Consider the following 115343-nt stretch of genomic DNA (forward strand, 5'->3'; position numbering starts at 1 on the left):
GTGATGTTCGACTGGGCGACACCGACGGCCGCCTGCTGTGCACGCAGGGTGAGACGATCGTTGTCGCCCTGCTGTGCCGTCAGCCAGCCTTGCTTGACCAGATTGCTGTCGCGCGCATTGGTGACGTCGGCGAGCTCCCGGCTCGCTTGCGCCTGCTGCAAGGCGGCCTGGTTTTGGGCCAACGTCGCCTGGGCCTGGGCGATCTGCTGGTCGAGCTCCGGAGCGGTGATTGCCGCGAGAAGATCGCCTTTCTTGACCCGATCGCCGATATCCACGTAGCGCTTTTCGATATAGCCACTGGTCCGCGCGAAGATATTGGCTGCCTCGAACGCGGTCGTCGTCGCCGGCAAGGTAACCTTCATCAGGTCGCCGCTGGGCCGGACCACCGCCACCCGCACCTCCGGAATGGCGGTTCTCACCTGCTCCGCCACTGCAGCGACCTCACGCGCCGCCTGATAGTGCCGCCAGCCGCCAATGCCGAGACCGCCCGCGAGCAGCAGCAGCATCCCTCCTCCGAGCAGCGCGCCGCCGTAACGGCGTCCGGATGGCGCGGCCTTGCCGGGGAGCTCGACGATGCGGCGGCTCTCCGCATCGGGCGGGTCCCTCGCCTCGTCGTCATTGGTCCGCACACGAACGTCGCTCATTCCGGTTGCTCCTCGAATACGCCGTGGTGAGGCTTGCCATCGTTACCTTTGCGCAGCATGGCAAAGAGGTACGGCACGATCAGCAATGTCGTCGGGGTCGCGAACAGAAGTCCGCCGATCACCGCGCGCGCGAGCGCGGCGTTCTGCTCCTCGCCCGGACCTCCGAGCGCCATCGGGATCATGCCCACGATCATCGCGGCAGCAGTCATCAGGACCGGACGGATCCTGGTGCGGCCCGCGCTCAGCGCCGCCTGGAACGCGGAATGTCCCTTCAATTGCTCATCACGCGCGAACGTCACGAGCAGGATCGAATTCGCGGAGGCGACGCCGACCGCCATGATCGCCCCCATCAGCGAAGGCACGTTCAGTGTCGTTCCGGTGATGAACAGCATCGTCAAGATGCCGCACAAGGTCGCCGGCAGCGCCATGATGACGACGAAGGGATCGCCGAAGTTCTGGTAGTTCACGACCATCAGCAGGTAGACCAGGATGGCGGCAAACAGCAGGCCGATTCCGAGATTGCGGAACGACTGATTCATGCTCTGGATCTGTCCCAGGACCTGGATCGAATTACCCGGCTGGAGCTGCTTCTGGAGTGTGGACGTGACCTTGTTGATATCGGCCGCGACGCCGCCGAGATCGCGACCCTGGACGCTCGCATAGACGTCAAACACCGGCTGGACGTTTGCCTGGTTCGAATTGGTGGGGACACTCCCCCGCTTGAACGTCGCGACATTGCTGAGGAGGCCGGGCACCGTCTGCCCGCTCGCGGCAAGCGAGGCCGACACCGGCGTGTTTCCCAGTGCGTTCAGCGAATTGGCCCTGTATTCGGGTGTCTGCACGGCCAGATAATACGGGATGCCCGACGTCGGATCGGTCCAGAAGTTCGGCGAGACCTGAGCCGACGAACTGAGGCTGACATTGATATTGGTCGCCACCGTGCTCGCGTTGAGCCCGAGCTGCGCGGCCCGCGTGCGGTCGATGTCGGCATAGAACGCCGGAGCATCGACTTCCTGCTGCAGATGCGCATCGACGACACCGGGGATCGCCGCGAGGCTCTTCTGCAGCTCCTTGGCCACGGCCAGATTGTTGGCGCCGTAGCCAACCGTGCGGACATCGATCTGCGCCGGAAGACCGAAGTTCAGGATCTGCGTCACGATGTCGGCCGCCTGGAAATAGAACGTGTCCTCCGGGAATGCCGCCGGCAGCACCTGGCGCAGTTTCCTGACGTAGTCCGCGGTCGGCTTGTGTCCGTCCTTGAGCGACACGAGAATGGTGCCGTCGTTCACACCGATCGTCGAGCCGTCGGTGAATGCGAGATTGTAGGGACGCGCCGGAAGCCCGATATTGTCGACGATCAGCGCCCGGTCCCGCTCCGGAATCACCTGGCGGATTTTGTCTTCGACCGCCTGAAAGATCGCTTCCGTCTTCTCGATGCGGGTGCCCGCGGGCGCGCGAACGTGGAGCTGGATCTGGCCGCCGTCGATCAGGGGATAGAAGTCCCTACCGACATAGACGAACATGGTGGCCCCAAGAGCAAGCACCAGCACCGCGACGACCGGCACGACAACGCGACGCCGAAGCAACGTTAACAGCAAATCGGAATAGCCGTTGCGCAGGCGTTCGAATCCGCGGTCGAACATCGCCGAGGCGCGGCCGAAGATGCCCGACGGGCTTCCGCCCTCGCCATGGCGCCGTTCGCCCTTCAGCAGCAGGCCGATGGTGATCGGCGTCAGCGTTCGCGACAACGCATATGACGCCAACATCGCGAACACCACCGCCAGACCCAGCGGGGTGAAGAGGTATTTGGCCGGCCCTTCCAGAAAGACAACCGAGGTGAACACACAGCTGATGGCGAGCGTGGAGACGAGCGTCGGCACCGCGATTTCAGCCGCCCCGTGCAGCGTCGCATCAGGCAACGGCATGCCTTCCTCGGTCCAGAGCCGGTGCGTGTTCTCGATCGTCACCGTGGAATCGTCGACCAGGATACCGACCGCGAGTGCAAGCCCGCCGAGCGTCATCGTGTTCAAGGTCTCGCCGAGACAATACAGCACGACCAGCGAAGACAGCATCGCCAGCGGGATCGAGATCAAGACGACCAGTGTCGATCGCCACGATCCCAGAAACAGCAGGATCATCAGTGCCGTGAGGCCGGCCGCGATCGCGCCCTCGCGCAGCACGCCATCGACCGAATGGGTGACGAAGACCGACTGATCGAACAGCTCGTTGATCTTCAGCCCTGCAGGAGCCGACGCGCGAATCGAACTCAAGGCCTTCTTCACCCCGTTGACGACAGCGAGCGTCGAGGCATTTCCGTTCTTGATCACGCTGAGCAGGACGGCGCGATGACCGTCCTCGCGCACGATGTTCTGCTGGACCTGGGAGCCGTCCCGGACCTGGGCAACGTCCTTCAGGAAGATCGTGGCCCCGTTCACGAACTTGACCGGGATCATGTTGAGATCCTTGATCGAGGCTGGCGTGGCGTTGGTTCGAACGGTGTACTGGGTGTCGCCGATTTTCGTCGTCCCGGTGGGCAGCGTCAGATTTTGGGTGTTCACCGCATTGACGATGTCGAGCGGCGTCAATCCGCGCGACAGGAGCTTGTTCGGATCGATGTCGACCATGATCTGGCGGTACTTGCCGCCGGCAGGCGTGGGCAGCGTCACGCCCGGAACAGGCGCCAATTGCTGCCGGATACGGTAGATGCCGAAATCGTATAATTGCTGCTCGTTCAGACTATTGGACTCGAGGCTGAGCTGCAGCACCGGCACGCTCGATGCATTGAACTGCACGATGATTGGCGGCTGAATGCCCGGCGGCATCAGAGCGCGGATGGCGTTGGTTGCCGAGACGATCTGCGAGATTGCGAGGTCGAGATTCACGTCCGGCTGGAAGTAGATCTTCTGAACCGACAGGCCGTTGAGAGTTTGCGCCTCGATGTTCTTGATGCCGCTGACATTGGCGCTGATCGAATACTGGCTGTAGGTGCTGACGCGCTGCTCCATCTCGGGCGTCGACAGGCCGGTGTAGCTCCACACCACCGTGACGACGGGAATGCGGATCTCCGGAAAAATGTCCGTCGGCATCGACCAGATCGCGATGCCGCCGAGAAACAGGATCAACGCCGCAAGCACATAGAACGTGTGCGGAAACCGTAGCGCGAAGCGAACAATTCCCATGGTGGTTCTGCCTGAAGCAAGTTGCGCGGGATCATTGAACAGATGAGGACGGGAGAGCATCCGTTCAAATGAAAACGAATTCAGATGCTCCGCGGCAGGACAGACATCATTCGTACCGGCATCACCGCGTCTCGATCGCTCATGGAGCGGTGAGCTCCCGCGGCCGTGAGCCCGAGGCGCCGTCGGAGCGCTTGCGTGCCGCATCCTGCGCGGCAAGAATTGCGGCTCGCCTGACCTTGGCAAAGGCGCGGATCTCGATCTGCCGAACCCGCTCGCTGGAGATCGAAAGCTCGAAGCCGAGTTGGTCCAGCGTAACCGGGCATTCCGCCAGCCGCCTTGCCTCCAGAATATGACGCTCGCGCGCCGTGAGCATGCCCAGCGCAACGCGCAAGGCGTTGGTACGGCGCTCCGTCTGCTCATGATCGGCGAGCACCGTCTCCGCGTCGATCGCCTGATCGACCAGCAACGCTTCCCATTCGGTTCCCTGCTCGTCGTCGCCAACGCGCGCGTTCAGCGACATGTCACCGTTCAGGCGGGAATCCATCTCGATCACCTCACGCGCCGTGACGTCGAGCCTTTCCGCGATCGTCTCGGCGACATCGGGCGTGAGCGCCGCCATCGCGCCGCCCGCGGCTTTCCTCATCTCGCTACGGAGCTTGAAGAACAGCTTCTTCTGCGCTGCCGTCGTACCGATCCTGACCAGAGACCAGGAGCGCAGGATGTATTCGTGAACCGAGGCCTTGATCCACCAAACCGCATAGGTGGAGAACCGCGCACCGCGGCCGGGTTCGAAGCGTGACGCCGCGATGACGAGGCCGAGATTTGCCTCCGCAATCACATCGGCCAAGGGCAGACCGTACCCCTTGTAGCCGCGCGCCACCTTGGCTGCGAGCCGGAGATGGCTCGTGACGAGCGCGTTCACGGCACCGCGGTCCCGCGTCTCCTGCCAGCGGCGCGCAAGCTGCTGCTCGTGACCGGGCTCAAGCAGTTCATAGCGCTTGATGGCGGCGGAATAGGCGCTGAGGAAGGGGAGCGATGGGGCTCCGGCCGCGACAGCCATGGCACCATTCCTCGCGACTTCGTGGCTCTGCATCTGTCACTCCCACATACGAAACCGGCAAGCGGACTCTAGGAAGCCTCCGAAGGAGGAGGCCACTGAATTGAGCGTAACAAACCTGAATTCGCCTTCAGACATTCGGCATGTCACTCGGCATGTCATGGCATCGAGAACATCACGCATCATGAGGGGCATCACATCTGATTAACGGCTTCGAGAGTTGGGGTCCGGGACCGGCATGCGGCGGCTTTGCTCGCCCTCCCGGTCCAGGCAAGGATCTCGATCCGCCCGCCGGGAGCCGGACCGATGATCAATCGAAAGCCATGCAGCTTGACGATGGCAGCCACCAGGCTCAGTCCCAGCCCAACCCCCGGCGTGTTGCGCATCTTGTCGGAACGATAGAATCGCCGCAGCACCGCTTCGCGCTCCTGCGTGCTGATGCCGGGCCCGGTGTCACTTACGCGCACGAGTGCCGTGTCGTCTTCCGACACCAGTTCGAGCCTCACCTGGCCGCCGGGCGGCGTGAACTTGACGGCATTGTCCACGAGATTGGCCATCGCTTCGAACAACAGGTCCCGATCGCCCCACACCTGCACATTGCGATCGATGACGACGCCAAGCCCGATGCCCTTGTCTTCGGCGATGGGCTCATAGACGTCGCACACTTCGCGCAGGATCTCGTCGAGCGCAACGTTACCGAAACCGGCGGTGCGGCGGCTGTTCTCGATCTCGGTGAGGCGCAGCAAGGCGGTGACGATCGCGAGCGACTGATCGATTCCGGCCATTGCCTTGTCCGTGACCTCCTGGAGCTGCTCCAAAGTGGTCGCATGCGTTCGGCCGCGCTCCAGCGCCAGGCGTGCGCGCGTGAGCGGCGTCCTGAGATCATGGGCGATATCGTTGCCGACACCGGCAAGCGCGTTGATCATGGTCTCCATCTCGGCGAGCATGCCGTTGACGATCCTGGCCAGTCGCGCGAACGGATCGTCGGAATTGTCCTCCGGCAGCCGCTCGCGCAACTCCCCGGCCACGATCCGCTGTACCCGCTGGTTCACCTCCTCCACGCGTCTCTGGGCGCGAACACTCAGCCACGCTCCGGCCAGCAGACAGAGGCAGAACGCCGGCAGCAGGCCAAGCGCGAGCGCCTGCCCCACGACACTCGATATCTCGCGCGTCTCATCGACATTCCGTCCCATCACCAGGACATCGCCGTTCTCAAGACGCCTGCCCACGACCCTGATGACCGGTCCGTGGACCGCCGATTTCTCAATGAGGTCGAGCCGCACACCCTGCGCCGCTCCGCCGAGATCGAGTGCGCGCGGCAAGCTGTCGATGTTGCCGGCAAGCCGGGTGCCGGCACCATTGAAAAGTCCCGCGTACTGCACGCCTCTGGAATCCTGCTCGAGATGATCGGAGATCGCTCCGATGCGGCGCGCCGACGGCAAATCTGCGATGAAGTTAATCCGGGTCATGATCATGCGATCGGATCGTGCGATCAGATAGTCGTCGAGCTTCCAATAGGTGAACGCGAACAGCCCGACCACGAACAGTGCAAATGCGGCCGCCACCGCCAGGGCCCAGAGGAACGTGTTCGAACGGATGAACTGAATTTGGCGCATCGAACCGGCACTCGATATTCGTCCGAGATGTGCTCCGCGAGCCCCTGGGTTTCACGCCTCTATGCGCGCGAACGCAGAATGAAGCCGGAGCCGCGAACATTGTGGATGAGCTGCGTATCGCCGGGACCATCGACCTTGTGGCGCAGCCGGCCCATATGCACGTCGATCAGATTCGTCGTTGCCGGAACGAACTTGTAGTTCCAGACCTCTTCGAGCAGCATCGCGCGCGTGAGCAACTGATCGCTCCGGCGCATCATGTATTCGAGCAGGCGGAACTCACGCGGCAACAGGTCGATCTCGCGCTCGTCCCGTCGCGCGGTCCGCTCGATCAGGTCGAGTTCCAGCGGCCCGACATGCAACGTGGTCTCACGGCTGTCCATCGGACGGCGCAACAACGCCTCTATGCGTGCGACGAGCTCGATGATCGCGAACGGCTTGGTGAGATAGTCGTCTCCCCCCATACGCAATCCGCGCACCCGATCGTCCACGGCGCCGAGCGCACTCAGAACCAGCACCGGCGTCCCGACCCGATCCTTGCGCAGGGCCTCGATGACGGTCAGCCCGTCCATTCCGGGCAGCATGCGATCGACGATCATGGCATCCGGACACGCCGCGCGCGCCCGATCGAGACCGTCGACGCCGTCAGGGGCCCATTGGACCTCGAAACCGCGATCGGCGAGTTCGGCGACGATCACCTCGGCGGTTTCGGCATCATCTTCGATCAGAAGAATCCGCGTCATGATCCTGCTCCCACGTTCTGCGAGGCGTTTCGGCCTGCGGCGGAGGAGCACGGGCTCGGCGGTCCGGAGCGTCATGTTCAATGCCCGCCCGCTCTGAACGCGCGGCGCCGCGCCAGCCTGCCATAGGCCACTCGTTGTCTGACGAGATAGTCCTGCGGAGCATGGGGCACCACTAAATAGCGATTCAGGAAGCGCGCCGAGCCCGTCGCCAACAGGGCCAGCGCGATGGCCATACGTCTCGCTGTCGTCGTGATCATCTTCCGCCTCCATTCTGAACTGCGCTTTCATGAACATATGCCTGCGATGCGCTCCCCGTTACTCTCAAGGCAACGGATGTTGCGCATTCGCACGATCGTGCTTGCAGCGCCGCGCCGGGTCACAGGCCGTTGAAATCAGGTGAGCAATTCGTGCATTTGGACGACGCCCGGCCGTCCATACGTTGATGGTGAGCCGCTTGGTCGGCCTGATGTCATCAAAGGAGAAGCCGAAATGACCACTCTCAAACTCTTGTCGACGGGATTGATTGCAGCCGCCGTGCTCGGCGGACCCGTCATGGCGCGCGAGCACCATTCCGTCATGCGACAGCCGGCGATGACAACCGATACGGCCGCACCGGATGCGCCCTTCTATCAGCAGGGAGGCCGCGCCTGCGTTCCCGCGCCGCGCGTCGGCGCTTTCGCGACGGCGCCGTGGACCGGCAACAACGTGCCTTGCGAGCCCGGCACGGGCAGCTTCTGATCACGGCATTTCCTTGGCCGGCCGGGCGCCTCGGTCGGCCGCTCCTCATCGAACGACGGGGGCGGGCTGGAACATTCGGCCCGCCCCTTCTGTGAGCCGCGGCCCCCGCGGCAGGATCACCTTCCCTACCGGTGCGCCTCGTTCCTGAAGTCGAATTTAGTGGGATTGCCGCGCATCGCTCCTACCTCTCCTTTCATCACGAGCCTTGTCATCAGGAGCTTTTGGCGACGGCACGACGCGGAGGCGGACTGCATGGATGACCAGGCAGATCGACACGAAAGGAGTGTCCCATGAAACGAGCAATCATGATTTTGGCAACGGCGGCGCTTGCCTCGACCCTGGCCATCGGCGCGGCCGAGGCGCACGGCGGTGGCGGCGGCGGTGGCCACGGTGGTGGCTTTGGCGGCGGCGGCCACGCCAGTTTTGGCGGTGGTGGCTTTGGCGGCGGACATATGGGCTTCGGGGGCGGCGGCGCGCATTTCGGTGGCATGGCGCGTGATGGAGGCTTTGGCGGCGAACATCTCGGATTCGGCGGTCATGTCGGCAACGGCGGCATCGGCCTGCGCCAACATGCGTTCCACCGCTTTGGTCGCAATCGATCCGGATACGGATTCTACGGCGCCTATCCAGATTGCTACGATTGGTACGAGCTGCACCCCGACCAGCCGTTGCCGCTGAGCTGCAGCTAGTCTGCACACACGGCGCTCCGCCGCGGTCCAGACCTACCGCGAAGGTTGCGGCGCCCGCCCGCTCACGACTTGGCCGAGCCTGGCTCGGCCATTTGCGATGCTGGTTTGCCAGCAAGCTCTAGGAGGGGCGGAAGCCCGGAGGCATCGTTCGCCAGACTTTATCTTTGAGGCAATAGGCACGGGCGCCCTCGGGAATATCTTCGGCGGCGCCGCCCTCATGTTGCTCGTAAAGGAGCGCCGGGAACAGCCTCCCTTTGATCACCTTAATCATATCACCGCGTCGAATGTCCGCGCCGGCTGTTCCCGTCAAAACCGACATGATCCCTCGCGAAGCGCACGTAGCATGCCAAACGAGCTCGTCGACCGGACGGGCTTGCCTGAAGCTATCTCGAAGCAGAACATTCTTCCAATAACCCGAAAGGACTACTCCCTGATCGGGCTGCCCTTGCGGCCTGATGCCGAAGAGTCTGCGAGGATCCGGCTGCGGAGCGCGCGCAAGGCGGCTGGTTCTGAGGAGTTGCGTATCTCGAGTCCCGCGCCGCATTGCCCCCGAGACGACCCACTCGCTTCGCCGGATGGAAGCAGACCTCAGGTCCTAGCTCGTTTCTCGGCAGCAGCGGCCCCGCCAACGCGGTTACAATATAGCGGGGCCGCCTGCCCTGCGGACATCGGTGCTTAACCTGAGCCCGAAGGCCACCAGATTTTACCCCGAGCCGCCGGGAACGCGGACTGGTCGAAAGAGGCACCCATTTCGGAGCGCCCCGGTCTGTCAGACCAGCATCCTGCTTTCGACAGCACCTCTTTCTGAAGCGGAAGTGGCGCGAACGGACCGACTATTCGACGGTCACGGACTTCGCGAGATTCCGCGGCTGGTCCACGTCGGTCCCCATAATCGCGGCACTGTGATAGGCAAGGAGCTGTAGCGGCACCGCGAGAGCCAGCGGCGCCACGATCGGGGGCATATCCGGTAAGGCCAAGACCGAGCAACCACTGGACGCGGCGAGTGAAGCACCTCTCTCGTCGGTCAAGAGGATAATGCGGCCCCCGCGGGCGATCACCTCCTGCATGTTCGACATGGTCTTTTCGAACGTCGCGTCGTACGGCGCAATGACGATGACCGGCAAGCCCTTGTCGATTAGCGCGATCGGTCCATGTTTGAGCTCACCGGCCGCATAGCCCTCTGCGTGAATGTAAGTGACCTCCTTGAGCTTGAGGGCTCCCTCCAATGCCAGCGGATAATTGGTGCCCCGGCCTATGAATAGAGCGTCTCTGGCCCTGGCGATCTCACGCGCGAGCTCATGGACTTTCGGCTCCAGTTCGAGCGCGCGGGCCATATAGTCTGGAATCTCGGCAAGGGTCCGGACGAGCGAGCGCTCTTCTTCGGCCGAGAGCACACCGCGACTGCGACCGGCAGCGATTGCAATGCAGAGCAAGATTGCCAGCTGACAGGTGAACGCCTTTGTCGATGCGACCCCTATTTCCGGACCGGCCAATGTGGGCATTACGATGTGGCTCGAACGAGCCATCGTCGAGGTTTGCACGTTGACGACAGCGAGAACGCGCTGGCCGTGGGTCTTGGCGAACTCCAACGAAGCGAGCGTGTCGGCCGTTTCGCCGGACTGCGACACGAAAATCGCCAGATTGCCCGCGCCGAACGGAACATCGCGATAGCGGAACTCCGAAGCAATATCGATCTCGACCGGGAGCTTGGCGTAGCGCTCGAACCAGTACTTCGCAATCAGACCGGCGTAGAAGGAGGTCCCGCAAGCTACAATCGACACGCGATCGACTGTCCTGAGGTCCGCATCCACGCCTGCCGGCAACCTGATCGTCCCGTCGGGTGCGATATATTGCGCAAGCGTCTGCCCAACCACCTTCGGCTGTTCGTGAATCTCCTTCGCCATGAAGTGGCGGTGCTCGCCCTTGTGAACAATCACGGCGGCACCAGCGATTTTGGCCGACGTACGGCGCAGGCGCGCGCCGTTCACGTCGATAAACTCGATCTGCTCCCGGGTCACGACGGCGAGGTCGCCGTCCTCAAGGTAGGCGACAATGTCCGTCAGAGGCGCGAGCGCCATCGCATCCGACCCCAGGAACATTTCGCCGCAACCGTAGCCGACAGCAAGCGGCGAGCCCTTTCGGGCACCGATCAGGAGATTGTCGTGCCCCTCGAACAGGAAGGCGAGCGCGAACGTTCCGCTCAAGCGCGGGAGCACCTTACGCACCGCTGCGACCGGCTCGTATCCGTTCTTCCGCTCGCGGCTAACGAGATGCGCAACCACTTCGGAGTCGGTCTCGGTCGCAAAATGTGCACCGGCCGCTTTGAGATCATTGCGCAACTCTCGATGGTTCTCGATGATCCCATTGTGCACGATCGCCACACCATCAACCATGTGAGGATGCGCATTCGTCTCATCGGGACGGCCGTGCGTTGCCCAGCGGGTGTGACCAATTCCGATCCGCCCGGCAAGCGGCTCCGAGTCGAGCCGACTCTTGAGGTTCACGAGCTTTCCGACCGCACGACGTCGCGTCAGCGAACCGTCCTCGAGAGTAGCAATACCGGCTGAGTCATATCCGCGATATTCAAGCCGCTTCAGCGCATCCAAAAGAAGAGCAGAGGCTGGGCCCCGCCCGACGACACCAACAATTCCGCACATGGCCTCTCTCCGAGCAACTACCAACGGGCCCACCAAGCGCAACCACGATTGCGGGCAATCTCCTAACGCGACGGCATCGGCCTGGCCCCCTCACCTTTGGCCTGCCCTGCTGCGCATGCTTCGGCGAGACGCTCAAGCTAGCCGCCTCCCGGCCGCCCGCGCGCCTGTCGAATATCGTCGACAACATTGGCGAGTAGTATCGTGGGACGCGAATTCTAGCACGCGCAGCCGCCGATTGTATGATGATGACGGAGTAGACCTCATGCCCATAAGCTCCGCACTTGATCGCTACACCGACGCACGCATGACCAATCGTTCGGTTTGCCGCGGCCCGTTCGAGAGCTCGGCGACGATGCGATTGAGCTGATGAAGCGCCGGGATTTGCGCTGACCGGCGCAGATTGAACGCGAGATGCTCTTTCCGAAACATCGAAAACAGTGAGACTCCTGTAGAGTTCGTTGCCAGCGCGTAATCCACGACGAAGGCAGCAGCGATCTCGGTGAGGTCGCCCCGGTATCCCATCTCGTAAAGGCCGTTCAGTATTTCCTTCTCCGATCCCAGCCTCGCGACAAGCGGATCGACGCTCGAGAATGATCCATACGTGACAAACGTCCTGCGCCGCGCAATCTCCGTCGATCTCTGAAGATTCGGCTCGAGCGGATTATTCGCGATCTGTATCAGCCGATATGGTAGAGATTCATGGAGGTCGTCAATTCCGCCCTCGTTATTGCCCGCAATCGAAATTGCGCGGGCTTTCCCGTCCTGAACGATGCGCTCGACCGCTCGAATGATGTCTTCGCGAACGACCTCTTCGCGGGTGGGACGGTGGAGAGCAAGCACATCTACATAATCCGTGCGAAGTCGCCTCAGGCTATCCTCGATGCTCGTCCTGATCAGCTCGGCCGATAGCGGCACTTTGAAGGGCTTCGATTTCATTGCGGAGAGGCGCGGTCGGATCCCGGGAAACACCGCAAGAGCGGCGCGCGCGATCGGCTTCAGGATCCGCTTAACGGCGGAGGTATCACGCGGGCGCATCCCGACCTTTGTGCAGATATGGACGCTGCCGCGCTTGCTGGATACGAACTGGCCCAAAATAGACTCGGCCATCCCATCGCCATACGAAGGCGCCACGTCGTACCAGGTTATTCCGGCGTCGTATGCGCGCTCGAGCCCCTCGATCCCCCTGCGAGCCCCAACGCGCCCCCCGAGCGACGCGCAGCCGAAACCGATGCTCGATACATTCGCGCCGAGAGCATCAACACGGACCATCTTCATCGCAAGCACCCCTGACCACGCCGTTTGCGCTCAAGTCACCGACGTCGATCGTTCGACAGCGCGTACTCCAAGCCGACGGCCACGTCGGGCAAGCCCGCCGCCGAAACATCTCTGCAGGTTTGCCTGGCTTCATCTTCATGCAAATGGATGATGACGGGGTTCGCTCGGACATTACATACGCTACGCCCCTGGAATTTGAGACAGTGGCGGGGATGCACGGAGTAGTCCGTTCGAGCGGCTGCTGGCAGCTCGGCTCCGCCGCCATCGTCAGGTGTGCTCATTTGCGCAATCGAGATGCGGCGCGATTGAGAGTTAACTTTCTGCGATCGATGGCGCCTTCTTCGCCGTTCGAAACTCCATCTAACTTGGACAGCGAATGTCATCTCGCTCAGAACAAGTTGCCGACGACGTTCTGGTGACCGGAGCTGCTGGCTTCATCGGTTTTCATGTCGCCCGTCGGCTGCTCGACGAGGGACGCCGGGTCGTCGGATTGGACAACATCAACAGCTACTACGATCCCGCCTTGAAGCGCGCGCGTCTCGACATTCTGCGCCGCGATCCGCGTTTTTCCTTCGTGCAGATCGATCTTGGACATCGGTCGACGATGGCCGAGTTGTTCGCAAAACATCGTTTTGCGAGAGTGGTCCATTTGGCCGCTCAGGCCGGCGTCCGGCATTCGATCGATCAGCCGCACGCTTATGTCGACGCCAATCTTGAGGGGTTCCTCAACGTCCTCGAAGGCTGCAGGCATAACGCCTGTGGTCATTTGATCTACGCATCATCATCGTCCGTGTACGGCGCCAATGCCGAGTTGCCATTTTCGACCCGGCATAGGGCCGACCACCCCGTCAGCTTCTATGCCGCGACGAAGAAAGCCAACGAGCTGATGGCCCATTCTTACAGCCACCTGTACCGGCTCCCGGTCACCGGCTTACGATTCTTTACGATCTACGGCCCGTGGGGCCGGCCCGACATGGCGATATTCCTGTTCGCCGACGCGATCGTTAAAGGCAAGCCGATCAAGCTCTTCAACCATGGCAAGATGCGGCGCGACTTCACCTATGTCGACGACGTCACGCGCGTCATCTCGCGGCTGATCGAGCGCGCTCCGGAGGACAACGCCGATGCGGCGGGCGCACCGGCCAAGCTCTACAATGTAGGCAATAACCGCCCGGAAGCGCTGATGCACGTCCTCGAATTGATCGAGAAAGAGCTGGGACGAACCACGGCGAAGGAAATGCTGCCAATGCAGCCTGGGGATGTTCCGGAAACGTTTGCCGACGTTGGCGATCTCATGCGCGATACCGGCTTTTCGCCCTCCACCCCTATCGAAACCGGCATATCCAATTTCGTCCGCTGGTATCGCGACTACTACCGGATATGATTTTTCGAGATCATCTCCCCAAGGGTCAAACCGTCCGCTCCCGATCGATCGGAGTATCGGTTGCAACTTCTGCGCGGCGGTGATGGACGACCAGGCGGAACTTGCGAAGAAAAGAGCGCGGCCCCGGCGGGGGCATTGGGGATTCGCAGGGCCGGGGCCGCAACGCTGCGCCGAAGTGGGCTCCGTCGACGCAACATCATCGTAGTCCTCGAGAAGCAATTGTTCATTCTGAATTCGTGATCATAGAGATCAACGTCGGGGTACCCATCAATGATGATTGAGCCCTCCTAGAATAGCCGCTTGCTATGCGCGCCCCTGCGATGCGAAATCTTGACCGTGATGCGGGGGGCTCGCTGCAGTCATCGGAATGTTCGCGTTGTCCGGAGACATCCATGCCGCGGTATTTCTTTCATATCCACGACGGTCATTCAGTGCTCGACGATGTCGGACTTGATCTCCCCGACATTTCCGCGGCACGGACCACTGCGATCGAACTGAGCGGCGAGATCCTCAAGCACGACGTGATGGACCCACTCCTGCATTACATTTCCTGGCAGGTGGAAGTCAGCGACAGCCCCGAGCTTGGCGGCCGGTCGCTGTTCGTTCTTCAGTTCTCCATCGAGGGATAAGAGACCGAAAACGCAGCTTTGCCGGCGCTTGCGCAATCTGAAGGTGCAATAGTCGCTCGGCTGGGCTTCGGCGAAATGCCCGCATATCGCACTGCAAACAGTGCGAGATGATGTCTTAGCGTTCCCCGGGCACCGGATCCGATCCAGCATGCGCCGGTTTGTCCTGCGCCGAATTGGCGCGGTCATCCTGCGAGATGGCGAGGGCCGCAAGCGCAGTGCGATTGCCGATTTCAAGCTTCTGGAAAATGTTGTGGAGGTGAACCTTGATGGTGCCGTCCGCAATGTTGAGCCGGCGGCCGATTTCCTTGTTGGACAGGCCACGAGAGACCAGGCGCATGATCTGCCGCTCGCGCTCGGTGAGCACCGCGAGCGCACTTTCCGGATTCGGACTGTGCTCGCGAGGCGCGGCCTGATCGGTGGGCGACAACGGAACAACGGTCTGGCCGTTGGCAATGTCTCGCAAGCCCTGCACCACGGCTTGGCCTGTCATCTCCTTGAGAAGGACACTGTACCCGGCGGGGGCGCCCGCCAACACGAGATCATAGTCCTCGCTGGGCGCGAAGAACACAAACCGCGTTGGTCGGCTGTCCGAATGGCTGAGCGAATTGTTCATCAGCGCGGTCAGCTCCGGCATTGCCGCATCCATGATCGCTATGTCGGGCGCAAGCGTCAAAATTGCCTGGATGCAACTCGCAGCATCGCCGCAGGATGCAACGACCTCAAAATCGGATTCTGAACCGAGAACACTTGCGAGACCCTGCAAAACCATTGGGTGTCGGTCTGCAATCACTACAGTCGCACGACGCATCGGGCGCTCCCTAACCTGCCGCCCCCAAAATTCCCGCGATTGAAGCTACAGGCCCCCGCCCTTGCCGCTCCAACATCAATTGATCACCAACAAATAAACTTCGAGCAATTCCCTAAAGTATCATTTGGCGTAGCGGACCTATGAGGCAAATAACCGCACGAGTCTGTGATCGCAATATACATCAAGTTCGCCGGATCAAAGGGCCGTATGAACCCGGTGGTCTGGGCTCACAACCGCTGGAGAGCGGTCTTGCCACTTGGCAAGTTCGAAAGCATCGCGATGGAGCAAGGCTTTCGCGAACGGATTCACCCGCTCAGGGCGAACATTCAAAGGTTGAATCAGTATTCTCTTTCGCCCCCAAGTCAATCTCTGACGGCCGTTCACCAACAGCTTGGGGACCCATCGGCCTATAACCAAAGGTATATAGGCAAAATCGAAAGATCGAATCTAACCTTCAGCAATTATTAACTAAACGGCGCCCGGCTTCTGCAAATCAGAAAAACCGGGCTATGGAATGCTTTGTTCCTTTTCCTGCGTGTTTTTCATTCAAGTTGTGTCATTGCGTTGGTTGCGGAGGGTAAGATGAGGAGGCGGCAATCCTGCAAAGTTGTTTTGATCGGACGAAACATTTTGCTGCGAGAGGGAATTTCTCAAATACTGCATGCGGCAGATTTTCAAATTGCGGTGTCGGCCTCGAGCACCGATGAAGTTACAAGCACACTCCAGGCACATCAGCAGCTCCTGTTTGTGATTATCCACAGCACCGGCGAATTCGATGCAGCCATGAAGCACATCGGATTTGTAAGAGAGAACTATCCGGATGCGCGCGTAGCGATCGTTTCGGACCACTACCGGCCGGATGAGTTGATCGCGGCCTACAAGGCCGGCGCCAGCGGCTATTTCGTCGACGTCAATTCATGCGACGCTTTCATCAAGTCCATCGAACTCGTAACGATGGGCGAGACGGTGTTTCCACCGGCTTTCCTGTCATTCGTGCTCGATAGCGGTTTCGATCGCGAGCCTCAGCTTCAGCCAGTGATCGAAGAGCGATCAAATCTCCTCGTTGCTGCCGAAGAACGGATAGCACCTCATCTGTCACCGCGAGAGCGGGCGATTCTCTCCTATCTGATCGAGGGCAATTCCAACAAGTGCATTGCGCGAAAGATCGATATTGCCGAGGCCACCGTGAAGGTTCACGTCAAGGCGATCCTGCGCAAGATACGGGTCCAGAATAGGACGCAGGCCGCAATTTGGGGAATGAACAACGGATCACTGGTGCGGGTCTCGAATGGTCACGCGCTGCCGTTGTCAATCGATCGGGAACCTACGCTCAGCCTCGTCTCAAGCGACCGCGGACGTCACGAAATCGGCGCCGCAGAGCCGGACTAACCTGGCGGATCGGCCTGACGCCCATCAAGCCCTCGACAAATTCCGGGCGGCGCCTATACGCGCCGCCCGGCTAACCGCGCCGGACTGATCTATCGATCGAGAGGATCAGGACCTGCCCGTGGAGCGGCAACATTTCGTGGGGCGTCTCCTGCATTCAAATGATGCGCGCTGGGACCGAGCGGCTAGAACGCATCGTCGAACCAATAGTCCTGGTCCCCGCAGGAGCCTGGTGACCGGCAAGCATCGAACCTTGTATCGATCGCTTGCCCACCCGGATGATCCGAGCCCCCTGCTTGCCATGGAGCAAGATACGGATGTCTCCGTCCCTCTACACGCGAATTGGCCTGGCCGGCGCCGTGGCCGTCGTGCTTGCATTGGCGGGCATCGCCGCCGCACAGACGCTTGCAAAGACCAAGCTGACTACTGCCAGCAGCATGAACTTGCCCGACTATCTCGTTCCGGTCACCGATCCCGACACCGGCGCCACGATCGTCCGGATAACAACCCCGGGGCCCTTGGGCGCTGGCCTGGCCTGCCAACGAGCCTATTGCACCCACCGATATTCGAGCGCGCAGGCCTGGAACGCCGACCAGACTCTGCTTCTGATCGCCAACGGTTGTAACGGGCTCTGCTTTCTGGACGGACGGACATACGTTCCGCTGTTCCGCCGGCAGCGTGAAGACGAGTGCGAATGGCACCCGCGCGATCCCGAGCGCATGATATGCGTGATCGGGCGCAAGATCTCGCTCTGGACGCCGCGAACCAATGCCGAAGAGATCATGCTGATGGCCGAGGGCTATCGCGGCCTTCAGTTCGGACCGGGCAAGGGCAATCCCTCTCAGGATGGCCGGCGCATCGCCGTGCGAGGCACGCGCGCCGACGGCGTCGTCGTCGCATTCGCGTTTGACCTCGTGAGCCGACAGAAGTTTCCGGATATCGAAGTGGGGAAACTGCCCGGGCGAGACGGCGTTTGCGAGATATCTGCCCTGGGCAGCTACATCAGATGCAGCCGCTGGGTCGACGGAAAGGATGAGGCATTCATCTATACCGTCGCAGGCGATCTGGTGCAGAGCTGGACCGAACATCATCGTCCGAGTCATGGCGACATGGCCGTGGACACAGACGGACGCGAGGTATACGTCGGAATCAGCAAAGCTGATCCCGACATATACCAGGTGATCAAGCGCCGGCTGGATGACGGCGTGGTTACCGCCCTTGCTCCGCGTGGAGAGGCCTCGCATGCGTCCACGCGCGCGATCCACTGGCCCGGCTGGGTGATTCTAAGCTATGGCGGCGATCCAGCCGAGATCGCCCAGCTACCAAAGTTTGCGCCCTTCGCTCGGGAAGTCATTGCTCTGCGAATTGACGGCAGTGGCGAATTCCGACGCATCGCGTACACACGCAACGTCCCGCACGACTACTGGAGCGAGACTCACGGCTCGCCGTCGCCCGACGGTTCCCAGGTGATCTGGTCGAGCAATTGGGGGGTAGCGGGCGGCCCCGTGTTCGACTTCGTAACACGTCTCGATGCCCCCGATCGGACCAGCGCCCTGTCCCGATAATGATCGGCGGCGGCTCCGTCAGGCGTGACCCACACGAGCTAGTGAGCCCGCTGCCGATGTACGCGCTCGCGCCCGGATCGCCTTGTTGGCTGCCTTGATAACCGAGGGACGCAGGATCTGGAGCGCGTCCCGGATCGTCGCCCCCCAGGACTGGTGGCGAAATCTTCCGCGCAATCTTGCAACCCGCAATGCACGCACGACCGTTTCGGGATCCGGAAGCCCTTGCTTGTCCTCGACCAGGCTCCAGGTCAGATTCTTGAGATCAAGGGTCTCCTCATCGATCTGAGAGAACGATTTGGAAGCGGTAATGTTCGCGTGGTCCGTCATATCGTAGAAGATCAAGCCGTCGTCGATCGCCACCATGTCGCCATGACAGGCGAGGTCGACGAAGAACAGCTGGTCCACTCCCCACCGGATCGACTTGTAGTTTCGCATCAGACAACCCGCCTGGATGACCTCGCTGTTGATCAGCAGGGTCGACGGAACAATTCCCAGCACCCGGGTCTTGCCGACCAAATAGAGATCCGTCAGGCACTGCTGGCTCGAATACAGCGTGACCTGCCCTCCCCGGCGGTATTTTATGCCTTCATCCTGAACGAGATGAGATGTGGAGGTCATGAACGCAGCGGTGGGGTACGTCCTCGCCAATTCCGCAAAAGTCTCGAGCGATCCCGGCACCAGCCAGTCGTCGTCATGCAACACTTTGATCCAATGACCGCGGCATGCGAGCATTGCGCTGTTCGTATTCTCAACCTGGCCCCGTCCCCGGTGGTTCTGGACAATTCGAATACGGGAATCGCTCCGAGCGTATTCAGACAGAATGCTCCAACTGACGCCTTTGGGACCTTCGTCGTCGCTGATCACCATTTCCCAGTCGGCGTAGTTCTGCTGCAGCACGCTTTCAATCGTACGGCGTATCATATCCGGTCGACGGAAGGTTGGTATGGCCACCGAAATCATGGGGCGGGCGTCCGGATCTCGAATGCCCTCCGACCCGTCGTGCTGCAACAGGTTCATCGCTTTTCCCTCAAGCTCAGTTCATGTCATTCAAGCAGTCGACCCTGACGAACCCGCGATCCGCTCCGCAGAAAACCGACCTCATCGCGTTGCACCGTGTCCTTCTTGACAAGCAGTGAACGTCAAGACCGACCGAATTACACACGACGAACGCTAGGTAGCGGCATGGGACTGGTCATCCTTCATTCGCATGACGATGATCATCCCCAGACGCGAGGTCTCGAAGCGGTCAGCTAGGTCGGCAAGATCACGGCGGGACCGGGAGATCCAGAATCGAACGATCGATACCATCATGCAAATGAAGGATGGCCGGGCGCTCCGGTCAGCCTAGGCTCTGCCGAGCAGCTAACCGCTAGAGATGGGTGGCCCCTTGCACAAATTGCATCAACTGCTCGCTCGAATTCAAGAGGAGCCCGACAAGGCTCGATTCCTGCTATCGCGCGGACTGTGGGTGAGCGGACTGTGCCGCTTTATCACCTTCGGCTTTCCTGCCGGATACAGAATGCGTTTCTATCCCAGCTCCATGTCCGCAGGACTCTGGCGCAACCGGAACCTTCGCGCCGAAGACGCCGACTTCGTCGGATCTTACCTGCAGCCCGGAGAAACCTTCGTCGATGTCGGCGCAAATGTCGGACAGTTGAGCCTCGCGGCCGCTATGCGCGTTGCCCGGTCCGGACGAGTCATCGCTATCGAAGCACATCCGCGCATCTGCAAATACCTGCTGGGCAACATTCGCCTGAACGGATTGACCGTCGAGGTCCACAACACGGCGATCGGCAGCACGGAAGGCGAGCTCGTCTTCACGGACTTTCGGAGTGACGACATGAACTTCGCATGCGCTACTCCTCCGGCCGGCATCGCGGCGCTCCGAGTTCCAGTACGAACGCTCGATTCGATCGTCGGAAATCGGGCGATCGATCTCCTGAAGGTCGATGTCGAAGGGTTCGAAGTCGATCTTCTCAAGGGCGCCGCCCAGACCATTTCCAATTGCCGATGTCTGTACATAGAGGATTCTGAGCTCAACCTTCGGCGGGCCGGCACCTCGCGTGCGGAGCTGTATGACCGACTGACCGATCACGGGTTTGAGCTCTTCCATCTCAGGGCGGGACGACTGGAGCCGGCGTCTCCTGACGTACCCGGACCGGACGACGATAACCTTATCGCCGTCAGACCATCCGCCTTGTCGGATTTGCTCGCGCGGACCGGCCTTCGGCTTGCACAGCTCACGTCCCCATCGCCTGTAGATCGGCGTCTCCCGTCGGCGCGGCTTGCGTGAGCATCCATCATCCGCCCACAAGCCACGCGCATCACAGCTGGGTTCCGGCCCCACGATCGGGCTCCATGCGTCGTCTATTCCGCAAGCACGAGCTGTTCATGCAAACTCTCCTTCGATTCCGCGACACTTCAGTCAGCGTCATGCGAACGAATGATGGCGCGCACCCCTCTCCATCCTACGATCGAATCGAAATAGATCGCACCGTCGTCGCGACGATCTTGCCGTTTTTGAAATGAATTCTGGACCGAGGAAGTTCTTCATGGCCGCGAAACCGGCGACCGGTCCGACGCGGACAAGGGCTCTTGTTCGTGCAGCGGCGGGCGTCTCCGCCCTCGCACTCACCGGCCAGCTCATGCTCGTAGCGGCCATTCCCATCCTTACCCGGCTCTATTCGCCGGAGGATTTTGGAATATTCACGATCTATCTCTCAATCGTAAACATCGTCGGCGCGATAGCCGGACTTCGCTTCAGTACGTCTCTGTATGTGGTTGAGGACAGAGCTCACGCGCTGGTCGCGCTCAAGCTCACGCTCGTGGCGGTCTGCTTTACGACCTCTGTTGTGCTAACCGCGGGATACCTGCTGTCGGACGTGGTGCCAGCACGACTGCAACATCTTACCTACCTCGTACCCATCGGGATGGCTGCGGTCGGCGTTGCCGACGCAATGAACTGCTGGTGCTTGCGCTTCAATCATATGCGTGACTTCGGCATGGGCCGCCTGATCCTGCCGGCGTCGATGGCAGTGCTCCAGGTGAGCTTCGGCCTCGCGCACCTCGGGGACGGCGCAATGATCCAAGCCCACATCCTGAGCCAGGCTGTGTTGATCGCATTTCTCTGCGTCCGGCTCCTGAAATGGGAGGACATCCGCCGCATCGCGCAAGCCCCGTGGGGTTCGGTCGCGGCGACGGCGCGGCGAGAGTACAAATTTCCCCTGTTCGAGCTGCCCTCGGCCCTTGCGGGATTCGCGATCATCAATCTCCCCGCAATTTTCATAGGCTCGCTATTCGGTACCGCATTCGCCGGGCATTTTGGCGTCGCCGCCCGTCTCGTGACCGGTCCGGTCACCCTGATCGCCTTGCCGCTCAGCAATGTCTTCGTCGCCGAGGCCAGCAAAGACTTCGACCGTCATCATCTGCTCGGCACCGCATGCGGCCTGTTGGTCGTTGCGGCCGGCCTGATCGTTCTGCCGGTGCTCGGCCTTGGATTTATCTCCCCCTACGTCGTCGTTCCGCTGCTCGGAGAATCCTGGATACCTACGGGGCAGATCATGGGCGCCTTGGCGCTGATGTGCGCCGCACAAGCCTTGTCGACGCCCATTCAGGAAGTTCCGACTCTTTTTCGCCGTCAGGAACTGCGTCTGCTGGTTGATCTGGTGCGGGCCGTGTTTGTATTTGGCCCACTTCTCATCGGTGCTCACCTCGGCCTCGACCCGTTGCAGGTGATCTACATGATGGCCGCCGGAGGAGCTACCGGCTACGCCCTGGGAATTATCGTGGCGCTGTTTCTCTTGAATGGGCCTGGCGGCGCGCGGACGTCGGGCGCACCGATCAATGGGCCTGTGTGACCCAGAGGGTCGAAAGAGCACGCCCCGAACTTCGCGTCCGCTCGAGGAGGCGGCACATGGACAACAGACGCGCTGGAGCGAAAATAACCAATTTCCTGGGCGCGACCATGTGCTTCATGCAAATGAATGATGAGAGGATTTTCAACGTCTTCATACTCCAATTTTGGAGCTCGGTCAGTCGGTTGCATGCCAATGAAGCTACGGCCATTGATTGATACAGGCGAGGATTTGGCTTCTCCGCCCTCGTGCATTGTGGCGGCGGCGCCGCCCGTGCTTTTCCTACTGCCCGGCTCACTTGGTTATGGAGCCAGCCTCGCCGCCCTGACAGCCTCAATCCGCGAAATTGCACATGTCGTTCCGATCCGCTACCCGGATCTCGGCAAGATATTGCAGGGTCAGGACAGCGTTTGCGATATGGCTGCTGCTGCCGTGGAGCAGATCAATCGCATCCAGCCGCGCGGCCACATCAGACTTCTCGGTCATTCCCTCGGTGGGGCGGTCGCCTTCGAGGTCGCGACGCGAATGTTTGCCGCCGGCCGCTCGGTGAAGTTCTTCGGAATTCTCGACACCAGCCTCATGGGCGAGCGCAGTTCTGCATGGGAGACGTTGACCCGCACGATCCGTCGAATCCGCAACAACCGGGTCACCGCGCCCCGGATGGTCTGCCGGGCCCTCGCCAAGGCAACCGTCGCGATCGGCCATGAAGCTAACCTGGCCCGGATGCTCGATCGCCGCGCGAAGGGGCAGTTCGATCTCACGTCTTTCAGGCTCAAGCAGGAATTGCAGGAAGTCTTGCGCGCGAAGGCCTACTTCCGCTGGTTGGCGGAGCCGAAATCGATGCTGCCGTTCTCCGCCGTTCTGTTCCGATGCCAGCGAAAGAAGATGCCGCAAACTCTGGGATGGGATCGTGCGTTTGCCCAGATCGATGTCGTCCCAAGCGCAGGCACTCACACCGATCTGGTCATGCCGCCTTACCTCGCGATGAACTTGCACCTCGTCCAGAAGGCGCTGTCGCAAACCTACTCACCGGCCGAGTTTCCCCAGATAGAGGCGGATTGTTCAAGTGACCTTGCAAGCAGCCCACAGCCAAACCGAACCCGCGTTCAGTAAAGACGCCCTGGTCCTGGATGCGCCATTGGAGGTCGCGCGCATCGTCGCGTTCTTGCGCGACCGTGTCCTTGGCGTGCTTGGCCGACGCGGAGCCATCGTCGGACTTTCCGGCGGCATCGACAGCTCGGTGGTCGCAGCGCTCTGTGCGCGCGCATTTGGAAATACGAAGGTCCTCGGTCTGCTGATGCCCGAGCGCGACTCGTCGTCCGATTCGCTGAGGCTCGGCCGGGCCGTTGCCACGCAACTGCGCCTCACGACGGTTGTCGAAGACATCGCACCGGCGCTCGAAGCATTGGGCGCATACCGCCGGCAGCGAGAGGCGATCCAAGCCGTCGTACCCGAATACGGAGCCGACTGGAAATGCAAGCTGGTACTCAGCTCGGGCTCGGAGAGCGCCGGCATCAACATCACCCGTCTGACCGTACAAGACCCGGACGGCGAAACCTCCACCGTGCGTCTTCCGCCCGAGGTCTACCTGCAGATCGTTGCTGCAACCAACTACAAGCAACGGGTCCGCAAGATGACCGAGTACTATCACGCGGACCGTCTGAAATATGCCGTGATAGGTACGCCAAACCGGCTCGAGCACGATCAGGGCTTCTTCGTGAAGCAGGGTGACGGGGACGCGGACGTCATGCCGATTGCGCATCTCTACAAGAGCCAGGTCTACCAACTGGCCGAATACCTTGGCATCGACGACGAGATCAGGCGACGGCCGCCGACGTCTGACACGTTCTCGCTGCCGCAGAGCCAGGAGGAGTTCTATTTCGCTGCCCCCTATCGATTGACTGATGTTTGCATGTACGCGGTCAACCACGGCATTTCCGCCGACAACGTGGCCGAGGCCGTAGGTCTGGCGACAGCGCAGGTGCAGAAGGTCTTCAAGGACATCACTTCCAAGCGTCGGGCGACGCGCTATCTTCACAGCCCGCCTCTACTCGTTGATGCGGTAATCGAGGACTAGACGGCATGTGCGGCATCGCCGGCATCGTGGCGCTGAGTGCGAACGCTCCGAGTCCTTCGCGGAGAGCGCTGTTGCGGATGACCGGGGCGCTTGCACATCGCGGGCCAGACGAGCGAGGCCTCTACCGGGACCAACGCGCGGGCCTGGCGCACGCCCGGCTCTCGATCATCGACATAGCGGGCGGACAACAGCCTCTCTCCGATCCCGGCGGGCCCGCCTGGATCGTGTTCAACGGCGAGATCTTCAACTATGTCGAGCTGCGCGAGCAGCTGATCTCGCTCGGCCATCGCTTCCGCACCCGCAGCGACACGGAGGTCGTGATTCAGGCCTATCGCGCCTGGGGCGAGGCAGCATTCGAACGGATGAACGGCCAATGGGCCCTTGCCATCTGGGACGCCTCCGCCGGCCGCCTCGTCTTGTCCCGTGACCGGACCGGAATCTGTCCGCTCTATATCTGCAACCATCAAGGCCAACTCTACTTCGCCAGTGAGATCAAGGCCATCTTCGCGGCAGATCCGGCAATCCCTCGGGCATTCGATCCAGCAGGCATCGACCAGACCTTTACCTTCTGGAGCACCGTGCCGCCGCAAAGCGTGTTTCAGGGGATCACGGAAATTGAACCGGGACACGTCCGCAGTTACGTGCGCGGCGCGGTCCGGGACCGCGCATTCTGGACTCCGCGCTATGCGACCCGGTCCGACGAGCATCGCGTTTCGTCCGCCGGCTGCAACGATGATGTGATCGATGCCGTGCGTGGCGCATTGGAGGCGGCTACGGCGCTCCGAATGGTGCGGTCCGACGTCCCCGTGGGAAGCTATCTCTCCGGTGGCCTCGACAGTTCGCTTGTTGCGGCATTGGGGAGCCGGTTTGCGGGCAGGCGCTTCCAGACGTTTTCCGTGCGCTTTTCCGACGCTGAGTATGACGAGACCTCCTATCAACGCCTAATGGCACGCACGATTGCGAGCGAGCACCACGAGCTCATGGTCTCGCGGCAGGATATCGCCGAGGTATTTCCCAAGGTCATCTATCACACTGAGCGGCCAATTCTGCGGACCGCCCCTGCACCGCTGTTCCTGCTCTCAAAGCTCGTGCGCGAGCGCGGCATCAAGGTCGTGCTGACCGGCGAAGGCGCAGATGAGATGTTCGCCGGCTACGATGTGTTTCGCGAAGGCAAGATCCGCCGCTTTTGGGGTCGCCAGCCGGCCTCAACGCGGCGCGCCGCCCTCCTGAGCCGGCTCTATCCCTACATCTCGCGATCGCCGGTCCACATGCAGGCCATCGCGCTAAAGTTCTTCGGACACGGCATTTCTGCCCCGGATACGCCCGGCTTCGCTCACTCTCCGCGTTGGCGCAGCACCAGCGCGATCAAGCGCCTGTTCTCCGCAGACATGCGCGCGGCGACTTCGCGAGCCGACCCGGTGACCGAACTGCTCGATCGTCTGCCACCGGATTTTTCCCGCTGGACGCCGCTCGCACAAGATCAGTACCTCGAGACCAAGACGCTCCTGGCCGGGTACCTGCTCTCCTCCCAGGGAGACCGGATGCTGATGGCGCACTCGGTCGAGGGACGCTTTCCATTCCTTGACGACGACGTCGTCGAGCTCGCGAACTCCCTTCCCGACGCCTGCAAACTTCGTATCCTCGACGAGAAGCACGTCCTTAAGCGTGTAACACAGTCGCAGGTTCCACCAGAGATCGTCACACGCAAGAAGCAGCCCTACCGGACCCCCAATGCGCTCTGCTTCGTCGACAATGCCCCCCCTTATGTCGACGAAGCGCTCTCAGGCGCAAGCGTCCGCGCCGCCAACATCTTCGACCCGGTGGCGGTCGAACGGCTGCGCACCAAGTGCCAAGCCCATGCACTCGCCGGCAATGGCGACCTGTCCAACTTCGACAACATGGCGCTCGTCGGCGTCTTGTCCACTCAGCTCCTGTTCCAGCAATTCGTCGCGGACCGGCCGGAAGCACCGCATCGCCTCGAGCTCAGCGTGGACGTCGACCACCAGGACGTACCGGGAGTTTACGCATGATCAATAATCCTGTGCCGCTCCTGCACGATTACCTGATCAACTCGGCCCATCAAAACGGCGCGAAGGTCGCGCTCGTATGCGACGGTCATCGGGTCACCTACGACCAGCTCGAGGCGTGGTCAAATGCGGTCGCGCACCACCTGGTCGAGGCCGGCGTCGAGCGCGGCGATCGTGTGATGATCTTTGCCGACAACACCGTCGAGGCAGCCGTCAGTTTCTGGGCCGTCCTCAAGGCCAACGCGATCGTATGCCTCATCAATCCTCTCACGAAACCCGACAAGCTCGGCTATCTCCTCAACGACTGCCAGCCGACTGCGCTCATTACGCAAACGCGCCTCTATGCGACGTTCCGCGAACCTGCACGACATTGCCCGTCCTTGCGCCGCGTGATCGTGTCCGGCGCAATCGACGACGCGGATTTGAACGCACTGCCGCATGCCGTGCGATGGAGCACTGTAACGGCCACCGAGCAGGACGCAGCACCCGCGCGCCGCTGCATCGATATCGATCTCGCCGCCATTGTCTACACCTCGGGCTCGACCGGCGAGCCCAAAGGGGTGATGCTGACGCACCGGAACATGATGACGGCGTGTACGTCGGTTTCGTCGTATCTGGACGTCCGTGACGATGAGGTGATCCTCAACGCTCTGCCACTCGCCTTCGACTACGGCCTGTATCAGATGATCATGGCCGTACGCGCCGGGGCGCGCCTTGTTCTCGAACGCTCGTTTGCTTTCCCCGCCGAGACGCTCCGGCGTATTGCAGAAGAGAGAGTGACGGGTTTTCCCGGCGTGCCGACGATGTTCTCGACTCTGCTGCAGCTTGAGTCGTTGAAGAGTTACGATCTATCCAGCATTCGCTACGTGACAAGCACCGGTGCCGCACTGCCGGTCCGGCACCTGGTGCAGCTGAGACACACGTTCCCCGGCGCCCGCATCTACTCCATGTATGGTCTTACCGAATGCAAACGCTGCACCTACCTGCCGCCGGAGGATCTCGATCGGAAGCCGTCGAGCGTAGGAATTGCCATCCCGAATACCGAAATGTGGATCGTCGACGAGCGTGATCAACGGGTCGGCGCCGGCATCGCCGGACAGCTGGTGATCCGCGGTGCGACCGTCATGAAGGGCTATTGGCGAAAGCCCGAAGCTACTGCGAAGAAACTCAAGCCCGGACCGCTTCCCGGCGAGCACGTGCTTTACACCGGCGACTACTGTCAGATGGACGCCGACGGATATCTGTACTTCGTCAGCCGGAGCGACGAGGTCATCAAATCACGCGGCGAGAAGGTCGCGCCCAAAGAGGTGGAGAGCGCTTTGCTGGACATTCCCGGCATAAGGGAAGCGGCAGTTGTCGGCGTTCCCGACGATCTGCTCGGCCACGCGATCAAGGCCTTCGTGGTCATCGACCAGGCGCGGCCGATTGACGCCAAGCAGATCCAGCGAGAATGTCAGAAGCGCCTCGAGAGTTTCATGGTCCCCAAGTACGTCGTTATCGTGCCGGAACTGGCGCGCACGGATACGGGAAAGATCAACAAGAGAGAGCTCATCACGGGATAGCTTGTGGACGACCAATCGACGCACCCGCTTTCATATGGAGCACCAACGCAATGACACTGGTCTTGGCACCCGACCGCTGCAAGGAGCAAATCCGCGCTTTTCTGACATCGAATTTCTACATCAGCGACATCGCGGCGCTGAACGACGACGCTTCCCTGCTCGACCAGGGGATCATCGATTCGACCGGAGTGCTCGAGGTGGTCGGGTTCATCGAGACGACCTTCGGCATCGCCGTCGACGACAATGAGATCCTGCCCGAGAATCTCGATTCAATTCGGGGCATGGCACGTTACATCGCCAGCAAGGTTAACTTGGCCGCCGATACCTGACCGACCGGCGCGTTCGGCAAGCGGAGGAAACGAGCTGTCCTGTGACTCGATCGCGGCTTGGCGCCCCGGGGCTTCACCCGGCCGCCGAGTGCGGCGTTTTTTCGCCCTTCGCGAACCCTTCCGCATGAGGCCCTTGGTCAAGGCGAATCCCGTGTCTTCCGGAGAGGTACGCCTCGGCTGCACGACTGCGTGGACAACCCGCCGGCATTCCTCCGCCGTCCGATTCCAACGCTCTCATGCAAACGAACGAAGACGCAGGCATGGTTTGCTCCTACCTTTTTCCTTGAGAAGCATATCTCGTTTTTTTTAAGCGTATTTTTTTGAGTACATGGAGGTTCAGATGAAAGCGGTAGTTCAGTGCGGCGGCAGAGGAACTCGACTTCGTCCACATACGTCCATTTTGCCAAAACCCCTCATGCCAATCGGCGCCCGTCCCGTCCTCGAACTCGTTCTCAAATGGTTGAGACGGAACGGGATCGGAGAGGTCTTCGTCACCACCGGTTATCTGGGCCATCTGATCCGCAGCGTCTGTGGTGACGGCAGCCAGTGGAACATGCAGATCACGTATACGCAGGAGCTCGAGCCGCTCGGCACGATCGGCCCGCTGTCATTGCTGCGAGAACAGCTCAACGAGCCGTTCCTGGTCCTCAACGGTGACGTCCTGACAGACCTGAACCTGAACCAGCTGATCCACAATCACCGAAAATCCGACGCCAACATCACCATCGGAACGTCCGTTCGGAGCACGAAGATGGACTTCGGTGTGATTGATGAAATCGATGGACGCGTGACCGGATTTCGCGAGAAGCCGGAGCTGACGAACCTCGTCAGCATGGGAATCTACTGCATGAATCCGGTCGTCCTCGAGCGCATTCCGTCGGGCGTCCCCTTCGGATTCGACGACCTGATGTTCCAGATGCTCGAGGAAGAAGCCCGCGTCAACGTCTTCAAGCACACTGGCCTGTGGCTCGACATTGGCCGGGTCGAGGACTTCCTGAAAGCCCAGGACATTGCGTGGGACGAGCAATCGACTGCATTCGCAACTGCGGCTGCGTGACGCAGCGTCACCCTTCGCATGGGGAATGAACGGGAAGAGGAACACATGCTGTTGGTATCAGAACCGGCCCTGGGAATTGACGAAAAGGAAGCTCTTGTTGCCGCGATCGACAGCGGCTGGATCACCATGGGGGATCGCGTACGGGAGTTCGAGCAGACGTTTGCACGCATGCATGGCGCCGAAGACTCGATTGCAGTCGGATCATGCACGGCCGCACTTCACCTCATCCTGCATGCGCTCGGCGTCGGCCCCGGCGATGAAGTCCTCGTTCCATCTCTCACGTTCGTTGCCACGGCCAATGCCGTGCTCTACGTCGGAGCACGGCCCGTGTTCGTCGATGTCCAATCCGGGGCAGTTCCCCTGATGTCCGCGGCCGATGCGCTCCGCAAGTGCACTTCGCGGACGAAAGCGGTGATCCTCATGCATTTTGGGGGCTACCTCGCTGATCGAGACGAGTGGCAGGCCTTCGCTCGCAGCAAGGGTCTGCTCCTGATCGAGGACGCCGCGCATGCGCCCGGCGTCAAGGGGGTCGGCACGTTTGGCGATGCAGCCGCATTTTCCTTCTACGGCAACAAGAACATGACGACTGCTGAAGGCGGCGCAATCATAACGCGTCACCGGATCTTGAACGACATGATCAAGCGCGCCAGGTCGCATGGCATGACCACCAACACGCGCCAGCGCCTCGTCAGCCGCAGCCCCGAATACGACGTGACGCTTCTTGGATTCAACTACCGCATGGACGAGTTGCGCGCCGCGGTCGGCCTGGTGCAGCTGCGTAAATTGGCAGGTTGGAACGACGCCAGGCGGCATCTGTCGCTGCACTATCGGCGGCGGCTCGCCGAGCGTTGCCCTTCGGTCCTGGTGCCATTCAACGCGTCGTGGGTATCGGCCCACCATCTCATGCCGGTTCTTCTCCCCGCGGCAAGCGCGCGGCAGCCCCTGATCGAGCAGCTCAGCAAGCGCGGCGTTCAGACGACCATTCACTATCCGCCGGTGCATCGGTTGACGTTCTACCAGGACCAGTATCCGGGCATCAGCCTCCCCAACACTGAGGATTTTTGCGGACGTGAGCTCACCTTGCCGCTCCATCCCGCGATGACTCCCGCCGACGTCGATCACGTGGCAGACAGCCTCGCGGATGGACTTCGGGCAACCTGTCCCGCGGAGGTCGAACAGGCATGAGCGAAACGGTCAATGCGGGATGCGCTGGGCCGGCAGCTCCGGCCGTGCGTTTGCGGCGCGTCATCGATGTCCTCGGTGCCGGGACGGCCATATTCGTCTCGCTGCCGATCCTGTTGGTCATTGCGCTTGCAGTCTGGATCGAAGGCGGGCGACCGATACTGTATTCGCAACTCCGTCTCGGGCTGAACGGGGCGCCGTTCCGCATGTACAAGTTCCGGAAGTTCAGAGCCGATTGCGACGATCGCGGAAGTCCGCTCACGATGGTGAACGACAACCGCATGACGACGATCGGCGGGCTGCTGGCTGCATTCAAGCTAGATGAGCTACCGCAGCTCTGGAACATCCTGCGGGGTGACATGTCTTTCGTCGGCCCGCGACCCGAGACCCTCGTATTTGCCGACTGTTTCAGGAACGGATTCGAAAAGATCCTGGAACACCGGCCAGGCCTCGTCGGGCCGTGCCAGGTTCTCTTCCGGCATGAAAATGAGCTGTTCCCGCCGGACGGCAATGTGGCGGATTTCTATCGGGAGGTTCTGTTTCCCGCCAAGGCGAAGATCGACCTGGCATATTATTCCAATCGAACCGTCACGTCCGATCTCCGGTGGATCGTTCAGGCCGGCTGGATCGCCGTGGGGGAGCCGCTTCTCAACCGCATGCGAAGACCCCGACCGGAGAGCCAGAGCGGCATAGCGCCAACTGGCGGATCTGTCGGTGCGAACTTATTTCAAAAGTAGACGGGTGATCAAATGGCGACTGAAAAGCGAACTGTGCTTCTGGTAGGTGGTGCTGGTTACGTGGGCTCAGTGATCACGGGCCATCTTCTGAGAAAGGGTTGGCACGTCCGTTGCCTGGATCAGCTCATCTACAAGAACGAGAGCTGTGCCTGGCCTTATCTGAGCGTTCCGCAATACGAGTTCATGCAAGGCGATATTCGCGATCCCCGTTTCGCCAATCAAGCATTGAAGGGTGTGGATGACGTCGTTATCCTCGCCGGGCTCGTCGGCGATCCGATCACGAGCAAGTACCCCGATGAAAGTCACGCCATCAATCGCAATGGCGTCGCGTCCTTCATCGACGCGATGCAACACCATCCGGTCGATCGGCTGATCTTCGTGTCCACCTGCTCGAACTATGGGCTAGTGGAAGTAGACACGGCCGTCGACGAGAATTACCCGCTCGCACCACTCTCCCTTTACGCCAAGCACAAGGTGGAGATGGAGCAGAAGATCCTGGGTCTCAAGGGAAAGGCTGGATTCCATCCAACGGTTCTCCGCTTTGCGACGGCCTTTGGTCTTTCCTCGCGAATGCGCTTCGATCTCACGGTGAACGAATTTGTGCGTGAACTGCACCTGGGAAAAGAACTGCTGGTATTCGATCCCAACACCTGGCGTCCTTACTGCCATGTTCGTGATTTTGCCCGCGCGATCGAGGAAGTGCTCCGCGCGCCCACCAGCAAGGTCGCCTTCGAAGTCTTCAATGTGGGCTGCGAGGAAAACAACTTCACCAAGCTGATGGTCGTTGAGGAGATCATGCGGCACATTCCGCGATCGAAGGTGACCTATCAGGAGCGCGGCGCCGATCCCCGGAATTACCGCGTGAATTTCGACAAGATCCGTCGGGTATTGAATTTCACGCCCGAGATCAGCGTTCAGCAAGGGATCAGCGAAATCCTCGCTGCCTTGAGCCAGGGCCTGTTCGACCACGTCGAGGAGCAGAGGCACTTCTTCGGAAACTACGAGATCTTCCTTCCGACCGCCCTCATCCCGGATTTGAAGAGAGCCGGCTGAAGGATCCGATATCGGTGTCCCTAAATCGCGAGCGGCGAAGGCTCGGTTGCATCGGGAGTTCGTCCATGAAGTGCAAGAAGCAAGGCAGACCCTCTTCCACCCTCCTTCTGGGCTCATGCGCGGCAGTTCTGTTTTTCGCGACAAGCGGGCTATCCCTTGCCGCGCCATACAAGCTGGGACCGGGTGATACCATCGAGATTTCGATCGGTGGCCTCCCCGATCAACGCAACCGCACGCAGATCCAGATCGACGGCACCATCCCGCTTCCGGGAGGGGGGACGGTTGAAGTTGCCGGCCTGACCCCGGCGCAGATGCAGAACCGCATCGAGACGCTGCTGCAGGCACGGATACTGCGTCAACGCCTGACCGACGGTCGCGACCAGGCATTCGTGGTCAAGCCCGGCGACGTCATAGCAAGCGTCGTGGAATATCGGCCGGTCTATGTTTCCGGCGATGTGCTCACGCCCGGACAGCAGACGTATCGGGCTTCAATGACCGTGCGCCAGGCCGTGGCAGTGGCCGGCGGCTTCAGCCTGTTGCGGTCGCGTGGCATGCAGCCCGGCGCCACCGACCCTGCGGATCTTGTGCGGGACTACCAGTCTCTCGCCACCGAATACACCAAGGAATACTTCCATATCGTCCGAACCGGCGCGGAGCTTGATGGCCGCGACACGTTCGACGCCACACCTCCAAGCGACATTTCGCTGCCCGCGGGTGTGATCGGTTCGGTCGTTCAAGCCGAGAAGGACTCCCTGAAGACCTCACAAAGCGACTACCGCACGGAACAACGCTTCCTGGACGACGCCGTAAAGCAGACGGACGCGCAGTTCGCTACGCTCAAGAAGCAACAGGAAGGTGAAGAGAAGGGCGTGCAGGCCGACGAAGAGGAGCTCGAACGGGTCATGAAGGCGTTCGGCTCCGGATTGCTTGCAAGTCCTCGTGTCAGCGAAAGCCGGCGTGCCCTGTTGCTGTCGTCGACCCGACGCCTGCAGACGAGCGTCGAACTCATGCGGCTCCAGCGCCAGCGTGAGGACTTCCTGCGGCAAGCGGGACGTGTGACCAGCCAGCGCACGATCAATCTGCTCAGGGAGCAGAAAGACTCGAACGTTCGATTGGCGGACTTGCGCGTGAGAATGCAGGCGCTCAGCCAGAAACTGCAGCCCATCGGCGGCTCGGGTGCCATCCCCGTCAATTCAGGTGAGCTCAATCCCGACGTGATCGTCGTGCGGCGGCTCGGTCAGCAGTGGGACAGGATAACCGCATCCGTCGACTTCGACGTGGAGCCCGGCGATGTGATCGAAGTCACATTGCGCCCTGCGCCGGCCTTCTCGAACTGAGCACGAACAGAGGTACTCCCTTAAGAGTAAGCAGGGCGCTCCTTCAGGAGTAGCTTCCGCATACCCCCATGGCTGCTCCCGCGAGGCTTAAACCCGCCTTGCTACCCCTTCAACCCGCGTTGCTACCTCTTCGTTGATCACAACCGGGTCGATGCCCGGAAGATCGGCAACTTTCACCCCCTCCGACGGCCGCGGGGTTACCCCCCATTCAACGTTGCCAGGCGTGGCAGAAGTTGGGAATCTTTGTGGCACGTTCACTCCATCGGGTCAGCGCGGCCGGGGGAATAAAATGTTGAACTTAAGCCAAGCATTGCCAAGGTCTACCATTGCTCTACAGCGTCATTCTTCTGAATCGATATTCAATATTTCCAGTCCCGTTTCATCTGCTCACTCTGACGCCCAGAACCCCAAGCAGGACGGCTTGCGCGGGGTGCTCGCGCGGATCGGCTGCGGACAGGTCTTGCTCAGACGCGGCAAGGTTATCGAGCTCAGTCCGGCCGGCCGTGCAATATTGGAACGCGAAGCGCGCGTGGATGCGAGCCACGAAACGCTCTATGGCGCCGTCAAGCAACTGGTCCACCGCGCCGGCGCACAGTTTCCGGCAGGCTCGACTTCCTGGTTGGCAACATCCACCAAGGAAGGATTTACCGCGCTGATCAACCAGGTCGCGAATGCGTGGTCCGACGAGACCATCGCATTGATCCTGCTGGATCTCGACGCGCATCCGGAGCCTTCGCCGCGGACGCTGCAGCGATTGTTTGGATTCACCGCTGCCGAAACCCAGCTTGCTCTCGAGTTGGCGCGAGGCAACAACCTGATCGACATTGCTCGTTCGCGACGATTGAGTCGAACGACAGTACGCTCCCAGTTGGCTTCCCTGTTTGTCAAAACACAGACACGCCGGCAAGCAGACCTGATCGCGTTACTGGGCCGCCTCGCCGTCCTGCCCTAGCGTGGACGCGGAATACGGTGTCGCGTTGTCTCGACTGGTCGGAGATCGACGTGCTTCGCGGCGCGTTCAGCAAACATGCACTCGCGCCGCGTCGTCTTTTCAGCCCTGTTCGAGCACGTCCGCCAACCGCTCACTTCCGCTGTCATGCGAATGAATGAAGACAGGCCGCGGCCACGTCCTAACCTGATCCTGTCAAACTTTCGCCGGGAAAACCGGGGGCCTCCGCAAAGATTAACATCTTGGCGGGATTGCTCAAAGGGCTAGAAGGAACCAACATGGCGCTGCACTTGCTTTGCGTAGGAGGCGAGGATCACGCTTTGCGTATCCCGTTCCTGGCGGCTCTGCAGAACCGCGGCCTGCGCGTGAGCGCGGCCGGCACTGGTGCAGCATCTGCATTCGCGAAGACCGGAATCCCGTATCATCAATATCAGTTCGACAGATTTGGCGTCGGCTTTGCCGATCGCGCGGCCATGGGTCAACTGACGCGGCTCGTGAAGAGCGCTCGGCCCGACGTGATCCAGACGTTTGATACCAAGCCCAATCTGTTTGCGCCGCTGGCGCTTCGCGGCTCCGTACCGGTTGTGCGCACGATCAACGGAATGGGATGGGTATTCTCATCGACAGAACTGAGAGCCTTGGCCTTCCGCCCCGTCTATCTGGCGATGCAACGCCTGGCTGCTTGCTGGACCGCGGCGACGGTTTTCCAGAACAAGGCCGACAGCAGCTTCTTTAAACGACACCGCCTGCTTGGAAAGAGCTCATCTGTTATCATCGGAAGCTCGGGGATCGATGTCGGCGCTTTCGAAGCGGCGCAAGCGCGAACGGCCTCGCCTGCCGCGCTGCGCGCCGAACTCGGGCTCGGCGATGCCGAGATTGTCCTGACAGTAAGCCGATTAACTGTCCAAAAAGGAATCACAACGCTCCTCGAAGCGGCAAAGCTCGTGCATGAGGTCCGCCCGAATGTCCGCTTTCTGCTCGTCGGTCCGCGCGAAAGCGAGGGTCCATTCGCCGTAGGTCAGGAGCTGATCGAGGCGCACGCACCATATGTGATTGCGACCGGCGCCAGATCGGATATTCCCGCGCTTCTGGGAATCGCCGACCTCTTTGCCTTTCCGACTGAATATCGCGAAGGCATTCCCCGTGTTCTTTTGGAAGCCGGATTGGCTGGCGTACCAATCGTCGCCTCCCGCATGCCGGGGTGCGATGACGTGGTCCGCGAGGACTGGAACGGTAAACTTGTAGCGCCGCGCGACCCGCGCGCGCTCGCGGCCTCAATTCTCGACCTTCTTCAGGATTCCGCGCGTGCAAAGACGATGGGTCAACGCTCGATCAACGTGGTGCGCAAGGAGTTCGACCTCAACGTCGTCGCCGATCGCTATGCCGAGCTTTACACGCAGCTGCTTCCCCGCAGCTATTCCAGTGGCTGGCGGCCGGCGGCGCACAGCAGCAGTGAAATACAATGATCGGCAGTGCCCTTCTTGCGCTTGGCCTCGTGCTTGGGACAGCCTCGCAGCTGCGTCTTCCCAGCTTCCCCCTGGGCATCGGGGAAGCCTGCCTCGTCCTCTGGCTCGGTCTCGCATCCCTGCATCTCTTGGTGGGTTCAAGAATTTACAACCCCCAAGCTCTGCTCTGGCTCGTTGTATTCTGGGGCTGCTTTGTCTTGATTCAGAGTTTCGGGGGCTTCCTTGCATTGCTGCGCCCGGAGATCGTCGACCCAGAGCTCGTCGTGCACGACATCTTCGCATATCTCCTCGTGGCGGCCCTCACGTGCCTGGTGGCTGCAACGTTGAGACCCGAGGATACCCTACGCCAATCGCTGTGGTTCCTGATCGGATTCTGGATCGTCGCCGTGGCGGTGCAACTTGCATTGGGCTGGGGCTACCTCAGCATCTCGTCGGTCGATCCATGGTATTGGGACCGGTTCCGCGGGTGGTCGGAGAATCCAAACCAGCTTGCAATCTACTGTGCGGTTTTGACACCACTCTCGCTTCACATGGCTCTGACGGCCAAGCGGTTTGGCCGGTTCGTCGCAGTGTTTAGCTGCATCGTAACATTCGTCGTCGGCCGGCTGACGAAGAGCGATACCTTTCTTATCTCGATGTCGCTGTCGATACCGCTGCTCATTGCGCTGCGCTTGCGAAGCTGGCTGACATCCCCCGAACATCGATGGAGTTTGCGTTTCGCAGCTGCAGCGATCGTCGTTGTCGCCATAATTCCCCTTTCGCTCTCACTGCTCCCCTACGGGATGGCAACGGCGAATGATGTCGAGGGGCTGGCCGCCGGCATGATGAAGGATCGTGGCGGTGAGGCAACGAAGGCAACCGCCAATCTGCGGCTAAGTCTTTGGCAAGACGCCTTGCATGCCGGACTGGAGTCCGGGTCGCTTGGCCTTGGGCCCGGGCCGCATCTGGAGAAGCCAAGCGGAATCACGGACAAGGGCGTAGCACTCCCGGTGGAAGCTCACAGCACCCTCCTGGACGTGTTCACCCAAGGTGGACTGCCTGGCGTGATCGCCATTGTCAGCCTGCTTGTCGGCACGTTTGCGCTCCTGCTTCGCGCACGGCTCGACGCCTTGGCTGTCCTGATCTTTGCACTCGCCGTCTTCAGCATCAGCCATTTCATTCTGCGGCACCCGACCGTGTGGTTTGCCGTCACGCTGGGCCTCATCCTGGGCTCGGATCGGCGCTCATTGGCGCAAGCGCGAGTTGGAAGTTAAGCAATGTGTGGAATTACAGGAATACTTCAGACGCCGCATGCTTCTCGATCCGCCGACCTGGCGGCGATCGGGCCGATGACGGCTCGCCTGCGCCACCGCGGTCCTGATGCGGACGGGTTCTGGAGCGATCGTGACGCCGGCGTTGCGTTCGGGCATCGCAGGCTGTCCATCATCGATCTCTCCGATGCGGGCCGGCAGCCAATGCTTTCGAGCGACGGCCGCTTCGTCATTACGTTCAACGGCGAGATCTACAACTACAAGCCATTGCGGCAAGAGCTCGAGGGCGCAGGCAAGCGCTTCACCGGCAATAGTGATACGGAGGTCTTGCTGGCCCTGATCGAGAAATGGGGCCTGGAGAAGGCTCTCCAGCGCTGCAATGGTATGTTCGCAATCGGCCTGTGGGATCGCCGGAACCGCACGCTGCACCTGGCCCGCGATCGAATGGGGAAAAAGCCGCTCTACGTCGCGCGGACGTCAAATGCGGTCGTGTTCGCGTCGGAGTTGAAGGCCATCGCGGCATTCCCCGACTTTCACCAGGAGATCGACCCGGGCGCGGTTGCGGAGTTTCTATCGCGCGGATGGTTGCCGGAAGACCAGTGCATATGGCGAGGCGTCTTCAAGATTCCACCCGGGGGCGCCCTATCGATCCGTGCCGAGGACCTCTTGGTCTGCCGGGATGCCGCAGCTCTACAAGAACGCGCGCGCTCCTGGTGGTCGTTGGCCGATGTCGCGCACACGGGCCGCGCAGCGCTCGCCACTGCAGATGACCAGCAACTCGTCTCCCAGGCTTGCGATCTGCTCAAGGCCGCGGTCGCCGACCGAATGGTTGCCGACGTTCCGGTCGGGCTGTTCCTGTCGGGCGGAATAGACAGTTCGACCGTCGTGGCCCTGATGCAGGCCCAATCGGCGCGCCCGGTACGGACCTTCACGATCGGATTCGGTGAGCGCGCCTTTGATGAAACGGCTAACGCTGCGGCCGTGGCGCGGCACCTCGGCACCAGCCATACCGAGCTACGTCTCACCTCCGCGGACGCCAGAGCGGTCATCCCCGAACTTCCAACCATCTGGGACGAGCCGTTTGCCGATGAATCGCAGATCCCGACACTGCTTCTATCTCGACTTGCACGGCAGGACGTCACCGTTGCGCTTTCGGGCGACGGAGGTGACGAGTGCTTCGGAGGGTATTCCAGGCACGTACTTTCCGCCCGTTTAGCGCCTCTGCTGAACTCCAACCGATCGATCCGGACCATGGCCGCGAGCGGTGTGGCGCTGCTCGGGCGCGGCATGCGCGAAAGCGTCGTCGAAACACTTCGTCTTCCAGGTTGGTTGCAGAGGATGACACACGGCGACCGGATCAACCGCCTGGCAGATCTTATCGGCAGCAACGACGTCGGCGAGATGTACCGTCGGTCGACGCGGCTCTCCGAACTGCAGTTGACGCGGACCCAGGCAGGCTCGGAGCCGGACACGATCCCGCCGCTCAACGATCTGCTGTCTGATTTTATCGTTCGGGATATGCTTGGATATCTCCCGAGCGATATTCTCGTGAAGCTTGATCGCGCGAGCATGGCCACGAGCCTGGAGGCTCGCTGCCCGCTTCTGGATCATCGCGTTGTCGAGTTCAGCTGGGCGCTGCCGAATTCGGCGAAGGTGCGTCATGGCCAGGGAAAATGGCTCCTGCGCCAGGTCCTTGGCCGTTACCTGCCGCGCCACCTCTTCGAGCGACCGAAACAGGGCTTTGACGTGCCGATCGGCTCCTGGCTGAAGGGACCGCTTCGTTCGTGGGCGTCGGACCTCCTTTCGGAGTCGCGCCTTCGCAACCAGCATCTTCTGGACGTTTCCCGCGTGCAGGAGTGCTGGCTTCAACATCTTAGCGGTCGCCGCGATTTCTCACGACCGCTGTGGGCTGTCTTGATGCTGCAGTCCTGGCTCGACTCAGCAGTTACCTCCGGGCCTTCGCGAACAGCAGGCGTGATGGAACCGGCGCAATAAGGAGCAGGCGATGGAAGCGTTCACAAATAAACGGATTCTGCCGGTGACTGTCCTGTCCCAGGGCCGGTCAAAAGGCGACGAGTCACCTCCCGATGACGCCATCGCAGCATTCAAGCATGTCTTCGAGAGCATCAGGCGATACAAGCTCTTCATCGTCAAAATGATCGGCGCGGGCGCGCTGCTCGCAGTGCTCGGTAGTATTTTCATGTCACCCACCTATCTCGCAACGGCACAGCTTGTCGTGAGCGCTCGAAGTGGCGGAGCGGCCGACAATGCCGGTGCACCCGGCAATTCCACGCCGACTGGCGGTTCGGACGACCCGACGATCGATACGCACGTAACGGTCATGTCATCCGATGCGTATCTGCGGCGGCTCCTGCCGGCACTGAGGATGCTCGACAACCCGGCCAACGAGAACGGCACGGCTTCGATGCTCCGCACTGCCTTGTCAAAGATAAAGGGGTTCCTCTCCTTCCGGAAAGACCAACCGAGCGACGGCGTGGCGGTGGCAGCATTGAAAGGGCGCCTGAAGGTCAGCCAGGAGCGCCGGTCCAGAGTTATCAGCGTAATTGCCAGCGACCCCAATCCACAACGGGCCGCAGACGTCGCAAACCTGGTCGCCCGATCCTACGCTGACGAGCTAGTCCGGCAGAAGCGGGCCGTGGAGCTCCAGGCTCTGGACGCCATCGCAGCACAATCGGCGAATGTTCAGCGCGAATTGTCGACGGCGAAGGCGGAATGGGACGCCAGTCACTCAGGTCAGACCTCGTCATCACCGGCAGCCGCACAGGCCGCCGCCGCGCTGGAGTGGAAAATCACCACGCTGGCGCAGCAATATGAAACACTGATACGAAAGCGACAGGATCTCACCACGAAGGGCGTGGTCGCCGAGCCAGACGTGACCGTCATCGCGGACGCCCCGCCACCCGACTTTCCGAGCTCGTTGAACCCGTTCCTCCTTGTTCCACCGATCACGATTATCTTCGCTCTCCTGGCATGCCTCGTCGCGATCATCCTGAAGTACTTCGATCGAAGTCTGCACACGGAGGCGGAAGCTGCAGAGGCATTGGACATCCCGTGCGTCGGGTTGATCCCCTCGATCCCGCCGGAGCTGAGCATCTCGCCGCAGCGCTTCGTAGAGCAATCGGCTGTCTCGCATAACAGGGCCGTTCGCTCGACCGTCGTATCCCTCATGGCCGCCGATCCGGTCTCGCCACAGACGCCGCATGTCATCCTGGTGACATCCAGCTTGCACGGTGAAGGCAAGAGCGCGATCGCCTGGAGTTTCGGCTTTTGTGCGGCGCAACTCGGACAGCGCGTTCTGTTCCTGGATTTCTCTCAATTGCCCCGGCGCGTCGGCGGCGAGGCTGCAGATCTGTTCAAGCTGTTGGCGCACGACGGAGCGGCCGCCAAGGCCGTCCAGCACATCCCGGAGCTTGGACTCGACTACATATCGTCAAGATTGTCCGAGGGCAGTCGCCTGGGGCCGTTGGCGGGTCCGAAAGTCGCCTCGCTGTTCGAGCACTTCAGAAACACCTACGATCTCGTCGTCATCAACGCACCATCGCTGGATGATGCGCCGGAAGTGCGCCTCCTCGCCTCCTGGGCGGATCACGTTCTACTTGCCGTCCGCGCCGGAAGCACGAGCCGCGACGTCGTGCGAAGCACTTTGACCCGGTTTGCCGGGACGTCGGATCTCGATTCTCGTGTCAAGCTCTGGTGTGTCCTGACGCACGGAGTACCGTCCGAGCTCGCGCCCTCGGATCTGGAGCCGTCATCAACATCGACTTTGATGCATTACTATCGCAGCTTCAAAACAACGGCGGTACGGTGGACAAGCATCGAACCTGTAATCAATGTTTCCGACCACGCTGAATCTGGCCTGAGACCACGGCAATGACCCCAGGCGGCTTGGGTTAATCACCCGGGTCTTCCGATATGGCAGCCAGCCGATCGACCAGACGGTGGCTGCGAAACCGGCATCCTTCGTTTGAAGTATGCGTGCCCAGGCCTGATTAAATACGTTGGGACAGCAAAATGACGGGTACGGTGATGCGGCTTCAGATATCTGGCGATCCGTCGGGCGATCCATGCGACGCCCTTGACGCGCACCTGCCCTCGACCGTTCAGCAAGCTCCAGCGACGCTGAGCTGGCTGAGCCCTGTGGAAGTCCCTCTCGATCTGAACGGTCCGGTCGATCGATCATTCGATCCCCTGGAAGCCGGCTTTGCCTGCGTTCCCGCCATCGAACACCTGATTGCGGTGACGGCGAAGTTCGCCGACAGGGTCGCAATCAGCGACGGCAATCACAGCTTCACGTACGCGCAGCTGTTGTCCCGCGTCTTGACCTTGGCCCAGGCGATCAGCGCGCTGATCCCGGAGCAGGAAGCCGTCGGATGGCTATTGCGCAGCTCGGCCTGGCAGCCGATCGCTATGCTGGCCTGCATGGCGGCCGGACGAGTCCTTGTCCCACTCAATCCCCGCGATCCAGTTCAGCGGCTCACGGCTATCGCCGCGGCCGCCCGGATTTCCGTGCTGATCGGGCAAGACGGCGACAGCTCCGCCGGGTGGATCCAACAGCACGGCCTGCGCTGGCTCGACGTCGCCGGCGCCAGCGACCCTTCCGCAGCAACTTCAACACTCCCCAAGGTTTCGGTCGATGCGCCTGCCGTAGTGCTCTATACCTCCGGCAGCACCGGAGCTCCGAAGGGGGTCGTGAACAGCCAACGCAACCTGCTCCAGCGCGTCCAGCAATATGTGGACGCCTGCCACATAGGTGCAGCAGACGTCTTCATGCCTCTGAGCGGCCCCACCACGATCGCTGGTTGCCGGGAGATGCTGTCGGCTTTGTTGACGGGGGCAAGACTGCACATCGTCGACGTCGAGGCGCTCGGATTGCGCGGCGTTCTTCGCCAGATCACCACGCAACAGGTGACGATTACATACGTTGTACCAGCCCTGGTGCGCGCACTGATCAACGCAAGCCGGCCAGGCGATCTCGACTCGCTTCGCATGATCCGCATCGGCGGGGAGAAGGTCCTGTGGACCGATATCGCGCTCGTTCGGCGAGCGATACCACCGGGTTGCTTCATCCAGGTCAGCTATCTGTCGACGGAAACCACCGGCACCCAGTGGTTTCTTCCCAAGCAATGGCGAGAGGACGGCGTCAGCGTTCCTGTTGGCTACCTGCTTCCCGGCATATCGTACGCCGTGGTCGACGAAAGTGGGAAGCCCGCCCAGCAGGGTGAAGTCGGCGAACTGGTAATCAAGAGCAGGTACGTCATGCTCGGATACTGGGAAGACGGACGGCTTTCTCCGGCATCGCCCTCCCCGGATGACCCAAAGTCTCGCATCTATCAGACCGGCGACCTCGTCATCGTGGATACGCACGGACTGATGCGGATCGTTGGACGGAAGGGACGCCAGCTCAAGATCAATGGCCAGCGCGTTGAGCCGGCCGAGCTCGAGAGTGCGTTGCGCAAGCTCACCTATGTGAAGGACGCTGTCGCCGTCGTGACGGACGCGAACGAGCTGGTCCTGTTTGCATCGCCGGCCGATCCGCCAAAAGCGCACTTCAGGACCGACGTTCGCAACAGCATCCGGCAGGCTGTTCCTGCGGCTTTGCATCCGACCAGGCTGCACGAGATACAGGAGATGCCGCGCCTTCCAGGAGGTAAGATCGATCACGCCAAGCTGAAACTGCTCGATCTCGAGAGCAAAACGACCTCGCCCGCGCCTGTGCCGACGATGCAAGGAATGGCCGAGGCCAACAGGATCGTGCAGCAGGTGTGGACCAGTATCCTCGGCGTGCCGGAAGCTGCCGGACGCTGGGATGAGGCCGGCGGCGATTCCCTAAAGCTCCTGCGCTGCGTCATGGATATCGAAGACCTCATCGGCCGCGAAGTCAGCATGGAAGCGTTCACGGTCGATATGAGCGCCGAAGACATGATCCGGGCTATCGCGACGGTGGAGCCACCGGTGCGGCAGCGTCTCAACGACCAGATTCTCCCAGGTCTTGTCATACTGCCCGGCTCCATGGGCTATGGCCCGAGCATGGCCGCATTTGGCGCTCAGCTCGGCAAGGTGGCGCGGGTGATTCCGATTCGCTATCCAGATCTGAGCTGGAGCCTCGCGGGACGCGATTCCGTGCAGGAGATGGCCGCGATGGCCGTCGAGCAGATCAATGCAGCCCAACCACGCGGCGACGTCCGAATGATCGGCTATTCCCTGGGCGGCGGCGTCGCCTTCGAAGTCGCAAGCCGGTTGATCGAACAAGGTCGTGCCGTCAAATTCCTGGGCATCCTCGACACCAATGTCGGCCCTCGCAGAGCAAATCACCGAGAAGCCCTCTCTCGCACGCTACAGCGGATTCGATCCCATCGAGTGACGATCTACCGCATGTTCTGTCGCTCGGTGGCGAAGTTCGCCGCTCGCTTGGGCCAGGAGGCTCGATTCTGCAGGCTCATCGACACCATTACATGGCCCCGCCTGGCAAACACGCGCTTCATGCTCAGGCTCGAGCTCGAGGAGATTCTCCGGATGCGCGCGTTCGGACGCTGGGTCGAGGATGCCAAGCCTCGTCTGGCCATCAAGGGAACTGTCTTTGCCTGCCATCGGCCTGGCGTGACGCCGCGCCTCGGATGGGACTCCCTGTTTGAAGAACTGGACGTGATTCCGATCGCCGGGGGACATCTTGATCTGGTGGTCGAGCCCCACCTCTCGATCAATCGCCCCGTCATCGAGCGCGCGATCGGGGCGTCCTGCTCCTGATCCACAACACAATGCTTTTTGAGGGGTCGGTCCTGCCCACCACAGGACAGCACGGGGAGATCACGCGGGTTCGGCTCAAACCTGGCTCGAACCCGCCGTCTCGCGCTTGGGGGTGCCGCGTACGATCATCAGGGCCGCAGGTAGCTCCAGCCCTGCTCCTGAAGCTCCATCAGGCGAACAACCCCGGATTTGGTGACCTTCGCCTGCGTGATGAGAGGCACTTCTTTGCCCTCATTCTTGGTCATGTTCTCTCGTGTATTTCCGCAGGCCGAGAACGTAAGCTCGGGCGTTGTTTCGGTCATCATTTTGATGCGCCCCTTCACGGGCGAGGTATCGTCTCGCAGCATGTGCAGTCCTGGCCCGTAAGCGACGACTTCGACTTCGACCTTTTGACTGAGGTCGCCGTAGTGCTGAACGACGTTGCTGACGTTGTTGAGAGCGAGATTCATGACGGCCGGATCGTTGACGTCGACATGGATGACAAGTCGATGCGGCGGCTGCTTCCGAGGTGTCGCAACACCCATCTTGGCATTTGCGTTCCTGGCGGCAGTGCCGGGATTCTTGGTGGAGAGGGTGGTTTGCGCAGAACCGCGGGTTTCGATGCCGCTAATGAGAACCAGTCCGACAGCCGCCACGCCGGCAAAAATGGCAAATGATCTGCTCATGACTGTGCTTCCTGCGTGTGTGACGAAGCGTGCACGTCGCAAGCTATTTAAGCGCAACCGTGGGGGCAAGCAGCTTTGGCCAAAGCTCCGCCCGATCTACTTAATTCCCATTGTCGGCGCACTACTCCGTTTTGGCTACCGCAACTGCGACATCGACATCGCGTCGATGAAAGCGCCGTCATAAACGACATGCCATGATCGCTACCAAGCATCATGATCCCTACCAAGCTACCAAGCATCATGGTCCCTACCAAGCAGTTGGGCGTCGCAATGGGGGTACACGGATTCGACTTGTCGAAAGGAACAGCCGTCGCGCTGAGCAAAGCTGCGCGCCGGCCCAGGCACCGGCAATTTGCGTTCCGCGAACTCGGATTGTTCGACATCGCTGACGGCTCGCGCGCATGCGACAGAGCCGGCCGGCTCATGGTGGTTCTGATCACCTGCTTTCTGCCGGTTCTGACAGGAACTGCCGATGCCAAATCCCAGGACGTTGGCGACCGGGGTGCCTCCTACATCACACCGGCGATGCTCGATCTGTGCAGATGTACGCGCGGACCAGAGCAGATCGATGGGATTAAACAAAGGCTGAAGCTCGTCCAACGCGCGGACGAGGCGCGACCCGCCGCGACACAGCCCGCTGGAAGCAGGCCCGCCGCGACCGGACCGCGCGGAGCGAAGACCGCGACCGAGCAGCCCCGCGCGGCTGCCGATGCCCCTGCGCAGGACATGACGTCTACGCCGCCCCCGGTGTCAAATGCGGCTCAAGCAGCTTCCGAGACGGAGCGGCTCAACCAGAACCTGTTGCTGGATCAGGAGCGGCAACGAGCGAACAAGCTTGCGCGCGAATTGGCTGCGGCTCGAGTGGAGCTCGACGCGGCGCGGCAGACCCAGACGCACACTGTCCGCGCCATGGAGATTGGTATTCAGCAAACGCAGGCGCTCGAACAGGAGCGGGAAAAGACCGATCATCTGTCACGTGAGATCTCCTTCCTGAAGGCGGAGCTCGACGTCGCAAGGGTTGCGGCTTCAAAGGCTATGCAGGCGCCCGAACCCGAACCGAAGCAGGAGCGTCCGGTCGACCGACGGAATGGGGCCAAACGCTTTGCCCTCCAGCTTGCCTCGCTTCGCTCGGAGCTTGAGGCCTCGCGCAACGCAGCATCCGAAGCCACGAAGTCTGCCGCGGCGGAGGCCGCACAAAGGCAGGCTCTCGAGCGCGAACTAAAGCAGGAGCAGGACAAGACAGAAGCCCTGATCAGCGAACTCGGCCCCCTTCGGAACGCGGCCTCCGAGACCGCGAGGGGCGGCGCTGCAGATGTCGATCAAAAGCTGGCGCTGACACGCGAGCTCGAGAAGCAGCGGGACAGAGCTGAGAGCGCGGACCGTCAGCTGCAGTCCCTTCAGGCTGAACTCCGTGCAGCGCAAACCGCGAGCTCTGAGTTGGGTGCGGCCCGAGCTGCAGACGCCGAGCAAAAACTGGCACTGAAACGAGAGGTCGAGAAGCAGCGGGACAGAGCTGAGAACGCGGACCGCCAGCTGCAGCCCCTTCAGGCTGAACTCCGCGCAGCGAAAACCGCGAGCTCTGAGTTGGCTGCGGCCCGAGCTGCAGACGCCGAGCAAAAACTGGCACTGAAACGAGAGGTCGAGAAGCAGCGAGACAGAGCTGAGAACGCGGACCGCCAGCTGCAGCCCCTTCAGACTGAACTCCGCACAGCGAAAACCGCGGGCTCTGAGTTGGCTGCGGCCCGAGCTGCAGACGCCGAGCAAAAACTGGCACTGAAACGAGAGGTCGAGAAGCAGCGCGACCGAGCTGAAAGCGCGGACCGCCAGCTGCAGCCCCTTCAGGCTGAACTCCGTACAGCGCAAACCGCGAGCTCCGAGTTGGCTGCCGCCCGAGCTGCAGACGCCGAGCAAAAACTGGCACTGAAACGCGAGGTCGAACAGCAGCGCGGTCGCGCGGACGCTCTCGCGCGCGAGGCGGCGTCGCTGAAGGATCAACGCGACCTGGCGCGGGCTGAAACGTCGGAGGCTGCACGAACCGCCGAGGCCGCCGCAAAGACCGCAGCCAAGCGCGAAAAGGAACAACCGGGCAGCGGCGCGGCAACGCTCCCAACGTTCGCATCCGTCCGGGATCATCTGGCCGCATGGAATGCCTCCGCGGTTGTGGCGGCGCCATCGCGTGAGCCCACCGGCCGCGCACCGAGCCAGAGCAGCCTCCGGCCCGCCGCTTCGCCTCCGCCCGCGCCATCTGCCTCCGCCCCGACGCAACCGAGCGCGCAGATCACAAAGGGGGCTGCCCTGCCCGGTGCCGACTCCAAGGCCATGGCCTCGGTGGAGCGACAGGCCGCCGCGAGCGGAGTACCGCGCCCGCTTGCGAACGAGGAGCGACTGCTCGCGCGCGCCAGCGCATTGTTGCGGCAGTCCGACATCAACGGTGCCCGCGGCTTGCTGGAATACGTGCTTGGACATGGCAGCGCGCAAGCAGCCTTTATGCTGGCCGAAACTTACGATCCTCACGTACTGCAATCTTGGGACGCTCGCGGCGTCGCCGGCGATTCCGCGAAGGCGCGCGAGCTGTATGAACGAGCCCAGGCCGGCGGCATTCGAGATGCAGAAGGACGGATCAAGGGGCTCAAATAGCTGCTGGAGCGAGCCTCGGAAGCCAGACCAGAGAATGGAGAGGCCCCATGTCATTGAGTAAGCTCGCGTTCACGGTCGCATTGGCACTGGTCGGCCTGCAGCTTGCTGCCAATGCCCAATCTCGCTCGCCGCGCGACCCGCCGGCGCCGACCGCGCCGCGGAATGCCGATACGGCCGCAAAGGAACGTATCAATGCATGGACGGTGGGACTCGCCGGAGGACTTATCGAGGGCGCACCGCTTCGGCTCGCCGCAGAGATCGCACGCGTCGCCAACGAGGAGGACAAGCTTCACGTCATTCCGATCGTGACGACCGGCGCGACCGAGAACGTCAATTCGCTGCTCTATCTCAAGGGCGTTGATGCCGCGATCATCAACATGGATGCCCTTGACGAGTACAAGGCGCAGGTTCCGTCGATCGAAAAGCGCATCGTCTATGTTCTCAACCTCTTCCCGGCCGAGCTGCACGTCTTCGTGCGTCCCGAGATCAAGTCGCTCGACGACCTCAAGGGAAAGAAGGTCAATTTCAACACCCAGGGTACGGCAGCCGCATATTCTGGTCCGCTGATCTTCAGTCGGCTGGGACTGAACGTCGAAAAAATGTTCATTCCCCACCAGGTCGCATTGCAGCAGATGAAGAGCGGCGAAATCGCAGCGGTCGTCTTCATCACATCAAAGCCGGTCGACGCCTTCTTGAAAGGACGTTGGGATGATGGCTTCAAGTTCCTGCCGATCGAATACGACCCCAGATTTGAAGACTATTATCTTCCGTCGTCCCTCGATTCAAAGGACTATCCAAACCTCGTGCCGGCGGACAAGCGGGTCGCGACCATTGCCGTCCCGACGATTCTTGCGGCCTACAACTGGCAGCCGCAGACCGATCGCTATCGGCGCATGGTGCGCTTTGTTGACCACCTGTTCGGACGGCTCGACCGGCTGCAATCCGCTGGCTTCGATACAAAATGGAAGGACGTGAATCTCCGCGCCAGCGTCCCCACTCTTGCCCGGTTTGGTCCGGCGCAGGAATGGCTCGATCGCTCGCCCAGCGCGACAGTCGGACTATCGCGATGAAGCGAACCGGTACCCTTGCGGCCGTCTTGCTCGTGGGTACCGGTCATCTAAGCTGCACGCAAGCCGGCAACACGCCAGATCGTTCGAGGGCATGTACGCAGTTTCAGGGAATGGAGCACATGACTTGCGTCGACGAGCAGATTGGGGAAGCACCTGAGCAGTCCTTCCAAGCTCCGCCGCAAAGTCCCAACTGGATCTTGAGCGAAACGACATCACCGGTGGACCACAAGCCGCAGATCTCCGCCCGGACCACCGCGCGAGCCGGCGCGAAGGATGGGCCCTCGTCGCTCGCCATTCATTGTCGCGCCAATCGGACCGAGGTCTTGCTCTCCGCCGCGAGTTCCTGGATCAAAACTCCCGGCACCGACATAAGGGTCGTATTCCAGATCAATGATCAACCGCCTGTCGATCAACGCTGGAGGGTTGCTGATGGCGGACGAAGTCTCACCTTTCCGGGCGACGCCGTTCGCTTCATCAACTCCATGCCAGGGGTGGGCCGGCTTCTGACGAAAGTGTATGCTGGAACGGCTGCGCCCTACGAGGAAACATTTGAACTGACAGGTCTGGACGCCGTTCGCCGGCGATTTGCAAAGGTCTGCACCTGGCCGCCCAGCTGAATAGCCGCAAGTCGGGCTGAACGGCTGACAGGGAGGACGTCACGCGTGAGGTGTGAATGCGATGAGCGAGACGATCAATGTAGCCGAGGCTTACAAGCGAGGACGTACCCAGTTCATGGGAATCGAACTGCAGGTTGCTCCCGGCGCGCTGGTGCCTCGGCCGGAGACGGAGTTACTTGGCAGGACCGCGGTTGAAGCACTGCGCCGAGCACACCTCCCCTCGCCGCGGATCGTCGACATGTGCTGCGGCGCCGGCAATCTTGCATGCGCGATCGCGCTCAATATTCCCGACGCTCGCGTCTGGGCGAGCGATCTGACTGACGGATGTGTCGAGCTCGCGCGACGCAATGCCGCGAGCCAGGGCGCCGAGACCCGCATCACCGTGCTCCAGGGCGATCTGTTCGAAGCTCTCGCAGGCCTGCAACTCGAGCAAACCATCGATATGATCGTCTGCAACCCACCCTATATCTCGGAATCCCGGCTCAAAGGCGATCGCGCCTCTCTACTCATGAACGAGCCGCGCGAGGCATTCGCCGCCGGGCCCTACGGACTGAGCATCCATATGCGCGTTACAAAAGACGCACCTCGCTACTTGCGGCCGGGAGGACTGCTGTTGTTCGAGGTGGGTCGCGACCAGGATCGACAGGTGGCAACCCTGCTCGAACGCAACGACGCTTACGAGAATGTCAGCGTGGTCTTGGACTACGCGGGCGCCGGTCGCGTCGTCATGGCGTACGCGAAGGGATAGCCGGATTCGAGCACTTCCTCCACAATGATCGTTGGCATTGCAGCGTAGCACCCTGAACCCAGCGGCCCTCGCACGGGCCGACCAGCCACAGCCTACACGTTCTCAGCTCTCCCGCATCCCGCGCCGGATCGCGTCCGTGATCGGCTGGGTCAGATAAGCAAGAATTGTGCGTTCTCCGGTTGCGATCAGGACGTCGGCCATCATGCCCGGCTTGAGCTTCTCGCGGACTTTGTCGGGGAATTGCGTCACCTGGACCGAGACTTTCACCTCGTAATAGGGCTGATGGGTGACATCGTCGCGCGTGGCGTCGGCCGAGATCGAAAGAACCTCGCCGACAGCGATCGGGGTGGAGCGCGCCTTGAACGAGGGAAGCCGCACCTCGGTCGGAAGGCCGAGCTGGACGTGGTTGATATCAAGTGCCGACACCCTTGCGGCCACCACGAGAACGTCGTTGTCCGGCACGATCTCCATCAGCACGTCGCCCGCCTTGATCACGGCACCGATCGTGTGAAGCTTGAGGTTCACGATCCGCCCCGATCGCGGTGCGCGTACTTCCATCCGCGCCAGAACATCGACCGCGACGCGCAGCTTCTCACGCGCATCAGCAAGCTGGGCGCGCGTGTCGGTGAGCTTCCCGGTCGCTTCCTCCAGCACCTTCTGCCCGACCTGATCGATCTGGAGCCGCGACTCGTCGATGATGCGGCCATAGCGAGCGATATCCGCTTCATATGCGCCGATCTTGCCCTCGAGATCGGCTCTGGAGCGCTCCAGCGTGGCGACGCGCGCGAACGGTACGATGCCCTGATCAACGAGCGGCTTGAGCTTGGTGTATTCCTGACTGACACTGTCGAACTGCGCGCGCGCGCCCTTGTTCTGCGCGGTATTCCCCTGGATCTGCCGCTGCGCCTGCGCGATACGTTCCTCGAGGATCGAGATCTCGATCTTTCGTGCAGCGCGACGTTCATCGAAGCGCCGCTTCTGATCACCCATTGCGCGTATCGCGTTCGGATCGGACGTCTTCTGGAGCAGCTCGGTCGGAAACGTGATGCTGTCCTTGCCTTCGGATTCCGCCTGTAGGCGCGCCTCCTCGGCAACCGCCGAGTACACCGCCGAGCGTGCGATCTCTTCCTTGGCCCGCTCCTGGGTCGGATCGAGCCGCAACAGGACCTGACCTTCCGCGACATGAGAATCGCCTGTGACCAACAGGTTCTGGACGATGCCACCCTCGAGATGCTGCACCACCTTACGGTCGCTCTCGACAACGACGGAGCCGGGGGCCACCACGGCACCGTCGATCGATGCGAGGGCGGTCCAGCCGCCAAATACGCCGAAGGTCAGGAAGACGACCAGGAAGCCTCGCCGCGCGGGGGTCTGCCAATCGCCCGACGGATCCTCATCGTTGCCCATTGCCCCCCGGGGCCACAAGGTCGGCAGTTTCGCCTTGGCAAGATCGACCAGCTTGGCAAGATCTACCAGCTTGGCAAGATCGACCAGCGACCTTGTCATGGTCTCCGTCTTCGCAAGGAGTTTGCTCGGAGGTCGCGGCTCCTGCGCCACTTTATCTGCTTTGTTGAACTGCTTCAAAAGCTCCGCCAGTTCGTCGTGAAGAGCGTCCGGTCCCCGCCGCAATAGATTATCCATTATTGCCTCGTCGCGTGCGCCTGACGCACTTGATTTGAAAGCTGTGCCGGACGGTGAGCGCCATCGGTTCGATGGTTGCCGTCAGCATGGTGATGACGATCGGCGCGATGATGTTCGGCGGGCTCGCGCACGTCGCGCCGCATCGGCGCAACCGTCTTGCCGAGCAGTGCAGGCAGCATTTCCTCGCGCGTGCCGATTTGCCCAAGCCGTCCCTCGTGCATGAACACGATCTTGTCGACCGCAGCGAGCAGGTTCGGGCGGTGATTGATGATCACGATGGTCACCTTGCTCTGCCTCAGCCGCTGGATCGCATCGGCGAGCGCGCGATCGCCGTCGCCATCGAGATTTGCGTTCGGCTCGTCGAGCACCACCAGCACCGGCTTGCCGAACAGTGCGCGCGCGAGCCCGATGCGCTGCCGCTGACCGCCCGAAAGACCTGCGCCGTTATCCCCGATGACGGTGTCATAGCCCTTGGGAAGACGCTGGATCATCATGTGCGCCGACGCCAGCTGCGCTGCCTCGACGACCGCCTCGTCGGAGGCGTCGTCGCGGAAACGTGCAATGTTGTCACGCACGGTACCGGCGAACAGTTCGACGTCCTGCGGAAGGTAGCCGAGGTTCTGTCCAAGGAAATTGGGATCGAAATGCCTGACGTCGTTGCCGTCGATGCGCACGCAGCCGTGCACCAGCGGCCAGGCGCCGACCAGGGCCCGCGCCAACGACGATTTTCCGGAGCCGGACTGGCCGACCACGGCGACGACTTCGCCAGGGGCCAGCCGGAACGAGACGTCGGCGATGGCCGGCAGTTGCGATCCGGGGACGAGCACCGTCGCCGCCTCGACGGAGATTTCGCCGACCAGGGCCGGCAGCCGTGTCGGCTGTCGCTCAGTCGCGCGGTTCGCAAGCGCGCGATCCAGCCGGGCATATGATGTGCGCGCGGCAACCAGCGCCTTCCATTGCGACACTGCAGCCTCGACGGGCGCGAGCGCGCGTCCCATGATCAGCGAAGCCGCGAACAGAACGCCCCCGGAAATCTCCTGCTGGATCGCGAGATACGCGCCCACTCCCATGATGGCGACCTGAATCGCCATGCGCAGGAATTTGGAGATGGCGAGCAAGGTCCCGCCCCGCTCTCCGGCCGTAGCGCTTTCCAGCAACGCCTGACCATGAGTTACCGCCCAGGCGGCGCGGACCGCGGGTCCCATTCCAAGCGCGCGGATCGCTTCTGCGTTGCGCAGCGAGGACGTCAACCGGTCCAGTGCGTGAAGGTTCTTCGATGCGGCCGCATTCAGCGGCGCCTTCGTAACCCGCTCGTTAAGGAAGGCGAGCGTCAGGATGATGATCGCGCCGATCAGGGCGACCAGGCCGATCAGCGGATGGAGCAGGAAACACATCGCGAGGAAGATCGGCGTCCACGGCACATCCATCAGCGACGTGATGACGCCCCCCGACAGCACCTCGCGCAAGGTGTCGACATCGCGCAGCAGCTGAACATGATGCGAGCTGCTCGTGCTCAGCGCCTGCCCGAGCGCGGTTTCGAACGTCTCGCCCGAGACGAACCGGTCGAAGCGCAATCCGGTCTGCACGAGAACCCGGCTGCGAAAATGCTCGAGCGTCGCGTAGCTGATGAAGAGCACGAGCGCGATGAGCGAGAGCAGCAGCAGCGTCATCCCGTTTCGGCTCGTGAGCACCCGATCGTAGATCTGCATGGTGTAGATCGGCGACACGAACACCAGCAGATTGATGAAGATGGATAGTCCACCCGCCGCGAGCAGGCCGGGACGTATCCGACGGAAGACATCCGCGAGCGCAGACTGTTTTGCCGAAGCGTGCATGTGCATATCCGGGCCGCCCTTGGCCGGGCGGCGGTAAACGGTTGAAAAATTGCATGCGATCGAGCGTCAAGACGCCCGCATTTCAACATTCCGCCGTGCGCGGAATGGTACCCCGCCTCTCGACCGCCCCGGTGGTCGCGAGGAACTCCCCAGAGTGGACATGCGCGCAGCGCACCGCGCGCATGTCCTTGTCGATGTAGACGACCTACGAGCTTACGAGTGCCACCCGTGATGATCGTTGTGGTGAGACATCAGATCAGCCAGATGCGCTACGAACGAGCCCGTGTCCGTCGTATCCGTCTGCCCCGAACCGGCATCCGCAGTCGTGTTCGACGTCGCAGTGTGACCCCGCCACCAGGAATGATCTCCGGATGCGGACGACGTGCTGGCATTATTGAGCCACTGCGAGAAATCGAGCCCACCACCGTTGTGGTTGTGCCCGCCACCGCCGTTGCCCGCCTGCCAGGACGAACCGCCCCACCAGCCGCCGCCGCCGCCGTGGTGATGACCACCCCAGCCGCCAGTATCCGTCGAACCGCCGGTTGACGGATCAGTCGTTCCGTCCGAGCCCGAGACGGGAGGGGTGCCTCCGGTGCTACCGCCAGCATCGGCAACCGGCGGCGTGGAGCCGTCCGTGCCGGTGCTACCGCCACCGTCCGCAACCGGCGGCGTGTTGCCGCCCGTGCCGGTGCTACCGCCAGCGTTGTCAACCGGCGGCGTGCTGCCGTCCGTGCCGGTGCTACCGCCAGCGTTGTCAACCGGCGGCGTGCTGCCGTCCGTGCCGGTGCTACCGCCAGCGTCCACCGGCGGCGGCGTGTCGGTCACCGGATCGGTAACAGGCGGAGCGGTCGCGCCCCCCGTGCCATGGCTCGTATTGTGCGCAAGGAACACCTGCTGCAGTGCCGGCAAATTCTCGAGCGCAGTGTCGCCATTCTGCGATCCCCACGCGTAAGCATAGTCAAAGGCCGGATTGGGAACGAGGTCCGCCCAATGATCGATCATTGCCTGCTCTTGCGCGGCAGTCGGCACAGCGACCTTGCTGCCGGTTTCGGTGGACCAGCCGCCGCCGCCGAACGCCTGATAAACCGGAACGATGGAGTCGAGCGGGATTCCGGCTTGCTCAGCGGCAGAGACGTACTTGTCGATCGTGCTGAGGTCGACGTTCGGACGGTCCGTCCACACCGGATACCAATCGAGACCGAAGTAGTCGATGTGGGTGTTCGCCTGGTTGTAGCTGTTCATGTAGTTCGGATCGTCCGATGATCCAGTGTTCATCAGGACGGTGAACGTCTTGGCCCCGGGATCGTGCTGATGAATCCAGTCGGATTCAGCCTTCAGATCCGCGGGGTCGGCTTGCGGTCCCCACTGACCGGTCAGATCAGGCTCATCCACAAGGTAGAAGCCGAACACTTTCGGATTGTTGAGGAACGGCGTCACCTGGTCGATAAAGTCCTGAGTCACGCCGTGGTACTGATCGAGCCAGACCAGACCCTGCACACCGTCGGGCAGTGCATTCACCTGGTCGACATACTGGACATCTGCGAGATTAAAGCCAGCTTCAGCTGGTGCGAAGTTACCTTGCGAGTCCAGACCCCCGCCCGCAGCGTAGTGTAATGTTGCCAATGATATTCCCCTGTCAGTGTTGAAAGCCCCCAGTGACCTGTAGGTCTGAGCGCCCGACAACCGATCGTGCGTCCCACCGAGGTGAACGTATGTTTACGTTTGAGGCAGGAATCTCCGTTCCATTGGGCGTAACCAAGGGATTATTGTGCTGAAAGTTTGCACAACAACGCGCCAACGCTGATCGCCGGATCTGCGGGAAAACTTGTTTTGAAAGACGATTCAACGATATGCGGCCAATCGAGGCCGAGAAGATCAATGTTGAATCTGGCACAACGCCGACGAAATTGTTCAATGCCGGTAGCGGGCAGCAAACCGGATTGATGTCCGTGGATTACCTCCGATGACGGATGTTCTCATCGAAGCGTTTCCGTTGTTCAGTAAAGGGCGTGGCGCAAATAGAGAGAAAATCCAAGCGGATCAGCGCTCCTGTGAGCCGGTATTTTAGCACCAAAGGCGAGCTCGTTTGCGGGGGCAATTGCGAATCGCGGAAGTATTAGGCGCTGGGTTGCCTTGCCGCTCTTTAGCACCGTGGCTGGAGAGCTCTTTTTGATAGCGCACGCGAAGCGAATTTGTCCCACCCGTTCGCTCTGCCGCGCGCTGGCGATTTTTCGAGTAGAATCAGCTCATTTGCTGCCGAGGACGTCATGTCAGGGTCGGCCCAAACGAACGTCAAGTTTCCGCCGGGTTCACGAATTCAGGTAAAGCCGGCAGCCGGTCCTCGCTTATCTGGAAAGACCGGGACCGTGGTTGGGGCCGGATACTATCCGAAGAGCCTCCGCGTCATTCTGGACGGATCGAAGGGACCAATTACTCTTCACGTGGACTACGTGGCCATGATCGACACGTGAAGCGGGCGCAGCGTTCACGGCCCCACTTGCGGCAGAAGGCGCTCTTCAACGACGCGTTTTGAGTTACTCCAGAAGTATAGCCGGCCCCTGATCCAGCATTGGGCCGCTCTTTTGACCCATTTCAGCCAATCTTTGTTAGTTGCTCGTTGCTCGGGGCAGGATCCATCAATCCCGGAGCCTGCGATGTTCAAGCAAGTTATTTCTGCGTGCTGCCTCGTTGTGATCACCTCGCTCAATTCCGATGCACGACCCTATCGCATGCAGCACGCCTCTGAATGCAACGTCACCATGCCATGCGACTTCTCGAACTACGCGCAAATCCCGAACCAGCGAAGAGAGGTGCGAGACTCATTGCAGATACACCGAACCAAACAACTCTCCGTCGTCGCCAATACAAATATTGCGGCGTCTGATAGTCCCGTCAGCACTCGGATCGTTGGCGGCCGCCCCGCGGGCTGCCCCTCCTCATTCTGCGGTTGTGCCGCAGCCCTGCGCCTGTTTGGTCGCATCGTTCCGGAATTGAATCTCGCGGCAAACTGGCTGAGATTTCCGCGTACGTCGCCAGCACCAGGAATGGTCGCGGCAAGACGCGGGCACGTTTTCGTCCTCGAGCAGCACATCGGGGGCGACGTTTGGATGGCGTACGACGGCAACTCAGGTGGACGCGCAACGAGAATACACGCGCGTTCTTTGAGGGGGTACACGGTTGTGAATCCGCGCGCGACGCTGACTTGAATTTAGCCCTTTATCGAATCGGCAACACGGTTGCCAAGCACCGGCATGCTTTCACCGGGACAGCGGCAATCTCTCGTCGCTGAGGCGCCGTTATTCTCTCCGGTCGAAACACGATCTAATGGCTCAACGCAATCATATTGGTTGGTCGGGGAGCTGGAGGCAAATGTGCTGGCGGCACCGATCGGCGGCCGTCAGCCCGACACCGTCAGGCGACGACAGATCTCGCGCTCTCCCGCTCTCGCATCGCTCCCTCGATAGCCTTCTCAAGGGCAGCCTGATCGAACGGCTTCGACAGGCGGCGCAGATTGGAACGCGCGTCGATGGGAAGCTCCGCATATCCGGTGCTCAGGAGGATGACCGTACCGGGACGCTCCACGACCACGGCTTCAGCAAGCTGCAGGCCGGTCATGACCGGCATCGCATAGTCGGTGACGACGAGTTCGATGGTCTGCGTGCGGCGGAGGAGATCCAATGCCTCTTCGCCCGAGCGTGCCTCGACCACTGCATGCCCGAGATCCTCCAGCATTGCCGCCGTATTCTCCAGCACGAGAGGGTCGTCGTCGACCAGAAGCACGGAAAGCCGGTGGTCGGCCCGAAGCATGGGTGCCGGGGACTCCGCTCGCGGCGCTGGCACCGCGGCCTCCTCCTCAGCCACCGGCAGCCAGATCTCGGCCGTCGTGCCCACTCCAAGGCGGCTCTTCAGGACGAGCCTGCCGCCGGACTGCTCGGCGAGGCCGTGAACCATCGATAGTCCGAGCCCGGTGCCTTTGCCGATACCCTTCGTCGTAAAGAACGGCTCCTGAGCGTGCTTCAGCGTTTCCTCGTCCATGCCGCAGCCCGTGTCGCTCACCGAGAGCGCCACGTAGCGGGGAGCGCCAGCTTCGTGTTGCTCGTCTCTGGCGGGGATGGTTATCAGGCCACCGGCCGGCATCGCATCACGCGCGTTTACGGCGAGATTGAGGATGGCCAGTTCGAGCTGGTTGGCGTCAATCTTTACGTTTGGCAGGTCCAGCGGAAAGAGTGTGTCGATACGGACGCCTGCCTCGAATTTCAGCAGTGACGCCATGCCCCGCACCAGTGCGGCGATATCGACGACAGCCGGCTTGAGATCCTGTTTGCGAGCGAAGGCGAGCAAGCGCTGGGTTAGCAGTGCGCCCCGCTGCGCGCCTTGCATCGCGTTGTCCACGAGACGCTGTATCTTCGGATCGTCTGTTTGCAGGCGTTTTTTCAGGAGCTCGAGGCTGCCGAGAACGGCGGCGAGCAGGTTGTTAAAATCGTGGGCCACGCCGCCGGTGAGTTGACCGATGGTCTCCATTTTCTGCGACAGCGTCAGCGCTTCGCGTGCCCGATCCAGCGCTTCCTGTGCCCGTCTCCTCTCGCTGATGTCGCGCACGATCTTGGCAAACCCGGTGATCAAGCCGCTTTCGTTCCGTACCGCGACCAGGGTTGCCTCTGCCCAGAAGCGGCTGCCATCCCGGCGCACGCGCCAGGCTTCCACTGCTGACTTGCCGTACCGCTCCGCCTCCAGGAGAGCACGTGCTGGCGCCCCGGAAGCGCGGTCTTCGTCGGTATGAAGGATCGCGTAGCTGGTCCCTACGATGTCGTCGCCGTAACCCATCAGCCGGCGCGCCCCGAGATTCCAGTTTCCGACGGACCCATTCGGCTCGATCATGAACATGGCGTGATCGGCGATGCCCTCCACCAGGAGCCGAAAGCGTTCTTCACTTCGCCTCAGCGCGCTGGCCTCGCGTTCGGCGCGCTCCGCCGAGGCCCGATCATAGACGGCAGCGGCAATCCCAATGCTCAGGATCAAGATGGTGGCGCCGGCGAGCAGAAATGCCAGCGGCGCCCGACCCACGAAATGTCCAGCGTGTCCCGCCATGGTGTTCGCAGGCTCGAACGAGGCACCTTCCATAGCTGCGTAATGCATGCCGGAGATCGCGAGACCCATGACAAGTCCTGCGAAAAGTCGCTGCGTCGCGTTCGTCTTGCGAAAGGCAAGCCAGAGCGCCACGACCGAAGCGCACATCGCGATCACGACCGAGAGCACGACCCACCGAGGATCGTACGCGACGGATGCCGCCATTCTCATCGCGCTCATGCCCGTATAGTGCATGCCGGATATGCCAAGCCCCATCGCCAGGCCGGACACCAGGAGCGCCTGCGGGCGTCTTCCGACCACGGCAAAGGCCGCGGCCGCGACAACAATGGGGACGACAAGCGATAGAAAGGTGAGGAATGGATCGTAGGAGATCTCGACCCCGGGCAGCCTGAAGGCCAGCATGCCGACGAAATGCATGGACCAAATGCCGCCGCCCATAGCGGTGGCCGCGGCTGCAAGCCAAGCCGGACGAGCCCGCCCAGACGCGGCACGCATCCGGGTCGCGAGGTCGAGCGCTGTGTAGGAGGCGAGCGCGGCGATCAGGATCGACAGCGCCACAAGAACGGGATCGTGAGAGGCCGTATGGTGATTCATTTCCACCAGATGGTAATGGAAATCCGGGGCAAATTCACCCTAGGTCGAATAGCGGCGGCGGGATCGGGGCCCGGCCGGCCGCGATCCGTGGCACCCTGTCGGCAAATTCAAGCTGGATCCAGCCGCCAGGGGGCTGTTTCCGCCCCACCTCCCTTGGGGATTTGAACCGGACCAGGCCTGTGCTGGGTCAGGCTCCATGCACGGACCAAGCGGAGGATCGTGCCCCTCACGCACCGCCCTTCAAATTGGGCAAGCCGGCCGCCTATTGCACCGCGAAGCCAATTGCGCCGCAACATTCAAAATGAGACTGCCCGTCAAGCCGCACGACGCGCCCATACGTGCACTGCATCCGACTTCGGTTAGCCTTCGTTCAACAGCCGGGCGCCTTTCGGGAGCCACGGCGCCGCGCCAATTCAGCGAAAAATTTGGCCATAGAGGGAGGAATGAAATGTTGAAATGCAGTGTGGGACTGATCGCGCTAAGCAGCCTTTTCCTTTCAGGCGCGGCAATCGCCCAGGAAAAGATCAAGGTCGGCGTCACCGCAACGCTGGAGGGCACCTACACGGTGCTCGGCGAGGACGGCATGCGCGGCCACCAGACGGCGCTCAATGTGCTTGGCAAGAAGGTCGGCGACAAAGAGCTTGAATTCATCGTTGCTTCGACCGACGCGACGCCGGATTCCGCGGTGCGCGCCGTGCGCAAGCTGATCGAGCAGGATAAGGTGCAGATCCTGTTGTCGCCGCTCTCCGGCGACGAGGGCATTGCGGTCAAGAACTTCGCCAAGACCCATCCCGAGTTGACCTTCATCAATGCGGCATCCGGCGCGCAAGAAACCACCTATGTCGATCCCGCTCCGAACTTCTTCCGCTACAACATGGACGGCGCGCAGTGGCAGGTGGGCCTCGGCCAATACGCCTATGAAACCAAGAAATATCGCAAGATCGCGACCGTCGGCGAGGACTATTCTTTCATCTACACCCAGGTATTCGGCCTCGTGCTCGAATTCTGCGGCGCCGGCGGCCAGGTCACCAACCGGCAATGGGTGCCGCTCGGCACCAAGGATTTTGCCTCCGTCATCGCGGCGCTGCCCGACGATGTCGATGCGATCTATCTCGGCCTCGGCGGTGCGGATGCCGTCAACTTCCTGAACCAATACCAGCAGGCCGGCGGCAAAGCGCATCTGATGGGCGGCTCCATCATGATCGACCAGACCATCCTGTCCTCGAAAGGCAACGCAAAGAACGCGCTAGTCGGCACCATCGCGGCGAGCGGCCAGGCCGACACCTGGGAGGATCCGGGTTGGCAGAAGTTCGTGAAGGCGTATCAGGACGCGTTTCCACCCAACAAGCGCTTCCCGAGCCCGTCGCTTCTTGCGACCAACTACTACGGCTCGACTATGGCGCTGATCCTCGCGCTCCGTGAGGTCAATGGCGATCTTTCCAACAACCAGGCCAAGTACAAGGAGGCGCTGGCCAAGATCGAGATCGACGCACCGAACGGCAAGATCAAGCTTGACGCCAACCGCCAGGCGATCGGCACCAACTTCGTCACCGAGGTCGTCGATGACGGCAAGGGTGCGCTGTTCAGTAAAGTCGTGAAGGTGATCCCGAACGTGAACCAGACGCTCGGTTACGATCCGGCGGTGTTCGCCAAGATCGGACTGCCGAGCCGTACGGTCCCGGAATGTAAGAAGTACTGACGCATTCACCGTCGCTCGTTTCGCATGCTCTCCGGCAACCGGGAGCGATTTGCAGGCGCGATATCTTGCGCTCTTGCAATCTCGCCCCGGTTGTTGAACGCTGACTGAAAAGACAAGAACATTCAGGAGGGAAGGCATGAGCCGGGCGCTTGCCGTCTTTCACGGCCGGTTCGGTCGGGCGACGGTCTATCAGTTGAACCGCCCCTTCAACGTGCACGCACATCGCGAAGGTCATCTGATCTTCCATGTTGGCGGCCTGTCCGCATGCATCGACGTCTGTAACGGGCACTACGACCTTACGGAAAGCTCCATCGTTGCGGTCAATCCCTGGGAGCCTCACAATTTCCTGCCGTCCGATCTCGACGGTGGCGCGATCTTCTTCGTGCTCTACGTCAATCCGGAATGGTTCGCGCCCGACGCGCCCGGTGCCGACCGCCTGCGTTTCGGCCGCACCCAGTTCAAGCGCACGGTCGCACTCGACAAGCACATCAGACGAACCGCAGCACTTGTGTGCGGCGCACCGTCACTCTCCAGCCTCGATGCCGAGCTGCGGCGGCTGATCGACATCTGCTACGACGAAAGTTGGCAGCAGGCCGAGATCGCCCGTGACGCACGCACGGCTGGCGCCGTCACCGACTTCCGCGTGCGCAAATGCATCAAGCTGATGTCGGAAAGTCCGGGCGCCGAAATGGAGCTCGACACGATCGCGCGCGAATCCGGCCTGTCGCGACCGCATTTCTACCGGTTATTCCGCACCCAGACCGGCGTCACGCCGCATCTCTACCTCAACACCCTGATCATGGAACAGGCGCTGGAAGCCCTTGTCGCCGGCGAAGCACCGATCGCCGACATCGGCTTCGACCTCGGCTTCTCCTCGCAAAGCGGCTTCACACGCTTCTTCACCGCCAATGTCGGGATGGCGCCGACCGATTACCGCCGCGCCGCCAAGGTTTTGCGGGCCTGACCGCGCGCGAAAAGATACTGACGATCAAACGCTCCCCTTGTGCCCTCGCTAAGATGGTCGGAACGCGATCCCGAAAAGAGGATCGCAAGTCCGGGAGGACGCACGTCCATGGCGAGGTACGCAGCCTACGCAAGGCTGTTCGACCAGCGTTCAAAACATGAGGCAGGGCGAGGTCGAAGCGGCCTGATCGCGCCCTCTTCCCGTTTGCGGGGGCGCGAGGCGGGGATGAGGCAGTTGACATGACGCGCTTCGTCGAACGTCATCCAGCCTGGGCCCTGATCGTGATCATCGCGATCGCGCTTGCACTGTGGCTGACCTTGGCGGTATGGCCGCCCGGACTTGAAGAGGCGATCGGCCGCAAGCGGGTCTTCCTGAACGCCGTGTTCAACGGCATCACGCTCGGCGGCCTCTACTTCCTTGTCGCCAGCGGTTTCACCCTGATCTTCGGCCTGATGCGCAACGTCAACCTCGCGCACGGCTCGCTGTATTTGTTCGGCGGCTATGTCGGCTACGCCATCAGCGCCTCGACCGGCTCCTGGCTCCTCAGCTTCATCGTCGCCTTCATCCTGACGGCGCTGGTCGGCGTCCTGCTTCAGCTCATCGTCTTCCGCCGCATGGAGGGCCAGGACTTGCGGCAGACCATGGTGACGATCGGTCTCTCGATCGTTTTCGCCGATCTCATGCTGTGGGCTTGCGGCGGCGACTTCTATCAGATCCAGACACCGAACTGGCTGATCGGCCCGATCGAGCTGCCGCTGGTCACTGCGGTGAAATCCTCGGGCGAACCGGTCTATCTCCGCTATCCCCTGGTCCGGCTGGTGATCTTCGCCGCGTCCGTCGTGATCGGCCTGGCGATGTGGCTGGCGCTCAACCGCACACGCATCGGCATGATCATCCGCGCCGGTGTCGACGATCGCGACATCCTGGCCGCGACCGGAGTGCGGATCCAGCTCGTCTTCGTGCTGGTCTTTGCGCTCGGTGCCGGGCTTGCCGGCATCGCCGGCGTCGTCGGCGGCACCTTCCAGTCTCTCTCGCCTGGCGAAGACATCCGCTTCCTGCTTGCCTCGCTCGTCGTCGTCATCGTCGGCGGCATGGGCTCGATCCCCGGTGCCGCGCTCGGCGCGCTGATCATCGGCCTCGCCGAACAGCTCGGTTCGGTCTACATCCCGACCTACGCCATCGTCGTGACCTTCCTGATCATGGTGCTGGTACTGGCAGTCCGGCCGCAAGGCCTGTTGGCGAGGCGCTGAGATGTCGCTCGCCCACGACGCCCACGTCACCGTTCGTCCCGCCGCAGCGGCGCAGCGCCCCACCTTGCGCGGATGGCCGGAGATCAACAATCCTGCAGCCTGGATCGTCGCGGCCATTCTCCTGATCATGCCGCTGATCGCCAACGGCTTCTTCCTGATCGAGATCTTTGCGACCACGCTGATCCTCGGCATCATGGCGCTGAGCCTGATGTTCCTCGCCGGCTACGGCGGCATGGTCAGCCTGATGCAGCTCACCATCGCGGGCTTCTCCGCCTATATGGTCGCGGTGTTCGGCGTCAGCGGCAACGCCAATATCAGCCTGGGTTGGCCGTGGTGGCTCGCGGTCCCGATGGCGCTCGCGCTCGCGACCCTGTTCGGCACGCTTGGCGGCGCGCTGGCCGTGCGCACCGAGGGCATCTACACCATCATGATCACGCTCGCGATCGGCGCGGCTTTCTATTATTTCACCAACCAGAACTGGGCGATCTTCAACGGCCATACCGGCATCAACACTGTTGCAACGCCGCATTTCTGGGGCGTCAACTGGCGCGCCGACATTCCCTTCTATTACATCGTGCTCGCGGTCGCTGCGCTGTGCTACTTCGTCGTTGAATACATCTCCCGCGCACCATTCGGCCTGGCGCTGCAGGGTGTGCGCGACAATCCCCGCCGCATGGCGGCGCTCGGCTTCAACGTCAATGCGCACCGCGTCGCCGCCTACGCCTTCGCGTCCTTTGTCGCGGCGCTGGCCGGCGTTCTCCAGGTCTGGAACTACCGGCAGATCTCGCCGGGATCCGTCAGCGTCGGCGCCTGCATCGATATCCTCATCATCGCCGTGGTCGGCGGCATCACGCGTCCCATCGGTCCGTTCATCGGCGCACTGATCTTCGTGCTGTTACGCACCTTCGCGCTCGACTTCCTGGTCAAGCTCGGGCTCGACGGCAACCGCTTCCGGCTGCTGATCGGCCTCGGTTTCCTCGCCATCGTCTTCTGGTCCTCGGACGGCGTGATCGGGCTCTGGCAGAGCTGGCGACAGCGCCAGCGATCCGGCGCGGCCCGTTCAAGCGAACGTCACGGCCGAGGATCTGGTCAAGGATCCGGTCATGGATAGCGTAGCGCAACGCCTCTCAGCCGTCGGCGCCGGCGCGGCGCTGGAGCTTCGCGGCGTGACGCGCCTGTTCGGCGCGCTGGCTGCGCTCACCGACGTCACCATTACCGTGCGCCCCGGCGAGCGGCGCGCGGTGCTCGGCTCGAACGGTGCCGGAAAAACCACCCTGTTCAACTGCATCACCGGCGATTTCCCGCCGTCCTCCGGCACCATCCGTTTCTTCGGCGAGGACGTCACCCACTTCCCGCCCTACGAGCGCATCCGCCGCGGCCTGCGCCGGACCTACCAGATCTCAGCACTCTTTCCTGGTCTCACCGTCCAGGACAACGTCTACCTCGCCTGCCGCGGCGTCTCGCGCGGCCGCTTCTCGTTCCTGCGCCCCGGACAGAACGACGCACTGATGAGCGCGGCCGATAATCTCGTGCAGGCTGTCCATCTCACAGGCGTGAAGGACCAGCGCGTCGCGGAGCTTGCGCATGGCCAGCAGCGCCAGCTCGAGATCGCACTGGCGCTCGCCGGCGCGCCGCGCTTCGTGTTGTTCGACGAGCCGGCCGCGGGGCTGTCTCCGACCGAGCGTGCCGAGCTGGTCGAGATCTTGACCTCGCTGCCGGCGCATATCGGCTACATCATCATCGAGCACGACATGGACGTGGCGCTACGCGTCGTCGAGAGCGTCACGATGATGCACAACGGGCGCATCTTCAAGGAAGGCCTGCCGCAGGAGATCGAGTCCGATCCCGAGGTGCAGGAGCTTTACCTCGGAGGCGGCCATGAATGAGGTCCGCCGCTCGGCCGCCGCCGCCCTCGAAGTCCGCGGCCTCGACGTCTACTACGGGCATTCGCATGCGCTGCAGGGCGTGGACCTGACGCTCGAAGCCGGCGTATTCTCGGTGGTCGGTCGCAACGGCATGGGCAAGACCACGCTGTGCAAGGCGATCATGGGGCTGGTGCCGGTCAGCGGCGGCTCGATCCGCGTCCGCGGCGACGACATCACCCGGCGGCCGCCCGCCCACATAGCCCGGCTCGGCGTCGGCTACGTGCCGCAGGGCCGGCGGCTATGGCGCTCGCTCAGCGTCGACGAGCATCTGCAGCTTGCCGCGGGCCTGCGGCGCGGGGCTTGGACGGTCGAGCGCATCTACGAGACCTTTCCGCGATTGGCCGAGCGCAAGGACCATGGCGGCGGCCAACTCTCCGGCGGCGAGCAGCAGATGCTGGCGATCTCCCGCGCGCTGCTCACCAATCCGCAGCTCCTGATCATGGACGAGCCGACCGAGGGGCTTGCGCCCGTCATCGTCGCCCAGGTCGAGGAGATGCTGGTAGGGCTTGGCGAGGACGGCGACATGTCCGTGCTCGTGATCGAGCAGAACATCGGTGTGGCCACGGCCGTCTCGCGCAACGTCGCGATCATGGTCAACGGCCGCATCAACCGCATCATCGATTCCGCGCGCCTTGCCGCGGACCGGGGGTTGCAGCAGCGCCTGCTCGGCGTCGGCCTCCACGCCGAGCTCGAGCCCGCCGTCGACATGCCGGCGGCAGGCACCGGGGCGAAGGCCGCACCGCAGCCGTCCCGTCCAGGCGGCCCGATCCGTGTCTACATCTCCAACCCGACACCGCCCACCCGCTGGTCGCAGCCGGTCCCGATCGCCCGCATCGAGGCCGCCGCCCGCACGCTCTCGACACAGGTAGCGCGTCTCGACGAGACCGCCCGGCGCCGGCGCGAGCCGGTCGCGGCGCAAACGCAGGGACCCCCGGTCGTGCTCGTCGTCGGCACGCTCGACACCAAGGGCACGGAGCTTCGCTTCATCCGCGACATCATCGCCGGGAGCGGCCTGCGCACGCGACTGGTCGATGTCTCCACCAGCGGCCGGCACGCAACCAGCGACGTCTCGGCCCAGGAGATCGCCTTGAACCATGGGCGCGGCGGATCGGCGGTGTTCGGACCCGACCGCGGCGCCGCCGTCACCGCGATGGCCGAGGCCTTCGCCAGCTGGCTGCGACGCCAGAACAATATTGCCGGCGTGATTTCGGCGGGCGGCTCGGGCGCAGCGTCACTGGTCGCGCCGGGGATGCGGACCCTCCCCGTCGGAGTGCCCAAGCTGATCATCTCCTCCGTCGCCTCCGGCGACGTCGGGCCCTATGTCGGCCCGGCCGACATCACCATGATGCATTCGGTCACTGACGTGCAGGGCCTCAACTCGATCTCGCGTGCCGTGCTCGCCAATGGCGCCCATGCGCTGGCCGGCATGGTCAGGGCGCGGCTCGATCAGCACGCGCAGAAGGATGGCGGCGACGGCGCATTGCCGTCGGTCGGCATCACCATGTTCGGCGTCACCACGCCGGCGGTCCAGAAGATCGCGGCCGACCTGCGCGAGGATTTTGAGTGCCTCGTCTTCCACGCCACCGGCGTTGGCGGCCGCTCAATGGAGAAGCTCGTCGATTCCGGGCAGATCGCCGGCGTCATCGATCTCACCACCACGGAAATCTGCGATCTCCTGATGGGTGGCGTGTTCCCGGCAACCGACGACCGCTTCGGCGCCATCATCCGCAGCCGCCTGCCCTATGTCGGCTCGGTGGGCGCGCTCGACATGGTGAATTTCGGCGCCCCGGACACCATTCCCGAGCGCTACCGCGGCCGCAAATTCCACGTCCACAACCCCCAGGTCACCCTGATGCGGACCACGGCCGAGGAAAACGAACGCATGGGCCGCTGGATCGCCGATCGGCTCAACCAGATGGACGGCCCGGTGCGCTTCTTCCTGCCCGAGGGCGGCGTCTCCGCGCTCGACGCGCGAGGACAGCCATTCTGGGATCCCGATGCCGATGCGGCGCTGTTCCGTGCGCTGGAGCGGAACGTGCGGCAGACCGCCAACCGTCAGCTCATCCGCGTCCCCAAGAACATCAACGATCCCGAGTTCGCCTCCACCATCGTCAGCGCGTTCCGGACCTTGTTCGGCCGCACCGGGGCGCGCCGGAGACTAGCGAGGTGACCGATGGCCCGGTTTGAACGCGCAGAACTGTTGAAACGCTTCCGCGACATGGCAAAGCGCGGCGAGCCCATCATCGGCGGCGGCGCCGGCACCGGCCTGTCGGCCAAGTGCGAGGAAGCCGGTGGCGTCGATCTCATCGTCATCTACAATTCCGGCCGCTATCGCATGGCCGGCCGCGGCTCGCTTGCGGGATTGATGGCTTATGGCGACGCCAACGCCATCGTGCTGGAGATGGCCGGCGAAGTGCTGCCCGTCGTGACCAAAACGCCAGTGCTCGCTGGAGTCAATGGCACGGATCCGTTCCGCGACATGGACGTTTTCCTGGACCAGTTGAAGGCGCTCGGTTTCGCCGGCGTGCAGAACTTTCCGACCGTCGGCCTGATCGACGGCGTGTTCCGCGCCAATCTCGAAGAGACCGGCATGTCCTACGCGCTCGAGATCGACATGATCGCCAAGGCGCGCGAGAAGGACCTGCTGACGACGCCCTACGTCTTTACCGAGAAGGAAGCCGCCGCGATGGCGATCGCGGGCGCGGATATCATCGTCTGTCACCTCGGCCTGACGACCGGGGGCACCATCGGCGCGCAGACCGCGCCGAAGCTCAAGGATTGCCCGGCGCGCATCGACACCTGGGCCTCCGCCGCGCTCAGCGTCAATCCGGACATTCTGGTGCTCGCCCACGGCGGACCGATCGCCGATCCGGACGACGCCGATTTCATCATGAAGAACACCCGCTACTGCCACGGCTTTTACGGCGCCTCCTCGATGGAGCGGCTGCCGGTCGAGCGGGCGCTGACGGATCAGGTACGCAAATTCAAGGCGATCGGCGCGCGATAACGCCGGAAGGTCGAGGGAGGGAAATATGTCAGGGACTCTGGTCGGTGAATTGATCCTCTGGCTGATCGTCGCCATCGTGGTGATCGTGGTCGGCGTCTACATCGTGAACTGGCTCTACCATCGCTCGTCCAAGGAGACCTCATTCGTCCGGACCGGCCTGCTCGGCGAGCGCGTCGTGATCAACGGCGGCGCGTTCGTGCTGCCCTTCATCCACGACTACACGCCGGTCAACATGAACGTGCAGCCGATGGGCATCGTGCGCTCCCGGCAGGACGCCGTGATCACCCGGGACCGCATGCGCGTCGACATCGAGGCCGACTTCTATGTCCGCGTTCAGGCGACCCGCGAAGCCGTGTCCATCGCCGCCGCCACGCTCGGCCGCCGCACCATGGAGCCCGAGAAGCTCCACACCCTGCTCGCCGGCAAATTCATCTCCGCGATCCGTTCGATTGCCTCGGAGATGACCCTGGAACAGATGCACGAGCAACGCGGCGAGTATGTGGCCCGCGTCAAGGCGAACGCGGCCGAGGCCCTCGCTCAGAACGGACTCGAGCTGGAGTCCGTCGCGATCACCGATCTCGACCAGACCGATCTCGAATTCTTCAATCCCTCGAACCGCTTCGACGCCGAAGGTCTGACACGCCTGATGGAGGACATCGAGGCCAAGCGCAAGCTGCGCAACGACATCGAGCAGGATTCGATGATCAAGATCCGCTCCCGGAATCTGGAGGCCGAGCGACAGGCCCTCGAGATCGAGCGCGAAAGTGAGACGGCGCGCCTCGAGCAGGAGCGTGACATCGAGATGCGCCGCGCCCTGCAACGCACCGAGGTCGCGCGTGAGCGGGCCCTGCGCGAGACCGAGGCCGAGCAGGCGCAGATTTCCGCGCGGGAGACCATCGAGAAGGCACGCATCGCCAACGACCAGGCGATCGCGGAAGCCCGCATCGCCTCGGAGCGCGAGACGCGCCAACGGGAGATCGAGCGCACCCGCACCATCGAAGAGAAGGAATTGCTCGCCCGCGAGGAGATCGAGAAGACCCGGATCGCCAACCAGCGCTCGATCGACACCAGCCGCATCGCCTCTGAGCGCGAGGTGCGCCAGCGCGAAATCGAGCGGATGCGTACTATCGAAGAAGCCGAGATCGCCGCCCGCGAGGCGATCGAGAAAGCGCGTATCCAGCAGGACCGGGTGGTGACCGACGCCCGTATTGCCAACGAGGAAGAGACACGGCGCCGCGAGATCGAGCGGACCCGCGCCGTGGACGAAGCCGAGATCGCCGCCCGCGAAGCGACCGAAAAGGCCCGCATCGCCCAGACCATGATTGTCAATGTCGAGCGCATCGCGTCAGACGAGCGCACCCGCGCGCTTGAGATCCAGCAGGTGCGCACGATCCAGGAAGCCGAGATCGAGGCCCAGCGCGCGGTCGAGGCCGCGCGCATCGCCCGTGAGCGGACACTTGCCGCCGAGCGCATCGCCGCTGAGCAGAATACGCGGCAATTGGAGATCGAGCGGAACCAGGCACTCGACGTCGCGGGAATCGCGGCACGCGAGGCGACGGAAGCCACCCGTATCGCCCAGGAGGAACGAGTTCGTTCGCTCGAGATCGCCCGCAACCGCGCCGTCGAGGAAGCCGATATCGCCTCCCGCGAAGCGATCGAGGCCGCGCGCATCGCGCAGGAGAAGGCGATCGCGGCCGAGCGGATCCAGGCCGACAGGGAGACCAAGGCGCTGGAGATCGAGCGGACCGCCGCAGTCGAGGCAGCCGACCTCAAGCGTCGCGACGTAATCGAGCGCCAGCGCATCGGCGTCGATCTCGCGCTGGAGTCCGAGCGGATCAATTCGTCCAAGAAGCGCGAAGTGCTCAATATCGAGCAGAAGAAGGCAATCGAGATCGCGGACGAAGACCGCGTCATCGCGCTCTCCACCAAGCGCTCCGAACGCATCGACGCCGACCGCCAGGTCAAGCAGGCCGAAATCGTCGCACGCAAGGACGTCGAGACCACTGACGTCTCGCGCGAGCAGGCGCTGGAGGCGGCACGGATCGAACGCCGCCGCTCGATCGAGCAACTCGAGGTCGCCCGCGTCCAGTCGCTCCAGGAAGCCGAGATTGCCGCGCGCGAGGAGGTCGAGCGCGCCCGCATTGCCTCCGATCGCGGCCTGGATGAAGCCCGCATCGGCCGTGAGCGCGAGCTGCGGAAGCTCGAAGTCAATCGCGAGAAGGAGGTCGAGACCGTTCTGATGGAGAAGGCGATCGCGATCCACCTGAAGTCGCTGGAAGAATCCGCCGCCCGGGCCTCGGCCGAGGAAGCGCGGATACATGCGACGGAGGCCACCGAGCGCGTCATCACCGCACGTGAAAATGAGATCGCCAGGCGTCGCAAGAGCGTGGAAATCGTGATCGCCGAGAAGAAGGCCGAGGAGACCCGAATTGGAGCCGAAGCCGAGCGCGTGCGCGCGGCCGTCGAGGCCGAGGCGCAGCGGCTGCTCAACGAGGCCGAGAACGTGCTGACCGACCAGGCTCGCTACTCGCTGTTCCGCAGAAAGCTGCTCGACCGCATCGAAGGCATCGTGCGCGAGAGCGTCAAGCCGATGGAGAAGATCGAGGGCATCCGCATCCTCCAGGTCGACGGCCTCAACGGCAACGGCCATGGCGGCAATGGCGGCCGCAGCGCCACCGACGAGGTGATCGACTCGGCGCTGCGCTACCGCGTCCAGGCGCCGCTCATCGATTCGCTTCTGGCGGATATCGGCGTCGAGGGCGGCAGCCTCGCCAAGATGCCGGGCCTGATCCGCGAGGCCCGCGACATGCAAGGCATCAAGGAGTCCGCCCGCAAGGGCGGCGGTGGAGGCGGAGGCGGCGAGAAGCCGGCTGCAGCTCCCTCGCCTTCCACCGAGGGCGAACCGTCCGCGGAGCGCAGCCCCCGGAAGAAGAGCTGAGGTCGCATCATGGCCCGCGTCTATGTCTCAACCGTCGTCAATGCGCGCAACGATCGCGTCTGGGCGCGGGTGCGCGACTTCAACGGCATGCCGAACTGGCATCCCGCGATCGCGGAAAGCCGGATCGAGGGCGGCGAGCCCTCGGACAAGATCGGCTGTGTCAGGGATTTTCGCCTGCGCAACGGCGACCGCATCCGCGAAAAGCTGCTCGGCCTTTCCGACTACGACATGTTCTGCACCTATTCGATCCTGGAATCCCCCATGGGCGTCGAGAATTACGTCGCGACGTTGCGGCTGACGCCGGTCACCGACGGCGACCAGACCTTCATGGAGTGGACCGCCGAGTTCGACTGCGCACCCGAACGGGAAGCGGAGCTCGTCGGCAATATCGGCGGCGGCGTGTTCCAGGGCGGCTTCGACGCCCTCAAGCGCCAGTTCGGAGGGTGAGCTCCGTGCCGCATATCGTCAAGAGCACGATCCTGGATGCGTCCACCGATGCGGTGTGGAACGTGCTGCGCGATTTCAACGGACACGATCGCTGGCATCCGGCGGTCGCGAGCTCCACGATCGAGCGCGCGCACTCCCCTGACAAGATCGGCTGTGTCAGGCGCTTCAAGCTGCAGGATGGATCTGAGCTGCGCGAGCAATTGCTGGCGCTGTCCGATCTCGAGCAGACCTTCAGCTATTGCCTGCTCGATACGCCGGTGCCGATGTTCAACTACGTGGCGCATGTCCGCCTGCTGCCGGTGACCGACGGCGACCGCACCTTCTGGCACTGGGAGTCGCGCTTCAGCACCAGGCCGGAGGACCGCGATCGCATCATCCACATGGTCGCAGAAGACATCTATCAAGCCGGCTTCGAGGCGATCCGCCGGCACCTGAAGGAGGCGGCATAGCAATGGCCGTGACAGTGAAGACTTTTGCCAGCACCAGCGAAGCGGCCGGCGCGCTGTCGGCAGATCGCGGCGCACGCTATCTCGGCGGCGGCACGCTGGTGATGCGGGCGCTGAATGAGGGTGACGTCTCTGTCTCGACCGTCATCCGCGCCAGCGACCAGGCCCTGACCCGGATCGACGCGTCGGGCCCGCGCGTGACGCTCGGGGCCGGCATCACCTTCGCAAAAATCCTCGCCGAGCGCGACCTCGGCTTCCTGCATGCCCCTGCCCGCTCGATCGGCGGACCTGCGGTGCGCAACATGGGCACGGTCGGGGGCAACCTGTTCGCGCCAAGTCCCTATGGCGACTTCACGGTGGCGCTGCTTGCGCTCGATGCCACCGTCGCCGTGCAGGGCGGCTTTGGCACACGCGACATCGCCATCGAAGAGTTCTTGCAGTCGCGCGAGCGGCAGGCCGGCACGCTGGTGCTCTCGGTGTCCTGCGCACGGCCGGCGAGCGCGGACGCCTTCCGCTATCACAAGGTCGCCCGTATCAAGCCAAAGGGCGGCTCCGTCATTACGCTCGCAGCCCATCTGCCGATCAGCGGCGGACGGATCGCCGGGGCACGGATCGCGCTGGGCTCGATGGCGCCGACCCAGATTCGGGCACGCGCCGCCGAGCGTGTGCTCGAGGGACGTTCGCTGGATGCCGCGACCATCGCTGCCGCGGCGTCCGCCGTCACCGAGGGCACCTCCCCCTTCGACAACGCGCTCGGCAGCGCCTGGTATCGCCGCGAGATCGCCGGCGTACATCTGCGCCGTCTCCTCTCGGGTCAGGAATAGCTCGTCATGGCCAAGACCGCCCTGCAATTTCGTCATAACGGCCGCGACGTCGCGATCTTCGTCGATGGCGGCACCAATCTGCTGGTCGCTCTGCGCGAACTGATCGGCGATATGACGCCGAAATTCGGCTGCGGCCAGGGCGGCTGTGGCACCTGCAGTGTGCTGATCGACGGCGAGCTGCACCTGTCCTGCCTGACGCTGGCGGAGACCGTCGCCGGCCGATCGGTGGAGACGCTCGACGGCCTCAAGCAGGGCCCGAACCTGCATCCGCTCCAGCGCGCCTTCGCCGACAGTTTTGCCGCCCAATGCGGCTATTGCACGCCGGGCATGCTGATGGCCGCAAAGGCGCTGCTCGATCGCAATCCGCAGCCTAGCCGCGCCGAGGTCGTCGAGGCGATCTCCGGCAACATCTGCCGCTGCACCGGGTACGAACCCATCATCGATGCCATCCTCGCCGCTTCGGGCGGCCGGGCCAGTGCCTAAAGGATCTTGTCATGCTGGAACTGCGCAAGGACATTTTCGCCGACGAGCGCGACGACAATCTCAATGAGATCGGCAAGGGCACGCAGCGCCAGGACATGCTCGGCCATGTCACGGGCACGTCGAGCTATTTCAACGACCACAAGCTTCAGGGCATGCTGCATCTGAAAGTGGTCCGCTCGACGCAGGCGCACGCGCGGTTGCGCCATATCGACACTACGGAAGCCGAACGCTCGTCCGGCGTACGCCGGATCATCCGCGGCGCCGACGTGCCGCGCAATCTCAACACGCTTCTCAGCCTCATCAACTTCGGCAAGGACGACGAGCCTACGCTGGCGGCGGACAAGGTCCGCTACAAGGGCGAACCGGTCGTGGCCATCGTCGCGGACAGCGAGCGCGAGGCGTTCGAGGCAATCGCAAAGGTGCGGATCGACTACGAGCCGCTGCCCGTCGTGCTCGACGTCGAAGACGCGCTCAAGTCCGGGGCGCCCGTCGTCAACGAGACCTATCCGAAGAACGCCTTCATCTATCACGACGTCCATGATCACCAGAAGCTGCGCTTCGGCGATGCCGACGCCGCGCTCGCGACCGCCGACCACGTGCTCGAACAGCGCTACCAGATGTCGCCGATCGAGCACGCGCCAACCGAAACCAATGGCGCGATCGCCGCGCCCGACACCAACGGCCGCTACGTCGTCTACACCTCGACGCAGGCATTGTTCTTCTCGGTCGACACCTGCGCCAAGATCCTGGACCTGCCATCCAACACCTTCCACTTCATCGGCGGCACCGTCGGCGGCGGCTTTGGCGGCAAGGTGGATACGTTGACCGAGCCGCTCGCGATCCTGGGCGCGATGCTGACCGGGCGGCCCGTCCGCTATGTGTTCGGGCGTGAGGAGGAGATGCAGTACGGCCCGCCCCGCGGGGCCGAGCGCATCTACATCAAGGACGGCGTGATGCGGGATGGCCGTGTCATCGCGCGAAAAATCCGCGCCTATTTCGACAGCGGCGCCTATACGAGGCTTTCCAGCTACGCCGCCGTGAAATGCGCCGCGCATCTGCCCGGGCCATACACTATCCCCAATGTCTATGGCGACGTCTATTGCGTCTTCACCAACCGGACGCCCGCGACGGCGATGCGCGGTTTCGGCGTCACCGCGATGGATTTTGCGATCGAGTGCCAGATGGACAAGCTGGCGAACCTCGTCGGCATGAACCCGATGGAGTTCCGGATCCTCAATGCCTATCGCGACGGCGACATGAAGGCGCATCGGCGCGAAGCCAAGAACACCGCACTGATCGAATGCGTCCAGGTCGCCGCCGAGAAGGCGAAATGGCCGATCCGAGAGGAGTTCAAGCGAGCGTCGTCGCGCAAGGACGGCGGCGGCAGCCGTGCCGTTATCCCGCCGACACCGACGGATTCGCGCAGCCGGCCGGCCGCGCCAGTCCAGCAGCGCACCAGCTATGACCGGCTCCCGCCCACCGTCACCCGCGAACCACCGCGCGAGCCGCCGCCCCCTGCGCCGTCGCCACCTCCACCGCGGCCGGCCGCGCCCTCGCATGGCGCGCCCCGCTTCTCATCCGTGTTCGGCACCAGGAGGCGCTGATGACCCGGCATCGCGGACGCGGCATGGCGTCGATCAACTATCCCATCGGCATGAATCTCGGCGGCGATCCCAGCCAGGCGTTGGTTCATTCCAACCCGAGCGGCAAGTTCACGGTGGCGCTGTCGTCGATCGACCTCGGCCAGGGCATGAAGTCGGTGACGCGGCAGATCTGCGCGGAGACGCTGGGCGTTCCCGTCGAGGACGTCTATGTCGATACCGCGGATTCCGACACCGGTCCGCATTGCATGGGCTCCTTCGCCTCGCGCGGCACCCATCGCGTCGGCAATGCGGTGATGGCCGCGGCGCGCGAGGCACGCGGCGTGATGATGGAGGCGGCCGCCGAGGAGCTCGAGGTCAACGCCGCCGATCTCGAGACGGACGGACGCGGCAACATCCACGTCAAGGGTGCGCCGCATCGCTCGATCTCGACCAAGGACGTCGCCATCGCCGCCCAATTCAAGCAGGGCAAGACCATCTCCGGCCGCGGCATATTCCTCGTGCCCCTGTCCAACGTCGACCCCGAAACCGGCGAGATGTCGCCGGCGACCTGCTACGCCCATGCCTGTCTCGTGGCGGAGGTCGAGGTCGACGACGAGACCGGTGAAGTCGCGATGGTGCGGATGGACTCCGCCTATGAGCTCGGCCGCGCGCTCAATCCGCGCCTGGTCGAGCAGCAGCTCGTCGGCGGCGCCTGGATGGGCATCAGCCACGCGCTCTACGAGACCACGGAGCCTCACTATCCCGACCCTGTCCACGGCCCCCGCGACTTCGTCGAATATCTGATGCCCGGCCCGGGTGACATTTGCCCGCACGATATCGCCGTGCTGGAGCGCCCCGCGCCAGATGGCCCGTACGGCGCCAAAGGACCGGGCGAAATGTGCGCCAATCCCGTGCTGCCGGCTGTCGCGAATGCGATTTTCAACGCCGTCGGCGTACGCATCGACGATCTGCCGATTACGCCGGAAAAGGTGCTGCGCGCGATCAAGACCCAGGGCGGCGCGCGGCCACAGGCGCGACGCTGAGACTGGCCATGGCAGTCCGCAGCAACATCGTTGGCATCGACAGCCCCGAAGCGCTGGAGAAGGCGCTTCGGGCAGCCTATTACCTCGCCGATGAAGGGCTCGCGACCGCGGCCTATCTCGGCCTTGCCCTCGGCAAGCCGCTCCTGCTCGAAGGCGCCCCCGGCGTCGGCAAGACCGAGGCCGCGAAAGCCATCGCCGCCGTCCTCGGCCGCCGCCTCATCCGCCTGCAATGCTACGAGGGCATCGACGCCTCGGCCGCGCTCTACGAGTGGAACTATCCACGCCAGATGCTCGCGATCCGCCAGGCTGGCGACGAGAGCATCGACATCTATGGCGAGACGTTTCTGATCGAGCGGCCGATGCTGGCGACGCTCCGCGCGCCCGACTCGACCGTGCTGCTGATCGATGAGATCGACCGCGCCGACCAGGAGTTCGAGGCGTTCCTGCTCGAATTTCTCTCGGACTTCCAGATTTCGATCCCCGAACGTGGCACGGTGCGCGCGGCCGAACGTCCTGTGGTCGTGCTAACGTCGAATCGGACGCGCGACCTGCACGAAGCCCTGCGCCGCCGCTGTGTCTATCACTGGATCGACTATCCCACTGAAGAGCGGGAGGCGCGTATCGTGATGCTGCGGGCCTCCAGCGTCGCCGAGGCGACTGCGCGGGCCGTCGTCGCGGCCGTCGGCAAATTGCGCCGCGAGCCGCTCAGCAAGGCACCGGGCATTGCAGAGGCCGTCGACTGGGCTGAAGCGGCGACGCTCCTTCACAAGGGCGGTGCGCGCTGGCCCGACGCCTTCAAGCGCTCGATCGGCGTGGCGCTGAAAGACGAGGAAGACCTGCACTTCATCTCGCCGCGGCTCGACGTCATGCTCGCGGAGGCAACCGCATGAGCACCGAGCCGGAGCTTCCGCGCGCCGCCCGCATCTTCGTCTCCTTCGTCGCGCTGCTGCGCGCCAACGGCTTCGCCGTCGCGCCCGAGCAGACCACCTCCTATCTCGCCGCGATCGAGCTGCTCGGGCCGCGCGACCTCAACGACATCAGGCAATCGGCGCTGGCCACACTCGCCCCGCCACCCGAGCGCCGCACGACCTTCGACCGGCTGTTCGACCTGCACTTCCGCGGCAGCGAAGCCATCGAACATGTCGATGACGGCGACGACGACGAAACTGTCCGGCTCCAGGAAGAGGGCCGCGGCGAACAGGATCCCCTGTTCTCCGACGACGCCAATGAATCCGGCCTCGCCGCGACGCGCGCCGAGGCGCTGGTGGAGCGCCGCTTCGCCCAGCTCTCCGCCACTGACGCGCTCCGCCGCCTGGCCCGCGAGGCCTCCCGGCGCCTGCCGCAGCGTCGCGGCCACCGGCGCATGCGCGCCCGCCGCGGGCCGTTTGCCGACCTTCGCCGAACCCTGCGCGAGTGTGTCCGGAACGACGGCGAGATCCTGCGGCTCGGGCACCTGAAGCGGCGCCCGCGCCGACGAAAACTCCTGCTGCTGATTGACGTCTCCGGCTCGATGAAAACGCGCACCGAGGAGAACATGAAGCTCGCGCATGCGCTGGTACAGGCCGCGCCCAATGTCGAGGTCTTCACCTTCGGCACGCGGCTGACCCGCGTCACCCGCCCATTGCGTCTCAAGCGTCGCGAGCAGGCGCTGAGCGCGGCGGCGCACCTCGTCAGCGACTGGGATGGCGGCACCCGCATCGGCGACGCGCTGCAAGCCTTCCTCGCGGTGCCGCGGTTCGGTGGTTACGCGCGAGGCGCGGCCGTCCTCGTCGTGTCGGACGGTCTGGAGCGCGGCGAACCCGATGCGTTGCGCGACGCGGTCGCAAAGCTGTCGCGGCGCGCCTGGCGCGTGAGCTGGCTGACGCCGCTCGCGACGGGCCCGGACTTCCGCCCGCAGACCGAGGCTCTGGTTGCCATCGAGCGCTTCGTCGACGATCTCGTGGATGGCGGTTCAAGCGCATCGATTGTCGCGCACATTCTGACGTTGGGACGGAGGAGAGCGGCGTGAGCGACATTGTCGACGGCCATCATCACATCTGGCGACAGGCCGACCTGCCCTGGCTGACCGGCCCGATGCAGCCGCGCATCTTTGGGCCCTACGAGCCGATCCGTCGCGATTATCCGATCCGGGAATATCTCGACGACCTCGAGGGCACCGGCGTCACCCGTTCGGTCTATGTCCAGACCAACTGGGCCAACGACCGCTTCGAGGATGAGACCGCCTGGGTGCAGCAGACCGCCGATGCGCACGGCTGGCCGCATGCCATCGTCGCCTACGCCGATTTCGCCGTCGACGACGTGCGCCCGCAGCTCGATCGCCTGAAGCGCTATCCGCTCGTGCGCGGCGTGCGCATGCAGCTGCACTGGCACGACAATCCGCTCTATCGCTTCGCGGCCAAGCCCGATCTCTGCGTCGATCCCATGGTCCGCCGCAACATTGCGCACCTGGCCGACTACGGCTGGAGCTTTGACCTCCAGGTCTTCACGCCGCAGATGCCGGACGCGGCGCAACTCGCCGAGTCCTGCCCCAAGGTGACCTTCATCCTCCAGCATGCCGGCATGCTGGAAGACCTCTCGCCGGCGGGCCGGGCCGCCTGGCGCGCCGGGATGGCCCGGCTCGCGGTCTGTCCGAACGTGGTCTCAAAACTCTCCGGGCTCGGCACCTTCATCCATCGCAACGATCCCGCACACATCGCGGCCGTCCTTACCGATACCGTCGCGATTTTCGGCGCGGAGCGCTGCCTGTTTGGCTCCAATTTTCCGATCGAGAAATTGTGGACCAGCTATCGGGAGCTCGTCGACGCCTTTCGTGCCGCAGCCGCGAGGCTGACGACCGAGCAGCAGGACGCAATTTTCCGGACGACGGCAACGCGCGTCTACCGGCTTTGACAGACAAGAACAGAACAGGGAGGGAAACGAATGGCGCTGGAGATCAAGATCCTGGACTATGGCGATATCGAGCTGGAATCGAGCTTTCTGGTCCTCGGCCGCGACTGCGGCCGCACACGCCGCGTCCTCACGCTCGGCTTTTTGATCCTCGGCGGCAAATATCCGGTCGTGGTCGATACCGGCTACCGCTCCAACCAGATCATGGAAACGCTGGGGATGCGCGGCCTGCAATACCACGAGCACATGATTGAGAACCAGCTCGCCCGCCACGGCGTGCGCATGGGCGACGTCCGCTTCGTCTGCCATACCCATCTGCACATCGACCACGCCGGCAAGGACGATCTGTTTCCGATGAACACGACCGTCGTCCTCAACCGGAAAGAACTCGAATATTCCGTCTCCGGCTTGATGCATCCGCAATATCCGGCGCCCGACATCAAGCATCTCATCGACCGACTGCACACCAAGAGTGCGCTGCGCTTCCTCGACCTCGAGATCACAGGTCCTATCGAGCTGATGCCCGGCGTCTATTGCGATGCGGCCAATGCACATACCGAGGGATCGATGAACGTCATCGTCGAGACAGCCGACGGAATCGCGACGATCTGCGGCGACGTGATCTACGACTTCAACGACCAGATCGTCACGCCCTTCAACGAGATCCACGACTGGGAGCCGCGGACGACGGGAAACCACGGCACCAGCAAGCGGGCCGAGAAGGCGTCGATCAAGAAGCTCCTGAGCAATTCGCGCTATCTGCTGCCGGTGCACGACAGGCCGGCCAAGATCGAGGGCGGCATGGTCGTCGGACGGCTGCACGACCAGGTCCCCGGCCCGATCGTGCAGTCGCTGCCTGCGCGCAACTGGTTCCCTGCCTGACGTGACCTGAGGATATCGACCGATGACGCACGTCACCTTGCGCTCCGAATTCGAGAGCCTGATCGACCCCTATGCGCCGGTCGCGCAGGTCGGAACGGGCTTTGACTTCACGGAGGGGCCGATCTGGCATCCGGTCGATCACTATCTCCTGTTCTCGGACATGCCGGGCGACGTGCGGCGACGCTGGGATTCGCGGCGCGGCGTCGCGGAGGTCAAGCGCCCGTCGAACAAATGCAACGGCATGACCTACGATGCCGAGCTCAATCTGATCGTCTGCGAGCACGCGACCTCGTCGCTGATCCGTGAGCGACCGGACGGGCGGCACGAGGTGCTGGCCTCGCACTTCCAGGGACAGGAGCTCAACAGCCCCAACGACGTCTGCGTGCACTCCTCCGGTGCCATCTATTTCTCCGATCCCTGGTATGGCCGCATGCCGGTCTATGGTGTCGAGCGGCCGCGCCAGCTCGGCTTCCAGGGCGTCTATCGCGTCATGCCCGGCGGCGAGCCGACGCTCGTGGTGGACCGCAATTTGTTCGACCAGCCGAACGGGCTGTGCTTCTCGCCCGACGAGAAACTGCTCTATGTCAACGACACCGTGCAGGCGCTGATCCGCGTATTCGACGTCAACGGCGACGGCTCGCTGTCGAACGCGCGCGTGTTCGCGAGCGGCATCCGCTCCGAGCTGGAGCCGGGCCTGCCCGACGGCATGAAGTGCGACCAGCATGGCAATGTCTGGGTCACCGCCCCCGGCGGTGTCTGGGTCTATTCGCCGCGCGGCGAGTTGCTGGGGAAGGTCCGCGTGCCTGAGCTCGTCGCCAACCTTGCCTGGGGTGGCCCGGATTTCCGCACGCTCTATTTGACGTCGACGCATTCGGTCTATGCTATCCCGACCAAGGCCGGGCCGCGCCACGAGCCCTATATGAGCGGCAAACGCGGCAGCGGCGGCGCAAGTGCCGGCCCCGCCTCTGCGGCGCCCATCCTCGCCGACGGCGAGATGCGGCTCGATCCGAGCCGCTGCGCCATGATCATCCAGGATCTTCAGAACGACGTCATCATGGATGGCGGCGCGTTCGCCGAGTCAGGCGCACCGCGGCATGCGAAGCAACAGCATGTGGTCGAGAACGTCAGGCGCTTGGCGGAGACAGCTCGCGCGCGCGGCGTCGCCATCATCCACGTCTGGTTCGTGGTCGAGCCCGGCGCCCCCGGCGTGACGCTGAACGCACCGCTGTTCGAGGGTCTCGTCGACAGCAAGGCGATGGTGCGCGGGAGCTGGGGCGCCGCCCCGGTCTCGGGCCTCGAACCGCGGCCCGGCGATTTCGTCGTCGAGAAGATGCGGATGAGCGCCTGGGAGGGCACCCGGCTGGAGACGATCCTCAAAGCCACCGGGCGCGACATGATCATCAACACCGGCGCATGGACCAACATGTCGGTCGAGCACACCGCGCGCACCGGCGCCGACAAGGGTTATTTCATGATCGTGCCGGAAGATTGCTGCTCGACTATGAATGCCGACTGGCACTCCGCCTCGATCAATTTTGCCATGCAGAACGTCGCCGTCGTCACCCGGGCGGACGCCGTCATCAGAGCGCTGGGATGAGTGGTGGCAAAGCTTTTGCACCTCTCCTGCTCGCCCCGTGCCGACTCCGAGTCGAGCGCCGGCGCGCGCGTCTTTCTTGACGGGTTTCGGCAGGCCCGTCCGGACTGGGACATCGACGTCGTGGATCTCTGGCGCGAGCGGCTGCCGGAATTCGCAGGTCCCATCGTCGAGGCCAAATATGCGCGCATGAAGGCGCAGCCCTTCAACGACGCGCAACGGGACAGCTTTGCGGAGGCCGAGCGGATGGCGCTGCGCTTTTCACTGGCCGATCGGGTGCTGATCTCGACGCCGATGTGGAACTTCAGCATTCCCTACAAGCTCAAGCAATGGTTCGATATCATCGTCCAGCCCGGGCTCACCTTTCGGTTCGACCCCTCCCTGGGATATCTCCCGCTGCTGAAGGACCGGCCGACCACGGTGATCCTCGCCAGTGGCAGCGATTTCGCCACTGGAATGAACCGCGGGCGCATCGACATGGCAACGCCTTACCTGCGGGAAATTTTGCGCTTTATCGGTATCAGCAATGTCCGTTTCGTGCCGATCGGGCCAACCACCGGACCGCAACAACCCATCGAGGCTGCCCGCGAAAGAGCCCATCAGCACCTCGCAGCAATGGCGGCGAACTTCTGAGCGCCGTTGAGGCCGCTGCGGTACTTCGCGACATCTATCGAAGCAAGCTGCGCATCACCTGCGAACGCGACTCACGGCAGGTTGTCCCGCAGAAAAATATCGATGCGGATGCGCTCCTGGTCGGGGCTGATCGGCTCACCCGAACAATGCGCGAGCAGAACTCGCGCCGCAGACCGCGCCTCGTGACCGGGATCCTGGTTGATGATGGCATCGAGCGTGCCGCGGACCAGGAAACGCCGCGTGTACTGGGTCAGCTCGTGCGTGATCCAGACCACCTCACGCGCGCGGCCCGAGGCCTCCAGCGCATTGGCGATGCCGCGGTTCCCGGCGCCGCAGCAGTAGATGCCGCGGAGATCGGCGTGGCGCGCCAGCAGTGCGACCGTGAGCTCCCGGGTGCGCTCGCTGTCGTCGCGGCCTTCGATCACCGGCAGCGCGAGCAGGTTCGGATACTCGCTGGACAGGATCTGGTGGAAGCCGAACTGCCGCTCGGTGTGATCGCGCAGCGACAACGAACCCGCGATCACGGCAACCTTTCCCTCGCGGCCGGCGAGGAAACGCCCCATCAGCGTTGCCGCAGTTCGCCCCGCGGCCGGGTTGTCGATACCGACATAATGCAGCCGCCGCGAGCTCGGCGCGTCCGACACAAGGGTCACCACGGCGACCCCGCGCGCGGCGAGCTCGTCGATCGCGGCGCGCACCCTGGGATGGTCCAGTGCGATGACGGCGACGCCCTGATAGGCCGGCGACAGGTTTTCCAGCGCACCGGCGAGCACATCCGGATCGAACACGTCGACATGGAGGATATCGATGAAGCCGCGGTGGCCGGCGAGCCAGTCCGCGGTGCGTTGGACCTGCTCGGCCAGGTTGGTCATGAAGCTGTTGCTGCCGCTCGGCAGCACGAAGGCGAAGCGGAACGTCTGCCCGCGGGCGAGCCGCGCGGCCGCGACGTCGCCCCGATAGCCGAGTTTCGCCACCGCAGCCTCGACACGCGCGACGGTCTTGGCGCGCACGCCCTCGCGCCGGTTGACGACGCGGTCGACGGTTGCGAGCGAAACGCCCGCCGCACGCGCGACGTCCTCCAGCGTGGCGCGAACCGCCGGCTGCGTCGCACCGGCTGTCATTCCCGCGCGGCCCACAGCATGCCACGGGTCATCAACGTTCGAATCTCCGGTACGTCGAGCTCGTAAGCGCGGTGACCGAGCGAGGAGTAGAACACCCTGCCCGCGCCGTATCGCTTCTTCCAGACCACAGGCATCACCACGCCGTCGATCCAGGGCGCGTGCTCGCCGGTGAAGGTCGTCGTCGCCAGCACCTCGTTGGCGGGGTCGACATGCATGTAGTACTGTTCGGAACGATGCTCGAAACTCTTCAGCCCCTTCATGATGGGGTCATCCGGCTTCGTCAAGTCGACCTTGTAGTCGATGATGTTGCCGGGATGCGCGACCCACTGCCCGCCGCACAGGAATTGGTAGTCGACGGACTCGCGGAACGCATCGCACATGCCGCCATGATGTCCGGCCAGCCCGACGCCGCCACGCACCGCCGCGCAGAGATTGAGCGCTTCCGCCTTCTCGATCTTCGACATGGTGTAGATCGGGATGATCAGCGACAGATCGTGGATCGCAGGATCGGCGAAAGCCGCCGTCGTGGTCTCGACCCGGACCTCGAAGCCTTCCGCCTTCAGCCAGCCGCGGATCATCGAGGCGCAGAGATCGGGATCGTGTCCCGGCCAGCCGCCCCATACAATCATTGCCTTGCGCATGGTCATTCCCTCAGTCGATCTGTCCGGTTTCACGTCCGGCCGGCAGCATTGCCGGCCGCTCGACGCAGCTCCCGATCTTGACGCGGCGTCCTTCGTCGGCGGAGGTCTGGAACGCCTCCATCACCTCGAGCACATGGAAAGCGAGCGCGCCGCTGGCGCGATGCGGGCGGTTGTTCAGGATCGCGGAGGCCATGTCGGCGACACCGATGGAACGAAACTCGCCATCGACATGACCGTGGGTCAGCGGCACCGGTTCCCATTCACCGCCCGTTTTCGCGACCTGCACCTCGCCGCCGAACCGGTTGGGGTCCGGCACCAGCATGCTGCCCTTGTCGCCATAGATCTCGATCGGCGCGTGCCGATGCTTCGGTACGTCGAAGCTCATCGCGATCGAGACGACCGCCCCGCTCTCGAATTCGAGCGTGCCGGCGACATGGGTCGAAACCTCGACCGGAATCAGGGTGTCGTTCATCGGCTGGCTGGTGACCAACCGTTCGGATTTCGGGCGCGCGGTCGAGCCCATCACGCTCGCGACCGGGCCAAGCAGCTGCACGAGATCCGTGATGTAGTACGGCCCCATGTCGAGCATTGGCCCTCCGCCGCGAAGGTAGTAGAAGCCCGGCGACGGGTGCCAGCGCTCATGGCCAGGGCAGCCGAAGAAGACGCTGCCCGCGACCGGCGTGCCTATCGCGCCATCGTCGATCAGCTTGCGCGCGGTCTGGTGCCCACCGCCAAGAAACGTATCGGGCGCGCAGCCGACGCGAAGGCCCTTCTGCGCGGCGAGATCCATCACCTTGCGGGCTTCTGCGACGTCGATGCCGAGCGGCTTCTCGGAATGAACGTGCTTGCCGGCGTTCAGCACCGCGAGGCTGACGTCGGTATGGGCGAGCGGGACCGTAAGATTGATGACGATCTCGACATCCTCTCGCTTGAGCAGTTGATCGACCCGCATCGCCGGCAGCCCGAAGGCGGCGCCCTGCCGCTCTGCCGCATCGCTGCGCATATCGGCGAGTGCCTTGATTTCGATGACCGGAAAGCGCTGGGCCGCCTTCAGATAGGCGGTGCTGATATTGCCGCAGCCGATGATTCCGATGCCGACTTTTCTCATTGTGATCTCCGTAAGGTATCGTTCATCCCTTGACCGCGCCTGCGGTGAGGCCGGCCACGATGTGCTTCTGCGCCAAAAGAAAGAGAATGATTGTGGGCAGGATGGTCAGCGTGATGAAGGCCAGGATCAGGTGCCATTCGGACGAATACTCGCCCTGATAAACCATGATGCCGAGGGGCCAGGGATAGAGCGCATCGGTGTTGAGCATCACCAGCGGCAACAGATAGGCATTCCAGCTGTTGACGAAGGTGATGGTCCCGACGGTCGCCAGGATCGGTCGCGACAACGGCAGCGTCACATAGCGGAAGAATTTGATGTAGCTGCAGCCGTCGACCAGCGCGGCCTCGAGCAGTTCATAGGGAATGTCCTTGAAGAAGCGCCGCAGCAGCAGCACGCTCATCGCGAGGCTGAAGGCCACCTGCGGCAGCGCCACGCCAAAATAGGTATCGAGCAGCCCGAGATCGCGCACCTTGATGAACAGCGGCAGCACCGCGGTCGCCGCCGGAAACAGCAGGCCGAGCGTCAGGTAGCTCAGCAGCATCGATGAGCCGTAGAACCTGACATGGGCGAAGGTGAACGCCGCCATCGAGGCGACGATCAGGGTCAGGGTCACCGTGAGCGTCGAGATGATCAGCGAGTTGCGCAAGAGCTGCCAGTAGCGCGCGGAGAACAGGATGTCGGCATAATTCTGCCACTCCCAGTGACGTGGCAGGCCGAACGGATTGACGCGCAATTCGCCGAGCGATTTGAAGCCGCCGAGCAAGGTCGCGAGCAGCGGCACCAGCACGAAGACGGCAACGACGGCGAGGAACACCGCCTTGAACAGCACGGCAGGATCGAACGGCGTACGATTGGTCTCGGTGCTACTCATCACGCATGAACCATCGCTTGTACGTGAAGGCAAAGGTCACGCAGATCGTGAACAGAATGACACCGATGGCGCTGCCATAGCCGACCCGCATGCGGGAGATGCCGTTGTTGTAGAGGAAGCTCACCAGCGTGTTCGAGGAGTCCGCAGGCCCCCCACGCGTCAGCGGCATGACGAGGTCGAACAGCTGCAGCGAGCCGACGATGGCGAAGAACACCGAGAGGCGAATCGTCGGATAGAGCAAGGGGATGACCACGTGTCGCAGGGCTTGCGAACGCGTCGCGCCGTCGATGCGCGCGGCTTCGATCAGGCTCTTGTCGAGGCCCTGGAGCGCCGCGATGAACAGCATCATGTGGAAACCGAAGTACTTCCAGACGACGACGATCAGCACGGCCAGCATTGCCGTATCGGTCGAGGCCAGCAGATGCGGGGGCTCGGCGCCGAAGGTACGCCAGATCGAGGCGACAAGGCCGTAATCGCCGTCGTAGACGAAGCTGAAGATCAGCCCGGTCGCGATCTCGGCCAGGATATAAGGCATGAAGAACAGCATGCGCAGAGCCACCGCCCCGCGAAAGCGTTCGGCGAGCATCAAGGCCAGCGTGAGCGCAAGCGGCAGCTGGATGGCGAGCGAAACAGCGATGATCAGCCCGTTGTTGCGCAGCGCAAGCCAGAAGGCGCGTGTCTCCAACACGAAACGGTAGTTGTCGAAGCCGATCCAGTTGGTCGGCCTGCCGAACCCGTTCCAGTTGAAGGCCGAGTACCAGGCCGCCTCGCCGATCGGCAGCACCACGAACAGCGTGAACAACAGCAGCGCCGGCGGCAGGAACAGGATCAGGACCGTAAGCCTGCCGTCCCAGCTCGGGCCGCGCTCGGCGACCTGCGGGAGCTCACCGGCAACGTCCATCGCCGACACGCTCGCGGCCCGGCGTGCCACCGTCAGTTACCCTGCTTCCACGCCGCCTCGATCGCCTTGGCCGCGTCTTGCGGGCTCATGCTGCCGCCGGCGATCTCGGCGGTGACGTCGTTGACGACGCGGCCAACCGAGGGGCCGAGGCTCTGGTCATAGAAGTTCTGGTGGTAGTTCGACTTCGCCAGATTGGCCGCGATCAGCTTCATGAAGGCGTTGTTGAGACCGGCATCCGCTCCCTGAACCACCGGGATGATGAAGTTGCCCGCTGCAAGCCGCGTCTGCACGTCCCTGGAGACGAAGTATTTCAGGAAATCGACGGCCTCCTTCGGCGAGCCCTTCGTGATCAGCCAGCCGGTGATGCCGCCAAGCGTATCGGTTGGCACGCCCTTGCCGCCGGCCACGACCGGGAAGTCGAACCAGCAGATCTTGTCTTCGCTCAATCCGACCTTGTCGGCGGCAAGCGCACGCTGCAGATGATAGACGGTCGAGATCGCGAGCGTCATCGCCGCCTTGCCATCGCCGAAATAGCCGACCGCCTGCGGATTCTTGAAGCCGAGGAAGCCATTCTGGAACGGCTGGAGATCGACGAGTTGCTTGAACAGCTCGCCGGATTTCCGGAAGGTCTCCCCCGCGAAGCCGCCGTCCTCGCCGCGCAGCGCCGCATCGAACGCCGGCTTGCCGCCGACGCGCACCGCAAGATGCGTCCAATAGAAGTGCAGCGGCCATTTGTCGGCCCCGCCGACCACGATCGGGGTCACGCCGGCGGCTTTCAACGTTTTCACCGCTGCAAGCAGGTCGTCCCAGCTCTTGATCCCTGCGGGATCGACCTTCGCCTTCGCCATCAGCTCCTTGTTGCAGAGGAAGCCGACCTGCGACAGCGCGGTCGGAAGACCGTAAACGCGGCCGTTGGCCGTGAAGGCGGCGAGCGCTGCCGGCGTGAGGCTGTCGCTGTACCCCTTCACCTGATCGGTGATGTCGTCGAGGACGCCGGCCTCGATCTGCGTCTTCAGGACGCCGCCGGCCCAGCTGTAGATGATGTTCGGCCGGTCCTTGGATTGCAGGATGGTCGGCAGCTTGGCCTTGTAGGCCTCGTTCTCGAGGAACTGCATCTCGATCTTGGTGCCGGGATGCGACGCCTCATAGGCGCGCGCAACCTCCTCCCAGATCTTCACCTGGGCCGGATTGGCTTCGATGTGCAACCACTTGACGGTCGTGTCGGCCGCGGCGGAGTTGGCCCAAAGCAGGCATGCGGCGGCGGCGAGTCCCAGCTTCCCGAGCAGTCTCATCACATTCCTCCCAACCGGCTCTTATTCTTTGGCTGCAATCCTGCCTTCGAATTTTGAGGTACGCAACTAAAATTCTGATCTATGCACCTCACGCGGGGAATGGCTAAGGTTGGCGGGACAACTGGGCGGCGCCTCGCACCGCCCGCAACGCAACTTGAGAGGTGCCCATGGCCGCCGTTTATTCCGACCTTGCCGGCAAGGTCGTTCTCGTCACCGGTGGCGCATCGGGGATTGGGGCTGCGATCGTGCGGCGCTTCGCGCAGCAGAAATCCAATGTCGTGTTCTTCGATATCAAGGCCGACGAGGGCGAACGCCTCGCACGCGAGCTGTCGGATCAGGGTCTGGCTGCGCATTTCCAGCGCGTCGACCTGACTGACATCGCCGCGTTGCGCGCCGGCGTCGCCGAGGCGCGCAAGGCACACGGCGCGATCAATATCCTCGTCAACAATGCCGCACATGACGAACGGCACAACACCGAGGAGATGACGCCGGAATACTGGGACGACCGCATCGCGGTGAACCTGAAGCACCAGTTCTTCGCCGCCCAAGCCGTGCTGCCGGACATGAAGGCGGCGAATGCCGGCGCCATCATCAATTTCGGCTCGGTGTCGTGGATGGCCGGTCAAGGCGGCATGGCCGCGTACACGGCCAGCAAGTCGGGCGTGGTCGGTCTGACGCGCTCCCTCGCGCGCGATTACGGCCCCTACAACATCCGCGTGAACGCGATCGCGCCGGGCTGGATCATGACCGAGCGCCAGCTCGAGAAATGGATGACGCCGGCGGGCGAGATCGAACTGCAGCAGCGACAGTGCCTGAAGCGCCGGCTGGTACCGGACGAGGTCGCGAAATTCACCCTGTTCCTCGCGTCCGACGAGGCCTCCGCCTGCACCGCTCAGCACTACGTCGTGGATGGCGGCTGGGTGTGAGATGCTTTGAGGGTCGTCGGCGGGACCAGAGCTCGAACCTGGTCCCCCCGCTGACTAAGATTCAGCTGGTGACTCCGTCCAGTTGTTTGCACAAGCCGAGGTCGCGAAGCCTATTGGAAAAGATGCCAATGGCACTTTCAACCATATCGCACCGATAGCGATAGTTCAGCCGTGTTGCTGCGTGGCGTTCGGACCTGCGTTGGCGACGGCCTCGCGTATCATTCCGGCGACCAGCTTCGGCGCGGTGATCGGCGATGCATGATCGACTTTCTCGGAGCGAACCTGCGCACCCATCCGTCGTGCCAGGAATAGCTGTGTCGCCGGATTGATCATTCGATCCTCCTCGGCGACCAGGTACCACGACGGCTTTGCCTTCCATGCCGCTTTCGGAGCCTTTTCCTGGATTGCCGCGACGGCAATGGGACGCTGGATCGCAGCAAGGAGCGCAGCCTGCTCAGGTCGGGCATGCTGGCACCAGGCCGCGCCAAACCGGTCGTTCGGCATCCAGAGGAAACCATGACTGTCGGGGGTGAGTTTCGGTGCCTCCGGCGACGGCTTGTCGCGATAGAATATTTGCGCGACTGTTTCGCCTTCGTCGGGACAGAGAGCCGAAATGAAGACCAGCGACCGCACTCTGTCCTGAATGACCGCACCTATCACGGCGCCAGCATAGGCATGCGCGACAAGGACAACCGGTCCGTCGGTCCGCTCCAGCGCTCGTTCAAGCGCCGCGACATCATCTGATAGCGATGTGAGCGGAATCGGCGCTGCCATCGTCTTCAGTCCCTCGGACTGCAGCAGCGTGATGACGTGCGCCCAGCTTGAACCGTCGGCCCAGGCGCCGTGGACGAGAACGACGGTGGCGTCCGTCCCCGCGGTTTCCGATCTTCTGCTGACGTCGCGGGCGACCTTCTTGCTCGCTCGGGGATCTGCAACCGCCGGCGCGATCACGCCGAATTGTGCTGCAGCTACTGTCGTTGCCGCAGCACCAACGAAACGCCGGCGATCGTGGTTGATTTCGTCGGACATGGATCCTCCATTGCTCTGGCGGCTTGCGTTGACGCACCTCCGCTTACCCTGACCTCCCGCTATTCGGCGACGCGACCAAATTGGTTACAGGCGGAGGATCATTCCAACGATCACTTCCCGACTGCTCCCCGCCTCTGCCCCATCGCGCCAGCGGGATGACCGAAATCATCAGCACGAACGGTTCAGTGACGCTAATCCTGCGAAAGCGCGCTTCCACGCAGGTGCTAACATGTCTCACCGCGTCGTCATTGAGGGGGCGTTTGCCAGGAGCGTCGCGCGAACCTCGAAGGACCTCAGGGATGACAGAAAAGACAAAGATCGAGCGCCGCACCTTCGTCCAGGTGATGACCGCTGCATCGAGCGCCGCTCTATCACTGGCGCTTCTACCGCGACGCGCGGCCGGCCAATCCCCAAACAATTCCACCTCGAACGCTTCCGATCTCTTCGAGACAAAGGAGATCAAGACCGATGACAACACCATTTTCATCAGGCGCTACGGGAGCGGATCCCCACTGCTCATGGTCCATGGATTTCCGCGAACCAGCCTGATGTGGCGTCATGTCGCGCCGCATCTCGCCGGTAATCGCACGGTCATCTGCGTCGATCTTCGTGGATATGGCCGCAGCGGCGTTCCCGCCTCTGCGGAGGATCACTATCCCTATACAAAGCGGGCGATGGCGAATGAGCTCGTCACCGTGATGGATAAGCTTGGCTTTTCCAAATTCGATCTGGTTGGACACGATCGCGGCGGTCGCGTTTCCTACCGCCTTGCGCTCGATCACCCGGAGAAGGTGCAGCGTCTCGCAGTGTTTGACGTGCTGCCGATCTCGGAAGCCTGGGGCCACGCCGACGCAAAGTTCGCCATGACCTACTGGCCATGGAGCCTACTCTCGCAGAAGGCACCGCTTCCCGAAAAATACCTGATCGGTGCGCCGGACGCGGTATTCGACAATCCCTTCGGCCAGGGCTCATTCGGCCCCGAAGTGAAAGCGGAATACATCGAAACCTACCGCGATCCGGCTCGGGTGCATGCGATCTGCGAAGAGTACCGCGCGGCCGCAACCCTGGATATCGAGCATGACAAGGCGGACCAGAAGGAAGGCAGGCGCATTAAGTGCCCTATGCTGCACCTCTGGGCTTCCGGCGGGCCGCTCGATACATTCTACGAGCAGAATGGCGGCGCATTGGGAATTTGGAAGAAGTGGGCCGACAACGTACAAGGTCGGGCCGTCAAGGGCGGTCACTTCTTTCCTGAGGAAAACCCTACCGACACAACGGAGCTTCTAACCAAATTCCTGTCGGCTTGAACGGCAGCTGACGCCCGCGCAGATTTCGACCAGGCTGGCCATAGCCAGGCGATGGCCGGCGAACGAACCATCCTCGCCGGCCTAGCTTTGTTTAGCCGATCTCCCGCCGGACCATGGCCGCCGCATCGCACATCGCCTTCAGCTTTCCGAACGCGGTTGCGCGCGGCATGTACTTCATGCCGCAATCGGGCGCGGGGACCAGGCGGTCCGGCGAGACGTATTTCAAGCCGTTCCGGATACGGGCGGCCACGGTGTCGACGCTCTCGATCGCGGGATCAGCGAGGTCGAGCACGCCGAGCATGATCTTCTTCGACGACAGGTCCCTGAGCACGCCGAGGTCGAGCTTCGGCTGCGCGGCCTCGATCGAGATCTGGTCGGCAATGGTGTCGTCGAGCTCGGCGAGGAAGGAATAGCCGGCCGGCTTGTTCGAGCCCGGCACGACCGCGGCATAGCCGAAGCAGAGATGCACGACCGTCGGCACCGTGATGCCCTGCAATGCACGGTTGATCGCCTTGACGGCGTAGCGCTTGGCAAGATCCGGATTGTTGCGCACCCAGGGCTCGTCGAGCTGGATCACATCCGCGCCTGCCTTCTGCAGATCGAGCGCCTCGGCATTGACGGCCTCGGCGAGCGCCATCGCCAACTCTTCCTCGTCCTTGTAGAACTCGTTCCTGGCCTGCTGGCTCATCGTGAACGGGCCCGGCAAAGTGATCTTGGCGGCCCGATCCGTGTTCTTGCGCAGGAACTGCATGTCGTGCAGCTCGACCGGGCCCTTGCGCTTGACGGGACCGACGACACGCGGCACCGGGGTCTGCGTGTTGCCGGTGCGCGCCACGATCATCGCGGGATTGTCCCCGTCGATGCCGTCGAGCGCGGTGGCGAAGCGGTTGGAGTAGCTCTCGCGGCGGATTTCGCCGTCGGTCACGATGTCAATGCCGGCGCGTTCCATGTCGCGGATCGCGACGATGGTCGCATCGTCTTGCGCCTCCTCCAGATGCTCTGCCGGCAACCGCCACATGTCGTGCAACCGCGTGCGCGGCACCACCTTCGACAGCATGGCGCGATTCACCAGCCATTCCGGCTGCGGGTAGCTGCCGACCACCGTGGTCGGCAGGATATGCGTTGGCATGGGCATGGGATTCTCCTTCTTATTGTTATAGAGCGCGGCTCTCAGGCCGCGCGCGTCGCCGTGGCCGATCCCTCGTCCTTGACGGGGTTGCGCAGGATGCCGATGCCGGAGATCTCGATCTCCACGACGTCGCCGCCCTTCATCCACAGCGGCGGCGTGCGATAGGCGCCGACGCCGCCGGTCGTGCCTGTGACGATGACATCGCCGGGCGCAAGCTCGGTGAACGTCGAGCAGTAAGCAATCAAGGCCTGCACGTCGAAAACGAGATCGGAGATCGGGGCCTTCTGCACCTCGACACCGTTGAGCCGGGTGATCAGCGTCTGCTTGGTCACGTCGGTCAATTCGTCGGTCGTGACCATCCAGGGCCCGAAGCCGCCGGTGCCGGCAAAATTCTTGCCCGGCGCGAATTGCGAGGTGTGGCGCTGCCAGTCACGGATGCTGCCGTCATTGTAGCAGGCATAGCCGGCGACATGGTTCAGCGCAGCCTCGCGCGAGATGCGGCGGCCAGCCTTGCCGATGATGACGGCCATTTCGCCTTCGTAATCGAAACGCTCAGACTCCAGCGGCCGGATCATCGGCTGGCCATGGCCGACCTGGCTGTTGGCGAAGCGGGTGAAGATCATTGGATGCGCTGGCGTCGGATGCCCGCTCTCGGCCAGATGCGTGGCATAGTTGACGCCGATGCAGAAGATCTTGTCGGGATCGGGCACGGTCGGCAGCAGCGCGACATCCTGCAGCGCGTAATCGGGCTTCTCGCCGGCGAGTTTCTTGAGCTCGTCGAGCGATCCCTTCGCAAGCAGCGCCTTCAGCGTCGGATAGGCCTTCAGGCGCTTGCCGGCATCGATGACGCCCTTGTCGGTGACGATGCCATAGCTCGCGGTGCCGGCGATCGTGAAGCTTGCAACTTTCATCAGTCAAACACTCTCTCGATGGAGGAAACATAGTCGTTGATTGGAAGCGCGATCGCGCCGTTGCGGATCGGAACGCATTGCGGCGGGAAGTCCTGGCGAAACCGGGCGCCGGCCGCCTCGGCAGCGTCAAGGAAACGTTCGAGATGGTCCATCGCGCCGGTCGGGAGATCGTGCAGCACCATCAGCGTCCAGGGCTGCCGGCTGCACTGGACGAGTGCGCGCTCAGTCCAGCCGTCAGGGTCGTCCCAGTCGCGCGGGATCGCATTCCAGAGCACGCAGCTGTGCTTGTTGCGGGTGAGGTAGTCCACGACGGAGGGTTTCAACAGCCGCGCATCGAGATTGCCGCCGCCACCGAACGGCCGGAACCAGCGCTGGGGATGCGCGAGATCGCCGATCGCTCTTTGAGTTCGGCCGATTTCGTTCTCTGCCGTCTCGCGATCCGCCTGCTCACCGAGCGGAATGGTGTGCGTAAACGTGTGATTTCCGATCCAGTGCCCCTCCCCGTGCGCACGCACCGCAAGGCCGCGCCGCGCGGGGTCAGCGAGCTTCTCACCGATGACGAAGAAGGTGGTCTTGATGCCGCGCTCGGCGAGAATGTCGAGCACACGCGGCGTCACATCCGGATCGGGGCCGTTGTCGAATGTCAGGGTCAAATCGTACACGCCAATACCTCAGGTCGCCGGCTGCATCGCGCCCGACGCGATGTCGTCGTTGGCCTGACCGGCCCGCGTGCCAGTCTGCCAGATCGCCGCCTTGCGCTCGATCCAGCGGATCGCAGCGTTGAAGGCGATGGCGAGGAACAGCACGAGCAGCACGCCCGCGAACACGTGCGGACTATCGAGAATTGTGCGGTAGCGCGAGATCAGATAGCCGATGCCGGCCGATGAGATCAGCATCTCCGAGACGACAACGCCGACGATGACCAGCGCACCGCCGACACGCAGGCCCGACAGCACCGTCGGAATCGCCGCCGGGATGATGACGCGGATCAGCCGCTGGCTCAACGTGGCGCCCATGCTACGTGCCGCGAGCAGGAGCTGCGGATCGATGGTCTGGATGCCGGCGGCGGTGGCGAGCATCGTCGGCAGGAAGCCATAGATCGAGGCGAACGCGATCTTGGACTCCGAGCCGATGCCGAGCCACACCGTGAAAACAGGATAAAGGATCACGAGCGGCACCGCGTAGAGGCTCGACACCATCGGCATGATCAGGACACGCGGACGCGGCAGGCTGCCAACGATCGCGCCGAGCAGGATGCCGCCGCCGCAGGCGAATGCCATGGAGACCACGACCTCATAGAGCGTCACCGCGAGCGCATGACCGTATTCCGCGGCATCGGTCCATCCGGCGATCAGCGTCGATGACAGTGACGGCAGGAACAGCTCGGGAATGAGACCGGTGCGCGGCAGCAACTCCCACAGCGCAATCAGGCCGATCACGATCAGGTATCGCAGCGTCTTCGCACTCATTCTGGCGCTCATATCCGCCTCACGCCGATTTGCGGATGTGCCGCCAGATGCGGTCGCGCAGCGCACCAAAGGCGTCGCCGCTCAGCATCTCGTAGGTGCGGGGCCGTGGCAGCTGGACCTGGAGATGGTCGACGATGCGGCCGGGCCGCGCCGACATCACGATCACCTCGTCGGCTAGATAGACGGCCTCGGTGAGGCTGTGCGTGACGAAAACGACCGTCTTGCCGGTCGCAGCCCAGATCCGCAGCAACTCGTCGCCCATGGTCATGCGCGTCTGCTCGTCGAGGGCGGCGAACGGCTCGTCCATCAGCAGCACCGGCGGGTCCTGCACCAGCCCGCGCGCGATCGAGACGCGCTGCTTCATGCCGCCGGAGAGTTCGTGGGGATGACGCCTGCCGAAGCCGTCGAGGCCGACCAGCTTGAGCGCATCCTGCGCCTTGGCGCGGCGCTCGGCCTTGGGCACGCCCCGCAGCGCCAGCGGAAACTCGACATTGTCCTCCGCGGTCAGCCACGGGAACAAGCTCGCTTCCTGGAACACCACGCCGACCCTGTCGGGGTCTGGCTGCAGGATCGGCGCGCCGCTGATGGTGATCGTGCCGGAGGTCTGCTGGCGCAGTCCCGCCATCATCATCAAAAGGGTCGACTTGCCGCAGCCGCTCGGGCCGACCAGCACGACGAAACGGCCGGGCTTGACCTCGAGCGAGACGTCCTCCAGCGCGACGACGTCCTGCGACCGGGTCTTGAAGACCTGGCCGACATTCTTGACCTCGATCGCGCCAGCGCGCGCGGCGGGCTTCAACGGGGTCACGTTCGCCAATGGCTGCATCGCGTTTCCATCCATCTGACAAGTTCGTTGAAGGTCATGGCGATCGCGGCGACCATCACGACGCCGGCGAGGAGCTGCTTCATCTGGAAGTTCTCGCCCCAGGTCGCGATCTGGTGACCGATGCCGTCGCGCGAGGCGTACATCTCCGCCAAAATCACGCCGGTGAGGTTGAAGATCATGGAGATCCGCAACGCCTCCAGCAGGACCGGCAGCATGCTCGGCAGATAAACCCGGAACGCCGTCTGCCATGGCGTTGCGCCATAGGAGCGCGCCACCGTCAAATGCTCGACCTTGACCGATTCCACCGCCGTCGTGGTCGACATGATCACGATGAAGATCGTGGAGAAGAAGCCGAAGCCGACCTTCTGGGCAAAGCCGACGCCGAACACCAGGATGAACATCGGCAGGAAGATCGACTTCGGGATGCTGAAGGCGAAGAACAAAAGCGGCTTGGCCACGTCCGCAAAGTAACGGTTCTCCGCGACCAGGAAGCCGATCACCGCACCGAAGGGCACGGCCAGCGCGAACGCGGCCAGCACCTCGGTCGCGGTCACCATCAGATCCTTCCGCACCGCCGCGCGCTGCAGCAGATCGCCGAGCGTCACGAAGGTATCGGACGCCGATGGCAGCAGTCGCGGATTGACGATGCCGGTGCGCGACAGCACCTCCCACAGCGCCAGGACCGCGATGATGATCGCGATCCGCGCAAGGTTGATGACGAACGTGCTTTGCATCGTGACTACTTGGTCGGAACCGGCTTGAACTTGGCCGAGATCACATCCTCGACCGGCACGATGTCCTTGAGCCCGCCGAGCTTGGCGAGATCGAGCGACAGCTGCACGGCCGCATTGACGTTGGCCGCGCCCATGTCGCCGCTGGTCTCGAGCTTCATAATGGTGTTGTCGTACTCAAGGCCCGCGATCTCCGGCGGCATTTCATAGAGCTCGGCAATCAGCTTGACCGTGACGTCGCGGTTGGCCCGCATGAACGCGACCGCGCCGTAGAGGGCGTTCACCGCCTTCTGCACCATCTGGGGCTTGGCCTCGGCGAATTTGTCGAGCACGATCCAGCCCGCAGTGAGGTTCGGCGGGACCGCGGTCGCGTAATCGAGGATGGTCTTGGCCTCGCCGGACTTCGAGATCTGGAAGCTCAGCGGCGAATAGACCACGGCCGCCTCGACATTGCCGGCCAGCAGGTTCGGCACCAGGCCACCGCCGCCGACGGGAACGCGCGTAAAATCGATCTTCTTGTCCTGGATGGTCCACAGCGCGAGCAGGTCGGATCCGGAGCCGGCCGCGGTGATCGCCACCTTCTTGCCGTTGAGGTCCTTGACGTCGAGCGTCGACTTGGTCGGGACCATCAATTGCCAGCCGAAATTGCCCATCGCGGCATTGGCGACGATCCGCGACATCACGCCCTTCTTGCGTCCGGCGGAGACCAGCGACGGCGGATCGAGAATGATGTCGGCCGCGCCCGCAGCCATGCCTTCGAACGTCTCGGCGCCGCTGCGGTAGATCGTCAACTCGGCCTGGATGCCTTCCTTCTCGAACAGTTTCTGCCGCACCGCCGTCTCGGCGATCGTGGTCGGCCAATAGGTTTTCGTGGGCAGGCCGACGCGGATGGTGTCGGCGGCGCTCGCAGGGCCCACCAGAATTGCGGCGGCGATCAGCGACATCAGCGCGTGATTGATCTTCATTATTGGCTTCCTCCCGGTCTCTGTTTTTTGTGTGCCGGATTTTTCCGGATCGTCAGGTCGTACGGCTCACCTCCGCAATGCGAGAGGCGGCGAGCTCGACGAATTCTTTGGTGGTGCCGAAGTGCTTTGACAAGGCGCGAACTGCCGCATCCGCATCGCGCCTGATCACGGCGGCGACGATCGTCTTGTGTTCGGCTTCGACGTTGCGCGGCTTGCCACCGGCCTCTCGCCGGATCGAGAGGCGGCGATAACGCTCGCTCTGCTCGTGCAGCACGTCGCGGAAGCCGAGCAGCCACGGCGAGCCGCACGCGTTGACCAGCGCGCGATGGAAGATGCGGTGACGGACCACCCACTCCTCGTAGTGCACGGTCGGATCGTCGGGATAGCGATGGGGAACGGCCTTCAAATCCGCCCAGGCGGATTTCACCGATGCGAGCCAGGCATCATCGCCCCGCTCGATCGAGCGACGGAGCGCAAGCCCCTCGATGTCGATCCGGGTCTGCGTCACGTCGGCGAGATCGGCGAGCGACACCGGGCTCACGCGAAAGCCACGCTGGTCTGACGCCTGCACGAGCCCGTCCGCGACAAGTCGCGACAGCGCCTCGCGCACGGCGGCGAGGCTCACGGAAAACTGTTTGGCGAGCCCGGCGATATGCAGCTTCTGGCCCGGCGGCAGCCGCGTCGCCAGGATGTCGGCGCGCAGACGTTCGTGCAGCGCCGACGTCAGGCTGCGCGGACCATCCCCGGGGCTTCTGGACAACTGGAACTGAAGCGGACCCATGGTCGGATGATTGCAAGGCGGCGGCCGCGGGTCAACAGAAAATCGAAAATCGATTTTTTCTAGCTTAGGTTACGCCGCGCCTTGCCCAACGTCCTGGGAATGCGCGGCCCTGGACGGCGCCACGTCGAGACGAACCGCGACGCCCTTCAAACCCTGGCCTGGCGCCGGGTAGAGCTTCATGACGAGCGGATCGTGGCCGGGAACGATGTGGTCAGCATCCGGTGCTGTGGCTCGCAGCTTGTCGAATCCCACCAGCATGTCACCGACATGAAATGCTGTCGTGAACGGACGCTCGCTCGTCATGTTCTCGTAGAAATGACTGACGTCGGAGGCGAGCACGACCGGCCCGCGGCGCGTGTTGACGCGGACGAACTGAAGACCGGCCGAATGCCCGCCGGCCGCGTAGACCGTCAGTCCGGGCGCGATCTCGGCGTCGCCGTCGTAGAACAGCACCCGGCGCGCATAGTTCAGCCGCACGATCCCGCAGACGTCCTCGACCTCGAAGGAATGCGACAGCCTCGGATACTGCATATAGCGCCCGGTGGCGTATGCGAGCTCGCGCTCCTGAAGATGAAACCGCGCATTCGGAAACCGGTCGAAATTACCGGCGTGATCGTAGTGCAGATGCGTGAGGATCACATCCTTGACGTCGGCCACGTCGATATCGAACGCGGCAAGCGTCTCCACCGGGCAGCGCAGGAATGTTCGCCTGCGCTGCTTTGCGATTTCGGCGTTGAACCCGGTGTCGATGACGAAGGTGCGGCCACCTCCCCTCGCCAGCCACATGAAATAGTCCATCGGCATCGGCCCGTCATGCGGGTCTCCGCCGATGAAGTGCTCGCTCCGCTGGGCATCCCGCGTTGCATAGCGGATGGCGAAGAGCTCGTATTCCGGGTCGGCCATGGGGCTTCCAATCAAGCGGGCTCAGGACCCCGCATCGACCTCGTTGAAGGCCTCGCGCGCGTTGCGGAAGGCGTCGATGCCGGCGGGCACGCCGCAATAGACCGCGACCTGGAGCAGGATCTCCTTGATCTCCTCCTTGGTCAGGCCGTTCTTCAGGGCGCCCTTGACGTGCAGCTTCAGCTCGTGCGGGCGGTTCAGTGCGCCCAGCATCGCCAGATTGACGATCGAGCGCGTGCGGCGGTCGACGCCGGGCCGCGTCCACAGCGCGCCCCAGCAGAATTCGGTCGACCACTCCGCCATCGTGCGCGTGAACTCGTCGGCACCGGCGATCGACTTGTTGACGTAGTCCTCGCCGAGCACCTCTTTACGAACTTTGAGGCCCTTTTCGAACAGTTCGGTCTTGCTCATGATCGTCCCTTTCCGGTCTTGAGAGATTCTAGTTGGAAATTGTTTGGCGCGACGCCGATGGCGGCCGCAGTGATTGCAGCAGCGCGGCGACGTCGTCCGCCGCATCTAGGCGCCAGACTGCATCGATGACGCGGTCCGAGTCCCAGTCGCTTCGGCCGGTCCGTACGCCCTCGCGCAGCTTCTCTTCGATCTCGCGGTCTGAAAGCGGCGCAGCCTGGCTGCCGCGCGGCGACGTCACGGTCTCTGTGAGAATTTCACCAGACGACAGGCGCAAGGTGACGCGCGCAGCGCCATCGAGCATCTGCGCATCAAGCTCCGCCCTCACCTTCTGTCGCAGCCGCGCGATATCGGGCCGGACCACGGTCTCCTGCGCGAACTCGGCCACACCGGCCGCGCCGAGCAACAGTCCGCAAGCCACGCAATGATGGATGCTGACGCGCGCATCGCGCTCGTTGCTCACGGGACGATCACCGCGCGCGAGCAGCAGTGCTGAGCCCCGCACTGTCACCGACTCGATCTGGTCAACGCGCCGGCCAATTCGCTCGCGCAACAGCAGGCAGGCGTCGATCACCGAATGGAACACGATGCCGGCGGGATAGGGCTTGTAGGTGTTCTTCGCGATCTCCCAGGTCTTTCCGAGGCCACCGAGCATGCGGGCGAGATCCGGCTCATCCCCCATGGTGCGCGCCCAGCCGAGCGGACCTTCGATGGCGCGCGGCGCAGCCTCATAGCCCTGCTGCGCCAGCAGCGCGGCGAACAACCCGTTACGCGCGGCATTGCCGACGCTGACGTTCTTGGCGGCGCTTGGCAGATTCTCGACATTGCCGGCCGACTGGCTCGCCGCAAGTCCGATCGCGTTCGCAATCCCTTCCGCTGGCAGTCCCAACAGCTTCGCGCACGCCGCCGCAGCGCCAAAAATCCCGCAGGTCGAGGTGATGTGCCAGCCGCGGGCGTAATGGCGCGGCGAGACTGCATTGCCGATGCGGCACTCCACGTCCACGCCAAGGATGAACGCGGTCAGCACCGCGCGCCCCGTCAGCTTGCGCGTCTCCGCCAGCGCCAATATCGGCGCGGCGACCGGCGCGGCCGGATGGATGATCGTTTCAGGGTGCGTGTCGTCGAAGTCGAGCAGATTCGCCGAGATGGCATTGAGAAACGACGCGCACAGCGCGTCCATGGACTCCGAATGGCCGATGATTGTCGATGTCGCGGCGCCGCTGAACGGCGATAGCGTGCGCATCGCGGCCGTGACCACCGGATCGCGTGCGGAGCCGAGCGCGGTCGCAAAGAAATTGAGGATCGATCGCTTCGCCTCAGGGCTCTGCGCCTCCACGTCCGCCCACGACGAGGACGCGACGAAATCGGCGAGCGTCTTGCTCACACTCGGAATTAAAGCTTGCGGCACGCGGGGCGTCTTCCTCGTTTTCCCGGACCATATGACGATCCGCGGCAAACTGTCGACCCCAAATGTTATGCTTGACAGCTTGTCTGACAATCATAACAATCCGGCCCGTTGGCGCGGGATCCCGCTGCCACGACGACGGCGGCCGAGAAGGCCGGCCGGCGAAAGCGTTTGACCAACGAGATCAAGAAGGCGCGCCCGTCACGGGTCGCGCGACAGGGAGTAGACGATGGCGGGAGAGATTCTCGGCGTAATCGGCACGGGCCGCATGGGCGGCCCCATGGCGGGGCGATTGATCGACGCGGGCTATTCGCTCGTGATCTATGACACGCAGACTGAAGCGACCCAGCCGCTGGTCAAGCGCGGCGCCCAGCTCGGCAAATCGCCGGCCGATGTCGCCTCCCGCGCTGATATCGTGCTCGCCAGCCTGCCGACGCCCGACATCGTCAAGGCCGTCACGCTCGGACAAAATGGCATCAGCAGCGGCAGCCGCGCCAAGATCGTCATTGATCTCTCGACTTCCGGTCCCGGCGCGGCAAAGATCGTTGCGGAAGGCCTGAAGGCCAAAGGCATGACGCTGGTCGATGCGCCCGTGAGCGGCGGCATCAAGGGCGCCGTCAACGGCACGCTGGCCGTGATGGTGTCCTGCCCGCAGGCGACCTACGAAATCGTTCAGCCGATCCTGAAGAATTTCGGCAAGCTGTTCTACACCGGCGACAAGCCCGGCGTGGCGCAGACGGCCAAGCTCGCCAACAATCTGATGGCGGCCGCGGCGCTGGTCATCACGTCCGAAGCCGTCGCGATGGGCGTCAAGGGCGGCGTCAACGCAAAGGTGCTGATCGACATCATCAACGCCAGCAGCGGCCGCAACAGCGCCTCCGAAGACAAGTTCCCCCGCGCGGTGCTGCCCGGCACCTTCGATTTCGGCTTCACCACCGGCCTTTCCTACAAGGACGTCCGGCTCTGCGTCGACGAGGCCGAGGCCATGGGCGTGCCGATGGTCTGCGGCGCGGTGGTGCGGCAGATGCTCGCGATCACCAATGCCAAATACGGCGCATCGTCCGACTTCACCTCGATCGCCAAGGTGCTCGAGGAATGGGCCGGGGTCGAGATGCGCGGCTGATCACGCAAGCCTTCAGGGAGAGCGATTGCGATGACGATCGGCCCGACCGGATCAGGCAAGGTCTCGCTCGCGCGCCAGATGGCGCGGAGCGTGCTTGCGCTTGATCTTGGAGTTTTCGGGCCGGAGGTCGTCGCGAAGGCAAAGCTCTGCCTGCTCGACTTCTTGTCCTGCGCCTTCGAGGCGGGCCAGCATCCCTGGAGCCGTCAGGCGGTTGCGATCGCACAAGCCGGCGGCACTGCAACGATCATCGGGACGTCACAACTCTCCTCGTCGGCCGATGCCGCCTTTGCCAACGCCGTGATGGGGCATGGTCTCGTCCGCGAAGACATGCATGCGGCCAGCGTCGCGCACCACGGCGTCGTGATCTGGCCGACGCTGCTCGCGCTGTCGGAGCAGACGCCGCTGCATGGAGCCAGACTGCTCTCAGCCGCCATCATCGGCTATGAGACCGGCGCGCGGATCGGCCGCGCGCTCCTGACCTCCGACCTCGCACGGCTCTATCGCCCGACGGGGCTCGTGGCGCCGCCAGGCGCGGCGCTGGCGGGAAGCTTTGCGCTCGGCCTGTCCGAGGACCAGGCAACCAGCGCCATCGCGATCGCGGCCAATACATCCAGCGGGCTGAACGAGTGGCCGCATGCCGGCGGCTCCGACATGTATTTTCATCCGGGCTTTGCGGCCAGCAACGCCATCAAGGCGATCGGTCTTGCGGCAGCCGGCGCTTTCGGCTCGGAAACCATACTGGAGGGTGAAGCCGGCCTGTTCGCCGCCTATCGCCGCCAGGCCGCGCCCGACAGCATCACGCTCTTCCCGGATGGCGAGAGCGAGATCATGGCTGTCTACAACAAGCCGGTCCCGGCCTGCAATTTCGCGCAGACCGCGGCCCAAGCAGCGCTTCGCGTCTCGCACGAGCTCGCCAGCACTGAGGAGATCGACCGCGTCATCATTCGCGCACCCGATGCCGCCGTTCGCTATCCCGGCTGCGACTCCATGGGGCCCTATCGCAACGCGCTTCAGGCCAAGATGAGCATTCCCTTCAGCGTTGCTGCGACGCTGACGCGGGGCGAGATCGAGGAAGAGAACTATTCCGAACTCGATGATGCCGACATCATTCGCCTGGTCGCGGTCACCGATCTCGGGGCAGATCCAGGCTTCACCGCCGCCTTCCCCGGCAAGCAGGGCGCGGAGGTGACCGTGCATCTGCGCGGCGGACGGACGATCCGGCACGCTTTGCCCGACGTCATCGCCGCAACGCCTTCAGATATTCGTGCGCGCTTCCGCGCCGCCGCAACCAGAGTCCTCGGCGAGGACCGCGCGCACCGGCTCGAACAACTCATCGACGGCTGCGAGCAGCTCGGCAATGCCGGCTACATCGCAGCGCAGTGTCGTCTGAACACGCCAGAACAGGCTTTACGATCGGCATCACAAGAAATGCCAAACAATACGGGGGAAATATGGTCGACCGGGAGACCCGCCTAGCAGTGCCGACGGCGCACAATCGCCAGCAAGCCGGCGCTCACGCCGCGCGGAGGCGGGGCTGATGGAAGGCTTCTTTCAAGCGCTCGCAGCGGGCCTTTTGATCGGCGCCGTCTACGGCCTGATGTGCGTCGGGCTCGGCCTGATCTTCGGCGTCATGCGCGTCATCAACTTCGCCCATGGCGATTTCATGATGCTCGGCATGTATGCCGCCTTCTATCTCTTCACCGCCGCCGGCATCCAGGCGCTGTTCGGCAATACGGTCGGTCCGTTCGTGGCCATCCTGCTGGCTGGCCCGGTACTCGCCGTGTTCGGTTATTTCGTCCATCTGGCCCTGATCTCGCGCGTCTCGGGCACGCGCACCGCCTCGCTGGAAGGCGAAGGCCATTACGCCCAGCTGATCCTGACGCTCGGCATCGCGCTGATCCTGCAGAACGGCGGCCTCATCGTGTTCGGATCGGTGCTGGCCTCGATCCGCACGCCGCTGTCGAGCTCGGCCTGGGAATTCGTTCCCTTCTTGGACATCAGCATCTTCCTCAACAAGGCGCGCAGCATCGACGCGATCGTTTCGCTCGCGATCATGATTCTGCTTTCGCTGCTGATCACGCGGACCCGGATCGGCAAGTCGCTCCGCGCCGCCGCCGACAATCCGACCGCCGCGACCTATATGGGCATCGACGTCGACCGCGCGCATCGCACCGCCTTCGCGCTCGGCTGCGGCATCACCGCGATCGCCGGCGGCCTGCTCGCGACCAACTATCCGTTCCACCCCTTCGTCGGCCTCGAATACGTGATCGTCATGTATGCCGGCGTCGTGCTCGGCGGCATGGGCAGCATCATCGGTGCCTTCTGGGGCGGCATGACGATCGGCCTCGTGCAGCAGATGTCGACGCTGATCCTGCCGACGCAGTTGCAGAATGCCGCGATCTTCGCCGTCTTCCTCCTCATCATCTTCTTCCGTCCGCAAGGTTTCTTCGGGCGCATGGTCGAGAGGACGTGACCATGCTCCGGATGCGTTCACTGCTGCCTCCCCTGCTCTTCACGCTCGCTTACGCCGGGATCTCACTCGGCGTCACCAACTCCTACTACCAGCTCATCCTGACGCTGGTGCCGGTGTGGGCGGTGTTCGGCCTGTCCTGGAATTTGCTGAGCGGCTACACCGGGCTGATCTCGTTCGGCCACGCCGCCTTCTTTGGGATCGGCGCCTATGCGACCGCGCTCGGGCAGATTTATTTCGACATCTCCCCCTGGCTGCTGATCCCGGTCGCCGCCATGCTCGGCGGCATCGCCGGGCTGCTGATCGGATTTCCGACCTTCCGCCTCCAGGGCCACTACTTCGCGCTCGCGATGCTCGCCTACCCGCTCGCCATTCTCTACGTGTTCGAGTGGCTCGGCTTCCAGGAGGTGACGCTTCCGATCAAGCGCGACGCGCCGATCGCCTATATGCAGTTCTCCGACCCTCACATCTACACGCTGCTGGGGCTCGCCATCATGCTTGCCACCATCGTGCTGACGCAGGTGATCGAGCGATCCCGCTTCGGCATGGCGCTGCTCGCGATCAAGCAGAACGAGGCTGCGGCAGAAGCGGCCGGAATCAACACGCTGGCTTGGAAGCTGCGCGCGATCACGTTGAGCGGCGCGATCGCCGCCGCCATCGGCGGATTCTATGTGCAGGTGCTGCTGGTCGTGACCCCGCAATCGGTGTTCGGCATGCTGGTGTCGGCGCAGGCGTTGACGGTCGCGATGTTCGGCGGCGTCGGTACGGTCTGGGGACCGGTCATCGGCTCCGTGATCCTGATCCCACTCGCCGAGATCCTGCACGCAGAGGCCGGTGCGCGCATCCCCGGCATTCAGGGCGTCATCTTCGGCCTGGCGATCGTCTGTGTCATCTTGCTCGCGCCGGAAGGCCTGTTCTGGAAACTGCGCGATCTCCTGCGCAGGCGAAATGCATCCAAGGCCACGGCTAGCGTCACTCCGGAAACGGCCGTCGCCAACGTCACGGCGCTGAAGCCTGCCGCGCGGCAGCGTGCGGCCACCGGCGAGGTGATGCTCGAGGTTCGCAATCTCTCGCGCTCCTTCGGCGGACTCAAAGCCGTTCAGGATGTCAGCTTCAAGCTGCACAAGAACGAGATCCTCGGCATCATCGGCCCGAACGGCGCCGGCAAGACCACGCTGTTCAACCTCCTCAACGGTTTTCTGAAGCCGAGCGAGGGCGAGGTGCTGATCGACGGCCGCAACATGTCCGGCCAACGGCCGCACGTGATCTGCGAGGCCGGCATCGGCCGCACCTTCCAGGTGATGCGGCCATTCCTGCGCATGTCGATCCTCGACAATGTCGTGGTGGGGGCCTATGTGCGCGCCCGCTCCGATGCGGAGGCACGCAAGCTCGCCGCCGACGCAGTCGCCCGCGTCGGGCTCTCCGCCGTAGCCAACCGTGTCGCCGGCGAACTCTCGACCAAGGAGCTGCGGCTGATGGAGCTCGCCCGCGCGATCGCCGGCCAGCCCCGCATCCTGCTGCTCGACGAGACGCTTGCGGGCCTTGGCCACGGCGAAGCGGACGAGGTCGTCGCCGTGATCCAGCAGCTCGCACGCGACGGCATGACCATCGCCATCATCGAGCACACCATGCAGGCGATGGTCCGCCTGGTGGACAGATTCCTCGTGCTCGACCATGGCGCCGTCATCACCGAGGGCCTGCCCGAAGTGGTGACGCGCGACAACCGGGTGATCGAGGCCTATCTCGGCAAGAAGTGGGTGGGCCATGCTGCGAATTGAGGGACTGAGCGCGGGCTATTCGGCCAAGCCCGTCCTGAACGACGTGTCGATCAATGTCGGCGCCGGCCAGTTCGTTGCGATCGTCGGGCCTAACGGCGCCGGCAAGACCACCCTGTTCAAGACGATCTCCGGCATCGTGAAGCCGAGCGGCGGGGCAATTACGTTCGACGGCGTCGACCTTCTTGCCGTGCCGCCGCCGCAGCGCGCCCATCTCGGCATCGCCCACGTCCCCGAGGGCCGCCAGGTGTTCCCGTCGCTGACGGTGATGGAGAACCTCGAAATGGGCGCGATGACCGAAAGCGGCCGGCGCGACTGGCAGGCCAATATCGAGCGCATCTTCGAATGGCTGCCGGTGCTGAAGGAACGCCGCAATCAGTTCGCGGGTACGATGTCCGGCGGCCAGCAGCAGATGCTCGCGATCGGCCGCGGCCTCGCCTCCTCGCCGAAGCTGTTGATGCTGGACGAGCCCTCGATGGGTCTCGCGCCGTCGACAGCGGACTTCATCTTCGAACGGCTGATCGATATCCGGCGTCAGTCCGGGCTGACCATGCTGCTGGTCGAGCAGCGCGTGGCGGAAGCGCTGGAGTCCGCCGACCACGGCTACGTCCTCGAAGCCGGACGCGTCGTGCTCGAAGGCAACAACGACACGCTGCGCGCCGATGATCGCGTGCGCAAAGCCTATCTCGGCATGTGACGAACAAAAAACAAAGAGCAGGGAGACAACAAAATGAACAAGACATCGAAGGGCAGGATATCAAAAGGACTGACGCGCCGGACCGTGTTGTCGGGCGCTGCCGCCGTCGGCCTCGCCGGCGTGGCACGCGCGCAGGCGCCGGCGGAGGTCAAGGTCGGACTGATCGTGCCGCTGTCCGGCATCTACACCCGCCCCGGCCAGGTCATGAAGATGGGCGCCGAGATGGGCATCGAGCACATCAACGCCCAGGGCGGCATCAAGGCGCTCGGCGGTGCCAAGCTGAAACTGGTCGTGATCGACTGCGGCGACACCACCGAGAAGGCCAAGAACGCGGCGCAACGCATGGTGGCGCAGGAACCCGATCTCGTCGCCGCCACCGGCTCTTATCTCTCATCCTTCACCCTCGCCGTCACCGAGGTGACCGAGCGTGCCGAACTGCCGGTGCTGACACTGTCCTATTCGGACCTGCTGACCGACCGCGGCTTCAAATACATCTTCCAGACCGCCGCGACCGCGAGCCGCCAGTCCGAGCTCGGCCTGCCGACGCTGATGAAACTCGCCGAGAATGCGTCGGGCAAGAAGCCGAAGACCGTGGCGATGTTGATGGACAACACCGCGACATCAGTCGCCACCGCCAAGGCGCTGAAGGAAAAACTGCTCGCACAGGAAGGCCTGCAACTCGTCGTCGAGGAAGTCTGGACGCCGCCGCTGTCGGATGCCACGCCGCTGATCCAGAAGGTTCGCTCGGCAAAGCCCGATCTGCTCCTGTTCATGCCGAATGCAGTGTCGGACGCCAAGCTGGGGCTGGAGAAGATCAGCGAGTTCGGCCTCGGCCAGGGCAAGATTCCGACGGTGTCCTTCAGCATCACCATCGCCGAGCCGGACATGCTCCAGAGCGTGAGCCCGGAGACCGTGCAGGGCATCATGACCATCGTCGCCAACTGGGGCTCGAAAGGCCAAGAGGCCCTGATCGCCGAGCTCAAGGCCAAATACAAGGAGCCCTGGATGACGCAGAACGTCATCTCGACCTATGGCGACATGTGGCTGATGAAGGAAGCGCTGGAGAAGGCCGGCAAGGCGGACCGCAACTCGGTCGCGCAGGCGTTCCGCACCATGGATGCCGGCCCGTCGAAATACTATCCGGGCGGCCAGCTCAAATTCGACGAGAAGGGCCGCCGCGTCGGCGCCGGCGTCGTCATCGTGCAATGGCAATCGGGCGTACCTGTCACCGTCTATCCGCCCGATCTCGCGCAAGCAGAGCCGTTCTGGCCGAAGAAATCCTAAGCGCCGCGCGATTTTTCAGGGAGGAGAATTGTCATGACTGCAAAAAGCAAGTTCACGATCTCGCGGCGAACGCTATTGGCCGGCGCGTCCGGCACGCTGATCGCATCCCGCGCCTGGGCGCAGCAACCTTCAGAGGTGAAGGTCGGCCTGCTGGTGCCGATCTCCGGCCTCTACGCCCGCCCGGGAACGGTGATGCGTGAGGGCGCCGAGATGGCGGTCGACCACATCAACGCGCAAGGCGGCATCAAGGCCCTCGGCGGCGCCAAGCTGAAGCTGGTCGTGCTCGATTCCGGCGACACCACGGAAAAGGCCAAGAACGCCGCCCAGCGCATGGTCGCGCAGGAGACCGATCTGGTTGCTGCCAGCGGCGCATACCTGTCCTCGTTCACGCTCGCGGTGACCGAAGTCACCGAGCGCGCCAGCCTGCCCGTCCTCACCCTCTCCTATTCCGACCTGATCACCGACCGCGGATTCAAATACGTGTTCCAGACCGCGGCCACCGCAGGCTCGCAGGCACGGCAGGCGTTGCCCCAGATCATCAAGCTGGCGGAGACGGCCTCAGGCAAGCGGCCGAAGACGGTCGCGATCCTGACCGACAACACGGGGGCCTCGATCGCTTCCGCAAAGGCGATGCGCGAGGGCCTGCTGGCGGAGAACCAGTTGCAGCTGATCGTCGACGAGACGTTCACGCCGCCGCTGGCTGATGCGACGTCGCTGGTGCAGAAGATCCGCTCGGCGAAACCCGATCTGCTGTTCTTCCTGCCGACGGTGATCTCGGACGCGAAGCTGCTGCTCGAGAAGATGAACGAGTTCGGCCTCGGCCAGGGCAAGATTCCGACCATCTCGTTCGGCATCGCGATCGCCGAGCCCGACATGCTGCAAACCGTCAGTCCCGAACTCCTCCAGGGCGTGCTGACCTGCGTCGCAAGCTGGGGCGCCAAGGGCCACGAGGCGCTGATCGCCGAGTTGAAGACCCGCTACAAGGAGCCGTGGATGACGCAGAACGCGATCTCCACCTATGGCGACATGTGGGTGATCAAGGACGCGCTCGAGAAGGCCGGCAAGGCCGACCGCGTTGCCGTCGGCGAGGCGCTGCGCACCATGGATGCCGGCCCCTCGAAATACTATCCGCTGGGCGAGATCAAGTTCGACGAGAAGGGCCGCCGCGTCGGCGCCGGCATGACCATCGTGCAGTGGCAATCCGGCGTGCCGGTGACGGTGTTCCCGCCCCAGCTCGCGCTGGCGCAGCCGTTCTGGCCCAAAAACTGACTGAGAACTGACAACGCCCGAAAGAGAAACGGAGAACAACATGGACAAGGCGACCTACGACCGCGGGCTCGAAATCCGCAAGAGCGTGCTCGGCAACGAGTTCGTGGACAAGGCGATCGCATCCGCGGACGAGTTCAATCGTCCGATGCAGGACCTCACCACGGAGTATTGCTGGGGCTACGTCTGGGGCCGCGACGGCCTCACGCGCAAGACGCGCAGCTTCCTCAATCTGGCGATGCTCTGCGCGCTCAACCGCCCACACGAGCTGAAAACCCATGTCCGCGGTGCGCTCGCCAACGGCGCCACCAAGGAGGAGATCCGCGAGGTCTTCATGCAGGTCGCGATCTATTGCGGCGTGCCGGCCGGCGTGGATGCGTTCCGGAACGCGAAGGAAGTCTTCGCCGAGCTCGACAAGAAATAACGGAGCTTGACGACGATGAAGGGCAAATGGGCACTCGTGACCGGTGCGACCGCGGGCCTTGGCCTCGCCGTCGCGGAAGGCCTTGCCGGCGCGGGCGCCAATATCGTCCTTCATGATCTCGTCGCGCCGAAGCAGGCCGCGGATGACCTCCGCGCCCGCTTCGGCGTCGAGGTCGTCTCGGCCGGCGCCGATCTCGCCCAGCGCGAGGCGATCGAGGCCATGATGGCCGATCTGCTCGACCGCTGCGGCGCCATCGACATCCTCGTCAACAACGCCGTGGTCAGGCATTTCTCCGCCATCGAGCAGTTTCCGCCCGATCGCTGGGAGCAGGCGCTGGCCGTCAACCTGTCGGCGCCGTTCCATTTGATCCGCCTGGCGCTGCCAGCCATAAAGCAGCGCGGCTGGGGCCGGATCATCAACATGGGCTCGATCTATTCCAGCCGCGCGGTCGAGGATCGCATCGACTACGTCACCACCAAGACTGCGATCCTCGGTATGACCCGCGCGGTGGCGATCGAGACGGCGCGGAGCGGCATCACCTGCAACACGCTCTGCCCAGGCACGCTGCCAACGCCCGCGATCCTGAACAAGATCGCAACGATCGCGTCGAACAGCGGCCGTCCGGTCGACGACGTGACCAAGGAATATCTCGGTGAGCGCCAGCCAACGCAGCGCTTCGTCGAAATGAACGCGGTCGCCGCCATGGTCGTCTTTCTCTGTGGGCCCGCGGCAAACGATATCACCGGCGCCAGCCTGCCGATCGACGGCGGCTGGTCGGTTGCATGAAAGCATTGGGAGTGTTGCGATGACTGAACAATCGGGCCAGAGCGTCGTGCTGACGGGTGCCGCCGGCGGCATGGGACGCGCCATCACCAAGGCCTTGCTGGAAAGCGGCCGCCGCGTCGTGCTGGTCGATCGCGACGCCAAGGCGCTTGAGGAACTCGCGTCCGTGGCGGGCAACGCGGTGTTTCCGATCCAGCTCGACGTTAGCGATGGGCAGGCCGTGGATCGCCTGCCGGACGCCATTCCCGCGCAGTTCAAGCCGGTCGACGTCCTCATCAACAACGCCGGGCACGATATCGGCGGGCGGACGCGGTTCGATGCCGGCTCCGCCGACGACTGGTCCAACATCATCCAGACCAATCTGATCGGCCTGATGCGCGTCACCCGCGCGATCCTGCCCGACATGGTCAGGCGCAACGCCGGCCATGTCGTCAACATCAGCTCCATCAACGCGGTCCGGATCGTCCCCGATATGGCCGCCTACAGCACCAGCAAGGCGGGCGTGCACATGTTCACCGAGACGCTGCGGGGCGAGCTGGCAGAAACCGCGATCCGGGTCACCGAGCTCCAGCCAGGCCTGACCCGGACCAACATCATCCTGACCCGCTACCGTGGCGACAGGCAGAAGGAAAAGGACTATTTCGACCAGTTCAGGATGGCGCTCGAGCCTGCCGATATTGCCCGTTCGATCGTCTTCGCCCTGGACCAGCCCGCGCACGTTCAAATTGCCGAAATGATGATTCTGCCTGTAAACCGGTACTGACTTTTCCCAACCAGGGTCCGGACATGGAAAGACGTAGCGAATTGCAGTCGACACTCCGCATCGAGGACGTCCCGACCGTCCGGGCGATGGTCGCGCAAAAGCTGCGCGAGGCGATCATGTCCGGAACACTCAAACCGGGCCAGCGCCTGGTCGAGCGTGAGCTCTGCGAGATGATGGGCGTCAGCCGCCCCTCGATCCGCGAAGCCCTGCGTGCCCTCGAAGCCGACGGCCTCGTCAACATCGTCCCGCACCGCGGCCCCGTGGTCTCCACGATCAGCCTCGAAGAAGCCCGGCAGCTGTACGCGGCGCGCGCGGTGCTCGAAGGATTCGCCGGCCGCGAATGCGCCAGGCTCCACGATCCGGAAGTGGCTCGACGGATCGGGGAAGCCCTGGCACGGCTGAAGGCGGCCGCAGCCAAGCAGGACCTCGTCGGGAGCCTCGAAGCCAAGACCGACTTCTACGCCGCGCTGATCGGCGGCTGCCGCAACGCCTTCATCGAGCGCATGCTCAAGCCGCTGCACGACCGGATCCAACTGTTGCGGATCACGTCGATGTCGCAGCCGAAACGGATCAACAAGAGCCTGCGCGAGGTCACCGCGATCTGGCGCGCGATCCAGAACGGCGATCCGGATCTCGCCGAGCGCTGCTGCGTCGATCACATCAATGCGGCTGCGGTGGCCGCGCTCGACATGATTGAACGAAACGCCGCCAAGGAGGCGACGTCCTCCGACGACTAGAAAAACAAGAATTCAGGGAGTGTTCGATGTTGTCTCTGGTACGATCGCTGATCCTGTGTCTCCTGCTCTTGCCCTGTGGCGCGGCAATCGCAGACGACTACCCCACCCGCCCGGTCACGATGATCGTGCCGTTCTCCGCCGGCGGCCCCGGCGACGTCATCGCGCGAATTCTCGGCAACGCCATGAGCGCGACGCTGAAGCAGTCCATCGTCATCGAGAATGTCGTCGGTGCCGGCGGCACACTCGGCACCAACCGCGTCGCCAAGGCCGCGCCTGACGGCTACACGCTGCTCCTGATGCATGTCGGCCAGGCCACTGCGCCCGCGCTTTACGCAAAACTGCCGTTCGATCCCGTCGGCGACTTCGCCATGATCGGGCTCGTCACTGATGTCCCGATGATCCTGGTGGCCCGGCCGAATTTCCCGGCCAAGGATCTCGGCGAGATGATCACGCGCATCCGCAGCGAGGGCGACAAGATGACTTTCGGCAATGTCGGTCTCGGCTCAGCCTCGCAGCTCTGCGGCCTTATGTTCATGAGCACCACCGATACGAAACTCTCGCAAATCTACTACAAGGGCGGCGGGCCCGCGCTGAACGACGTCATCGCCGGCCATATCGACGTCTATTGCGATCCCGCGACGGGACCGACGCCCTATATCCAGTCGAACACGATCAAGGGCTACGCGATCACGAGCAAGACGCGCGTCGCGACACTGCCTGGCGTACCGACCTCGGCCGAGGCCGGCGTTCCCGAATTCGATGTGACGACCTGGTATGGCCTCTACGCGCCGCGCGGCACGCCCAAGCCCGTGATCGACCAGCTCGTCGGTGCACTGCAGACGGCGCTCAAAGACCCAGCGTTGATCAGCCGCTTTGCCGAGCTCAGCATGGCTCCGGTTGAGGCCGAGCGCGCGACGCCGGCTGCGCTCGAAGCCTTCCTGAAGGCGGAGATCGCCAAATGGGGCCGGATCATCAAGGCAGCCGGAATCGAGCCGCAGTAGGTCTGCCTCACTCGTCCAGAAGCTCCAGGAATTCCTCGATCCGGCCGAACGGTTCCGCGTGCCCGCGGGCGGCGCAGACGACGCGATCGCCGTCGCGCTGGAGCGATCGCGCTCTGGATTTCCGCAGCCGTCCGGGGAGGAAAGTCGCGGCGACGGCCTCGGGCCCGACATCGAGCCTGACGATGCCACGCCGCTTGCAATCGATCCTGAGCCTGGCGGCCGCAAAGAAATCACGCGCCTCCGGCGGCAGCCTGCCGAAACGCCGCGAGGTCTCCTCCTCCAGGTCTTCCAGATCGTCGTCGCTCCGGCATCTGGCGGCGCGACCATAGATCTCGAGCCGCATTGCTTCCGATTGCACATAGCCTTCAGGCAACATGTCGCCGACAGGCAGATTCAGATCCGGCACCCACAGAAAGGCGCCCGAGTCGTTCACTCTTTCCGAGGCGAGCTTCAGGAGATGACTGTAGAGCACCGGCCCGAACACCTGCACGTGCCCGGACTGCTGTTCGGAAAACAGATCGCCGGCGCCCCTGAGGTCCAGGTCGCGCTCGCTGATGGCAAAGCCGGCGCCGGGCTTGCTGAACTCCTCGAGGACGGCCAAGCGCTTCTCGGACTGTTCCGAGGTCGACTCCGTCAGCAGATAGGCGAAGGCGCGCGTTCCGCCGCGTCCCACCCGCCCCCTGAGCTGATGGAGCTGTGCGAGGCCGAACTTTTCGGGCCAACACACCACGATGGTATTCGCGCGCGGGATATCAAGACCGCTTTCCACGATGTTGGTCGCCAGGAGGACGTCCGCCTCGCCATCGACGAAACTCATCATGCGGTCGTCGAGGTCGTCGACGGGCATCTTGCCATGAAGGCAGACGATGCGGAGGTCGGGCGCCAACGATTGCACGCGCGCCAGCATCGGCTCCAGATCCTGGATGCGCGGGCAGATCAGAAAACTCTGTCCATGCCGCCGCCGCTCGCGTAGCAATGCTCCGGCAATGGCCGCATCCGAAAGCGGAGCGATCTTGGTCACGATCGGAAGCCGGTGAACCGGCGGCGTTGCGATCACGCTGAGATCCCGGAAGCCCGCAAGACCAGCGGCGAGCGTACGCGGGATGGGCGTCGCGCTCATCCAGAGCGTATGGGCATTCTTTGCCAGCCCTGAAAGCTTCGCCTTCTCCGCCGCTCCGAAGTGCTGCTCTTCGTCGATGATGACGAGGCCAAGATCGGCGAACTTCACATCCTTTGCAGAGAGCGCCTGCGTGCCGACAACGACTTTCAGCCTGCCGCTTCGCAAGCCCTCTTTGATCCCTCGCGTCTCCGGGCCGGAGGTCGCCCGCGACAGGCTTCCGACTTCGATACCGAGAGGACCGAAGCGCTTGCGGAAGGTTTCGACATGCTGCCGCGCCAGGACCGTGGTCGGCACGGCGATCGCCACCTGTTTCCCGGACAGCGCCACCGCGGCTGCCGCGCGCAACGCCACCTCGGTCTTTCCAAATCCGACGTCGCCGCACACCACCCTGTCCATGGGATGACCTGCCGCGAGATCATCGAGCACGTCCTGAATGGCCTTCGCCTGATCGACGGTCGGGAAATACGGAAAACGCGCAACGAACCTTTCATAGAGCGGCCCGGGCGCGACCAGTTTCGGCGCGCGGCGGCGGTGGCGCTGGCTGATGTGCTTTGCGAGCGCCTTGGCGGCGACCTGAATCTCCGCCTCGGCCTCGGTCCGCCGCGCCCACCATGTGCTCCCGTCCGCCTTGTCCCGTGCCAGCTTGCCGGGCTCGGCCGCATACGGCCAGATCAAGGCAAGGTCGGCCGGCGGCACGAGAACGGCGTTGTCTCCCGCGAACGCAAGCCTGACCATCTCGCGCCGCGATCCCGTCCCCATGGCGAGGGTCTGCAAGCCGTCGAGCAGAGCGAGTCCGCGCTGCAAATGGACCACCGCCGCGCCGCGCTCCGGGACGTCCGGATGATCGAACGCGGCCGTCCAAGCTCTCGCCATGGGCTGGGGATGATGGGCTCTGCTGCCGAGCACGTCGGACGCGGTGACGATGACGAGAGGCTTGCGGCCGGCCCCGACGAAGCCGGCATCGAAGTCGGCCAGGAACGCCGTTTCGCGCTCCCGTCCCTCCGTCGCCTCGCTCCAATCGGCACAGCGCTCCGCCTTGATGCCGCTCATCCGCTCCATCGCGCGAAGGTCATCCTCGACGGCCGCGACGAACAGCACCCGCGACCCGGCGCGTTGCATGTCGTCAATAAATGCGCGGAGGATCTTTCTTGGCGATGAGGCTTTCGAGAAATCGGGCGTCGGCGTGAAGGCCGATTTTTGCGGAAGCACGCTGATGCTCTTCTTCAGCCGCTTCCAGTCCGCCCGTCCGAGATACTCGCGCTCCGCATCCCTGCGGCCAGCGGCCTCCTCGATGGTGCCCAGCCAGATATCGGCGTGGCCCGGTACGCCGGCATCCACGATCCACCGCGCGCGAGCGCAATAATCCGGCAGCGTCGCCCGCTGCCCGCGCTTGCCTCCGAGCGCAATCTGTTCGGACATCGGATCGATCAGCAATTCCCTGGTCTCGTAGACGACCTCATGCTCGACCGGATCGACGGCAACGATCTTACGGATAACACCGTCGGAATGTTCGATCCTGAAAGGACCAAGTCCGCCCGCGGGAAACACCTCGAACGTCTTGCCGTGGAACAGGACGCCGCCCGGATATTCCGCCTCTTCGTCGAGGTCGTAGCCGAGGGCTTCCAGACGGCGCTCCAGCTCGGCTTCCGAATAGGCCGCGCCCACTTT

99 protein-coding genes (2 of these 99 cut by a window edge) are annotated in these 115343 nt (G+C 63.2%); 64 read left to right on the plus strand and 35 right to left on the minus strand.

Annotated elements, in window-relative coordinates:
* The 6 genes from AB7Z56_RS29450 to AB7Z56_RS29475 all read right to left on the minus strand — a co-directional run.
* On the minus strand, nt 1–644 hold the 5' portion of the coding sequence (locus AB7Z56_RS29450) for an efflux RND transporter periplasmic adaptor subunit (RefSeq protein WP_063984307.1). Its footprint begins 628 nt before the window's first position; 644 of the gene's 1272 nt are visible here — the first part of the coding sequence; it begins with the start codon at nt 642–644; its stop codon lies off the left edge, out of view.
* A complete protein-coding gene (locus tag AB7Z56_RS29455) occupies nt 641–3823 on the minus strand; it encodes an efflux RND transporter permease subunit (protein ID WP_071915337.1) in 3183 nt (1060 codons plus the stop codon). Before AB7Z56_RS29455 ends, AB7Z56_RS29450 begins: the two co-directional genes overlap by 4 nt.
* A 139-nt stretch (nt 3824–3962) precedes the next feature.
* On the minus strand, nt 3963–4883 hold the full coding sequence (rpoH, locus tag AB7Z56_RS29460; protein WP_063986517.1) for an RNA polymerase sigma factor RpoH: 921 nt from the start codon (nt 4881–4883) through the stop codon (nt 3963–3965).
* Nucleotides 4884–5074: 191 nt separating this feature from the next.
* Nucleotides 5075–6496 carry a sensor histidine kinase gene (locus tag AB7Z56_RS29465; protein ID WP_063984309.1) on the minus strand — a complete coding sequence of 474 codons (1422 nt, stop codon included), beginning with the start codon at nt 6494–6496 and terminating at the stop codon, nt 5075–5077.
* A gap of 59 nt (nt 6497–6555) precedes the next feature.
* Nucleotides 6556–7236, minus strand: a complete 681-nt coding sequence (locus tag AB7Z56_RS29470; RefSeq protein ID WP_014496376.1) for a response regulator transcription factor — start codon at nt 7234–7236, stop codon at nt 6556–6558.
* A 77-nt stretch (nt 7237–7313) separates the two neighbouring features.
* A complete protein-coding gene (locus tag AB7Z56_RS29475) occupies nt 7314–7493 on the minus strand; it encodes a hypothetical protein (RefSeq protein WP_166097357.1) in 180 nt (59 codons plus the stop codon).
* Between the two features lie 232 nt (nt 7494–7725).
* Between AB7Z56_RS29475 and AB7Z56_RS29480 the strand changes: the two genes are divergently transcribed.
* Complete coding sequence (locus AB7Z56_RS29480; protein WP_063984310.1) at nt 7726–7974, plus strand: hypothetical protein; 249 nt, start codon at nt 7726–7728, stop codon at nt 7972–7974.
* Between the two features lie 290 nt (nt 7975–8264).
* A complete protein-coding gene (locus AB7Z56_RS29485; protein ID WP_063984311.1) occupies nt 8265–8663 on the plus strand; it encodes a hypothetical protein in 399 nt (132 codons plus the stop codon).
* A gap of 118 nt (nt 8664–8781) precedes the next feature.
* Here AB7Z56_RS29485 and AB7Z56_RS29490 read toward each other — a convergent pair whose 3' ends face one another.
* From AB7Z56_RS29490 to AB7Z56_RS29500, 3 genes are all read right to left on the minus strand, one after another.
* The gene (locus tag AB7Z56_RS29490) at nt 8782–8982 is read right to left on the minus strand and encodes a hypothetical protein (RefSeq protein WP_063984312.1); all 201 of its coding nucleotides are present in this window, start codon (nt 8980–8982) and stop codon (nt 8782–8784) included.
* 514 nt (nt 8983–9496) lie between these two features.
* Complete coding sequence (gene glmS / locus AB7Z56_RS29495; RefSeq protein ID WP_063986518.1) at nt 9497–11320, minus strand: glutamine--fructose-6-phosphate transaminase (isomerizing); 1824 nt, start codon at nt 11318–11320, stop codon at nt 9497–9499.
* Nucleotides 11321–11608: 288 nt separating this feature from the next.
* Nucleotides 11609–12595: an aldo/keto reductase gene (locus AB7Z56_RS29500; protein WP_063984313.1), complete on the minus strand. Its 987-nt coding sequence runs from the start codon at nt 12593–12595 to the stop codon at nt 11609–11611.
* Nucleotides 12596–12971: 376 nt separating this feature from the next.
* Between AB7Z56_RS29500 and AB7Z56_RS29505 the strand changes: the two genes are divergently transcribed.
* The gene (locus tag AB7Z56_RS29505) at nt 12972–13979 is read left to right on the plus strand and encodes an NAD-dependent epimerase (protein WP_166097372.1); all 1008 of its coding nucleotides are present in this window, start codon (nt 12972–12974) and stop codon (nt 13977–13979) included.
* Nucleotides 13980–14371: 392 nt separating this feature from the next.
* Nucleotides 14372–14608 (plus strand): DUF6894 family protein, encoded by a 237-nt coding sequence (locus AB7Z56_RS29510; RefSeq protein ID WP_028147263.1) that lies wholly within the window; start codon nt 14372–14374, stop codon nt 14606–14608.
* A gap of 115 nt (nt 14609–14723) precedes the next feature.
* Here the strand turns inward: AB7Z56_RS29510 and AB7Z56_RS29515 are convergent, their stop codons facing one another.
* Nucleotides 14724–15416: a LuxR C-terminal-related transcriptional regulator gene (locus AB7Z56_RS29515; protein ID WP_084795225.1), complete on the minus strand. Its 693-nt coding sequence runs from the start codon at nt 15414–15416 to the stop codon at nt 14724–14726.
* Nucleotides 15417–15998: 582 nt separating this feature from the next.
* Here AB7Z56_RS29515 and AB7Z56_RS29520 point away from each other — a divergent pair.
* Nucleotides 15999–16805, plus strand: coding sequence for a LuxR C-terminal-related transcriptional regulator (locus AB7Z56_RS29520; protein ID WP_063984316.1), 807 nt, complete (start codon nt 15999–16001; stop codon nt 16803–16805).
* Nucleotides 16806–17119: 314 nt separating this feature from the next.
* A complete protein-coding gene (locus AB7Z56_RS29525; protein ID WP_231144509.1) occupies nt 17120–18367 on the plus strand; it encodes a hypothetical protein in 1248 nt (415 codons plus the stop codon).
* An 18-nt stretch (nt 18368–18385) separates the two neighbouring features.
* Here AB7Z56_RS29525 and AB7Z56_RS29530 read toward each other — a convergent pair whose 3' ends face one another.
* A complete protein-coding gene (locus tag AB7Z56_RS29530) occupies nt 18386–19384 on the minus strand; it encodes a glycosyltransferase family 2 protein (RefSeq protein ID WP_063984317.1) in 999 nt (332 codons plus the stop codon).
* 370 nt (nt 19385–19754) lie between these two features.
* Here AB7Z56_RS29530 and AB7Z56_RS29535 point away from each other — a divergent pair, with 370 nt between their 5' ends.
* From AB7Z56_RS29535 to AB7Z56_RS29625, 19 genes are all read left to right on the plus strand, one after another.
* A complete protein-coding gene (locus AB7Z56_RS29535; RefSeq protein WP_231144508.1) occupies nt 19755–20660 on the plus strand; it encodes an FkbM family methyltransferase in 906 nt (301 codons plus the stop codon).
* Nucleotides 20661–20919: 259 nt separating this feature from the next.
* On the plus strand, nt 20920–22224 hold the full coding sequence (locus tag AB7Z56_RS29540) for a lipopolysaccharide biosynthesis protein (RefSeq protein ID WP_063986520.1): 1305 nt from the start codon (nt 20920–20922) through the stop codon (nt 22222–22224).
* A 56-nt stretch (nt 22225–22280) separates the two neighbouring features.
* On the plus strand, nt 22281–22439 hold the full coding sequence (locus AB7Z56_RS29545; RefSeq protein WP_354177529.1) for a hypothetical protein: 159 nt from the start codon (nt 22281–22283) through the stop codon (nt 22437–22439).
* Nucleotides 22432–23334 (plus strand): thioesterase domain-containing protein, encoded by a 903-nt coding sequence (locus AB7Z56_RS29550; RefSeq protein WP_441256692.1) that lies wholly within the window; start codon nt 22432–22434, stop codon nt 23332–23334. The genes AB7Z56_RS29545 and AB7Z56_RS29550 overlap by 8 nt, the downstream gene beginning before the upstream one ends.
* Nucleotides 23288–24298, plus strand: coding sequence for an NAD(+) synthase (gene nadE / locus AB7Z56_RS29555; protein WP_354177527.1), 1011 nt, complete (start codon nt 23288–23290; stop codon nt 24296–24298). The genes AB7Z56_RS29550 and nadE overlap by 47 nt, the downstream gene beginning before the upstream one ends.
* A 5-nt stretch (nt 24299–24303) precedes the next feature.
* Nucleotides 24304–26328, plus strand: a complete 2025-nt coding sequence (gene asnB / locus AB7Z56_RS29560; protein ID WP_354177526.1) for an asparagine synthase (glutamine-hydrolyzing) — start codon at nt 24304–24306, stop codon at nt 26326–26328.
* Nucleotides 26325–27887 (plus strand): class I adenylate-forming enzyme family protein, encoded by a 1563-nt coding sequence (locus AB7Z56_RS29565; protein WP_354177525.1) that lies wholly within the window; start codon nt 26325–26327, stop codon nt 27885–27887. The genes asnB (AB7Z56_RS29560) and AB7Z56_RS29565 overlap by 4 nt, the downstream gene beginning before the upstream one ends.
* 50 nt (nt 27888–27937) lie before the next feature.
* Nucleotides 27938–28216 carry an acyl carrier protein gene (locus tag AB7Z56_RS29570; protein WP_014496395.1) on the plus strand — a complete coding sequence of 93 codons (279 nt, stop codon included), beginning with the start codon at nt 27938–27940 and terminating at the stop codon, nt 28214–28216.
* A 340-nt stretch (nt 28217–28556) separates the two neighbouring features.
* A complete protein-coding gene (locus tag AB7Z56_RS29575; protein WP_063986521.1) occupies nt 28557–29273 on the plus strand; it encodes a nucleotidyltransferase family protein in 717 nt (238 codons plus the stop codon).
* Nucleotides 29274–29291: 18 nt separating this feature from the next.
* A complete protein-coding gene (locus AB7Z56_RS29580) occupies nt 29292–30458 on the plus strand; it encodes a DegT/DnrJ/EryC1/StrS family aminotransferase (RefSeq protein ID WP_354130107.1) in 1167 nt (388 codons plus the stop codon).
* Nucleotides 30455–31192, plus strand: a complete 738-nt coding sequence (locus tag AB7Z56_RS29585) for a sugar transferase (RefSeq protein ID WP_063984322.1) — start codon at nt 30455–30457, stop codon at nt 31190–31192. Before AB7Z56_RS29580 ends, AB7Z56_RS29585 begins: the two co-directional genes overlap by 4 nt.
* A gap of 12 nt (nt 31193–31204) precedes the next feature.
* A complete protein-coding gene (locus AB7Z56_RS29590) occupies nt 31205–32245 on the plus strand; it encodes an NAD-dependent epimerase/dehydratase family protein (RefSeq protein ID WP_063984323.1) in 1041 nt (346 codons plus the stop codon).
* A gap of 65 nt (nt 32246–32310) precedes the next feature.
* The gene (locus AB7Z56_RS29595; RefSeq protein WP_063984324.1) at nt 32311–33582 is read left to right on the plus strand and encodes a polysaccharide biosynthesis/export family protein; all 1272 of its coding nucleotides are present in this window, start codon (nt 32311–32313) and stop codon (nt 33580–33582) included.
* Nucleotides 33583–33871: 289 nt separating this feature from the next.
* The gene (locus AB7Z56_RS29600; RefSeq protein WP_144030703.1) at nt 33872–34534 is read left to right on the plus strand and encodes a helix-turn-helix transcriptional regulator; all 663 of its coding nucleotides are present in this window, start codon (nt 33872–33874) and stop codon (nt 34532–34534) included.
* Nucleotides 34535–34809: 275 nt separating this feature from the next.
* Nucleotides 34810–35997, plus strand: coding sequence for a glycosyltransferase (locus tag AB7Z56_RS29605; RefSeq protein WP_063984325.1), 1188 nt, complete (start codon nt 34810–34812; stop codon nt 35995–35997).
* On the plus strand, nt 35994–37250 hold the full coding sequence (locus AB7Z56_RS29610) for an O-antigen ligase family protein (RefSeq protein WP_063984326.1): 1257 nt from the start codon (nt 35994–35996) through the stop codon (nt 37248–37250). Before AB7Z56_RS29605 ends, AB7Z56_RS29610 begins: the two co-directional genes overlap by 4 nt.
* 3 nt (nt 37251–37253) lie before the next feature.
* A complete protein-coding gene (gene asnB / locus AB7Z56_RS29615; protein ID WP_063984327.1) occupies nt 37254–39242 on the plus strand; it encodes an asparagine synthase (glutamine-hydrolyzing) in 1989 nt (662 codons plus the stop codon).
* 10 nt (nt 39243–39252) lie between these two features.
* On the plus strand, nt 39253–41142 hold the full coding sequence (locus AB7Z56_RS29620; RefSeq protein ID WP_441256693.1) for a hypothetical protein: 1890 nt from the start codon (nt 39253–39255) through the stop codon (nt 41140–41142).
* A gap of 137 nt (nt 41143–41279) precedes the next feature.
* Nucleotides 41280–44012, plus strand: a complete 2733-nt coding sequence (locus AB7Z56_RS29625) for an AMP-binding protein (RefSeq protein WP_441256694.1) — start codon at nt 41280–41282, stop codon at nt 44010–44012.
* Nucleotides 44013–44140: 128 nt separating this feature from the next.
* Here AB7Z56_RS29625 and AB7Z56_RS29630 read toward each other — a convergent pair whose 3' ends face one another.
* Nucleotides 44141–44677 carry a DsrE family protein gene (locus tag AB7Z56_RS29630; RefSeq protein WP_063984330.1) on the minus strand — a complete coding sequence of 179 codons (537 nt, stop codon included), beginning with the start codon at nt 44675–44677 and terminating at the stop codon, nt 44141–44143.
* Between the two features lie 213 nt (nt 44678–44890).
* Between AB7Z56_RS29630 and AB7Z56_RS29635 the strand changes: the two genes are divergently transcribed.
* From AB7Z56_RS29635 to AB7Z56_RS29650, 4 genes are all read left to right on the plus strand, one after another.
* Complete coding sequence (locus tag AB7Z56_RS29635; RefSeq protein ID WP_063984331.1) at nt 44891–47314, plus strand: hypothetical protein; 2424 nt, start codon at nt 44891–44893, stop codon at nt 47312–47314.
* A 47-nt stretch (nt 47315–47361) separates the two neighbouring features.
* A complete protein-coding gene (locus AB7Z56_RS29640; RefSeq protein ID WP_063984332.1) occupies nt 47362–48384 on the plus strand; it encodes a TAXI family TRAP transporter solute-binding subunit in 1023 nt (340 codons plus the stop codon).
* Nucleotides 48385–48503: 119 nt separating this feature from the next.
* The gene (locus AB7Z56_RS29645; RefSeq protein ID WP_441256695.1) at nt 48504–49001 is read left to right on the plus strand and encodes a hypothetical protein; all 498 of its coding nucleotides are present in this window, start codon (nt 48504–48506) and stop codon (nt 48999–49001) included.
* Nucleotides 49002–49062: 61 nt separating this feature from the next.
* The gene (locus tag AB7Z56_RS29650; protein WP_441256696.1) at nt 49063–49749 is read left to right on the plus strand and encodes a N5-glutamine methyltransferase family protein; all 687 of its coding nucleotides are present in this window, start codon (nt 49063–49065) and stop codon (nt 49747–49749) included.
* Between the two features lie 102 nt (nt 49750–49851).
* Here AB7Z56_RS29650 and AB7Z56_RS29655 read toward each other — a convergent pair whose 3' ends face one another.
* From AB7Z56_RS29655 to AB7Z56_RS29665, 3 genes are all read right to left on the minus strand, one after another.
* Complete coding sequence (locus AB7Z56_RS29655) at nt 49852–51255, minus strand: HlyD family type I secretion periplasmic adaptor subunit (RefSeq protein ID WP_231144505.1); 1404 nt, start codon at nt 51253–51255, stop codon at nt 49852–49854.
* A 134-nt stretch (nt 51256–51389) separates the two neighbouring features.
* A complete protein-coding gene (locus AB7Z56_RS29660; protein WP_063984335.1) occupies nt 51390–53231 on the minus strand; it encodes a type I secretion system permease/ATPase in 1842 nt (613 codons plus the stop codon).
* 207 nt (nt 53232–53438) lie between these two features.
* Nucleotides 53439–54848 carry a calcium-binding protein gene (locus tag AB7Z56_RS29665; protein ID WP_187387759.1) on the minus strand — a complete coding sequence of 470 codons (1410 nt, stop codon included), beginning with the start codon at nt 54846–54848 and terminating at the stop codon, nt 53439–53441.
* Nucleotides 54849–55879: 1031 nt separating this feature from the next.
* Between AB7Z56_RS29665 and AB7Z56_RS29670 the strand changes: the two genes are divergently transcribed.
* Nucleotides 55880–56431, plus strand: a complete 552-nt coding sequence (locus AB7Z56_RS29670; protein ID WP_063984337.1) for a hypothetical protein — start codon at nt 55880–55882, stop codon at nt 56429–56431.
* A gap of 205 nt (nt 56432–56636) precedes the next feature.
* On the opposite strand, the gene AB7Z56_RS29675 is transcribed toward AB7Z56_RS29670, so the two are convergent.
* On the minus strand, nt 56637–58907 hold the full coding sequence (locus AB7Z56_RS29675; protein ID WP_441256697.1) for an MHYT domain-containing protein: 2271 nt from the start codon (nt 58905–58907) through the stop codon (nt 56637–56639).
* Nucleotides 58908–59355: 448 nt separating this feature from the next.
* Between AB7Z56_RS29675 and AB7Z56_RS29680 the strand changes: the two genes are divergently transcribed.
* From AB7Z56_RS29680 to AB7Z56_RS29775, 20 genes are all read left to right on the plus strand, one after another.
* A complete protein-coding gene (locus AB7Z56_RS29680) occupies nt 59356–60606 on the plus strand; it encodes an ABC transporter substrate-binding protein (RefSeq protein WP_063984339.1) in 1251 nt (416 codons plus the stop codon).
* A gap of 136 nt (nt 60607–60742) precedes the next feature.
* A complete protein-coding gene (locus AB7Z56_RS29685; RefSeq protein ID WP_014496419.1) occupies nt 60743–61570 on the plus strand; it encodes a helix-turn-helix domain-containing protein in 828 nt (275 codons plus the stop codon).
* Between the two features lie 239 nt (nt 61571–61809).
* Nucleotides 61810–62820 (plus strand): branched-chain amino acid ABC transporter permease, encoded by a 1011-nt coding sequence (locus tag AB7Z56_RS29690; protein WP_063984340.1) that lies wholly within the window; start codon nt 61810–61812, stop codon nt 62818–62820.
* Nucleotide 62821: 1 nt separating this feature from the next.
* Entirely contained in the window at nt 62822–63931 is a 1110-nt protein-coding gene (locus tag AB7Z56_RS29695) for a branched-chain amino acid ABC transporter permease (protein WP_063984341.1), read from the plus strand.
* Entirely contained in the window at nt 63924–64706 is a 783-nt protein-coding gene (locus AB7Z56_RS29700; RefSeq protein WP_028147232.1) for an ABC transporter ATP-binding protein, read from the plus strand. Before AB7Z56_RS29695 ends, AB7Z56_RS29700 begins: the two co-directional genes overlap by 8 nt.
* Nucleotides 64699–66915, plus strand: coding sequence for an ABC transporter permease (locus AB7Z56_RS29705; RefSeq protein WP_063984342.1), 2217 nt, complete (start codon nt 64699–64701; stop codon nt 66913–66915). Before AB7Z56_RS29700 ends, AB7Z56_RS29705 begins: the two co-directional genes overlap by 8 nt.
* A gap of 3 nt (nt 66916–66918) precedes the next feature.
* On the plus strand, nt 66919–67752 hold the full coding sequence (locus AB7Z56_RS29710; RefSeq protein WP_063984343.1) for a phosphoenolpyruvate hydrolase family protein: 834 nt from the start codon (nt 66919–66921) through the stop codon (nt 67750–67752).
* A 25-nt stretch (nt 67753–67777) separates the two neighbouring features.
* Nucleotides 67778–70690 carry a flotillin domain-containing protein gene (locus AB7Z56_RS29715; RefSeq protein WP_441256698.1) on the plus strand — a complete coding sequence of 971 codons (2913 nt, stop codon included), beginning with the start codon at nt 67778–67780 and terminating at the stop codon, nt 70688–70690.
* Between the two features lie 9 nt (nt 70691–70699).
* Entirely contained in the window at nt 70700–71137 is a 438-nt protein-coding gene (locus AB7Z56_RS29720) for an SRPBCC family protein (RefSeq protein ID WP_014496426.1), read from the plus strand.
* Between the two features lie 5 nt (nt 71138–71142).
* Entirely contained in the window at nt 71143–71586 is a 444-nt protein-coding gene (locus AB7Z56_RS29725) for an SRPBCC family protein (RefSeq protein WP_135215379.1), read from the plus strand.
* A gap of 2 nt (nt 71587–71588) precedes the next feature.
* Nucleotides 71589–72407: an FAD binding domain-containing protein gene (locus AB7Z56_RS29730; protein ID WP_085400985.1), complete on the plus strand. Its 819-nt coding sequence runs from the start codon at nt 71589–71591 to the stop codon at nt 72405–72407.
* Nucleotides 72408–72413: 6 nt separating this feature from the next.
* Nucleotides 72414–72890: a (2Fe-2S)-binding protein gene (locus AB7Z56_RS29735; RefSeq protein WP_247308884.1), complete on the plus strand. Its 477-nt coding sequence runs from the start codon at nt 72414–72416 to the stop codon at nt 72888–72890.
* 11 nt (nt 72891–72901) lie between these two features.
* The gene (locus tag AB7Z56_RS29740; RefSeq protein WP_441256699.1) at nt 72902–74494 is read left to right on the plus strand and encodes a xanthine dehydrogenase family protein molybdopterin-binding subunit; all 1593 of its coding nucleotides are present in this window, start codon (nt 72902–72904) and stop codon (nt 74492–74494) included.
* Complete coding sequence (locus AB7Z56_RS29745; protein WP_441256700.1) at nt 74494–75516, plus strand: xanthine dehydrogenase family protein molybdopterin-binding subunit; 1023 nt, start codon at nt 74494–74496, stop codon at nt 75514–75516. Before AB7Z56_RS29740 ends, AB7Z56_RS29745 begins: the two co-directional genes overlap by 1 nt.
* Nucleotides 75517–75524: 8 nt before the next feature.
* The gene (locus AB7Z56_RS29750; RefSeq protein ID WP_071915377.1) at nt 75525–76406 is read left to right on the plus strand and encodes an AAA family ATPase; all 882 of its coding nucleotides are present in this window, start codon (nt 75525–75527) and stop codon (nt 76404–76406) included.
* Nucleotides 76403–77524, plus strand: a complete 1122-nt coding sequence (locus tag AB7Z56_RS29755) for a vWA domain-containing protein (RefSeq protein ID WP_441256701.1) — start codon at nt 76403–76405, stop codon at nt 77522–77524. The genes AB7Z56_RS29750 and AB7Z56_RS29755 overlap by 4 nt, the downstream gene beginning before the upstream one ends.
* Nucleotides 77521–78405 carry an amidohydrolase family protein gene (locus AB7Z56_RS29760; RefSeq protein ID WP_441256702.1) on the plus strand — a complete coding sequence of 295 codons (885 nt, stop codon included), beginning with the start codon at nt 77521–77523 and terminating at the stop codon, nt 78403–78405. Before AB7Z56_RS29755 ends, AB7Z56_RS29760 begins: the two co-directional genes overlap by 4 nt.
* Before the next feature lie 30 nt (nt 78406–78435).
* Entirely contained in the window at nt 78436–79284 is an 849-nt protein-coding gene (locus tag AB7Z56_RS29765) for an N-acyl homoserine lactonase family protein (protein WP_028147221.1), read from the plus strand.
* Nucleotides 79285–79306: 22 nt separating this feature from the next.
* On the plus strand, nt 79307–80881 hold the full coding sequence (locus AB7Z56_RS29770; protein WP_441256703.1) for an isochorismatase family protein: 1575 nt from the start codon (nt 79307–79309) through the stop codon (nt 80879–80881).
* Nucleotides 80882–80884: 3 nt separating this feature from the next.
* Nucleotides 80885–81511, plus strand: a complete 627-nt coding sequence (locus AB7Z56_RS29775) for an FMN-dependent NADH-azoreductase (RefSeq protein ID WP_063986524.1) — start codon at nt 80885–80887, stop codon at nt 81509–81511.
* Between the two features lie 71 nt (nt 81512–81582).
* Here AB7Z56_RS29775 and AB7Z56_RS29780 read toward each other — a convergent pair whose 3' ends face one another.
* From AB7Z56_RS29780 to AB7Z56_RS29805, 6 genes are read right to left on the minus strand one after another with little or no spacing between them, the layout of a single operon-like run.
* Nucleotides 81583–82632 (minus strand): LacI family DNA-binding transcriptional regulator, encoded by a 1050-nt coding sequence (locus tag AB7Z56_RS29780; RefSeq protein WP_441256704.1) that lies wholly within the window; start codon nt 82630–82632, stop codon nt 81583–81585.
* Nucleotides 82629–83273: a ThuA domain-containing protein gene (locus AB7Z56_RS29785; protein WP_014496439.1), complete on the minus strand. Its 645-nt coding sequence runs from the start codon at nt 83271–83273 to the stop codon at nt 82629–82631. The genes AB7Z56_RS29780 and AB7Z56_RS29785 overlap by 4 nt, the downstream gene beginning before the upstream one ends.
* A 10-nt stretch (nt 83274–83283) precedes the next feature.
* Nucleotides 83284–84381, minus strand: a complete 1098-nt coding sequence (locus tag AB7Z56_RS29790) for a Gfo/Idh/MocA family protein (RefSeq protein WP_441256705.1) — start codon at nt 84379–84381, stop codon at nt 83284–83286.
* A 22-nt stretch (nt 84382–84403) separates the two neighbouring features.
* Nucleotides 84404–85252: a carbohydrate ABC transporter permease gene (locus AB7Z56_RS29795; RefSeq protein WP_085403202.1), complete on the minus strand. Its 849-nt coding sequence runs from the start codon at nt 85250–85252 to the stop codon at nt 84404–84406.
* Nucleotides 85245–86183, minus strand: coding sequence for a carbohydrate ABC transporter permease (locus AB7Z56_RS29800; RefSeq protein ID WP_071915383.1), 939 nt, complete (start codon nt 86181–86183; stop codon nt 85245–85247). Before AB7Z56_RS29800 ends, AB7Z56_RS29795 begins: the two co-directional genes overlap by 8 nt.
* 2 nt (nt 86184–86185) lie before the next feature.
* Complete coding sequence (locus AB7Z56_RS29805; protein ID WP_441256706.1) at nt 86186–87445, minus strand: extracellular solute-binding protein; 1260 nt, start codon at nt 87443–87445, stop codon at nt 86186–86188.
* Between the two features lie 167 nt (nt 87446–87612).
* Here AB7Z56_RS29805 and AB7Z56_RS29810 point away from each other — a divergent pair, with 167 nt between their 5' ends.
* Complete coding sequence (locus tag AB7Z56_RS29810; protein ID WP_166097545.1) at nt 87613–88371, plus strand: SDR family NAD(P)-dependent oxidoreductase; 759 nt, start codon at nt 87613–87615, stop codon at nt 88369–88371.
* A gap of 165 nt (nt 88372–88536) precedes the next feature.
* Here AB7Z56_RS29810 and AB7Z56_RS29815 read toward each other — a convergent pair whose 3' ends face one another.
* The gene (locus AB7Z56_RS29815) at nt 88537–89400 is read right to left on the minus strand and encodes an alpha/beta fold hydrolase (protein ID WP_354177501.1); all 864 of its coding nucleotides are present in this window, start codon (nt 89398–89400) and stop codon (nt 88537–88539) included.
* 299 nt (nt 89401–89699) lie between these two features.
* Here AB7Z56_RS29815 and AB7Z56_RS29820 point away from each other — a divergent pair, with 299 nt between their 5' ends.
* Entirely contained in the window at nt 89700–90707 is a 1008-nt protein-coding gene (locus AB7Z56_RS29820) for an alpha/beta fold hydrolase (protein ID WP_084795228.1), read from the plus strand.
* A 91-nt stretch (nt 90708–90798) separates the two neighbouring features.
* Here the strand turns inward: AB7Z56_RS29820 and AB7Z56_RS29825 are convergent, their stop codons facing one another.
* The 11 genes from AB7Z56_RS29825 to AB7Z56_RS29875 all read right to left on the minus strand — a co-directional run bounded on the left by AB7Z56_RS29825 (nt 90799) and on the right by AB7Z56_RS29875 (nt 100211).
* The gene (locus tag AB7Z56_RS29825; protein WP_199877108.1) at nt 90799–91842 is read right to left on the minus strand and encodes a 5-methyltetrahydropteroyltriglutamate--homocysteine methyltransferase; all 1044 of its coding nucleotides are present in this window, start codon (nt 91840–91842) and stop codon (nt 90799–90801) included.
* Nucleotides 91843–91877: 35 nt separating this feature from the next.
* Nucleotides 91878–92747, minus strand: coding sequence for a fumarylacetoacetate hydrolase family protein (locus AB7Z56_RS29830; RefSeq protein ID WP_063984355.1), 870 nt, complete (start codon nt 92745–92747; stop codon nt 91878–91880).
* Nucleotides 92747–93409: a polysaccharide deacetylase family protein gene (locus AB7Z56_RS29835; protein ID WP_063984356.1), complete on the minus strand. Its 663-nt coding sequence runs from the start codon at nt 93407–93409 to the stop codon at nt 92747–92749. The genes AB7Z56_RS29830 and AB7Z56_RS29835 overlap by 1 nt, the downstream gene beginning before the upstream one ends.
* 9 nt (nt 93410–93418) lie before the next feature.
* Entirely contained in the window at nt 93419–94216 is a 798-nt protein-coding gene (locus tag AB7Z56_RS29840; RefSeq protein ID WP_028155758.1) for an ABC transporter permease, read from the minus strand.
* Nucleotides 94217–94235: 19 nt separating this feature from the next.
* Complete coding sequence (locus tag AB7Z56_RS29845; protein ID WP_041956016.1) at nt 94236–95042, minus strand: ABC transporter ATP-binding protein; 807 nt, start codon at nt 95040–95042, stop codon at nt 94236–94238.
* Entirely contained in the window at nt 95021–95776 is a 756-nt protein-coding gene (locus AB7Z56_RS29850; protein WP_063984358.1) for an ABC transporter permease, read from the minus strand. The genes AB7Z56_RS29845 and AB7Z56_RS29850 overlap by 22 nt, the downstream gene beginning before the upstream one ends.
* 5 nt (nt 95777–95781) lie before the next feature.
* Nucleotides 95782–96738: an ABC transporter substrate-binding protein gene (locus AB7Z56_RS29855; protein WP_063984359.1), complete on the minus strand. Its 957-nt coding sequence runs from the start codon at nt 96736–96738 to the stop codon at nt 95782–95784.
* Between the two features lie 52 nt (nt 96739–96790).
* A complete protein-coding gene (locus tag AB7Z56_RS29860; RefSeq protein ID WP_231144502.1) occupies nt 96791–97498 on the minus strand; it encodes a GntR family transcriptional regulator in 708 nt (235 codons plus the stop codon).
* A 90-nt stretch (nt 97499–97588) separates the two neighbouring features.
* Nucleotides 97589–98422 (minus strand): N-acyl homoserine lactonase family protein, encoded by an 834-nt coding sequence (locus AB7Z56_RS29865; RefSeq protein WP_063984361.1) that lies wholly within the window; start codon nt 98420–98422, stop codon nt 97589–97591.
* Between the two features lie 21 nt (nt 98423–98443).
* Nucleotides 98444–98830, minus strand: a complete 387-nt coding sequence (locus tag AB7Z56_RS29870) for a carboxymuconolactone decarboxylase family protein (RefSeq protein ID WP_027575101.1) — start codon at nt 98828–98830, stop codon at nt 98444–98446.
* A 28-nt stretch (nt 98831–98858) separates the two neighbouring features.
* Nucleotides 98859–100211 (minus strand): MmgE/PrpD family protein, encoded by a 1353-nt coding sequence (locus AB7Z56_RS29875; RefSeq protein WP_283018584.1) that lies wholly within the window; start codon nt 100209–100211, stop codon nt 98859–98861.
* A gap of 250 nt (nt 100212–100461) precedes the next feature.
* On the opposite strand from AB7Z56_RS29875, the gene AB7Z56_RS29880 reads away from it, so the two are divergent.
* From AB7Z56_RS29880 to AB7Z56_RS29935, 12 genes are all read left to right on the plus strand, one after another.
* On the plus strand, nt 100462–101355 hold the full coding sequence (locus tag AB7Z56_RS29880) for an NAD(P)-dependent oxidoreductase (protein ID WP_063984363.1): 894 nt from the start codon (nt 100462–100464) through the stop codon (nt 101353–101355).
* A gap of 30 nt (nt 101356–101385) precedes the next feature.
* The gene (locus AB7Z56_RS29885; protein ID WP_063984364.1) at nt 101386–102831 is read left to right on the plus strand and encodes an MmgE/PrpD family protein; all 1446 of its coding nucleotides are present in this window, start codon (nt 101386–101388) and stop codon (nt 102829–102831) included.
* 61 nt (nt 102832–102892) lie between these two features.
* Nucleotides 102893–103828 (plus strand): branched-chain amino acid ABC transporter permease, encoded by a 936-nt coding sequence (locus AB7Z56_RS29890; protein ID WP_063984365.1) that lies wholly within the window; start codon nt 102893–102895, stop codon nt 103826–103828.
* A gap of 2 nt (nt 103829–103830) precedes the next feature.
* Nucleotides 103831–105603, plus strand: a complete 1773-nt coding sequence (locus AB7Z56_RS29895; protein ID WP_187387760.1) for a branched-chain amino acid ABC transporter ATP-binding protein/permease — start codon at nt 103831–103833, stop codon at nt 105601–105603.
* A complete protein-coding gene (locus tag AB7Z56_RS29900; protein ID WP_063984367.1) occupies nt 105590–106297 on the plus strand; it encodes an ABC transporter ATP-binding protein in 708 nt (235 codons plus the stop codon). Before AB7Z56_RS29895 ends, AB7Z56_RS29900 begins: the two co-directional genes overlap by 14 nt.
* Before the next feature lie 33 nt (nt 106298–106330).
* Nucleotides 106331–107581, plus strand: a complete 1251-nt coding sequence (locus AB7Z56_RS29905) for an ABC transporter substrate-binding protein (RefSeq protein WP_283018583.1) — start codon at nt 106331–106333, stop codon at nt 107579–107581.
* Nucleotides 107582–107614: 33 nt separating this feature from the next.
* Entirely contained in the window at nt 107615–108850 is a 1236-nt protein-coding gene (locus tag AB7Z56_RS29910) for an ABC transporter substrate-binding protein (protein WP_063984369.1), read from the plus strand.
* A 40-nt stretch (nt 108851–108890) separates the two neighbouring features.
* Complete coding sequence (locus AB7Z56_RS29915) at nt 108891–109271, plus strand: carboxymuconolactone decarboxylase family protein (RefSeq protein ID WP_014496467.1); 381 nt, start codon at nt 108891–108893, stop codon at nt 109269–109271.
* Between the two features lie 15 nt (nt 109272–109286).
* Entirely contained in the window at nt 109287–110057 is a 771-nt protein-coding gene (locus AB7Z56_RS29920) for an SDR family oxidoreductase (RefSeq protein ID WP_063984370.1), read from the plus strand.
* 19 nt (nt 110058–110076) lie between these two features.
* Nucleotides 110077–110817, plus strand: a complete 741-nt coding sequence (locus AB7Z56_RS29925; RefSeq protein WP_231144499.1) for an SDR family oxidoreductase — start codon at nt 110077–110079, stop codon at nt 110815–110817.
* Between the two features lie 23 nt (nt 110818–110840).
* The gene (locus AB7Z56_RS29930; RefSeq protein WP_063984371.1) at nt 110841–111554 is read left to right on the plus strand and encodes a GntR family transcriptional regulator; all 714 of its coding nucleotides are present in this window, start codon (nt 110841–110843) and stop codon (nt 111552–111554) included.
* Nucleotides 111555–111580: 26 nt separating this feature from the next.
* A complete protein-coding gene (locus AB7Z56_RS29935; RefSeq protein ID WP_063984372.1) occupies nt 111581–112555 on the plus strand; it encodes a tripartite tricarboxylate transporter substrate-binding protein in 975 nt (324 codons plus the stop codon).
* A 7-nt stretch (nt 112556–112562) separates the two neighbouring features.
* Here the strand turns inward: AB7Z56_RS29935 and AB7Z56_RS29940 are convergent, their stop codons facing one another.
* Nucleotides 112563–115343, minus strand: partial view of a DEAD/DEAH box helicase gene (locus AB7Z56_RS29940; RefSeq protein ID WP_063984373.1) — the 3' portion only. Its footprint extends 324 nt past the window's final position; only the last 2781 of its 3105 coding nucleotides appear in the window; the start codon falls outside the window, past its right edge; it ends in the stop codon at nt 112563–112565.

This window comes from Bradyrhizobium sp. 482_C4_N1_8, from assembly GCF_052075965.1.
In the GTDB taxonomy this organism is placed as follows: domain Bacteria; phylum Pseudomonadota; class Alphaproteobacteria; order Rhizobiales; family Xanthobacteraceae; genus Bradyrhizobium; species Bradyrhizobium barranii.

Coding starts and splice junctions, on each gene's coding strand:
- AB7Z56_RS29455 (WP_071915337.1), bottom strand. CDS start 3,823: ATGGGAATTGTTCGCTTCGCGCTACGGTTTCCGCACACGTTCTATGTG.
- rpoH (WP_063986517.1), bottom strand. CDS start 4,883: ATGGCTGTCGCGGCCGGAGCCCCATCGCTCCCCTTCCTCAGCGCCTAT.
- AB7Z56_RS29465 (WP_063984309.1), bottom strand. CDS start 6,496: ATGCGCCAAATTCAGTTCATCCGTTCGAACACGTTCCTCTGGGCCCTG.
- AB7Z56_RS29470 (WP_014496376.1), bottom strand. CDS start 7,236: ATGACGCGGATTCTTCTGATCGAAGATGATGCCGAAACCGCCGAGGTG.
- AB7Z56_RS29475 (WP_166097357.1), bottom strand. CDS start 7,493: ATGATCACGACGACAGCGAGACGTATGGCCATCGCGCTGGCCCTGTTG.
- AB7Z56_RS29480 (WP_063984310.1), top strand. CDS start 7,726: ATGACCACTCTCAAACTCTTGTCGACGGGATTGATTGCAGCCGCCGTG.
- AB7Z56_RS29485 (WP_063984311.1), top strand. CDS start 8,265: ATGAAACGAGCAATCATGATTTTGGCAACGGCGGCGCTTGCCTCGACC.
- AB7Z56_RS29490 (WP_063984312.1), bottom strand. CDS start 8,982: ATGTCGGTTTTGACGGGAACAGCCGGCGCGGACATTCGACGCGGTGAT.
- glmS (WP_063986518.1), bottom strand. CDS start 11,320: ATGTGCGGAATTGTTGGTGTCGTCGGGCGGGGCCCAGCCTCTGCTCTT.
- AB7Z56_RS29500 (WP_063984313.1), bottom strand. CDS start 12,595: ATGAAGATGGTCCGTGTTGATGCTCTCGGCGCGAATGTATCGAGCATC.
- AB7Z56_RS29505 (WP_166097372.1), top strand. CDS start 12,972: ATGTCATCTCGCTCAGAACAAGTTGCCGACGACGTTCTGGTGACCGGA.
- AB7Z56_RS29510 (WP_028147263.1), top strand. CDS start 14,372: ATGCCGCGGTATTTCTTTCATATCCACGACGGTCATTCAGTGCTCGAC.
- AB7Z56_RS29515 (WP_084795225.1), bottom strand. CDS start 15,416: ATGCGTCGTGCGACTGTAGTGATTGCAGACCGACACCCAATGGTTTTG.
- AB7Z56_RS29520 (WP_063984316.1), top strand. CDS start 15,999: ATGAGGAGGCGGCAATCCTGCAAAGTTGTTTTGATCGGACGAAACATT.
- AB7Z56_RS29525 (WP_231144509.1), top strand. CDS start 17,120: ATGTCTCCGTCCCTCTACACGCGAATTGGCCTGGCCGGCGCCGTGGCC.
- AB7Z56_RS29530 (WP_063984317.1), bottom strand. CDS start 19,384: ATGAACCTGTTGCAGCACGACGGGTCGGAGGGCATTCGAGATCCGGAC.
- AB7Z56_RS29540 (WP_063986520.1), top strand. CDS start 20,920: ATGGCCGCGAAACCGGCGACCGGTCCGACGCGGACAAGGGCTCTTGTT.
- AB7Z56_RS29545 (WP_354177529.1), top strand. CDS start 22,281: ATGGACAACAGACGCGCTGGAGCGAAAATAACCAATTTCCTGGGCGCG.
- asnB (WP_354177526.1), top strand. CDS start 24,304: ATGTGCGGCATCGCCGGCATCGTGGCGCTGAGTGCGAACGCTCCGAGT.
- AB7Z56_RS29565 (WP_354177525.1), top strand. CDS start 26,325: ATGATCAATAATCCTGTGCCGCTCCTGCACGATTACCTGATCAACTCG.
- AB7Z56_RS29570 (WP_014496395.1), top strand. CDS start 27,938: ATGACACTGGTCTTGGCACCCGACCGCTGCAAGGAGCAAATCCGCGCT.
- AB7Z56_RS29575 (WP_063986521.1), top strand. CDS start 28,557: ATGAAAGCGGTAGTTCAGTGCGGCGGCAGAGGAACTCGACTTCGTCCA.
- AB7Z56_RS29580 (WP_354130107.1), top strand. CDS start 29,292: ATGGGGAATGAACGGGAAGAGGAACACATGCTGTTGGTATCAGAACCG.
- AB7Z56_RS29585 (WP_063984322.1), top strand. CDS start 30,455: ATGAGCGAAACGGTCAATGCGGGATGCGCTGGGCCGGCAGCTCCGGCC.
- AB7Z56_RS29590 (WP_063984323.1), top strand. CDS start 31,205: ATGGCGACTGAAAAGCGAACTGTGCTTCTGGTAGGTGGTGCTGGTTAC.
- AB7Z56_RS29595 (WP_063984324.1), top strand. CDS start 32,311: ATGAAGTGCAAGAAGCAAGGCAGACCCTCTTCCACCCTCCTTCTGGGC.
- AB7Z56_RS29600 (WP_144030703.1), top strand. CDS start 33,872: ATGTTGAACTTAAGCCAAGCATTGCCAAGGTCTACCATTGCTCTACAG.
- AB7Z56_RS29605 (WP_063984325.1), top strand. CDS start 34,810: ATGGCGCTGCACTTGCTTTGCGTAGGAGGCGAGGATCACGCTTTGCGT.
- AB7Z56_RS29610 (WP_063984326.1), top strand. CDS start 35,994: ATGATCGGCAGTGCCCTTCTTGCGCTTGGCCTCGTGCTTGGGACAGCC.
- asnB (WP_063984327.1), top strand. CDS start 37,254: ATGTGTGGAATTACAGGAATACTTCAGACGCCGCATGCTTCTCGATCC.
- AB7Z56_RS29620 (WP_441256693.1), top strand. CDS start 39,253: ATGGAAGCGTTCACAAATAAACGGATTCTGCCGGTGACTGTCCTGTCC.
- AB7Z56_RS29625 (WP_441256694.1), top strand. CDS start 41,280: ATGACGGGTACGGTGATGCGGCTTCAGATATCTGGCGATCCGTCGGGC.
- AB7Z56_RS29630 (WP_063984330.1), bottom strand. CDS start 44,677: ATGAGCAGATCATTTGCCATTTTTGCCGGCGTGGCGGCTGTCGGACTG.
- AB7Z56_RS29635 (WP_063984331.1), top strand. CDS start 44,891: ATGATCCCTACCAAGCTACCAAGCATCATGGTCCCTACCAAGCAGTTG.
- AB7Z56_RS29640 (WP_063984332.1), top strand. CDS start 47,362: ATGTCATTGAGTAAGCTCGCGTTCACGGTCGCATTGGCACTGGTCGGC.
- AB7Z56_RS29645 (WP_441256695.1), top strand. CDS start 48,504: ATGACTTGCGTCGACGAGCAGATTGGGGAAGCACCTGAGCAGTCCTTC.
- AB7Z56_RS29650 (WP_441256696.1), top strand. CDS start 49,063: ATGAGCGAGACGATCAATGTAGCCGAGGCTTACAAGCGAGGACGTACC.
- AB7Z56_RS29655 (WP_231144505.1), bottom strand. CDS start 51,255: ATGACAAGGTCGCTGGTCGATCTTGCCAAGCTGGTAGATCTTGCCAAG.
- AB7Z56_RS29660 (WP_063984335.1), bottom strand. CDS start 53,231: ATGCACATGCACGCTTCGGCAAAACAGTCTGCGCTCGCGGATGTCTTC.
- AB7Z56_RS29670 (WP_063984337.1), top strand. CDS start 55,880: ATGTTCAAGCAAGTTATTTCTGCGTGCTGCCTCGTTGTGATCACCTCG.
- AB7Z56_RS29675 (WP_441256697.1), bottom strand. CDS start 58,907: ATGAATCACCATACGGCCTCTCACGATCCCGTTCTTGTGGCGCTGTCG.
- AB7Z56_RS29680 (WP_063984339.1), top strand. CDS start 59,356: ATGTTGAAATGCAGTGTGGGACTGATCGCGCTAAGCAGCCTTTTCCTT.
- AB7Z56_RS29685 (WP_014496419.1), top strand. CDS start 60,743: ATGAGCCGGGCGCTTGCCGTCTTTCACGGCCGGTTCGGTCGGGCGACG.
- AB7Z56_RS29690 (WP_063984340.1), top strand. CDS start 61,810: ATGACGCGCTTCGTCGAACGTCATCCAGCCTGGGCCCTGATCGTGATC.
- AB7Z56_RS29695 (WP_063984341.1), top strand. CDS start 62,822: ATGTCGCTCGCCCACGACGCCCACGTCACCGTTCGTCCCGCCGCAGCG.
- AB7Z56_RS29700 (WP_028147232.1), top strand. CDS start 63,924: ATGGATAGCGTAGCGCAACGCCTCTCAGCCGTCGGCGCCGGCGCGGCG.
- AB7Z56_RS29705 (WP_063984342.1), top strand. CDS start 64,699: ATGAATGAGGTCCGCCGCTCGGCCGCCGCCGCCCTCGAAGTCCGCGGC.
- AB7Z56_RS29710 (WP_063984343.1), top strand. CDS start 66,919: ATGGCCCGGTTTGAACGCGCAGAACTGTTGAAACGCTTCCGCGACATG.
- AB7Z56_RS29715 (WP_441256698.1), top strand. CDS start 67,778: ATGTCAGGGACTCTGGTCGGTGAATTGATCCTCTGGCTGATCGTCGCC.
- AB7Z56_RS29720 (WP_014496426.1), top strand. CDS start 70,700: ATGGCCCGCGTCTATGTCTCAACCGTCGTCAATGCGCGCAACGATCGC.
- AB7Z56_RS29730 (WP_085400985.1), top strand. CDS start 71,589: ATGGCCGTGACAGTGAAGACTTTTGCCAGCACCAGCGAAGCGGCCGGC.
- AB7Z56_RS29735 (WP_247308884.1), top strand. CDS start 72,414: ATGGCCAAGACCGCCCTGCAATTTCGTCATAACGGCCGCGACGTCGCG.
- AB7Z56_RS29740 (WP_441256699.1), top strand. CDS start 72,902: ATGCTGGAACTGCGCAAGGACATTTTCGCCGACGAGCGCGACGACAAT.
- AB7Z56_RS29745 (WP_441256700.1), top strand. CDS start 74,494: ATGACCCGGCATCGCGGACGCGGCATGGCGTCGATCAACTATCCCATC.
- AB7Z56_RS29750 (WP_071915377.1), top strand. CDS start 75,525: ATGGCAGTCCGCAGCAACATCGTTGGCATCGACAGCCCCGAAGCGCTG.
- AB7Z56_RS29755 (WP_441256701.1), top strand. CDS start 76,403: ATGAGCACCGAGCCGGAGCTTCCGCGCGCCGCCCGCATCTTCGTCTCC.
- AB7Z56_RS29765 (WP_028147221.1), top strand. CDS start 78,436: ATGGCGCTGGAGATCAAGATCCTGGACTATGGCGATATCGAGCTGGAA.
- AB7Z56_RS29770 (WP_441256703.1), top strand. CDS start 79,307: ATGACGCACGTCACCTTGCGCTCCGAATTCGAGAGCCTGATCGACCCC.
- AB7Z56_RS29780 (WP_441256704.1), bottom strand. CDS start 82,632: ATGACAGCCGGTGCGACGCAGCCGGCGGTTCGCGCCACGCTGGAGGAC.
- AB7Z56_RS29785 (WP_014496439.1), bottom strand. CDS start 83,273: ATGCGCAAGGCAATGATTGTATGGGGCGGCTGGCCGGGACACGATCCC.
- AB7Z56_RS29790 (WP_441256705.1), bottom strand. CDS start 84,381: ATGAGAAAAGTCGGCATCGGAATCATCGGCTGCGGCAATATCAGCACC.
- AB7Z56_RS29795 (WP_085403202.1), bottom strand. CDS start 85,252: ATGAGTAGCACCGAGACCAATCGTACGCCGTTCGATCCTGCCGTGCTG.
- AB7Z56_RS29805 (WP_441256706.1), bottom strand. CDS start 87,445: ATGAGACTGCTCGGGAAGCTGGGACTCGCCGCCGCCGCATGCCTGCTT.
- AB7Z56_RS29810 (WP_166097545.1), top strand. CDS start 87,613: ATGGCCGCCGTTTATTCCGACCTTGCCGGCAAGGTCGTTCTCGTCACC.
- AB7Z56_RS29815 (WP_354177501.1), bottom strand. CDS start 89,400: ATGTCCGACGAAATCAACCACGATCGCCGGCGTTTCGTTGGTGCTGCG.
- AB7Z56_RS29820 (WP_084795228.1), top strand. CDS start 89,700: ATGACAGAAAAGACAAAGATCGAGCGCCGCACCTTCGTCCAGGTGATG.
- AB7Z56_RS29825 (WP_199877108.1), bottom strand. CDS start 91,842: ATGCCCATGCCAACGCATATCCTGCCGACCACGGTGGTCGGCAGCTAC.
- AB7Z56_RS29830 (WP_063984355.1), bottom strand. CDS start 92,747: ATGAAAGTTGCAAGCTTCACGATCGCCGGCACCGCGAGCTATGGCATC.
- AB7Z56_RS29840 (WP_028155758.1), bottom strand. CDS start 94,216: ATGAGTGCGAAGACGCTGCGATACCTGATCGTGATCGGCCTGATTGCG.
- AB7Z56_RS29845 (WP_041956016.1), bottom strand. CDS start 95,042: ATGCAGCCATTGGCGAACGTGACCCCGTTGAAGCCCGCCGCGCGCGCT.
- AB7Z56_RS29850 (WP_063984358.1), bottom strand. CDS start 95,776: ATGCAAAGCACGTTCGTCATCAACCTTGCGCGGATCGCGATCATCATC.
- AB7Z56_RS29855 (WP_063984359.1), bottom strand. CDS start 96,738: ATGAAGATCAATCACGCGCTGATGTCGCTGATCGCCGCCGCAATTCTG.
- AB7Z56_RS29865 (WP_063984361.1), bottom strand. CDS start 98,422: ATGGCCGACCCGGAATACGAGCTCTTCGCCATCCGCTATGCAACGCGG.
- AB7Z56_RS29870 (WP_027575101.1), bottom strand. CDS start 98,830: ATGAGCAAGACCGAACTGTTCGAAAAGGGCCTCAAAGTTCGTAAAGAG.
- AB7Z56_RS29880 (WP_063984363.1), top strand. CDS start 100,462: ATGGCGGGAGAGATTCTCGGCGTAATCGGCACGGGCCGCATGGGCGGC.
- AB7Z56_RS29885 (WP_063984364.1), top strand. CDS start 101,386: ATGACGATCGGCCCGACCGGATCAGGCAAGGTCTCGCTCGCGCGCCAG.
- AB7Z56_RS29890 (WP_063984365.1), top strand. CDS start 102,893: ATGGAAGGCTTCTTTCAAGCGCTCGCAGCGGGCCTTTTGATCGGCGCC.
- AB7Z56_RS29895 (WP_187387760.1), top strand. CDS start 103,831: ATGCTCCGGATGCGTTCACTGCTGCCTCCCCTGCTCTTCACGCTCGCT.
- AB7Z56_RS29900 (WP_063984367.1), top strand. CDS start 105,590: ATGCTGCGAATTGAGGGACTGAGCGCGGGCTATTCGGCCAAGCCCGTC.
- AB7Z56_RS29905 (WP_283018583.1), top strand. CDS start 106,331: ATGAACAAGACATCGAAGGGCAGGATATCAAAAGGACTGACGCGCCGG.
- AB7Z56_RS29910 (WP_063984369.1), top strand. CDS start 107,615: ATGACTGCAAAAAGCAAGTTCACGATCTCGCGGCGAACGCTATTGGCC.
- AB7Z56_RS29915 (WP_014496467.1), top strand. CDS start 108,891: ATGGACAAGGCGACCTACGACCGCGGGCTCGAAATCCGCAAGAGCGTG.
- AB7Z56_RS29920 (WP_063984370.1), top strand. CDS start 109,287: ATGAAGGGCAAATGGGCACTCGTGACCGGTGCGACCGCGGGCCTTGGC.
- AB7Z56_RS29925 (WP_231144499.1), top strand. CDS start 110,077: ATGACTGAACAATCGGGCCAGAGCGTCGTGCTGACGGGTGCCGCCGGC.
- AB7Z56_RS29930 (WP_063984371.1), top strand. CDS start 110,841: ATGGAAAGACGTAGCGAATTGCAGTCGACACTCCGCATCGAGGACGTC.
- AB7Z56_RS29935 (WP_063984372.1), top strand. CDS start 111,581: ATGTTGTCTCTGGTACGATCGCTGATCCTGTGTCTCCTGCTCTTGCCC.